Consider the following 96,886-nt stretch of genomic DNA (forward strand, 5'->3'; position numbering starts at 1 on the left):
GAATTCATATTCTGGACGTTTTTTTACGATTTCTGCCAAAATAAGGTCAAGTGCCTCACTTTTTTCATGACTCAACAATACTGGTTCAGCATTGAATCCGACAACGTCAAGGTAGTTGGTAAACATAGCTTCTCGTGAAGCTAATGTAGCTTCATGTTTCTTTATTTTATTGTCTTTGTATTCTTGAACACTAGCTCCACCAATAACTCCAAGATAAGAATGATTTGGCGTCGATTGCCTGTAAATATACAAAGCCTCCTCACTGTCTTGAATCAGAATTCCTCTTTCTTTGAACTCTTCATATTTATCTTTTACTTTCAAAAACCGTTCAACAGAATTGGGAGCGGTTCTTGTGTCGTCATTCTCAAAGAATTCAGGGTGAATGATGTGGATAAAAGAATAAGGATTAGACTCAAGCTTGGCCTCGAGAATAGTATGTTTATACGTGGCTACAGCTCGAGATGCTACTAAGTGCGCTTTGCTTCGAACAGGACGTATAGCTTTAAAAGCTTTGATTTTTGTCATAGTTTAAACATTTCTAAATTGCATATCTAGCAAGTTGAACAAAGATATAAATATGTTTCAAATGCTAAGGTATTATTCATTTTGCAGGATGATTTTATCGCTATTTTAATGGAAAAAGTATTCTTTTTATAATGGAGTGCTTGAAAATCTTATTTAAGCTGTAACTTTGCAGCATGAAGACAAAAACGCTGAAGAAAAACAAAGTGAATGTTGTCACTTTAGGATGTTCAAAGAATATTTTTGACTCAGAAGTGCTTATGGCACAATTGAAAGCCAATAAATTTGAAGTAGAACACGAAGCAAAACACGATGATTCTGAAATTGTCATTATCAATACATGTGGATTTATCGACAACGCAAAACAAGAATCAATTGATACGATTTTACGTTATGCACAAGCTAAAAAAGAAGGGCAAGTAGATAAAGTATACGTTACAGGATGTTTATCACAACGATATAAAGACGATTTAGAAAAAGAAATACCTGAAGTTGATGCTTATTTTGGGACACGTGAGTTACCACGTATGCTAAAAACATTAAAAGCAGATTATAAACATGAATTGGTTGGAGAGCGTTTACTGACAACTCCATCACATTATGCTTATTTTAAGATTGCAGAAGGATGTGATCGACCGTGTTCATTCTGTGCTATTCCCATTATGCGTGGTGGACATAAGTCTACTCCGATTGAAGATTTAGTAAAACAAGCTGAAGGCTTAGCAGCAAAAGGTGTGAAGGAATTGATGTTGATTGCACAAGACCTTACTTATTACGGTTTAGACTTGTACAAGAAGCGTGCATTGTCTGAGTTAATTGACCGTTTATCAGATGTTGAAGGCATCGAATGGATCAGATTACATTATGCATTCCCTACAGGATTCCCAATGGATGTGTTAGACGTAATGAAAAACAAAAGCAACGTTTGTAATTATCTAGACATGCCTTTGCAACATGGTTCGACACGTATGTTGAAAGCGATGAGACGTGGAACAACTCGTGAAAAAACAGAACAGTTGATTACTGATATTCGTAATAAAGTTCCAGAAATAGCTATTCGTACAACATTGATTGCAGGATACCCTGGAGAAACGGAAGCTGACTTCCAAGAAATGTATGACTGGGTTGAACGATCTAGATTCGAACGTTTAGGAATCTTTACTTATTCACATGAGGAAAATACGCATGCTTATAATTTCGAAGATGATGTTCCTGCGGCTTTAAAGCGCGAACGTGCTGATGCAATTATGGAATTACAATCAGGAATTAGTTATGATTTGAATCAACGCCACATTGGTCAAGTAAGAAAAGTTTTGTTCGATAGAGCAGAAGGTGATTACTTTATTGGTAGAACTGAATATGACTCTCCAGAAGTAGATAATGAAGTATTGATTAAAGCAGCTGATAATTATGTCCGTATCGGTGATTTTGCTCCGATTTTGATCACTTCAGCAGATCATTACGATTTGTACGGAAAGTTAGCAGATTAGATAAAAGAAAACGAGTGAATAAAAAAAAATGGACTATTTATTAGTCCATTTTTTTATTCCTTTATCTATATACTCAGAGACTAAATCTGTGACGTAAGCTTTGTTTTTGATATAAAAACTATCCACAACAGACTTTACAATCAATTTCCATTGTGCTGTTTTCTTCATTTCAGGTTTACTGATGAAACTACTGCTTACTTGTTCGTATAGAAAGTCAACAGACATACTGATTAGATATTTCTTCAAATCGAATTCGCCCTCGTAATTTTGAGGTACATGTTTCTCTAGCTTGTCTTCGAAAAAGCTAAACAGATTTTCTGGATTTAAAGCTGCTTTTAAGTTATATTCTATCTTAACTTTTGACAGCTCTATTTCTTGAGTTAACCGCTTTTCCTTTATTAATAATTCTTTATAGTGGTTTTTTTTACTCATCGTTCTTTGTCATTAGTCTGGTGAAGAAATTCAGTAAATAATCGGTGATATTCCTGTTGAATAGACGCATTAGTAAAAGTGTGACTAGTGGTATTGCTCCAACAATCACAAAGCCTAATGCAATTGATCCCAACAGCTCTCCTATAAAAAAAGCCAAGGCAAAGCCAAAAAAAGTAAAGCTCATTATTATTAATATGACTGTAAGTAGTCCATAGCTCGCTCCAGTAGCAACCTGAGCTGATTTTTTTGCACTTTTAACTTTAAATAATTCAAGATAAGAAGAGGCTAATTTTTTAACCTCTTCAATGCTTTTTTGGGTTGGATTGTCTTCCTTCATATTTCTTTGTGGTTGTCCTTAAGGTTTATTTTAATTAAGATTTTGCTTTAGCCTTCTTAAGTAGTTCTTCACCCTTGTCAGATATTGCGTCTTTTGCGTCCCCCAACTTATCTGCAATCTTTTCTCTTGTCTCTTTTCCACTTGCTGGCGCTAATAATAATGCTACTCCAGCTCCTACTACTGCACCTGCTAAAGCTGCAGCAATTATTTTTGATGTATCTCCCATTTTTTTGTTTTTTATTGATTTATAACAATATAACAGTTTAATAAGGTCCATCAAAATTATGAATCATAAAAAAACTAAAATAAAAAAGAGACCATCCTTGCGAATGATCTCTTTCTGTAAATTAAATGTTATCGTAAAATTACTTTCTGATAATCAATTTGTTTGTTTTAACAACTTCACCGTTTGCGTTACGTACAGTATAAATGTAAACACCATTATTTAAGTGGTTAACATTAACTTTTTCAGTACCGCTGATTGAAGTGTTTACAACTTCTTGTCCAGTAACAGAGTTAATCGTAACTGTTCCATTTTCTAAACCATCAACTTTGAAGTTAACAAAGTTCGTTGCTGGGTTAGGGTAAACTTTGATGTCTTTTGTATTGATAGTAAGTGACGTAGTTGCACCAATTGTAAAAGAACCGATGTTGTTAGCGAATGTAGCTTGCTCTTCTGTTTCTCCATTAGCTCCCCAGATATCTACAGCAACAATAATATTGTCACCAACATTAAAACCTGCTACGGTAAGGTCTAGTTCTATTCCACCTAGCATTGCAGGAGTAAATGTACCACCACTATTTAAAGATGTCGCAACCGGCAATGTTTGACCAGTAAGAGGTACAATGTTAACTTGGTCTTGTAATTGTCCAACCATTGAATACTGCTCTTGTGTAGTCGCATTGTACAAGTAGAGAACTATAGTATCATTTTCAATTAAATCATCTCCTAAGTTACTAACTTCAAAATCAAGGTTTTGATTAGTCGTTTGAGGAACAGTAGATGCATCAACAGGATCTGTTAATGTTAATGATAAGTCTAGAGAACGTTGTGCTGAAACTGCACCAGCAAATAAAGTTGCTAAGGTTAATAAGTAAATTTTTTTCATAGATTTTTATTTTTTAGTTCACCCAAATATAATAGAATATTTAGAATTGACTGTTTTTATGCTTGTTAAATATTTTATCGGTATTTATTCGTTATAGTCGGTTTTCAATTGGATAGGCATTTGGGTTTTATAACCTACAATCATCTACTTCTTTTAATTTGATTTGTTGAATGACCTCCAAGCTATAGTAGTTAAACTCTTGCGCAACCTTTCCGCGCAATTGATAAATACCTCGACCGCGAAATGGATAGGCTTTAACACTTGGTGGAAAATGAACAGTGTCAAAAACTTCTCCGTTGTAATCTTGAAAGGTGCCGAAATTCATAAGGTCTCCACGTTTTGTACGGGTGGTTTTGATGGCTACTAAATAACCGTATACTGTGATGTGTTGGCCTGTGTGTTTTTCTAAGTCATTGACTGATATGTAGTTTTTAATTGGCGAGGATAATAACTCGAATGGATTATTCAAAGGAAAGCCTAGTAAGTCGAGCTCTTCAAAGGATTGCTCTAATTCATCTACTTGTAGCTGAGGTAACTTATATTGTTTCGTTTCCTGTTGAAATAAAACTTCTTGATGCTTTATAACTTTTGATTTTTTATAAAACAGATGTGCTTGCCATTTCAAAGCTTGTTTGTCATGTGAAATTTCACGAAATGCGTTAATGCGAATCAATAAAAGCAAATTCTCTAGGGTGGGATGTAGCATTCTTAGGTACTGATCCAAAGAGTTGAATTTACCATTTTCTTTTCTATAATTGAGTAAACGAACGATTTCTTTGTTGTCAATTCCCATAATAAGTTGAAAGCCTAAATAAATTGTCTTTCCTTTGATGATTGTTTCCCACTTGCTGTTTTGAATACACGGAGGTTCAATTTTAGCACCTAATCTTCGTGCTTCATGAATGTAAAATTCGGTGGTGTAATAACCGCCAAAATTATTGATTGTAGCAACCATATACTCTAAAGGGAAATAGGCTTTTAAATACAAACTTTGGAAACTTTCTACAGCATAAGATGCAGAATGTCCCTTGGAGAATGCATAGCCAGCAAAGCTTTCGATTTGTTTCCATATGGTTTGAGTGAGTTCGTCTGCATATCCCTTTTCTTTACAGTTAGAAAAGAATTGCTCTTGAATGGCATCGAATTCTCCTCGCGAACGGTATTTCCCCGACATTCCTCTACGTAAGATGTCTGCTTCATCTAAACTTAATCCTGCAAAATGATGGGCCACTTTGATTACGTCTTCTTGGTAAACCATAATTCCATAGGTTTCTGGCATTATGGATAGCAATAGTGGATGTCCAAGCTTTCTGCGTTCTTGATCTTTGTGACGCAAAATATACTCTTTCATCATTCCTGAACTGGAAACTCCCGGACGAATAATAGAACTCGCAGCAACCAAGTCTAAATAAGTTGTTGTGTTGAGTTTTTTCATTAACATACGCATTGCTGGAGATTCAACATAAAAACAACCCATGGCTTCTCCGTTTTGTAACAAGGATTGAATTTTCTTGTCTTTTTTGAAGAAGGTGATGTCGTGAATGTCGTGGATTGCTTTTTCGGGTTGATTATATGCAATAATATCTAAGCTTTCGCGAATTTTACTCAATCCACGCTGACTCAAAATATCGAATTTATATAAACCTACATCTTCAGCTTCAAGCATAGAGAATTGAACGGTTGGAAATCCTTTTGGCGGAAGAAAGGTCGCACTCAACCAAGAAGTTGGCTTTTCACTGATGATGACTCCTCCTGCATGTATGCTCAAATGGGAGGGAAGTCCTTCGATGTACTTTCCATATTTTAAAACCAGCTGACTCATGTGGTCTAACTCATGAAGTTGATATTTGCCCTTGGCTAATTTGTCAATTTCTGTTTTTGGAAGTCCCAATACTTTCCCTAATTCACGAATACAGCTTCTAAATTTATAAGTGTTATAGGTGCAAATCAGTGCGGTGTTAGGAAAACGATTGAAAATGTACCGCAAAACATCGTCGCGTTCTCTCCATGAAAAATCAATGTCAAAATCGGGCGGGTTTTTTCGGTAAAGATTGATAAAACGTTCAAAATAAAGGTCTAACTCTAAAGGGTCAACATCTGTTATTCCCAATAAATAAGCGACGATACTGTTGGCACCACTGCCTCGGCCAACATGGAAGTATCCTTGTGATTTAGCATAATGAATAATGTCCCAAGTGACTAAAAAGTAAGCCATATATCCTTTTTGTTCAATGACTTCAATTTCTCTTTCTATGCGGTCAGTAATTGCTTTGGCGGTATCATTTTTGGTTGAAAAATCGGCCCAAGGATAACGTTTGCTACGTCCTTTCAAACAAAGCGATTGAATTAATGCTTTATCTTCCTCCATTGTTCCCGTATATGTGCGAATGTTTTGTGGCTCCGCATCATCGTTAAACCCAAAATGAATTTGACATTGAGATAATAACTCAAATGTTTGATTCAAGATGAAATTGGCTTTAGAAAACAATGCTTGGAGTTCTTTATAGGAATAGAATTGTTCTGTACTTGGAGCTTGTTCTTTTTCTGAAAGCTGTGAAAGTAAAATGTTTTTATCAATAGAACGCAATAAACGGTGGGTGTTGAATTCTCTCTTCGTTTGGAAGGTCATGAGTTGAATTGCCAACCATTTTTCCTTCGGAACATCTTTAATGAAGGGAAGCTTGTTGAGTTCATGAGCTTGAATACCTATGAATTCATTGTCGCGTAAGGTCTTTGGTTTGTTCTTCAAAGGATAGATGATTTTGCAATTGGCTAAATAAGGCGCAGCTTTTGGAAAGTTTAAACTTTCATGTAAGTGTTGGGTCAGGAAAGCATTGAGTTCATGAAAACCCCTGTTGTTTTCGGCAATGATGAGGTAACAGTGTTTAACTCCATTGCGAATGTCTACTCCTGCAACGATTGGGAACGCGATTGATTGCGCATATTTTAGACTGCTCAATATTGCTGTTGTGGAATTGATGTCGCTTACCGCCAAACTTGGGAATCCACAGTCCTTTGCCCACTGAATGGTTTTTTCAGGAGATTTCATGCCGTAGCCGATGCTGTATTTTGTGTGGATGAACATTTTCTTACTTTTATTTTAAATGTTTTTATACTTTTTGTGTGTCGAAGGCAACACTTCAAAGGTACCGAAAGCACTATTTTACTTGTTCCAGCTTGACCTAGCGTACATTACACTTTGTTTTCCAAAACGATTCCGAATTTTATCCATGGCTTGATATAAGTTAGAGTATTTACTGTCGTCTGTAAACAGGCTAATTTGTTGTCCACCTTGCACCAAATGACTCAAACGTACGCCGACCAATCGAATCATTACACGGCGTTGATACAATTGATCAAATAGTGCTACGATTAACGGAATAATCTCATGATCTGCTGCTGTGTAATGAATTTTACGTTGCAAAGTTTTGGTTTGAAAATCAGAATAACGAATTTTCACAGTAACACAAGCGGTTACTTTATTCCTTGTCCGTAATTTGTACGTTAGCTTTTCTCCCATAGCACATAAAAGAGCGCGCATTTGATGAACATCGATACTGTCTTGTTCGAAAGTGTGTTCAGCGGATATTGATTTCTTTTCATTGTATTGAATAACCGGAGAATGATCGATTCCATATGCTTTTTTCCAAATGGAACGGCCCATTTTTCCAAAAACCTGCTCTAATAATTCGACAGGCATCTCTTGGAGCGTTTGAATTTTCTTTACACCTAATCCACAAAAAGTTTGGTAGGTTTTTAATCCCACCGAAGGAATTTTACGAATGGATAAAGGCGCGAGAAAATGGCGCTCTGTACCGTAATCAACATTAATGGCGTTATTCGGTTTGGCTTCTCCTGTGGCAATTTTAGAAACTGTTTTGTTTTCCGACAAGCCAAAAGAAATCGGCAAGCCCGATTCTCGAATGATGCGTTCTCGCAATTCTTTTGCGTATTGTAAACATCCGAAAAACTTATCCATTCCTGAGAGGTCAATATAGAACTCATCAATAGAACTCTTTTCATAAACAGGAGCGGCTTCCTTAACAATGTCTGTAATCATTCGAGAATATTTACTGTAGGTTTCCGAATTTCCAGAAATTACAATGGCCTCTGGACAACGCCTTATGGCGAGTTTCATGGGCATCGCAGAATGAATTCCAAATTGACGGGCTTCGTAACTACACGACGCGACCACTCCTCGGTCTGATGTTCCTCCGATTAAAATAGGTTTGCCTATCAAACGACTGTCAGCAAGTCTTTCGCAAGAGACAAAAAATGTGTCCAAATCCATGTGGACAATTGCACGGTGTTGTTGTTGCATTGTTTTTCAGTTTTACTGTGTTTGAATTATAAAGCCCAATATCTGCGTTGCACTTTATTTTGAAAGCAGTCATTGACAAAAGTCAACTCCTTGGATTTCAAAAAAAAAAGTGCGCCTTGCTATTGAACTTTATAATTCAAACACTTCAATTATTCTTAAATAAATCAATAAAACTGCATATCGTTTTGAGGAATAGAAACTTGTATTTTTACCAAGAAACTACAGGCACAAATGTAGTAAATGTTTATATAATAATCTTTATTTTGGTTAAAATATAATCAATATATATTCTTGAAGAAAAGATTTAAGTTTAAACTAACTGTAGGTTAACCGCAGAGGACGCAAAGCTTTTGCAAAGGATGCAGAGATTGAGGGTAAGGAATTTGAATATCCACAGAATAAACTCCACAACCTTTGTTTTTTTTAAACTCCGCTATCTCCGTGAACCTCTGCGATAAAAACCTCCGCGTCCTTTGCGGTAAAAAAAACACGCTCTTTGCGGTTAAATTCACCCTAAATAACCACCCTAGTAGAATACTTCAACTCTTCCAACACAATCTGAGATTCAATATCACTAATATTCGAAATCGAAGCTACGTCATTCACTAAAAAGTCACGGTATTCCTTAATGTTTGAAAACCTAGCCTTGGCCAAAAAGTCATAAGAACCAGAAATATGGTAAAATTCAGTGATAGACTCTAACGATTCCATTTGTTCAATAAACTCTGTTCGTTTGGAAGCGTGGTGGTCTTTTACGGTGAGGTTGAGGAAAACAACAATCGATTTCCCCAGTAGATCCGCATCCAACAAGGCAACATATTCTTTTATATATCCCGCTTTTTCCAGTTTTTTTATCCTTTCATAGATCGGAGTAGTAGTTAATGACAGTTCAGAAGCCATTTCTTTAGCTGTCTTTAAGCAATCCGTTTGGAGAATTTCAAGGATTCTTCGATCAATTTTATCCATGTTTAGAGATTTTGACTTCAAATATACCATTTAACAGTATAATCTACTAACTTTTATCTATTAGTATTTTATATCACTTTTTTGACTCAAATTTGCAGCGATTTAATCTTTTAATAAGGTGAGATTTTTTTAACCAATTTTTTTCTGAAATAAAAAATGAAAAACAAATATCAAGATTTAATAGAACAAACATTTGACTTCCCTCAAGAGGAGTTTAGTGTTGAAAATGGTGATCTTTCTTTCAGGGGAGTTGATATGAGTGCTTTGATTAAAAAGTATGGAACACCATTTCGTTTTACCTATCTTCCTGTAATTGGAAAACAAATTGAACGTTGTCGTCATTGGTTTCATACGAGTATGAAGAAGCAAGATTACAAAGGAAAATATGAATACTGTTACTGTACGAAAAGTTCACATTTTAATTTCGTGTTGGAAGAGTGTACAAAACACAATACGAATATCGAAACGAGTTCTGCTTTTGATATTGATATATTGATTGCTTTGCACAAGAAGGGGAAGTTAGATAAAGATACTTATGTGCTTTGTAATGGATACAAAACAGAGGTGTACATCAAGAAAATTAAAGAGCTGTTAGAGCTTGGATTTACTCGTGTTATTCCTGTGATTGATAACTTCAAAGAATTTGATATTCTAGACGAGCAAATTGATCAAGAGTTAGAAATCGGGATCCGTATTGCTTCAGAGGAAGACCCTAAATTTGAATTCTATACATCTCGTCTTGGAATTGGATACAAGGATGTGGTTTCATTTTATAATTGGAAGCTAAAAGACCATAAGAAGTTTAAACTTTCTATGTTGCACTTCTTTGTAAATACAGGGATTCGAGATAACGCTTACTATTGGAACGAGTTGCATAAATTCTTAAGTGTTTATGAAAATTTAATTAAGAACGATGCTGATATCAAGTACCTAAACGTAGGAGGAGGATTCCCTGTGAAAAATTCCCTGGCTTTTGAATTTGATTATGAATACTTGGTTGATGAAATCGTTGGGCAAATCAAACTATCTGCAGACCACGTAGATGCAATTCATCCAGATATATTCACAGAGTTTGGCTCTTTCACCGTAGCAGAAGCAGGAGGAATGGTGTATACTATTCTCGACCAAAAGAAACAGAACGATAGAGAGAAATGGAACATGATTAATAGCTCTTTCATGACAACTCTTCCTGATTCATGGGCAATTAACAAGCGTTTTATTATGCTCCCAATTAATCGTTGGGAAGAAAAGTACGAACGTGTTTTTCTAGGTGGATTAACATGCGATAGCGATGATTATTATAACTCAGAACAACATGTCAACGCTATTTATTTGCCTGTATATAATAAGAAAGAGCCAATGCATGTTGGATTTTTTAACTGTGGAGCATATCAAGAATCAATTTCAGGATATGGAGGAATAAAACACTGTTTGATTCCAAGTCCAAAACACATTTTATTGAGTCATGATGAAAACGGAGAGCTAGTAGATGAACTATTTGCTCCACAGCAAACAAGTGAAGAAATGCTTAAAATTTTAGGATACTAATGAGAACATTTGCAGGAATTCCCGAAGAATTAGGGAAATTAGAAAACGCAGCGGTAGTGATTATCCCTGTACCTTACGACGGAACTTCGACCTACGGGAAAGGTGCCGACAAAGGATTTGAAGCTTTAATGGACGCTTCAGAAAATATGGAATTGTACGACATTGAAACGGACTCTGAAGTTTATGAAAAAGGAATTTTCGTTGCTCCAGCAGTTACAGAGGACAAATCACCAGAATTAATGTGCGACGCAGTAGAAAAAACTACTGATGAGTATTTAGAGACGGGGAAATTTGTAAGTCTTTTTGGAGGTGAACATTCGATTTCAATTGGAGCGATTCGTTCATTCAAAAAGAAATACGAGAATCTTTCTGTTTTACAGTTGGATGCACATTCAGATTTGCGTCCAGAATTCCATGGGTCTGCGTGTAATCATGCCTGTGCAATGCATGCAGCTTCAAAAAACACGAATTTAGTTCAAGTTGGAATTCGCAGCATGGATTCAGTAGAATTACCATTCGTAAATGAGGATAATTTCTTCGATATGTACCGCATTAATTCAACTTCAAACTGGATGGATGAGGTACTTGACCAATTGGGAGAAGAAGTCTACTTGACGATTGACTTGGATGTTTTTGATCCCTCGATTATGCCATCCACAGGTACACCAGAACCAGGAGGGTTGTACTGGTACGATGTGATTACATTGGTGAGAAGAGTTATTGAAGAGAAAACCTTAGTTGGTTTTGATATTGTTGAGTTAGCTCCGGTAGAAGGAGTTCCAGCGCCAGATTTCATGGCAGCAAAATTAGTATATAAAATATTATCTTATAAATTTAATTCATAATGGGAAAAGTTAGAGCGTTTATTGAGTACAATTACAGACATTTTAACGCTGCATCACTTGTAGATGCTGCGAAAGGTTACGAAAAACACCTGAACGAAGGAAAGAAAATGTTGGTTTCTCTTGCTGGTGCGATGAGTACAGCAGAATTAGGGATTTCGTTAGCAGAAATGATTCGTCAAGATAAAATTCACATGATTTCCACTACAGGTGCAAACTTGGAGGAAGATTTAATGAATTTGGTAGCACACAATAGTTACAAGCGTGTACCACATTACCGTGATTTAACACCGAAGGATGAGTGGGCACTATTGGAGAAAGGATTGAACCGTGTAACGGATACGTGTATTCCTGAAGAAGAAGCGTTCCGTCGTTTGCAAGATCATGTCTTCAAAGTATGGAAAGATGCAGAAGATAAAGGAGAACGTATGTTCCCTCATGAATTTTTATATAAAATGGTGAATTCTGGAGTTTTAGAGCAGTATTATGAAATTGACCCTAAAAACTCTTGGATGATTGCAGCAGCAGAGAGAAACCTGCCTATGGTTGTTCCGGGTTGGGAAGATTCAACCTTAGGAAACATTTTCGCTTCTTACTGTATTAAAGGAGAGTTGAAAGCTTCTACGATGAAATCAGGAATTGAGTACATGATGTGGTTAGCAGATTATTACACGAACAACGCTGGAGAGGAAGGAATTGGTTTCTTCCAAATCGGTGGAGGAATCGCAGGAGATTTCCCAATTTGTGTTGTTCCAATGTTAGCGCAAGATTTAGAACGTGAAGACACACCATTCTGGAGTTATTTCTGTCAGATTTCAGATTCTACAACAAGTTTTGGTTCGTATTCTGGAGCAGTTCCAAACGAAAAAATCACTTGGGGGAAATTGAGCATCGATACTCCGAAATTTATTATTGAATCGGATGCAACGATCGTGGCGCCATTGGTGTTTGCATATTTGTTGGATCAGTAGGAAAGAGGATTTATATTTTTAGGATAGCGTGGGACTTAGGTTCTGCGCTATTTTTTTTTGGGAGTGACGGAACGCGGATGACACGGATCTTCGAACGCTGATTTTTGCTGTTTTTTTTAAATTCGCTATAATCCGCGCTGCTTGCATCCGCGTCATCCGCGTTCCAATACAGCGCATGGGTAATTATTATTATCAACTAATCCCAATCCCAACTTTAAACCGTAATTTTGCACCATGAAATTTGAAGATTATAAAATAGCGAAAGTAATAAAGACTGAAATCAAGAATTTGGGTTGGTCTAGACCTACGGATATTCAGTTTAAAGCAATTCAACCGATTCTCAATGGAGAGGATGTATTGGCAATTGCACAAACGGGAACAGGGAAGACAGCGAGTTTTGTAATTCCTATTTTAAATCAAATTTATAATCAGCTGGAGAAAAAAAAGGAGCATTATGTTCGTGCCTTGGTTATGGTGCCAACACGAGAGTTGGCTGAACAAGTTGAACAAGTTTTTATTGAAGTTGGGAAAGGAGTTGATGTCCGTACACGCTCCTTAATGGGAGGTGTTTCGCAAGATGATCAAATAGAAGACCTTGACAATGGGGTGGATGTAGTGATTTCTACTCCTGGAAGAATGTTTGATTTAATTTCTCAAGGAGTTTTAAAGGTTGACCGCTTGCAAACGCTTGTTCTCGATGAGGCAGATCATATGCTGGACTTAGGTTTTATTAAAGACATCGAGGACTTGATGCGTCATATTCCTCAAAAACGTCAAACTTTGTTCTTTTCGGCAACGATTGATAAGAAAATTAAGAAAATTGCCTATAACTTGGTACGAAATGCCATTCGTATTCAAATCTCTCCGAAAGATCCTGTGGCTAAGAATATTTCACACGCAGTGACTTTTGTAGAAATGGATGATAAACGTTTCTTTTTAGAAAACATAGTCAAAGAAAATGAAGACTTGAAAATCATGGTGTTTGTCCGTACGAAAGTCCGTGCAGAGCGTGTTGTGAAAGCATTAGAACGTGTGAATATTGAAGCGGTAACCATTCATGGAGATGTGGAGCAGAAAGATCGGTTTGAAGTACTCAATAAATTTAAGAACGATGAAGTTTCTATTCTGGTTGCAACTGATGTAGCAGCACGTGGTATTGATATTCCAGGGGTTGGTGCTGTGATTAATTATGATTTGCCAGAAGATCCAGAAAATTATGTTCACCGTGTGGGTAGAACAGGACGCGGTAAGGAGAAAGGAGTAGCTATTTCTTTTTGCAGTGAAAACGAAAAGGTACTGTTGGCTGCAATCGAAGCGTATAACGGAAATCCAATTGCTGTTTATGACCTTTCAAAACAAGATTATAGTGCCATTATCGATGAATCAGAAGATGGAACAGATAATTGGAGAAAACTTATTGAAGAAGAGGAGAAAAGAACAGGAAAAACGAATGAATGGTAAGGTCAATTGAAAATTAATCAATTACGAATTACGAATTATTTGCCAATTCGTAATTCGTAATTCGTAATTTGATCATTCGTAATTTGATCATTCGTAATTAAATTTATCCCTCACAACTCACACACTGAACAAGGTTCTGAACTACGAATTCTTTTCCAACACTTTGACTCCTTTGATAATAAAGCGTTTTCACACCTAGTTTCCAAGATTCAATAATTAAAGCATTGATGTCTTTTACCGGTAGGTTAGAGGGAATGTTTAAATTTAAACTTTGTGATTGATCAATAAACTTTTGTCGAATCGAGGCCTGTTGAATGATTTCCAATTGACTGATTTCTTTAAAAGTTTTGAAGACCGCTTTTTCCTCTTCTGTTAACTCCTCCATGTGTTGAACACTTCCTTGATTCAACATGATACTTCTCCATGTTTCTTCATTGTCAAGTCCTTTGTCCTCCAGTAATTGCCTGAGGTATTTATTCTTTCGGACAAAATTTCCTTTGGCCAATCCAGCTTTATAATAGTTACTACTAAAAGGCTCGATTCCTGGTGAGGTTTGTCCTAATATTGCTGAAGATGAGGTGGTTGGAGCTATAGCTAAAAGTGTTGTGTTTCGCATTCCATATTCCTTGAGTAGTTCTGGCTCTCCATAAATGTTTGCCAATTCTCTAGAAGCTGATTCAGCCTGATCCTTGATGTTCGCAAAAATGATACTGGTCAATTGCTTGGCTTGCATTCCTTCAAATGGAATCATGTTTTTTTGAAGGTAAGAATGCCATCCCATAACTCCTAAACCAAGTGCACGGTGACGTTTTGCAAAGTTGTTGGCCGATTTTAAATAGTAGTTGTCCTCCGTTTTTGCAATGAACTCTTGAAGAACAGCATCTAAAAAATAAATAGCCAATTGTACCGCATTGGTGTCTTTCCATTCATCGTATAGTTCCAGGTTCATTGAAGATAGACAACAAATAAATGATTCGTCAAAGTTTGAAGGCAACATGATTTCAGAGCATAAATTACTGGCATTAATGCTCATACTTTTATCCTTGTAAACTTGAGGTTTGTTCTTGTTTACGTTGTCGGTGAAGAACAAATAAGGCAATCCTTTTTGCTGACGAGATTCTAGTACTTTGGCCCAAATCTCACGTTTTTCCATGTCGCCTTCAATCATTTCATGCATCCAATAATCTGGTACGCAAACTCCTGAGAAAAGGTTTTGCAAGGGACTTCCGATGTCCTTTATTTTAAGAAATTCTTTAATGTCCGGATGGTCAATATCAAGGTATGCTGCAAAAGCACCACGACGGACTCCACCTTGAGAAATTGTGTCCATAGCGGTGTCAAACAGCTTCATGAAAGAAACGGCACCACTACTTTGTCCATTGTCGGTAACTGCACTTCCACGACCTCTTAATTCACCGAAATAACCAGAAGTTCCACCACCAATTTTGGTTTGCATGATGACTTCACCCAATTTGTGGGTAATTCCTTCAATATAATCGGGGACGTGAACGTTGAAGCATGAGATTGGAAGTCCTCGTTCTGTTCCCATGTTGGCCCAAATTGGAGAACTTAAACTCATCCATCCTTTTTCAATCAATTCGATGAAAGGTTCTTTCAATTCTGGTTTGTATAATCTTTTACTTGCAGCATTGGCTACACGTTCGATAGCTCCTTTAACGGTTTCTCCTTTTAATAAATAACCTCGGTTGAGAATTTGCTCACTTTCATCATTGAGCCACCATAATTTTTCCATTTCTTTTGTTTAGGGTTGTTATGTATTCTGTAATAGACTGCTAAATAATCATGTGTTGATTCTTTAGAACAAGTCTGCTGCACTTATACTTTTATCGTGTTTTGTATATTCTGTTGGACGTTTAGCAAAGAAGTCATCCAATGAATTCGCGAAGATTTCTTCTTCAAACCACGCCATAGGTTGATATTGTTCTGTTGAAATATGATAGATTTTACTCAATCCTATTTCTTCTAAACTTTCATCAACTCTAAATTTCATAAAGTGCAGTAAGTTTTCTTTACTGATGGTTTCGACCTCTCCATCTTCAAAAATCCAATCCAATATTTCAGATTCCACGCTGATAGAATGCTCCACAATGCGTTTGATTTCCTCTTTCGATTCTGCGTCGAAGAACTCTGGGTATTCTTCTTTGATCTTGTTGACTATGAAAACTCCTGCACTGGCATGAACTTGCTCGTCAATTGATGTCCATGAAATGATGTTGCTTACATTTTTCATCAGTCCTTTGAATCGAGTGAAAGACAAAACAATAGCGAATTGACTAAACAAAGACACGTTTTCAATCAGAATAGAAAATAAAATCAGTGAAAAAACATACTTTTTGTTGTCATCAGATTTTGTGTGTTGAAGTGCCTCTTCTAAATAGTCTAACCTTTTTTTGATTGCAGGAACTTCAATGATGTGCTCAAAATCATCATCGTAGCCAAGTACAGACAGTAGTCGTGAATAAGCTTCAGAGTGACGGAATTCACATTCGGCAAATGTACTCCCAAGACCATTGAACTCAGGCTTTGGTATGTGGTTGTATAGATTCCCCCAAAAAGATTTTACGGCCACTTCAATCTGTGCAATGGCGAGTAAACTCTTTTTAATGGCTTGTTTTTCCTTTTCATTGAGAAGTGAATGAAAGTCTTGTGTGTCTGCCGTGAAATCAACTTCAGAATGTACCCAAAATGTTCTGTTGATGTTGTCTATGAAATCCAAAACTTCTGGATATTCAAATGGCTTGTAATTGATGCGTTTGTCGAAAATGCCCATTGTAAATAGTTTTTAAATAAGTTAAACAATGGCATAAAAAAAGAGGAGGAAAGCAGGTGTAAAACACTTACTTCAGAACCTTGTTTTTTATGCGAAAACAAAATTCATTTTGTTAAGATATGGGTGACCTGGCTTATGGTTTTATTGACCAATTACAGTTGCGCAACAGCTCATGAATTGAACATGATTCCCCCATTTTTTCATCCGATATTCATCGGTTTGACATTGTCAATATGTCCTAACAAATGGATTTTTGTCAAAGATAGATGAAGAATTCCAAGATTCAACTTTCAATAAAACTTTAGTTATAAACAAAATTTGTTGATAAGCCTTGAACTTGAAGCTGACATTGATTTGTCTGAAGAATTATTTAGCTCTGGAAAACTTTTTTACCTGCTTGCAAAATGAGATTTTATAAATTTGATAACCAACAATTCTTTTTATACAGGATATTAGTGTAATTTGGTTTTGTAAAACGATTTTAATCAAACAACTTATGAGAAAAAACAAACTACTATTGTCTTGCTTTTTACTTTTGTGTTCAATCTCAATAGGACAAGAAGAAAAGAGCGTTGCTGAGGATGATTTGAGTTGGAATGAAACAAAATTCAGTAGAATGTTGGGTGTAAATGAGGAGCCTATTCCTATGAAAGAGAATCAAACTTCTGTAACCAATCGAGGATTTGTACTTCAAGCCCTTGGTCCAAACTATTACTCTTCGGCTGGATTTTTTATTGAACAAACGCTCAACGAGACAATGGCTATCCAATACGATTTAAGAATTCAAATTCAAACGATAGATTCAGATGCATTTTCAATAGGTCCTGGCTTGAAACAATCTCTTGTATTTGGAGAGGATAGATTTCGAATTTCAGTTGGACTTTCTCAAGGTATTGTTTTCAACGCAAGCAGGTGGAACGGAGGTTATGTAGATTATAATAATGAATTCTATACTCTTGAGTCGTGGAAAGAAGCACCGAAAAGCGTTTTTCTTTTTGGTTTGCATGTAGGACCTGAGTTTGAATTGGGACGTGACTTCTTTTACATCACACCAGAGTTAATTCTGAATCAAATTAACGAGCGGAAGTATACTAAAAGCAAACCAGATCAATTGAGTACAGTCAGTAGTTTTAGCCTGACAATAGGTTTAGGTTTGAAGTTTAGATTGAGGAATAAATAATACCAAAAAAAAAGCCCCGATTCTACAATCAGGGCTTTTATTTTCTTTTAGGAAACTTACTTATTCAACAATTTCCATTTCTTCAATTAAGTTGTGTGCTTCTCCATATTTTTCTATAATGAATAAAACATAGCGAATATCACAAGAAATTGTACGTTGGATGTCTTTTTCAAAGAAGATGTCTCCTGACATTGCTTCCCAGTTTCCATCAAATGCAGTACCGATAAGGTGACCATCTGCGTTAATCACTGGAGAACCAGAGTTACCTCCCGTAATATCATTGTTACTGATAAAGTTCACCACCATTTCGCCTTTTTCATTTGCATAACGACCAAAATCTTTGTTCTTGAACAATTCTTTTAGTTTTTCTGGTACATGGAACTCTGGGTTGTTTGGATCCTCTTTTTTCAACCCTTCTTCTAAAGTGGTATAAATGTCATATTTAACACCTTCTTTTGGAGAATATGGAAGAATAGAACCATAAGTTAAACGCAATGTACTGTTGGCATTAGGATAGAATGTTTTGTCTTTATCCATTTCTCTATATCCTTTTACAAACAATCTGTTGGCACGTTGAATATCATTCATCGCTTGAATATATTCTTCTTCTTCAGTTACTTTTCCATAGGCTTCATCAATCGCAACAATCAATTGGTAAAGTGGATCTTTTTCTAGTTGCTTCAGTGGGAAACCTTTTGATTTCTCATCGTATTTCTGAACTAATGCATCAAATTTCATGAACTTTTCGTGAGAAGAAAAAATTGATTTCTTTCTTGCTTTTTGAACCAACTTACTCAATTGTCCTTTGTCACCGGCTTCTTTAACTAAACTTGGTAACATTTCAGCTGGAATGTCATTATAGTACATTTTTAATACAGCTTCAAGGGTTTCAAACTCAATGTCCATGTTTGCTGCTTCAAAAAACTCAAACATACGCTCTTTAAAGTTGTTGTATGCCAACATTCCCATTCCTTGCTCTTCATATTGTTCAATAAAAGAGAAGCGGAACACATTGAGGTTGAGGTCTACAGAGTAAATAAATTCACTTTGATAAACATCAAGATAAACACTTTTGTCAGTCAACTTGTAGGTCTTTTCAATAGTACTCATCACATCAGCATATTCTGGATTTTCTTCAGCGAAAGCGTTGAATCGAGCTTCTAAAGCACGTTTTTTATCGGCTACCTTGTTGTTTTTTAATTGTTCAGATTGACCAATGAAATATTTCCAGTAATTGGCAACTTGCGCATGTTTTGAAGCGTATTTTAGACGAATCGTTGTGCTTTCATTCATGTATTTTTTCATGATGTCTAGCTTCACCTTACGGATTTCAACACGTTTTGGTTGTTCAAGATTAACTGCTTGTTCAACACCAAAAGAGGAAAGGTAGCGGTCTGTAGAACCTGGGAAACCAAATACCATTGCAAAGTCACCTTCTTTATATCCTTTGATAGAAACAGGAAGTGAATGCTTTGGTGTAAATGGTTTGTTGTCTGCGCTGTACGGTGCAGGTGCGTTGTCTGCTCCAGCATAAATTCTAAACAAGGCAAAGTCCCCAGTGTGACGTGGATAAATCCAGTTGTCAGAGTCATGTCCAAATTTTCCTATTGATTCCGGTGGAGTCCCAGCTAAACGAACATCTTGGTATGTTTCAGTAATGAATAAGTAAAATTCGTTTCCTTCAAAGAAATCACGAACAAAAGCTTTGTTTTTTGAATCACCAAGTGCTTCAGAAGTCAACTGATCAGAGATTTCTTTAATTTTCATTGCGCGCTCCTCTTCAGTCATGTCGTCTGTTAGGTTCTTCGTAATTTGCTCAGTTACATCTGCAATGGAAACAACAAAGGTTGCTGTTAGTCCAGGGATGGCGATTTCCTCTGCGTGTGATTTTGCCCAAAAACCATCGTCTAAATGGTTGTTCTCGGCAGTTGATGCTTCAGCAATAGCGTCATAACCACAGTGATGGTTAGTCAACAAAAGTCCTTTCTTAGAAATCACTTCAGCTGTACAGAAACCTCCAAAAGATACAATTGCGTCTTTAAGAGAAGAGTTGTTAATACTGTAAATTTCCTCTTGGGTTAAGTTCAACCCATGTTTTTTCATGTCTTCATAATTTCTACCCAATAAAAAAGGTAGCCACATTCCTTCGTCTGCTCTAGAGAAGCCAGAGAAAAGAACGGTGAACAAAAATAAAAATGCAACGGTCTGTTTTTTCATACTTTATGTTTAACGTTAATTTTAAATTATGGTTTGATCATCATTTTTAATGATAATTGAGCACAAAAGTAGTAATAACTCATCAATATATAAGAGAAATATACACTACTGTCAAATTTTAAGTCAATTAGGTCACATATTGACAGTAAAAAGAGTAGCGCTTTCACCGTATTTTAAAAATGGTTAAAAAAAAATGAATAACAACTTGACTTTAGGTTGTGTTTAATAAATGATAATTCTATATTTGCCAGCTATTAAATAACAAACGACACTTTAACTATGCGTAATAAAGGATTTTTTTGGTTTTTTACCATCTTACTTTTGGTAGTAAGTTTATATCAAATTTCATTTTCTTTCATCGGAAGCGGTATTGAAAAAGAAGCTGATCAGCTGGCTATTGAAAAAGTAGAAGAGTTGAAAGCAAATACTGTAGAAGGAGATTCTGCAAAGCTTCCTAACGGAACTTATGTGAACTTCGATACTGATAGAGAAGCTTACGATTTAGCAAAAGCTGCTTTTATCAATGAACTTTTAAAAGAAAAAAATGACGAAGTTGTTTTCTTAGGAAATACTTACAACGAAGTAAAAGACAAAAGTGTTTCTTTAGGGCTTGACCTTGAAGGAGGAATGTCTGTAACACTTGAGTTGTCTATGTCTGACTTAGTGAAAAACGCAGCGTTAAATCCTAGAGATTTACATTTCTTAAAGCCTTATGAAAGCGCATTAGAAGAATACAATTCGCTTGGTGGAGATTTTATCGACTTGTTTGTGGCGAAACACCAAGAGATGTTTCCTGAAAGATTGTTGATCCGTGAGTTTTCAACTGACGAGGTAGTATCTAAAATTTCAAACAAAGCAACTGACGAAGAAACGAAAGCTTACTTGAAAGGACTTTCAGAAGGAGCATTGGATGGTGTTGAAACGATTATGGAAAATCGTATTAACCAATTCGGTGTTGCGCAACCAAACATTACAAAAGACAATAACGCGAATCGTTTATACATTGAGCTACCTGGTGTAAAAGATCAAGCAACTGTTAGACAGCGTTTACAAAGTACTGCAAACCTTGAATTCTACCTTGCATACAAAGGTTTTGAATTAGGAGGGCTGTTTAATGAATTATTGGTAGAACGTTCTGATGAAGTAAGCGATTCTGAATTTGATGATTTGTTTAAGGATGAGTCTGATTCAACTGATACAGCAGAAGTAACAGAAACTGAAGCGGCTGATTCAACAACGATGTCTTTAGAAGACGAACTAACGATGAAAGATGAAGAAGCTACTGATACAACAGTAAAACTCTCTTCATTTGGACGTATGTTCCAAGTTGCTTTAGACGAAGAAGGACGTTTTATGGATAGTCCACTTCTTGGATATGCCAAGGCAAATGATACTGCAAAAGTAAATACAATCTTAAATGAGAAGACTGAAGAGATGATGATGGAAAACATCAGATTCCTTTGGGGAGCTAAAAATGAGAATGTTGGAATAAAAGATACTTTGTACTATGCTTTATACGCAATGAAAATCCCTGAGGATTTAAAAGCAAGAGTAGGAGGTACTGATATTGAAAATGCTCGTTTGTCGATTGATCCAGATCAATCAGGACGTGGAGTAAGTATTGAAATGAGTGATCGTGGTGCTGAAGAGTGGGCGAAAATGACCTCAGAAAACGTGGGTAACTTTATTGCAATTACAATGGACAATAAAGTATATAGCGCTCCAGTTATTCAAGGTGCTATTACAGGTGGAAATACATTGATTTCTGGTAGTTTTACAGTTGCTGAAGCACAAAACCTAACAAACTTATTGAATGCAGGTGCACTTCCAGCGCCATGTGTTATTGTTGATGAGGCTGTTGTAGGACCAACGATTGGTGCTGAAAACTCTCGTTCAGGATTAATCTCTTTCGCCTTTGCGCTTGGATTGGTATTGATTTATATGGTGTTCTATTACGGACGCGCTGGACTTGTTGCTGATATCGCATTGATTATGAATATCGTGCTTATTGTTGGTTTCTTGGCTGCTTTTGGAGCTGTATTAACCCTAGCTGGTATTGCAGGTATCGTTCTGACCATTGGTATGTCGGTGGATGCCAACGTACTTATCTTTGAACGTGTTCGTGAAGAAATTAGAGAAGGTAAAGGAATGAAGTTGGCCATTAAAGACGGTTATGCAAATGCACTGTCTTCTATTATCGATGCTAACGTTACCACTTTATTGGTGGCTATTGTTTTGAAAACATTCGGAACTGGTCCAATCGAAAGTTTCGCAACCACTTTAATCATCGGTATCTTTACTTCTGTATTTGCTGCTGTTGTTATTACGCGTTTGATTTTTGAATCTCAAATTTCAAGAAACAAAGGATTTGCCTTCTCTACGCCAATGACAAAGAATGCATTTACTAACATCAATATTAAATTCATTAAGAACCGTAAGAAGTTCTATATCTTATCAAGTATTTTAGTCCTTGGAGGAATTATCGCAATTTCTGTTCGTGGTCTGAAACCGTCAGTTGAATTCGCTGGGGGTAGAACGTACGAAACTGTATTTGATAAACCAGTTGGGCAAGATGTTGAGACTTTAACCGATATATTGCGTGATGCATTGGTGGTTGATAATTCAAGTGCTTCTGTTGAGGTGAAAGTAAGAAACTCTGAATACCGTGTAGAAATCGCAACAGATTATTTGCAAAATGTGCCCAACTCTGAAGCTACAGTAAGAAAAGACTTACTAAAAGCACTTTCAGGAGTTGAAGACCAATTTGGTGTAGCGACAATCGAAAATAGCCGTTCGGTTTCACCAACAGTTTCTGAGGAACTACAAAGATCTTCTACTATTGCAATTGTCTTGTCATTAATCATCATCTTCGTTTACATCTTAATCAGATTCGGTAAATGGCAGTATGGTTTAGGTGCTATTATCGCGATGATGCACGACGTTGCAATTGTACTTGGGTTGTTTGCATTACTGCATGGTGTCCTTCCTTTCAATATGGAGGTTGACCAAGCGTTTATTGCTGCGATTCTAACTGTTGTTGGTTATTCTATTAATGATACGGTTGTTGTATTCGATAGAATTCGTGAGTTCTTGAATAAATACCGTAGAAAAACACAAAATGAAGTTATTAATGATGCAATTAACTCTACATTAGGACGTACTGTGAATACTTCATTGTCTACCTTTATTGTATTGTTAACCATCTTCATCTTCGATGGTGGAGCAATTAAAGGATTCGTATTTGCCTTGATGGTAGGTGTGATTGTAGGTACCTACTCTTCTGTTTGTATTGCAACTCCAATCGTTGCAGACTTATTGAAAAAGAAGAAGACTGAAGACAGCGCTGAACAAATTGAGAAAGCTTAATTGAAAATCTTTATAAAAATGAAAGCCCAGGCAATTGTGTCTGGGCTTTTTTTGTGCTTGAAAATATTAGAAAGAAGTAGCTCACTTACTGAATAAAGTAATGGTTCTTTTTGTATTGACTTTTTGTTTTCTTTCAATTAAATGTGCTTAAGTTCACTATACACTTGTCTTTAAGCAAGGAACTATTATTTGAACCTTTTTTTACTGCATTCCAAAGTTTTAGTGTGTAGATTTCAAATAACGAATGTCCTAGCTTAAACAAAAAGTGCCGAAGGTATGGTGTTTTTTATAACCAAGAATGTGAGTCCTTGGGGTGTAGGAATACGTAAAAAACCAAATCCAAAATATTCAGCGAAATAGCACGCTATTTCACCGAATATTTTGAATTTGAAGAGTCAGATAATCACTACTATGGGTGGACTGAAGTCCATCCCAATAGCATACCGTATTTCTAGAATTTTCAAACCCGTATTTTATTTAAGCATATATTATATACAATTGCGGGCTGAAAGCCCAGCTCACTTCAACTGGATGCATCGCATCCAGTTGAAATAAAGGTTATACCAACGCACTGAAGGTGCAACTCAATATGGTTAATTTTGATTTGATGTTCATAAACTAATCATTATGATTGAGCTAAAGTCCACCCCAATAATATATCGTGCTGTTAGAATTTTCTAAGCCTAATAGTTCTTCATTATTGACTTAACTTTTATGAATAGATAGAGATTTCTCGTCATCCCATTCCGAGTTTTCGGAATGGGACTCCATCGAAATGACAAGTGTCAGCGGGGGCACAGTGAAAAAGGAAGAAAAGCAAAGCTTTTCTTCCTTTTTCACTGACTAAACTCTATATGATTGTCATTTCGATCATTTCTAAGATTGAAGATTTTAGAAATGGAGAAATCTAATAAAATACTTCTGGAATTATATTTTGGATTTGGGAAATCAAAGGCTAATTATTATAGGTGGACTAACATCCACCCAATAGGATCTCGTTCTTCTAAAATATTCTTCAACTAACTTTCTACCCACACAAATTCAAATAGAATTAAAATAATCGTATATTTATAACTGAATTAAAAAACAATAAAATGAGTGGAATGTGGATTGCCATAATAGTCGTTGCAGTTATAGTAATATGGGTTATTGCTATATACAACGCCCTTGTAAGGTTAAGAGAAAATAGAGAAAACGCTTTTGCTGATATTGATGTTCAATTAAAATTGCGTCATGATTTAGTGCCTCAACTTGTGAATTCTGTAAAAGGTTACATGGAACACGAAGCAGGAACATTAAAAGCGATTACAGAAGCAAGACAAGCTGCTGTAAGTGCATCTTCTGTGAATGATAAGATCGCTGCTGAGAAACAATTAGGAGCTGCTTTAAATGGATTGAACATTCAAGTAGAGGCTTATCCTGATTTAAAAGCGAGTACGAACTTTCTACAGTTGCAAAATGAACTTGCAGATATTGAAAACAAATTGGCGGCAGTAAGAAGATTCTTCAACTCTTCTACAAAAGAACTTAATGTTTCTGTACAAAAGTTCCCAAACGTAATTTTTGCAGGTATGTTCGGATTTAAACAGGAACCAATGTTTGATGTCGGTGAAGCTGAGCGTGTGGTAATTGAAAAAGCTCCAGAAGTTAAGTTTTAAAAACTACCTTTCATCCAATCAAAAGAGTACCCTAAGGGTAGAATATGATAAGCTCATTATGATATGAAGTATGTTGGACTGCAACAGCAGATAAAAACAAATAATAGAAAATCAATTCTTTTACTACTGGCCTTCCCCTTTTTGGTGTTGGCCATGGTTTTTTTGTTCTTTTTTATTATTAATTATAATGAAGAAGGACCTCCTTCATTGGATTTAGTCCTAGAGCAATTCATTAACGCCATCCCAATGGTATTTATCGCCGTGGGGATATGGTTTGCCATTGCCTATTTTTCAAATACTGCAATGATCAATAGCGCAGCAAAATCTCATTCTCTTTCGCGTAAGGATAACTTTAGGGTTTATAATTTAACGGAAAATCTTTGTATGAGTGTGGGGATGAAAATGCCTCAACTGAGAATCATAGAAAGTCCTGCCCTCAATGCTTTTGCCAGTGGAATCAATGAGAAAACATATACTGTTACTTTAACAAGAGGAATAATTGAACACCTAAATGATGAGGAATTAGAAGGGGTTATTGCACACGAATTAATGCACATTCGAAATCATGATGTGAAGCTGCTCATTGTCACCATTGTTTTCGTTGGAATATTTTCTTTCATTATGCAGTTTGCATTGCGCTCGCTGTTTTATGGGAATGCTTTTTCGAATCGAAGAAAAGACGACAAAGGAGGTGGAGTGGTAATGATTGTAATAATTGTCTTAGCTGCAATAGCCTACTTTTTGTCCATCTTATTTAAACTGGCCTTAAGTAGAAAACGTGAGTACTTGGCTGATTCTGGTGCAGCTGAAATGACACGTAATCCATTAGCGCTTGCTAGTGCTCTAGAAAAAATATCAGGGAATCATCATGTAGATAAAGTAAAAAGCGCCGATGTACAAGAAATGTTTATCGAAAATACACCCAAAGACGACGAAATAGGACTTTTTAGTGGAGTCAAAGGTTTGTTTTCTACACATCCTCCAATTGAAAAACGCATCGAATTCTTAAGACAGCTTTAAAGTAGTATAGTTATGCCGCACATTAAGAATGCTTTAATCCGTTATCGAGTTATTGACAAAGCATTGAGCAATACGTATAATCCTTATCCTACTAAATTGGATCTCCGTTATGCATGTGAAATGGAATTGTATGGAGATACCAATGGAAAACACATTTCAGATTCGACAATAGAGAAGGATTTGTATGCCATGCGTCAGGAGTTAGACGCACCTATTAAGTACTCGAAGCGTTATAAAGGGTACTATTATGAAGATCCGAACTTTACCATCAATGAAAAGCCATTGTCGGAGGATGACATTGCCTCGATTCAATTTGCACTCAGTACCCTATCTCAATTTAAAGAAACGGAAATGTTTCAGCAATTTGGTTTTGCATTGAATAAAATAATTGATCGTGTGAACCTAGATTCTGACTCAAGAGGAAAGGATACCGATATAGACCAGTACATTCAATTCGAGAAATCTACGGTGGCCAAAGGAAATGAATATCTAAAACCATTACTCTCTGCCATTCAAAAGCAACATATTGCATACTTCACTTACGAAAGTTTTGTGACACAAATTAGGAAGCAAAGAAAAGTTACTCCATTGTTGTTAAAAGAGTACAACAATAGATGGTACTTAATCTGCTATGACTCTGTAAAAGAAAAAGTCATTACTTATGCCTTAGATCGTATTTCAGATATGGAAATCGTTGAACAACAAGGTGAAAAACCTGCAGATTTTAAACCTGAATTGTTTTTTAGACACTCTATTGGAATCACTGCCTCAGCTGATGCTCGACCAGAAAAAATTGTGTTCATTGCTTCCAATATTGCATCAAAATATATTAATTCTCAACCTTTTCATGAAAGTCAAAAAGTACTAGAGGAAGATGATCACCGTACTAAATTTGAACTCTTTGCACTTGTTTCTGAAGAATTAATTCGTGAATTATTGAGCTATGGAGGAGATGTTCAGGTTTTACAACCAGATGAATTAAAAGGTGAATTGATGAAAAGAATTCAGAAAATGAGGGAGAATTACAATTTGTAATATCTTTTTGAACCGATTTTGATTTGAACTGTACAAAGGGACATCAAAATAAAATTCATGAAAAATTCAAATAACATTTACCTTGTCGTCTCCTTTTTACTGCTTTCATTTTTAACCCTGGGCCAATCCATTAGCGGAAATATGAATTCTGAAAATATTGCCTCTCTAGGTTATGGTAATGTGGATATTTATAAAGGAGAGGAAAAAATCGCTTCAGTTTTAACAGATGCATTAGGAAACTTTCAAGTTGAATTGGATACTGGGTATTATCGCGTAGAATTCAAATATGAAGGGCACGAAAAGCTCGTTACCAACATTCAGGTTAACGGTGATGAGAAAAATGACTTTAGTCTTTCCAGAAAAAAAGGGTATATCGCCCCGGTATATGAAGAAGTTGTTATTTCTGAAGTCCACTCTTCTGATGTGAAAAAAAGTAAAGAAAGACCCAGTAGGGAATTAGAGGCAATGTTTAGTGATGCGTTGAGCGAAAGTTCAGAAGCAAAAATCGTTCATGATATGCCAACGTTTGCGCCTAAAGAAGGAGGAAATGTAAGTGCAATGAAACTTACTGCAGGTGAAATTAATGACTTCTCGAAATGGGAAATGTGGAATGATTTTGCTGCTGGCGAACTATCTACTCACCAACAGAAATGGGATTTGTATTTCACAGAACGCTATACTGTTCAAGTAAAAAACGAAAATGGATTTCCTATAGTCGATGCCTTGGTTCAATTGCTCGATGTTAATAAAAACGTTCGATATGAAAGCCGTACAGACAATACAGGTAAAGCTGAATTATGGGGGAAATTAGGATTGAATGATTTATGGGAAGGAAATGCATCGGCACTTGTGCATTACAAGGGGAAGACTTTTCCAATTCGGCGTTTAATTGAATTTAAACAAGGGGTGAATTCATTGACACTCACTGCTCAATGTGGTGCGTCTCAACTTGTGGATATTGCCTTTGTTGTTGATGCTACAGGATCTATGGGAGATGAAATTAATTACCTGAAAGCTGAATTAAACAGTGTTATATTCAAAGCAAAAAACGATCATCCCGAATTGACTTTTAATTTTGGGAATGTATTCTACAGAGACAGTGGTGATGAATATTTAACACGTCGACATGATTTTACGGATGTACTCTCTTCTTCTATTGAGTTCATTAGTCAACAACATGCTGCTGGAGGTGGAGATTATGAGGAAGCTGTTGAAGTGGCATTGGAAGAGGCTTTAGATAAATTAGAATGGAGTAGAGAAGCAAGAACTCGTATTCTGTTTTTAGTATTAGATGCTCCTCCTCATAATACTCCAGAAGTGCGCCAAAAATTAAAAGATATTGCACGAAAAGCAGCTGCAAAAGGGATTAGAATTGTTCCGTTGGCAGCAAGTGGAATTCAAAAAGACACGGAATATTTAATGCGCTCTTTGGCTCAGGGTACCAATGGAACCTATGCTTTTCTAACTGGTCATAGTGGAATTGGTAGTGGACATATCGAACCTTCTACGGATGAATATGAGGTTGAATTGTTGAATGATTTAATGGTAAGATTAATTGACACTTATACCTTTGTTGCTGATTGTCAGGAAGAAGATGACTTCGATGATTTGTTGACTCCAGACCCTGTTGATTCATTGATTACGGTGGAATGGAATGTTTGGCCAAATCCAACACAAGGAGATTTAAACATTAAAATTAGTGAGGATGTAGGAGAGTTGTTTATCACTGATCTGACTGGGAAAATTGTCAATCGCTTTACGGAATTGAGGAAAGGTAGAGTACTGAAAACCAATATTGCGCAATATTCTAAAGGAATTTATCTCATTACATTTATTCATGAGGAAAAAGTTTACACTAAAAAGGTAGTATTAATTTAATTCAAAAACCCATGTAGAGACTCATAATGCTGGAATCTCTACATGGGAATTGAGTTTTTATTGGTCTTAGAAAGAATTAAAACAATGCTCCCAACTGGCTTCGGGATTAGTACATCTCGCTTTATCATCTAATATCTATTGCTTTTGCACTTAGAGAATTTTATTCTTATTTAAACCTAAGGCACTATCAGTCCATTGTGGTTTACTTGAGCAATGGTGCAATGTGTCTCTCCTTTTTATCCTCATAAATATCAGCAATTGTAACCACAATTCCTGTTTCTTCAACACCACCAAAGTCTGGGTTTACCGCTGTTCCAAAAGAACGCATAGTAGGAGAGAGGTGCATGTAAATATTCATGAGTGGCGGTACATTTTCTCCATTTTCACGAACAAATTGAGTGAGAACTTTATAGCCTTCTTTAAAATCTAATCCTTCTAGTAGTTGTGCAAATTTATTTTCATCATAGGATTGCTCCAATGGATAAATTGAAGTTGCCAAGCCTTCGTTGTCTGGAAAATATTTTTGGAGGAAATACAACAAAAAATCTCTAGACTCTTCATGATAATCAGGGTACATGGTAACTTTCCCGAAGAAGTATTTCAGGTTTGGATAAATCACTGTTAAAACTCCAAGTCCGTCCCAAAGGTTGTCCAGCGCGAACAATCCTTTCCTTGGATTTACGGAGGGCTGGTACATAGGTTGAACCCAACTTCTCCCCAGTTCAATAGCATAGGGAAGGTATTTCTTTTTAAATTGACTTGAAAAGTTAAAATAATGTGAGGTACTCATAGGAATAAACTGGTCCTCTTCATCTGTAAGAATATCGATACAATTGATGAAACGCAAACCTCCAATGATTTCCTTGTCTTCTGGACTCCATACAATGAGTTGCTGATAACAGTTCTCGCAAGTATCGTATTGGTCAATGTCAATGGATTTTTTTGTTCCTCCTCCAGCAGAGCGGAAAGATAATTCACGTAATCTTCCGATTTCACGCATGGTGTTTGGTGAATTGTGATGATTTATGATGTATATTTCATTGTCACCTTTTCGTGTAACTCTACCAAAACGTTCTTGAGTTAACTCTTTTATAATGAGTTCGCGCTCTACAGGATCTATGATCTTTTCTACTTTTGCCATGTTAATCTTTTAATTGATAAACCTTGTCTTTTACGTATTGCGCCCATTCATCGTGTGATTTTGAAGCGTCAAAATCTGCTGCATACAAGGGTTTGCCAAATTTAATGACTATTTTTTTATTGTGTTGCTTGTACAGTTCATTTACTAGGTATAACATTTCAATATTTGCTTTTATACCTAGTTTTTTACGAATTGTATATAGATTATAGAAAAAGTTGGTCAATTCTCCATCAATAAATATGGGTACGATGGTTTTATTGTATTTAATGGAACGTGTGACAAATGTTTTCTTCCATTTCAAGTCAATAATTTCTCCATTGATTTTTCGACTCACCAAGCCTGCAGGGAAAATACATAGTAAATCCTCTCCGGCAAATGTTTCATCAACTTTTCTCAAAGAAGATGCTGCGTTCTTGGCATGTTTGTTAACCCCAACAAAAATGGGTTGGAGGTTCTCAAGATGCATCAAAACATCATTCACCACGAATTTAAGGTCCTTACGCTTTTGATGAACTACGGCAACAAGTGCCATTGCATCCATGCCACCTAAAGGATGATTCATCGTTAGAATAGCTCCTCCTTTTTCAGGAACATTTTCTAATCCTTCATATTCTAAATCAATGTTGAACTTCTTCATGACCGATAAACAAAACTCAATAGGAGAATCGTTTTTGTGTTCATGAATGAAATCATTGACATCTTTTTCATGTAAAATGCGTTGAAGATATCGTACAACAAATCCAGGTAAATACTTTAATAACTTAGGGTTTTTATCATGAATAACTTGCTTAACATCGATGATTTTTTTCTGTTCGCTCATTCTTTCAAGAATAGTATAACCATTATAAATTACGAATTATTTTTTGAACAACCATGCACCACTTCTGATCTCATTGACACGAGAAAGATTGGCTTTGGCTTCGCTATAACTAGAATAACTTTGTGCGGCAACGAAATGTAGTCCACCAAATTGTCCAATGATTTTTGAATCAAAACCATGTTGTTTGAATTCACTCGCTAAACCTTCAGCGTTTGAAAGGTCACTAAAACACCCAACAATAATATGGTGACTTCCTGTGGAAGCTTGTGTGACTGGGGCAGGAGAAGGCTCTTTTTTTACAGGCTCTTCAACAACATCCTCTGTTAAATCATCTGCCGGATCACCCTGTATTTCATCATCTTCCTGACCGCTGTTAAGGCTTTCTTCATCTATGATGGTTTCTGGAGAATCGTTTTCAGTATCGTCCGTTAATTGTTCTTCTGGTAGTACAATTTCAGAATCGCTTTCAGCAACTTTTTCTACTGCGTCAAATTTATTCCAACCCATATATTCCTCAACTTTATCATAGTTCAGTCCGACCAAAACGCTCGAAGCGGCTATGAGAAGTAAGAGTATGATTAAAATCCAAAAGACAGGTTTCCTTTTCTTTTTTTCTTTCTTCTTTTCCTTTTTTGAAGATTTAGTTTTAACAGGCGCTGCAACCTTCTCTTGTTTTTTCGATTTTACAGGTGGTGTCTCCTTAGTTGCCTCTTTCTTAATTTCTGAATCAAGGGCTTTCTTTTCTACATAAACATTTTTCTTAGGCTGATCATTGCTTTTGGACTCTGGCTGATCTTCAGCTGACTTTGTGGGTTCTACCTTTTCCTTTTTAGGACTAGGAGGAGTGGCTACCGGCGTAGGTTCTTTTGGCGCTGCAGGCGAAGGAGAAGGACCAGCAACAGCAGACTGAATTCCACCTGTTTTTAAATTACCAGTAAAAATAAATTCACCATCGTCATTTTTTGAAAATTCACCCAATTGAAAAATAGAATAGGTTTCTCCTTTAGAAAGTTGAGATTGTAAATCACGAACGAATTTCGCTACCATATTCTGCGCTTCTTGTATATCCATGTTGGATTCCTTGACGAGCAATTCAGATAGCTTTCCGTCATCATAGGACAGATATTCATTAAACATTAATTCTCCTGTTTCTTCATCTTCTATAACGATTGCTCCAAACTGAGGCAAAATAATTTTTGAATAGCGCTCTAGAAGCTGCTTAATGTATTTGTCCATAATAGTGTATTTTAAGTTTAAAGATAATTAAAAATCTTAAAACAAATCCTTAAAACTAAAGGTCTGATCTAAACGGATTCCTTTTTCAGTTTGTTTCAATGTACAGCATTCATTTTCATAGTCATGTTCCAAGAATAAAATGTATTCTTCTTCAGCTGCTTTTTTAAGAAACTTCTCTTTTTCACTCAAGGTTAAAAGTGGTCGGGTATCATATCCCATAACATAAGGTAAAGGGATATGTCCAACAGAAGGTAAAAGATCGGCCATAAAGACTAAGGTTTTTCCTTTGTAACGGATGTGTGGAATCATTTGACTCTCGGTATGACCGTCAACAAAAAGTAAATCAATGTCTGGAAAAACGTTTTTCGTGTAATCTGCATCACGAGCAACGAATTTTAATTGTCCAGACTCTTCTAATGGTAAAATATTTTCGGATAAAAAAGATGCTTTTTCTCTGGCATTGGGTTCGGTAGCCCATTTCCAATGTTTTTCTGTACTCCAAAAAGTTGCATTTTTAAATACAGGTTGAAACTGATTTTCACCAACTCTTTCAACGGCACCTCCACAATGGTCAAAATGTAAGTGAGTTAAAAACACATCGGTAACATCATCAGGGGAGAAGCCTAATTTTTTTAAGTTCCCTTGAAGTGAATCTTCCCCAAATAAATAATAGTAAGAAAAAAACTTTTCACTTTGCTTGTCTCCAATGCCTGTATCGATAAGCATCAAACGATCTCCGTCTTCAATCAGCATACATCTCATTGCCCAACTACACATATTGTTTTCGTCGGGAGTATTGGTTCTTGACCATAATGATTTTGGAACAACTCCAAACATTGCTCCACCATCTAGTTTAAAATTTCCGGTATTTAATGGGTATATTTTCATGACATTATTGACTTTTTGTGAAGATATGATTTTTAAAGGTAATGGGGAATTGAAATCAGTAAAATGATGTTAACGTTTTATCAACAAAATGGGGATTTTAGGCATAAAAAAAGGCGCTCAATTGAGCACCTTTAATTTTTAAATTGAATTATTATCTTTTATCAATTGGAACATAGTTGCGTTCAGTTTTACCAACATAAACCTGACGTGGACGACCAATTGGTTCTTTATTTTCAATCATTTCTTTCCACTGTGCGATCCAACCTGGTAATCTACCTAAAGCAAACATTACTGTAAACATTTCAGAAGGAATGTTCAATGCTTTATAGATAATTCCAGAGTAGAAATCAACGTTTGGATACAATCCTCTTTCGATAAAGTAAGGATCTTCCAAAGCGATTTTCTCCATTTTCTTAGCTAAATCTAATGCAGGGTCATTAACACCTAATTGAGCAAGTACATCGTCTGCTGCTTTTTTGATGATTTTAGCACGTGGATCAAAGTTTTTATAAACACGGTGTCCGAATCCCATTAAACGGAAAGGATCGTTTCTGTCTTTTGCTTTAGCAATCCACTTTTCAAGATCTCCTCCATCAGCTTGAATTTTGTCAAGCATTTCAACTACTGCTTGGTTTGCTCCTCCATGCAATGGTCCCCATAAAGCCGAGATACCAGCAGAAATAGAAGCATATAAGTTGGTTTGAGAAGAGCCTACAATTCTTACCGTAGAAGCAGAACAGTTTTGTTCATGGTCTGCGTGAAGAATCAACAATTTATTCAATGCAGCAGCGACAACTGGATCAGGTTTGTATTCCTCTGTTGGCATAGCAAACATCATGTTTAGGAAGTTCTCTACATAACCTAATTCATTCTTTGGGTAAATGAATGGATGACGAACAGCATTTTTGTATGACATTGCAGCAAGCGTAGGAAGCTTTGCAATAAGTCTGTGAATCGTTAAGTCAATAGCGTCTTCAGACCTGTTAGGGTCTTGAGATTCCGGATAAAAAGTTGATAAGCTTACTACCATTGAAGCTAAAACTCCCATTGGATGAGCTTTTGAAGGATAAGCTTCGAAAAACTGCTTCATGTCTTCATGAACCAAAGTATGGTTGGTAATACTTTTCTTAAAGTCGATTAATTCTGTTTCAGTAGGCAATTCTCCATAAATAAGAAGAAAAGCTACCTCTAAAAAAGTGGCTTGTTCTGCTAATTGTTCAATGGGATATCCACGGTAACGTAATATTCCGTTTTCTCCATCTAAGTAGGTGATCGCACTGGTCGTACTTCCTGTGTTTTTAAACCCAGGGTCTATAGTGATGCAGCCAGTTGTACCTCTCAAGGTCTTGATGTCTATGGCTTTTTCGTTTTCTGATCCAGTGATAACAGGAAATTCGTATGTTTTCCCGCCAAGTTCTATTTTTGCAGTTTCGCTCATTTTGCTTAATCGTTTTTAATATACTTTTTAATTCGGCTGCCTAAGTTAATTAAATCTTTCGTTTATTCTAACATTTTTTGGCAGTTCTTTCATTGTTAAAACAACTATTTCAATAAAATGTTTGCAATTATTTAATTTTCAGAGAATAATTTATCAATTCCCCTACGAAAATAATTTACAAATTCTCTATCGTATAGTCTAACATCATTCTAAATAAATGATTTCTTGTGTTTCCACCATAAATGCCATGGTTTTTATTGGGGTAGATAAATAGATCGAAGTCTTTGTCTGCTGCAACTAAAGCATCTATCATTTCCATTGCGTTTTGAACATGTACATTGTCGTCTCCACCTCCATGAATGAGAAGATAGTTTCCTTTTAACTTATCTACATGATTAATCGGAGAGTTGTCATCGTAACCAGAAGCGTTTTCTTGAGGAGTTCTCATAAAGCGTTCGGTGTAAATGTTGTCATAGTATCTCCAACTGGTAACTGGTGCTACAGCTATGGCCATTTTAAATTCATTGGCACCTTTGGTAATGGCTAATGAAGCCATGTAACCTCCATAACTCCATCCCATAATTCCAATCCTTTCACCGTCCACAAAATCCCATGATTTTACTTCTTGGGCAACGGCAATGGCGTCTTCTGTTTCGAGTTTTCCTAATTGTAAATAGGTAGACTTTTTAAATTTTGCACCACGGTACATGGTTCCTCTTGGATCAAAGCTGATGACGATGTAGCCTTTCTGTGCTAAAAGTTGATGATAAGCTCCGTTACCTCCATCATAGGCGTCTTCAACCATGTTCGAACCTGGACCTCCATAAATGTTAAAGTAAACAGGGTATTGTTTTGTGCTGTCAAAGTGTGGTGGATATAAAATCCATCCGTTTAGGTCTTCTGCTGCACCTTTTAATGTGATGAACTGCTTGGGTTGAAAATCATAATCAATCAGTCTTTGTTTTAAAGCTTCATTGGACTCTAGTGTCTTTAACAAGTCTCCATCTGCGGTGTGAAGTGAATAAACGTTTGGCGTGTTGATGTTGGACCAATTGTTAACATAGTACTTCATTCCTTGTGAAAAAGTAACGTTATTACTTCCTTTATTGTCGCTAATCTTGTCTTTGTTGGTTCCGTCAAGGTGAATGGAGTACAATGCGCTGTACTGCGGACCTTCTTCGGCAGAGGTGTAATAGAGTACACTGGTTTCCTCGTTGACTCCTTTGAATTCAATGACATCCCAATTTCCTTTCGAAATTTGTTGACTAGATCCATCAATTCCTATTTTGTAAATGTGGTTATAACCGTCTTTTTCACTTGTTCGAATGAAGTGCTTTCCGTCGTTTAAGAAGTAAAGATTGTCATCAATCTCAACATAAGCTTCGTCCTTTTCTTCGTAAACAACTTTTGAGGTCATTTTTTTGTCCAAGACATCAATCCAGTGGTATTTTAGATGGTTTTGATGACGGTTCAATGTTAAGGCCATCAATTTGTTTTCTTTAGTCGAAAATTTTATGCGTGGAATGTATTCATAACTTCCCAGATCAATGGCTTTGGTCTTTCCATTGGAGATCTTGGCTATTTTTAAGCAAACCTTAGAGTTGTCCTCTCCTGTTTTAGGGTATTTGAATGTATAAGGACTAGGATATAGGTCGTGGAAATACATCATTGTGAATTCTTTTACTTCGCTTTCGTCAAAACGTAAGTAGGCGAGGTATTCGCTGTTTGGGGACCATTCGTAGGCTTTAACATACGCGAATTCTTCTTCATAAACCCAATCGGTTGTTCCGTTAATGATTTTATTTTGTTCACCATCTTTAGTCAGGGCAGTGACTTTTCCAGAAGCAATGTCTTTAATGTAGAGATTATTTTCAAAAATGTAGGCTACTTTTTTTCCATCTGGTGAATAAGATGCTAAGGTTTGTGGTTTTCTTTCAGAATCAAGTGGAGCAAGTGTGTTTGTGTTTAAATCATAAAGAAAATACTCTGCAAAGAAACTTCTCCTGTATCTGCTTTTGCGATTAACTGTAAGGAGTAGCTTGCTTTCATCTTCGTTAAATTCATAGCCATCAACATTTAGTTTTTTTCCGTTATAAACAAGTGCTTTTCCGTCTAAAAGTACGGTTGGTTCTCCATTGATGTCCTTAAATGCATACTTCATAATCGACTTCTGTCCATTGAAAAGTTTAAAACGTGTATAATGTTCACCATCTTTCATGGATCTGAATCCTTCAACGCTTTGACCAAAGAACTGATATTGTTTCCAGATGTTTTCTACACTTAATGATTGAATGTTCTGAGTTTCTTGAGTGTTTGCAATGAAGTGAGTCAATGCAACAAGGAGCAATGTGAATGTGATGTTTTTCATGATCTAAACTTCTTTTTTTGCGAAGATAATAGAAAAATTAGAGGTGAAAGATATTACATTAAGGAAGGAGTGTTGAAATAGATTGTGTTAAAAGGAGTGTTTGGAATAAAAAAATAATTGAGTAGGCTTTTAAAAATAGCTTTATCAATTTTTTTTTTCAACAGTTTTAAGATTTAACATATTGAGTTGCTTTAAGCATAAAAAATATAAGGTAGTCTTTGAGAATAATGCTGTTAAAGCCTGTATTAGGGCCTTGGTAAATATGCTGATAATTAGAAAAATGAATTCTAAATTGTCATATCTGATCGAAAAAGTAGTTAAAAATAAAAATTGTTAATAATTCAGTAATATTAGATTCAATAAAAAGCCTTAATTTTGTAACGAAAATTAGAGTGTGTTCTCCTTGATGCAATATAAGTAGCTGAAACCACATTTTAATAGAATTAAAAAAAGAAACGATAGTGTAGAAAAGTTGTATTCATATAAGTTTATTCAAACTCACAACTTTATTGTTTTTTATTCGCTCGTAAAATCTCTCAAATAAATATAATAATTATGAAAAAAGTTTTACTTTCTCTAGGACTACTTTTAAGCGCTAGTATCAGTGCTCAAGACTGTTCAGAATTGTTTATTTCCGAATATGTAGAAGGTTGGTCAAACAACAAAGCACTGGAAATTTATAACCCAACAGATCAAGCGATCGATTTAAGTGATTACATCATTGTTCGTTACTCGAACGGTTCAACTTTCGCTGGTGCGGAATCTGCAGTTCAGTTGTCAGGAACAATTGCGCCGAATGACGTTTATGTTGCAGTGATTGACAAAACAGATCCAAACGGAACTGGTCAAGAAGCTCCAGTTTGGGATTCTTTACAGGCAAAAGCAGATGGTTTTTACTGTCCTAATTACAATGTTTCAAAAGCAATGTACTTTAACGGTAACGACGCTGTTACACTTGAAAAAGGAACTTTGGCTGATTTAGACGAGGGAACAACTCAATTGATCGATTTATTCGGAAAGATTGGTGAAAACCCAGATGTTGGAGGCGAATATGATGGTTGGACAAACGAAAGTCCATTCGTTGGAGTTGGTGTTGTTTTAACAACAGATCATTCTTTGATTCGTAAAGCTACAGTTAAAAGTGGTGTAACAGCAAACCCGGCATTGTTTGATGCCTTGGCAGAATGGGATACTATTCCAGCGGTTATTCCAATGTTAGATGAAAATGGTGATCCCGTGTTAGACGGAAACGGTAATCCTCGTATCGAAGGAAACTGGGCTTCATTAGGAATTCACGATTGTGAGTGTGGTGAATTGGCTGTAAATACTGAGTCAATGATCAACTTATCAATTTATCCTAACCCATCTACAAATGGTGAGTTTAACTTTGCATCTGAAAGCAATATTGTAAACGTTGAGGTATACAGTGCTGTAGGTCAAAAAGTTTTTGCTCAAGAAAACAATGCGGGAATCCAATCAATTAACATTGGAGAAAACCCAGGTGTATATCTTGTAAATATTAAGACAGCAAGCGGAGTGGTAACATCACGTCGTGTAATTGTTAAATAGTAAAACATAAATTAATTAGGGGAGTTTAAAAGCTCCCCTTTTTCATATCAATACTTTTCAGTTGTGATAAATAAAATTATACTCCTCGCTTTCCTAATTCCAATGGTTGCTTTTGCTCAAAATGGAACACTAAAAGGAAAAATCACCGATCATTCTACCAACGAACCAATTATTGGTGCCTACATCTATATTTCAGATGAATACAGGTCAAAAGCTGATATTGATGGATTCTATACAATTAAAAATCTTCCTTATGGAGAGTACGAAGTGAAAGTTTCCATGTTTTCATACGATACTTTAATTACAAAGGTCACAATTAATGCGCCTACTGTAACTAAAGACTTCGCTATGGGAGATACTCAAGAAATGGAAGAAGTTGAAGTTATTGGTCAATTGGCGGTAGACAGAAAGACTCCTGTTGCCGTAAGTCGAATTTCAGCAAAGCAAATTACAGAAGAATTGGGTTCACAAGAACTTCCAATGGTGTTGAATTCAACGCCAGGTGTTCATGCAACACAGCAAGGAGGTGGAGATGGTGATGCACGAATCAGTATCCGTGGATTTAACCAAAGAAATATTGGTGTAATGATTGACGGAGTTCCTGTCAATGACATGGAGAACGGTTGGGTTTACTGGAGTAACTGGTTTGGTTTAGACCAAATTACCAATCAAATTCAAGTTCAACGTGGATTAGGAGCAACCAAATTAGCAATGCCTTCTGTTGGAGGAACAATGAATATTATTACTGATCCAACTGGAGGTAAACGTAAGATTAAAGTGAATCAAGAATATGGAACAGGAAACTTCCTAAGAACATCTTTATCTTATAAATCTGGACAATTGAAAAATGGATGGGGAATTTTGTTCTCTGGTTCATACAAACAAGGAGACGGATGGGTTGATGGTTTAAGTACACGTGGTGCATTCTATTATTTGAAAATTCAAAAACGTGTGGGAAATCACTTGATTTCTTTGAGCGGATTTGGTGCGCCACAAGAACATGCCCAGCGTTCATACAACCAACCAATTCAGTATTGGGATGCAGATTATGCTAGAGACCTAGGAGTAGATGTTCCAGAAGGTTCTCCAAATATTGATAACGGAATTCAACACAATCAACACTTTGGATATTACACAGACCAAAATGGAAATCGAGTTTCAAGAGCGGAAAGAAGAAACTACTACCATAAACCGCAAATTACACTTAAAGATTTCTGGAAAGTTAATAATAAACTATCCATTTCTAATATGGCCTATATCTCTATCGGTAGAGGTGGAGGAGAACGTTTGAGAAACTCAGGGGGGATTATTTATGACCAAGAAGGACATGTAGATTGGGATAGAATTATTGCCAATAATCAAGAATATAAACTGTTTGGAACAATGTATCCAACGGTTGACCCTGCGCACCACCCAACCTTATTGAAATCATCTCAAGTTGTTACAGCTGCAGTGAACAATCATATGTGGATAGGTGGAGTTTCTCAGTTTGATTATAAGATCAATGAGTTTTGGGAGGTTTCAGGAGGTTTAGATTACCGTTATTATAAAGGGGAACACTACACAGAGTTGCGTGACTTACTGGGAGGAAATTACTGGATTAATTCTCAAGACCAAAATGGTATTTCAAACATGAAAGTTGAAGGAGATAAAGTTGGATGGCAGCCATACCACAATCACCGTGATGCACTAGTGCAATGGGCTGGCGCTTTCGGTCAAGTGGAATACTCAAAAGGGAGATGGTCTGCATTTATGAACTTATCAACTGTTGTTAATGGTTATAAAGGAATTGATTACCACCAAAAAAGAGAAATTCACTTGGAAGATACTGTGTTGTATATTGGAGGTCAAGATGTAGTAAAATACGATGGTGAATATTATCACCCAAATCATCCAAGTTTACAATACAACCAAACAGATTGGAAATGGTTAGCTGGTTTTACAGCCAAAGCTGGTGCTAACTTCAACATTACGGAAAGAATGAATGTGTTTGTAAATGCAGGATATTTGTCAAGAACTCCACAGTTCAGTAACGTAATTGACAACACTGACAATAAGTTTTTTGAAGAGATTTTGAATGAGAACATCATGGCTTTTGAAGCAGGTTATGGTTATAGATCTAAAAAATTCAGTGCCAATGTGAATGGATACTTTACGTATTGGGAAAATAAACCATTTCCTTTTGGTGTTTCTGTACCAGATCCAAATGACCCAACTGAATTTGTAAAGGCAAACGTAAATGGAATGGATGCTTTACACATGGGAATCGAATTTGATGGAGTATATAAAATCTTTAAAAATCTTGCGATTGAAGGAATGGTTTCATTAGGAGATTGGACATGGCAATCGTCTGAACAAATTGATGTTGTAGGTCAAATATTTGAGTTTGATGCACGAGGAGTTCACGTTGGTGATGCTGCACAAAGTACTTATGCCGCTGCTATCCGTTATGAGCCAATACCACGTTTATATGTTAAAGCTGGATATACTTATTTCGATCGTTATTTTAGTGATTTTGACCCATTCTCTTTGAGTGTTTCTAGTGGGAATGGTGGAAAAGAATCTTGGCAAATCCCTTCTTACGGAGTGTTGTCTTTCCACGCAGGATACAGATTTAAATTTGAAAAATCTAGCCTTGTTTTAAGAGGTAATGTGTTTAATGCATTGAATACTATGTATATTTCTGATGCTAGAAATAACCAAAACGGAAGTGCTTTCGATGCCGCTTCTTCAGGTGTATTCTTTGGTCAAGGAATTCGTGTGAATTTCTCATTAGGATTTGAATTTTAATAATTGATAATTATAAATAAATGAAAAATAAATTTTTACTTATCGGAGCTTTGTTCTCAATGACCACATTGTTTGGACAAAACGACATTTCCGATGCTCGAAATTATCCTGTTGGTGCTGATGTAACTATTACAGGTGTGGCTTCTGATGGTGGTGAACTTGGTGGTTCTATTCGCTATATTCAAGATGAAACAGGAGGGATTCCAGTTTACGGATTTAATGAAGTTGGCGGTGTGAATAGAGGTGACTCCGTTACCGTGTCTGGAAAGCTAAAAGACTTTAGTGGATTGCTAGAAGTTGATCCAATTTCTAACTTAGTTAACCATGGAGCAGGAACTGAAGTACCTGCTTGGAACATTAATATTGTTGACCTTGGTGAAACGTATGAAGGACGTTTGGTAAGAATAGATAACGTATCATTCTCAAGTGGAGGAAACTTTGCTGGTGGAACGAACTATACGTTTACCGACGGTGCAAACAACGGGACAATTCGTGTAAATAATGGATCGTCTTTGGTTGGACAAGCTATCCCTAGTGGTGCTCAAACCATTGTTGGTTTATTGAGTGAGTACAACGGAACTTACCAGTTGTTGCCACGTGATATGAATGATATTTTTGGATACACTGCACCAGACAAGAAAATTGAAGTTCTTGTTGATGGTACTCCCTTACTTGATGGTTCGACAGTTCATATTGGAACTGCAGCTTCGACAACAATGGAATTGAAAAACATTGGAATCAATGACCTGACTGTTTCAAATATCAGTTTTGGAGGTGCAGCTGCTGCAGACTTCTCAACAACCGTAAGTGCCGGAGCTATTGCAGGTGGAGCTAATCAAACAGGAACGATTGATTTTACAGCTTCAACAACAGGTTCTAGAATTTCAGTTTTAACGATTGAATCTGATGATCCAGATGTGTCCGTTTTTACATTGAATATTTATGGTATTGGAACTGATGAATTAGCAACAGAGCCTACAGTTGGTGCTTCTGCGATTGCTTTTTCTAATGTAGAAGCTTATGGAATGGGAGTATCTTACACGCCTTCTACAGATGCTGAAGGTTATTTGGTTGTTTGGAAACAAGGGAGTGCGCCAACTACAGCACCGACTGATGGACAGTCTTATTTAAGAGGAGATATGGTAGGTGATGCAAAGGTAGCTTATGTTGGAGATGGTGTTGCATTTAATCCACGTGGAATTCGTGCAAATATTGACTATCACTTTGCAGTTTATGCTTATAACGGTTATGATAATTACATTGATTATAATCAAGCGGAAGTTTTAACAGGAAATCAAATGTCAGGTGGAGAACAAATCGGAAACTATTATGCTGGAATCTCATCTACAAGTCCTAACTTGATTGACGAATTAACTGCTTTGATTAACCCACATACAACAAGTTCATACTTCATGTACAAAGGTTTAATGATGGATGGTTTTGAGGTAATGGATACAATTGGTGGTGATAGTTACGTAGTATGTTGTTACTCTGCTGAGAGAAAAGTATTCTCAGGAGCATTTGATTGGACAGCAACAGGGTATTCTCGTGAGCATACTTACCCCCATTCTTGGTTCCCAACTTTCCCAGCAAATTCAACGTATGGTCAAGAAGAGGATGAGTATATTGATTACCATAACTTGTACCCAATTAATCAAAATGAAGCGAATCAACCTCGTAGTAACCTCCCTTTTGGAGTAGTTGAAGAAGTATTGTTTGAATACCTTGAAGGAAAAAGAGGTAAAGATGCAAACGGTGCAATGGTTTACGAACCAACGGATAAAAATAAAGGGAATGCAGCAAGAACAGTTTTCTACATGGCTACTGCATACAATGGTACGAATGGAACTGGACACAACTGGGCAATTCCTTCAAACCAAAATCAAGAAGTGTTGAAAGATTGGCATTTCCAAGATTTACCAGACAATTATGAAATTGCAAGGAATGAGTTGATTTATAGTATTCAAAACAACAGAAATCCATATGTGGATAGTGTTGATTTTGTTTGTTATGTAGATTTTCACACAATGAACTATAACACAGAAGGATGTGAAGGGCTTGGGTTAACAAATGAGTTTGTAGACAATAACCTGTCTGTTTTCCCTAATCCAAGCAAGGAAATCGTTTATGTGCAGTTGAATGGAGTAGAAATTAATTCAATTGATGTAAAAGACATGACAGGAAGAACTGTGGGAACGTTCTCTTCTTCAACTCAATATGTAGAAGTAGATGTGACAAATTTCAATGCAGGGACATATTTGTTGAATATTAATACTGAAAGAGGTAACTTAGTCAAAAGAATTGTTGTTCAGTAATAGATGAAATAAACCATGAAAATTTTACAAGTTTTATGGATTACAATAGTAGGAGCAGGTCTTTTGGCCTGCTCTTCTGCTTCTGTGTTTGTCCAAACCGATAAAGTTGACATCGACACTAATGTAACTCCAGATGATAGTCTGCAGGCATTTATAGAACCTTATAGAAAAGAACTTTCTGCAAATATGGATAGGGTTATTGGTTATGCCACTGGTGACTTGTTGCGTGATCGTCCAGAAGGCGCTTTAGGGAATTTTGTCATTGATGAAACCGAAAACTACCTGCGTGAAAGTGGATGGTTAAAAGATCAACACTACATCTCAATAATGAACCATGGTGGATTAAGAGCGCCCATCTCAAAAGGAAATATAACTGTAGGTGATATTTATAAGTTAATGCCCTTTGACAATACTATTGTTTTAGCAAAACTACCGGTGAATGAGTTGGATTCTATCGTTAAATATTTGAAAAACTCAGGAGGAGAACCCATCGGTGGATTTCGAATTCATGGTGCGCATATTGATGGACCAGAAGATTTATCACGGAATGATACATTGTATGTTATCACTACTGATTATCTTGCGAATGGAGGTGATAATATGAGCTTCTTCACGAGAAGTTACGAAAGAAATAACACTGGAATCTTCCTGCGTGAAGCATTAATTAAAAGGGTGGAAGCGATAGATACACTTCGCCCTGTTTTGGATCACCGTATAAAATGGTAAAATGGAACGTCGAATATTTTTACAAAAAAGTTTAGTCGTTGGAGCAGGGTTAGCAATTAGTCCAAACTTGTTGAGCTATCCAAAGAAACCTGAATTGATGGAGAAAATCACCATTCTGCATACCAACGATACACATTCAAACATCGAAACTTTTCCTTCTACTCATGCACGCTACCCCAATCAAGGTGGTGTAGCAAGGAGGTACGCCATATTAAAAGAAATCCGCAAAACAGAGAAGAATGTATTGCTCTTTGATGCTGGAGATATTTTTCAAGGTACACCTTATTTCAATAAATTTCACGGCGAATTAGAAATGAAATTGATGACACAAATGGGGTATGACTGTGCCACCATGGGAAATCATGATTTTGATGCCGGAATTGAGGGCTTTTTAAATGCTTATCAATATGGTGATTTTCCATTTGTCTGTTCGAATTATGACTTTTCTAACACAGATATGAAAGGTGTCACCAAAGAGTACCAGATATTTGAAAAAGGTCCATTCAAAATAGGCGTATTTGGATTAGGAGTGGCCCTTGAAGGACTTGTGGCAAAAGCCAGTTATCAAGACACCGTTTTTCAAGAACCTATTCCGATAGCCAACAGAATAGCTAAACACCTTCGCTTTGAAGAGGATTGTGATTTAGTGATTTGCTTATCCCATCTAGGATATAAACCCAAACAGTTTAATGACAATGATCAATTACTTGCTGCAGAAACAGAAAACATTGATTTAATCATCGGTGGACATACCCATACTTTTTTGCCCAAACCAGAAGTCCATCTCAACAAACGAGGTGAGAAAGTTTTAATTAACCAGGTCGGTTGGGCAGGACTGGCATTGGGCAGGATAGACTTTTATCTAGGAGAGAAGAAAAAACACAAACGTCATGAATTGGTTTTGGTTTAGGGTTTTTAAATTACACAAATGCAATTTTCGGACGAGTTGGGGCGGACGGTTACAAACCGTCCATACCACTCTCACGACTTTCGCCAAAGCGCAAGGAGCAAAAACACTTCACCTAAATTGCATAAATGCAATTTCAATGAGCTTTGGTACGGACGGTTTGCAACCGTCCTCAAAGTTTGCAACCGCCTTTTGCCAATGCTCATCTTAATTTTAATAACATCAATTTTTTTTAACCTAAAAACAAATTTCTAATTTATATTTTTCACTATCTTAATATTTCTAAATCAAAATATTATGAAAAAACCTAAATTACCAAATCGAAAAAGTCTTCGTTTAAAAGGCCATGATTACGCATCAATTGGCTATTACTTCATCACTATTGATGCACGAAAGCATCTTTGGCTTTTTGGAACCATCAAGAATGGAAAAATGTATCCAAATAAACTTGGGGAAATCATTGCAGAGGAATGGGAGTTTACCCGAGAAATAAGGAAAAATGTTAAACTTCACGAATATGTTGTGATGCCAAATCATTTCCATGCACTTGTGGAAATATGCTATTCTGAAAATAAAAGCAATGTTCCTGGAGAGTATAAAGCACCATCTCAAACCTTATCAGCAATAGTTAGAGGGTTTAAAGGTGCTGTTACAAGCAAAAATAAATCTTTAAAACTAGGTAATGAAAAGGGTGTTTGGCATAACAGCTTCAATGACCAAGTAATAAGAGATGAGCAACACTTAATCAACGTTAAGAACTATATTATTAACAATGTTAGAGACTGGAAGTATTGATAATGTATTCTCTCCCTCACAACAGAAAACTTAAAGTTTTCTATTGTGCCTCTCCTTATTCTTGAAAATTGAAGATTTTCTAGAATAACCTCTCCCTACTAATCTGAATGAGTGCTGAAAATTATCAATTTTCAGCACTCATTCAGATTAGTTCTTGTACATTTGTATTTAAAATAAATTGATTATGTCTGTACATAAGAATGTAAAACGTGTAACCACTCATGTGTTACAAGAAATGAAGGATAACAACGAGAAGATTTCGATGTTAACCGGGTATGATTTTTCAATGGCTAAAATCATTGATGGTGCTGGAATCGACGTTATTCTAGTAGGAGATTCTGCATCCAATGTGATGGCAGGTCACGAAACAACATTGCCCATTACATTGGACCAAATGATTTATCATGCGGCTTCTGTAGTTCGCGCAGTAGAAAGAGCATTGGTTGTTGTTGATATGCCTTTTGGTTCTTATCAAGGAAATTCGAAAGAAGCACTTTCAACAGCTATTCGAATTATGAAAGAATCTGGAGGTCACGCCGTGAAAATGGAAGGAGGACAAGAGATTCTTGAATCAATCCAGAGGATTCTTACGGCTGGAATTCCAGTAATGGGACATTTAGGACTTACCCCACAGTCAATCTATAAATTTGGAACTTACGTAGTAAGAGCAAAACAAGAAGAAGAAGCAAATCGTTTAATTGAAGACGCAAAAGCGTTAGAAGCTGCAGGTTGTTTCTCTATCGTTTTAGAAAAAATTCCAGCAGAATTAGCAGCAAGAGTTGCTAAAGAAGTGAATATTCCAATCATTGGAATTGGTGCCGGAGGAGGTGTTGATGGTCAAGTATTGGTAGTTCATGATATGTTGGGTATTAACAATGAGTTTAATCCACGTTTCTTACGTAAGTACCATAACCTATTTGACGAGATGACTACAGCAGTGAAAAGCTACATTAGTGATGTGCGTTCTGGAGATTTCCCAAATAAAGAAGAACAATACTAAAAATGGCAATTGACGTTATTTATGAGGACAACCATTTAATCGCTGTAAATAAAGCTTCGGGTGATATTACCCAAGGCGATAAGACAGGAGATGAACCGTTACCTGAAAAGATTAAACGTTGGCTAGCCGAAAAATATAAGAAGGAGGGCAACGTCTTTTGTGGTGTTATACACCGATTAGACCGCCCGACTTCTGGGTTAGTAATTTTCTCTAAAACGAGTAAAGCACTTTCTCGAATGAATGAATTGTTCAAAAAACAAGAAGTTCAGAAGGTCTATTGGGCTATTGTTGAAACTAAACCTAAAAATCCACAGGGAAATTTGTTGGATTATTTACGGAAGAACAAAGATCAAAACAAAAGTTACTCTGTAAAGAAAGGAACGCCAGAGGCAAAGGAAGCTGAACTGGATTATCGATTGATTGCTCAAAGTGATCGTTATTTCTTGTTGGAGGTGCGTCCAAAAACAGGTCGTCACCATCAAATTAGAACACAACTGTCAAATATTGGCTGCATCATCAAAGGTGATGTGAAGTATGGCGCAAAGCGATCCAATAAAGAGGGGAGTATTTCATTACACGCAAGAAGTGTGAACTTCATTCATCCTGTGAAAAAAGAACCGATTGAAATTACTGCAAATGTTCCGAATGAGCCGCTATGGAAGTGGTTTGAGAAGGAAGTGAGGCAAAAGAATTAGTCAATAGCTCTTAAAATAAAATCGATGACTGAAAAGGAGAAAATGCTCAATGGAAAAAACTATAATTCCAGAGATCCGGAATTATTGAAAGTTTATCATAATGCAAGGAAGCTTCTCAAAGATTATAACAACCTCGATGCTGAATCTACGCAAGAACGAGAAAGAATTTTAAATAATCTTTTTGAATTTAAAGGGGAAGGCGTTTGGATAGAAGCACCGTTTTTCTGTGATTATGGTGAGAACATTTCAATTGGAGAAAATACTTTTGTCAATATGAATTGTGTTTTTTTAGACAATAATAAAATAAGCATCGGAAAAAATGGTTTAATTGGTCCGCATGTTCAAATCTATACCGCAACTCATCCTTTAAAATCTTCAGAGAGAATAATTCATCAAGGAAATACATCTTCTTATCTTACTTCAAGTAAACCCGTTAAAGTTGGAGATAATGTTTGGATTGGAGGAAATACCATACTTCTACCAGGCATAAGTGTTGGAGATAATGTTACAATAGGAGCAGGTAGTGTGGTAACAAAAGATATCCCAGATAATTGTTTAGCCTTTGGAAATCCATGTGAAGTGCAAAGACAATTGTAAAATAGGTGATTCGTGATGAATGGTAATTGGAAATCCGTTTTATTCATTTCGCCCCTTTTTTTCCTGCATGATTCTCCATCAGAAGTCATCTCGAAAATCCAAGATGGAGGGATCTCTTTTAGATTTGTTAATCGAGATCTTCTAAGGCTTATTCGGTCAACGCTTTAATTTGATTCAATTACCTTAAAGTATTGACTCGGAGCAACTCTCCCTTTGGAGGGAGATACAGAGGGAGGATATTTGTGCCTACCAAACACAAGAGAAGCTATTCTAAACACTTAGATTTCCTTGCCAACGACTCTAATTCTGTTGCCTTCAACAAGCTATCTATTGAACACTTTAATTTGAATCAACTATCTTTTCACGTGAATAAAAAATCCGCGACAATCCGTGTTGCTTGCATTCGCGTCATCCGTGTTCCATTACAGCGCAACTTGAAGCCTCGCTCCTCTTTTGAATAATCATCAACTTTCACCTTCTTTCGAACGCTATCTCCCTTTCAATTCCCTATCTTTGCAGAATTAAACGAATAGAACATTTACCATGGCTTTATTGATTGAAAAAGATACAATTTGTGCATTATCAACTGCGAATGGAGTAGGAGCAATTGCAGTTATCCGTGTTTCGGGCGATGATGCATTGAAATTGACTTCTAAAATATTTTCTAAGGATTTAACGAAAGTGGATTCCCATACTGTTCATTTTGGAACAATTCGAGATAATGAAAATAAAGTCATTGATGAAGTTCTGGTAACCGTTTTAAAAGAAGGGAAAAGTTTTACTGGAGAAAATACCACTGAAATTGCTTGCCACGGTTCAACGTTTATTCAACAGCAAATTCTCAACTTGTTGTTTAAAGCAGGTTGTCGAATGGCTAAAGCAGGAGAGTTTACTATGCGTGCTTATTTCAATGGTCGAATGGATTTATCTCAAGCCGAAGCCATCGCAGATTTAATTGCTTCTGATTCTAAAAAAGGTCACGAAATAGCCATGAACCAAATGCGTGGCGGTTATTCTGATAAAATTGCTCATTTACGTCAACGCTTAATGGATTTCGCTTCCTTAATTGAGTTAGAGCTTGATTTCTCTGAAGAAGATGTAGAATTCGCTAGCCGAACAGAGTTGAATGAATTGGTTATTGAATTAAAAGAAAAACTGACCTTATTAACAGAATCTTTCGCCTACGGAAATGCCATAAAACACGGAATAAGTACTGTAATTGCAGGAAGACCCAACGCTGGAAAATCTACTTTGCTTAATGCTTTGTTGAATGAAGAACGTGCCATTGTTTCTAATATTCCTGGAACAACCCGAGATACCATTGAAGAAAAATTGACCATCGATGGTGTACTTTACAATTTCATTGACACAGCTGGAATTCGTGAAGCAACCGACGAAATCGAGAAAATAGGAGTGGAGCGCGCTATTTCAGAGGTCTCTAAATCGAATATATTGCTTTATGTATTTGATGCCAATGAACTGAGTAAAGAAGAGGTTCAAAATGACTTAAGTCGATTAGAGCGTGAAGGACTATCCATTGTTCTCCTCGCTAACAAAACCGAAGAAATGGATGCTTCTAAATTCGCAGCTTACAGTGAGGAGTACCCTGTAATTGCCATTTCTGCGAAAAACCACGAAGGTTTAGATGCTTTAAAGGCTGAGTTAGCAAAATCGGTCGAAGAGTTAGCAACAGAAAGCGACACCATCGTCATCAACGCAAGACATTACGAAGCTTTCTCCAACGCCCTTGCCGACATGAATCAAGTAGAACAAGCTTTAGAAATGCAAATTTCTGGTGATTTATTAGCCATGGATATCCGCAGTGCGATTCGTCATTTGTCGAGTATTACTGGAGAGATCAGTACAGATGATTTGTTGGGGAATATCTTTGCTAATTTCTGCATCGGAAAATAACATAAAAAAAACACCAGTCATTTCTGACTGGTGCTTTCAACGATCTAGGGATACTACCTTTTACTACTTTTTGATTATTCTTTTTCTTGTTACACCTTCCTTGGTTTGAATATTTACAATATAAACGCCAGGTGTTAATCCATTGAGATCAATGCTGTTGTCTGGATGTAATTCTGTATTTAGTTGCTGACCAGAAATGCTTGTTAGACTTACGCTTTCGATCGAATGCTCGGTTTCAATGTAAAGTCGTTCACTAGCAGGATTAGGGTACAACTTAAAACTTTCTGTTTCGAATTGATCAATACCAACATTGGCGATTGTAATACAACTTGAAGTGTCGACACATCCATTAGCAGAAATAATTACGGCAAAATCACCGTTCATAGTTGGTGTGAAGCTTTGGTTGGTCTCTCCTGAAATGGGCAAGCCAGAATTGCAATCAATCCACTGATACGTTCCACCAGAAGCATTAGCTGTGATTGTAGCCCCAGGACCTGTGGTAGAAGTATCAACTGAACACATTTCAAAAAGTTCAAATCCGGTTGTTCCATCATTGGCTCTAAAAAACACCCTGTTAATTCCGTAAGACAATGACATGGGAAGTGCATCACCAGGTCCAACGTTAACCTCATGTTGAGTAACGATTGTTCCGTCCCAAGAATGTAACTCACTACCATCTGTTCCGTTATTGGCAACAAAGTATAATGTATTGTTCATTACCTTTAGGGCATTCGGCATCGAACTTGTCGGCCCAGGATTAATGTCTTCAATTAAGACTATATTCGCACCATCTTTTTTGAAAAGTTCTTTTCCAACATTTCCATCATCTGCAAGAAAATGCAGTTGATCTTCGTAAAACACCATTTCACTTAAGTTCGAATTTCCAGCTCCTGAGTTAATGTCTGTAAGGTCTACCATCGTTCCATCACAGTACCATAACTCTGTACCATTTGTTCCGTCATTGGCAATAAAATAAACACCTCCATTTGGGTCTATGTTAAAGTTAGAAGGAGAGGAACTTGAGGTCCCCGGATTGATGTCGAAAGGAGTAACGTTTGTACCATCAAATACGAATAACTCCGTACCTGTGGCTGCAAGAGTCGCTGCAAAATATAAATAGCTTCCATCACTTCTTAAAAAATAAGGGTAAGAATCTGTAGATCCAGATGCGATATCATGAGTGGTCACAGAAGTTCCATCATATTGTCTTAATTCGTTTCCATTACTTGGATCGGATGCAGCGAAAAATAAATCACCATCATGCGCTTGAAACGCGCTAGGGTTTGACCCTTGTGGACCAGGGTTAACATCAGCGATCAATGAAATTGTTGTTCCATCAAACTTGAAAGGTTCATTTCCTACCGTTCCATCATCTGCTGTGAAAACGAGGTGATTATCATAAATGTAAAGATTGGATGGATTCGAGTTATTTGAACCTGGATTAATATCATGCAATATTATGTTTGTTCCATCACATTGCCATAATTCTGTTCCGTTGGTCCCGTCGTCTGCAGAAAAGAATAAACTCCCATTATACTCTACCATGTTTGAGATAAAACTACTTCCAGATCCAGGATTGATATCAAAGAGTGTAAGGCTGTTTCCATCATATTTGTAGAGTTCTTGTCCAGCAGTTCCATCATCTGCAACGAAATACAAATCATTTCCTAAGGCTTTAAAATGATTAGGGTAAGAGCCATTCGCACCAGGATTAACATCTATTAAGGTGGTGGTAGTTCCGTCATATTCCCAAACTTCGTTTCCATTTGTTCCGTCATCTGCCGAGAAATAAACTTTATTTCCAACTTCTGTGACCTGTGAAGGGTAAGCATCTCCTGCTCCAGGATTAATGTCATCAACCAAAACTTGCCCATGAACAGCAAATCCAGTGATAGTAGCTACGATTGTAATCAACGATTTTTTCATCTTGTTTTTTTTTAGTGTGCACCCTACACGTTTAAAAAGGTGATTGGGTTGGAAAAACTTTCTAAAAAAAATATAAAATTAAACCTATGGATTCTAAATTTGGTTTGGAATGAATGAGGTAACTCCGTTGAACTATTATTTGGAATTTGTTATTTTAGGACTGTTTCTAAGACATAATTACATTTGAAAATAGAAAGCAATGAAAAATTTAATTCAGAATATATTCGCCATAGGCTTAAGCTTATTCGTCATTGGATGCAATAGTCAGGTGCCGTTGGATGAAGAAACAAAGACCAATGACACCACATTATTGATGGATGATTTTGTGCCCTTGATATCAATGGATTCCTTAAACAAAATTGAAGAGGAACTCGATGAAAAAATAAAGGCTTTTGAAAAAGAAACAAACAGTTTGAACAAATAATTAATCAATGAGAATATTCGCCATTTCTGGTTCAGCAAGTGAAAAAGGAAGTAATTACTTTCTTTTAGAAGCAATGAAAGTAGTGTTTGAAGGAGAACATGAAATTCATATTTTTGACGCTTTGGCGGATTTTCCTTTGTTTAGTCCGAAAAGATTAGAACATGAAATTCCAGAAATTGTAAAGGACTTTAAAAAACAAGTTCTGTTGGCCGATGCTATTATTATTTCAACTCCTGAATACACGCACAATATTCCTGCAGTGCTCAAGAACATGATAGAATGGTGTACACATTCAGGAGAATTTGAGCATAAACCTGTTTTACCAATCACTTTCACACCTCATGAACCAAGAGGAGAATATGCCATGCAGTCCTTACTGTTTTCATTGAATGCGATTGATGCAAATGTTATAGTTCAAATTCCACTTTACAAGACGGATGTTGAAATCACAAATGAATTGATCATTCTTTCTGAAGCAACTAAAGAGGTTTTAGTAGCTGCTTTCGAGTTGTTGTAGCGGTTTTTAAGATTATAAAAAGATGTCTTCTAACTCAAACGACAGAAATAAATAGGCTTATCAGACAATCTTCTCATCAACCAATTTATTTAGACTTCAAAATAACCCTTAAACAATAAGGATTTTCTTCTTTGTAAACGGCTAAGTCTTTATCTTCAATTAAATAGTCAATATTGAATAAAGGCTTTAATTTTTCTTCTAAATAAGCTTTTGAATACAAATACCTGTAATGTTTATCACCAATTGAGGATTTGAAAAATGTGATGGATTTTTTCTCGTTGGTAATGTCTTTTGATGACCTTGTTTCAATATAGAAGATGAAATTATCAGCTTCTGATTTGATTTTATTCAATAATTCATCTAGAATATCTTCCTTAATTGAGTGAACAAAGAAACGGGCATAAAATACGTTATATTGCTGTAAATCTACGTTTAAAACACTGTCGTTGTAGGTTTTTATTGAAGGGTCGCTGAGGTTGAAACTTAAATCTACTCCTTCGATATTTATTCCATTGTGATGAAAGTATCTTGTGTCTCGTAGGTTACCACATCCTAAATCAACCATTTGAATGGATCCTAGATTTTCGTATCTTTTCTCAAGATCAGACAATACAAAACGTGCAAAATCTGATTCTTTATTCAGGTCCTTATTTGATTTGTAAAACTCGTCCCAATAAGATTTGTTTTCAAAATTCATTAATGTATTGAAATCGCTTTCTGATTCACTTACTTTAAATCGTTCGTTTGTTTTAACAGCATTTTTTGGTGAATCAGTATACGACCAATTGTTATTTGGGGTTTGCCAATCATCACCATATTGTTGATTTAAGACCACTTCAGTAGTTGAAGGAATAACAAACTGATTGCCCTCGAAGCTTATTTCAGTTAATTCAAACGGCTCGAAAACATAATCGTATTTTAAACTTTCATTTCCATCTACATCAACATAAACAGAGTGGTACCATTTCTCTTTATTTTTATAAAAAAAGAAAAGGTTGGTTTTAACATCATTCTTAGCGATTTCAACCATAAATCCGTCTTGTAACTTTCCAAAAAAACGTACCAGCGAGAAGTTAGCTGCTTTGATTTTTTGGAACATGTCTTTGGATATTGTTTTCACATTAACAGAAATATCTGTATTCGCATCGCTATCAATCAGCTTGTTATCACGATAAACCCCTAAAAGAGTTCCGTTTGATAACCAGTATTCAACACCTAATTCTCTAAAAATGGTATCTAATTCTTTGAGGTTGCTAATTGCTTGATTGTTATTCATTTTAATTTCTGTATGTGAGGATTATGAAGTAATAATGTTTACTTTTTGACAAAATATAAGCGGTAAATATAAGAAAAACTCTTGCAGTATTTCATCGCAACTGGAAGGATAGTAAAATTTGGTGTCTATTCTTTTGTTCTAAATTGATTTCTGCTTCAATCTTTTAATCTTTGCAGGCAATGTAAAGCTTCCCTTGATCGCTTTTAACATGTATAAAGTCCAAATTAATTTTCTGGTCAGAAACACAGAAAGTTTGTTGTTATCTAACGATTTAGAATAAGGTTTACGCATTTTTTCTGGTGGAGGAGTAATGAAGTTTTCACCATACAAATTAGAAAGATAGGTGGTTGTATCTCTAGGGGCAAAGAATTTATAGCCTTCAAATTCAAGCTCCTGCAAAGGAAATAGATCTTCGTATTGATATGGTTTTACTGCTCTAGAAAAAAAGATGTCGTTGTATATGTTTTCATATACGTGTGTTTTGTCTATTGAATCAAGCCCTTCTACATATTCAATAAAATTTTTCAAATAACGTTCACGTTTAAATAAGAAACTGCCTTTAAAAAGATGTTTTTGAACTAAATCTTGATTTTGAATTTTTAGTTCTTTCTTTTGATCAAAAATGTAGGCCAACAAATTCACTCGATCAATATCATTTTGAATGGCTTCAGTTGTGTTTGGTATAGATTTAACTTTAACCAAATCAATTTTGATAGGGTATAAACGATTACTCATTATTCTTGTATCGGCTAAATATTCTGAATAATGTGGAAATGGTCGATTGTCATTGTATAAAATATAATGTGGATATTTTGTAACAACCTCCTCTCTTAAAACCTTCACTAATTTTCTGTGATCAGCTACAGGGAAACACATGTCCAAATCATCATCCCATTGAATAAAACCTTTGTTCCTCACCGCTCCTAAAACAGTACCTGTACAAATCCAATAAGTGATATTGTGTTCACGGCATTTTTGATCGATAATTTTTGCCATTTCTAGTAAGGCGGATTGTGTTTCTTTAAGGTTTTTAAATTCCATGAATGTTTTATTTGAATATTTTATTTTTGCCAATGATATCTAGCAATCGTTCTGAAACGACTTTGTTTCCTTGTTCTGAAAAATGAATTCCATCTGGGAAATGCTCTTCTACTTTTAAATCATCCAAATTTAAGAAAATAGCGTCCTTCTCTTTACAAACAGATTCGATTATTCCATTGAATTTCTGATAGTTTTTGTAGGTTCCTGGAATCTTCTTTTCTATGCGTTCATTGGGCAGGTTGATGGATAAACAAATCACTTTACCGTTGGTATTGTGTTGAATTTCATATAGTAATTTTGTGTATTCTTGTCTAAATACTTTTGCTGAAGTCCATGCACGTTTACCTCTCAATTTTACCAAAAACCTCATGTTGGGCTTGATCACATAAAGATGAAATGCCTTCATTGCTTTAATGAGAAAACTTCTTTTGTTGGAAAATAAAAAGTCGGCAAACCATCTCGGGACTTCTCGTGTTGCGGCGTCTGAACTTCCAATATTGATGATGTATAAGTCCCCGTAATTATTGATGATTTGAGGATAAACCTTGTGTAAATCGTACACCGTAGCACGCGTAAAGGCAAGGTTCTTCACTTGAATGATTTCATCTTGTTTATCTTCGTTGAGCTTTTTCTCAATAATTTGACCATAATTTTGGCTCGTCAAATTGTTGTGCGGTCTATTGCGCAATGCAACTGAATTACCCACAATAACAATTTTTTGAATCTTCATTTTACGTTTTATTTAAGAATTTTAGCACCGTATTTATCGATAAATCTATTTATTTCTATTGAAATGTTAAGCTTGTAAACAACAAAAATAAACAATATAACAAATGAACCTGAAATCAATATTGAAAGAACGATTGATTTAAAAACTACAGGAAGAAGTAAAGGAAGGCATATCGCTACCATTAGGAAAAGTGAAATGATAATCATTGGCCAAGTAAATGGATGCATTTTATATTTGATCATCACGAAAACCGTCTTTAAAATATTAAAAACAAGCATTGAAATACCTGTAGATAATGCCGCTCCAACAATATCATATGAATTAATGAGATAATAATTGAGGATGACATTTGAAATGGCTAATGTGAAGATGAACAAGGTGTTTACTCTAAAGTATCTTGAATAGGAGATAATTGAAAAATTAATACTCGTTACCATATCTATGATTTTCGTCAAAGCCAATAATAAGAACACTGTTTTGAACATCACCAAATCTTCTCCATTGGTCATCACGGCAAAAAAGGTCTCAATATTCAACCAAATCAAGGAGAACAAAATAATTCCTATAACATATAAATTGGCAGAAGCTGATTTGTACAGCTTTCTTATTTCATTCATGTTATTGTTATCGAAAGCTTTAGAAATCATTGGTCCTGTAATTTGAAAAACGGCTTTGGTCGGTATTTCAATCACTACAGATAGGAAAAGAAAGATGCTGTAATAGCCCACTTTTGTAGAAGAAAGGAGTAGTCCAATCATCACCACATCGATTTTATAAACCAAAATGTTTCCAACATGATTCATTGCGCCATAAAGCATGTAACGCACCATTTCGACCTGTTTGCTTCTTTCAACCCGCTTTAAAACTCCAGATTTAAAATCCAATCCATTCAATGAATTCAAGTAGAGCAACAGTAAAATTACAATAACGATGTGATAGAACACCAAAACCCAACCTGCAATATTATAATTGATGAGTGAAAAATAACTCAGTAGAATGATTGCTGGAACAATAATTTTTAGACTGAAATTGGAAATGATATCAGGGTACACAATTCTCCCAAAGTTGAAGCTGTGCGCACGTAATACAGCGATGTAAACCATTAATACTCCAAGAGGTAGAATGATGAAAAGGTTTTCTGTTATTTTGTCGACATCAAAACCACCTAATTCTAAAATGGTGGAAAATGGCCCTTTAAACAGATAGAGTAGGGCAGAAATTAAAATAATGTTAAGGGTACTGTAGATGAAAAGTAAAGAGATAAAACCTTTTGTTTTGGTGCTTTCGAAGTAGGGAAAATACTTATTGACCAAGGCGTGACTCCCTAGGGAAAAGAAGGCGCTCAATAAAATAGCAGTGGATAAACTAAATTGAATTTCTCCGTATAACTCCCAATCTAGTGGATAAATAAACATCGTACTTAATCCACCGACAATAATGCCTAAGTAATTTACAATCGAGTTTTTTAAACTTTGTCTTTGTACGATGCCCAATGCTAGTGTGTTATTTTAATCAACTGTTACAAAAATATGAATATTGAAGAGTATTTAGATTTTATTGGATTTTATTTATTGTGAAGATGTGTGTGAATTAAAAAATCAGCTCTAATCAGCGTTTGGAAAACAATGTTATCGGCGTGCTAATAATGCGAATAGGGTAAAATGGCACGCGGATGACACAGATGCTAAGGCAACTCGGATGGTGACGGATTTTACTTTAAAAAATCAGCTTTAATCAGCGTTATCGGCGTACTAATAATGCGAATGGGGTAAAATGGTACGCATATTTCGACAGACTCAATAGAACGATGAAATGGTTAATATGGTGTCGAATTCACGGATTAAATTGATCAATCTCCTAAAATTGTAAATAAAATCTTCTTTTGATTACCATGCTCATCTAAAACAGTCAACAAATGTTCTCCACCTTCAGGAAGATACTTAATGGAATGCTTTCCTTTTGTTTCTCCTAAATAATGATCGTCAACATGCCAAAACAAAGTCGCTGAATGATCAGGATGTGAAGCTTCAAAAATAATACCTTTCGAAATTCCATCTAAATCTAAGGTCCCTATCATTTTACTGTTGTGTTCTGGATAAATAATTGAAAAGGTGTGTTGGAACATTTTTCCTTCGCAATTCGGGTGAAAAGGAGGGAGGTTCTTATAATTGGGATGCGTACTCCTGTAAAAATAAGCCTGCAATGGAGGAAGTACAAATTGTGAAACGGTTTTGGTTTTTATTCCTTGACTGCATTCTTGTGTGTATCTGTACTCTTCATTTTCGTCTGTTAAATAAACCTCATGAAAATTGCACGATGGACCTCTTAGTGCATTTTGATGAACTTGAACTGTATCAGTTTTTGTGCAATTCATAGTATTTCTATGTCCGCTGTCTTTACAGATACTCATTTTTACTAGCTCATCATAAGGAGGAATAAACCAACTTCTCTTAAGAGATAAATGGGAGAAAACATCAAATAATATTGGACCTGCAGCTGTGGTTCCAATAATTCCAGGACGTCCTTCGCCTGTCGCATTCCCCACCCAAACGGCAACTACATAATCAGGGGTGCAACCAATTGCCCAAGCATCTCTGTTGCCATAACTTGTTCCGGTCTTCCACGCAATTTTCGAGGAGGAGGAGTATTGTTCCCATGAAGCTTCCATATGTGGACGATTAACGCTTAATAAAGCTTGAAAAGTTTCATAGATAGCAGCAGCGTCAAGTTTAGAAGTTGTTCGAGTAAGTGATGAGTTGGTCGATGGATGCGGAAGGATTAAACTTGCATCTTCCCATGTGCTGGTAGTGTACATGTTTTCATTGTTGTAATAGTTTAATGTCTTGGTCATTCCAGCATAAGCATTGGCAACATCCCATAATGAAGATTCAGCACCTCCAAGGATTAAAGACAAACCATAATGTTCAGCACTTTTGGAAATATGACTTTGTCCTATTGATCTCAACTTATGAAGAAACTTGTCTATTCCGTATTGTTGGAGAAGATATACAGACGGAATGTTTAAAGATTTAGCCAAAGCTTCACCTGCTTTTACAGCGCCTTCGTTTTTTTCGTCATAGTTTTTGGGGGTGAAATGATCAAAATTCATGGGGACATCTGGAATCAACTGATTGTTGTGTATCAGTCCTTCTTGTATCATTGAAGCATAAAGAAAAGGCTTTAGAATACTTCCAGAACTTCTGGGAGCACGGATGATGTCAACATACTTTTGATGTTCTTTTTCTGTTGCAGAATTCCCCAAATAAGTAACCACCTCGTTGTTGCGAACATCAATAACGAGTAATGCTGAGTTGTGAATATAATTATGATTCAAATGCATTTGGTGTTGTGCCAAAATTTGGGTGAACTTTTCTTGTTTACTCATATCCAATGTTGTCCTCATACGTTTCCCTTTTTGGCCTTTCTTGATGGCTTTTTCCAAAAGATGAGGTGCAAGAGAGGGCAGCTTTTTTGGAGCTCCAATTAAGGGCTCTTCTAAAGCAAGTTCATAGGTTATGGCATCAATCTTTTGATGTTCAAATAAGGTTTTCAATACTTTGTTGCGTTTTTCTAAAAGGATTGCTCTGTTTTTTCCTGGGTGAACTAACCCTGGAGCATTGGGAAGCACGGCTAAAGTAGCAGCTTGCGACCAAGATAATTCATGTGGTGGTAGTCCGTAATATCGCCAAGATGCAGCCTCTAATCCTACAACGTTTCCTCCGAAAGGCGCATGTGAAGCATAGAGGGTTAATAACTCTTCCTTGCTGTAGCGCAACTCCAAACGAAATGCCCAAATAGCCTCTATAGTTTTGTTGTAGAAGGTTCTGTCTCGATTTCTCGCCATTCTTGCAATTTGCATGGTAATGGTGCTTCCTCCGCTGACAATTTTTTGGGCTTTTAAATTACTTAAAATAGCACGGCCGATTGCTCGAAAACTGACTCCTGTGTGGGCATAGAAATCATGGTCTTCAAATGCGATTATCGCGGCGTTGAATTTTTTAGGAGTGCTGTCCATTTCTGGAAACCTCCATTGACCATCATCAGCAATGCGGGCATTCATCAATTGACCTTCTTTGCTGAGCAAAATTGTAGAAGTTGGGTGGTCAAATAAAACAGTAGGCAAACAACCTAGAAAGTAAACGAAGAATGCCAATATTGCAAAGTACGTTAACTTTCTAGGTGCAAAATAAAACCTGTATTTTCCAATCTTGATTCGCACAATTATTTTTGTCCAGGTGAAACAACTTTTACAAGTGCCCCCTTCTTTAAAGCTGAAATGCTAGCATCATACATGGCTTCGATATGAACCGCAGGCATGTAATATTCTCCTACATAAGCAGCATGAAGTTTAACCTTAATTGTTTTACTCTGATTTTTTCTTAAACTAAAGTAAGAGTAAACACGGTCATCGCGAATGTCTTGATAATCGATATGATTTCCTTCATTTCCTGAATAACCAAGGTCCATTCTTTGATTGCGAATCTCCCATCCACTTGGAAATATCTGTGATAAAGCCAATTCTTTATAATGACCTCTCTTTCCAGGATTTGAAACGGTTACTTCTACAGAGAAATCTGTTCCTTGCTCTATGGTGTATGGACTAATGATTTCATTGGCAGAATTTCTATAAACAACATCCAATAAAACATCTTTAGATCTTGAAATCTCATTACCTGCCAAAGGAGTTCCTGTAGCAATTATTCGAGCGAATAAGAAACCGTCATTTGAATTGTTGACTGTAAGTTCAACATTGGATTGACGAGGACTTACTTCAAGGTCGATGAGTTCAATGGCTTTGTTGCTGGAGATGTTCACTGTTTTATTTTGATAAATGAAGCTCGCTTTTATTCCATTCTTAGGTTTATTGTTTTCTGTAAATAAAGCAATAGCCATTAAAGAATAAGCAGTAGTTTGAGTACTCATCCATCTGTCTTGACTCAATACATCAGAAAGTTCCTTTACCAATACGGCAGCTTCTGCTTTTTCGCCCATAAGGGTTAGTGTTTCGATAATCATGGCTTGATCTCGGTGATGATTTCCATACGAGTGGCTTAATTCTGTATAAGGTGCAATACGCGTAGCTTTATCCTTGATAATACTTTTAGCGACTTCGTTTTTCCCAGCGATTTGATAGGCCGCAGCCAATCTCCATGCCGCTTGAATTGATAAGTCTTTCTGTGAACGAAGTTTGTTCATAGCACTGAGGACAGGTTCTCCTGCTAATGCTAAACTATATAATCGGTAGGCTTGGGGTAAATCTGAATTGCGATAATTGTTATGATTTCTAGCACTCCAATTTTTGGCTTGATTTTTTTGATAATTGATCCATTTTTCTTTCAACCCATAGGGTAAAGCATAACCTTTCTTTTCTGCTTCTAAGAAAAAATGTCCTGCATAAGTAGTTGCCCAATCTGAGGAGCTACCACTGCCTTGCCAGAAAGCCAACCCTCCGTCATTCAACTGATGCTTTTGAATCTTGTTGATTACCGAACGGACATTATTGTCTATTTTTACTTTGGTTTTTGCATCGATTTCTATGAGCGAACTCAAATACAATTGAGGAAATGCTCCTGAGGTACTTTGTTCAAGACATCCGTGAGGATAGCGAATCAAATACCCAAGTCTTTTTTCAAGATTAATAGGAGGGATAGTAGACAATTCTAATTTGGCTGAATTGCTATTGTCCATTCCCGGAAGATTTAAGCTACTCGTCCATGAAGCATTGCCGTCAATAGATCCCGCATTGAATACCGTAATGGGTAGATTGGGTTGTCGCACTTCAATATCTATAAGGTAGCTTGACTTTTCATTTCCACTTGTAGCAATCACTTCGACTTTTGCAGCGCCTGTATTTGTTCCTACTTCTAGGTTAAAGTTCACCACTTGGTCCCCTACATTGTTAAAAGTGATTTGTTGTTGAGCAGAACCGACAACTTTTACTAGGTCGTTGGTTTTTACCTGGAGTTTTACATTCTTTACTTTTTGATCCATAGCAAAAACATTAACAGGCAATTGAACTTTTTCTTTTGGCCCTAAGACACGGGGTAAGGTTGCCAATACCATTAATGGTTTTTTAACTGGAGTTGTTTTCTCTGTACTTCCATAGGCGCCATCTTGCCCGGCAATTACCATTGTTCGTACTGAACCGATGTAGTTAGGAACGCTGATCTTATGTTTAGCAGAACTTCCTCCTTTTAAATGGAATGGTCCAATGAAACGCACCATAGGTTTAAATCGTATCGGTGTGTCGTCTCCCGGATTGATTGCCATATCTCCACCAATGGTTAATATGTTCTCTACTTTTGCGCCGTAAGCTCCAATCACATGGTCAAATAAATCCCAAGTTTTAACACCAAGTGCTTCACGAGCATAAAAGTGATTCCAAGGATGAGGTGTTTTGAAACGGGTTAAATCTAAAAGTCCTTCATCAACTACAGCAATCGTGTAAGTCATATCGCGACTGTTTTTCTCATTTACTTCAATGGTAAATGACGATTCTGGAGCTAATTCATCAGGCATTTTAATCACTGGTTCAAGGACAGTTAAAGGATCTTTAACTATGATTGGTACGATACCATACATTCTAATTGGAGCATCATTTTCGGTTTGTTTGTGTTGTTGTAAGAAGGTGATGTGAACATAACAATTAGGCGCTAAATCAGCTGTTATTGGTAATTCGAATGAGGTTTCACTACCAATGGTTTCTATCCAAAAAGCGTCGATTACTTTCTTGCCATTCTCAATACTGATTAATGCTCTTCCATCTTTTGCAGAAGGGAAACTAAGCTGCGCTTTCTCACCTGTGGAATAGGACTCCTTATCGGCTGAAAAAACCAACATGTTCGCACCGTCTGGTGTTTCACGACCTGCTCTTGACATCCAACTTGGCCAATCAAAATAAGCCATGATTCCAGTTGAATGTCCGCTCTTTTTATCGGTAACCTTGATGAGGTAACGTCCCCAATCATATTTTTCAATTTTGGTGCTTGTTTTACCGTCTCCGCTTGAATTTGTAGTAATGGTCTCACGTGAAATCGGAGTTACACTGTTTCTATTGATGTAACTCGCAACGTTGTTGGATCCGCTTTCCCACCACCAACTCCATTCAATTCTGTATACTTCCACCTCCAACTTTCTATTGCCAACTCTTTCTCCTTTTTTGTTTAAGGAAACAATAGGAAAGTGATATGTTGAGTCTGTTTGTAAGGCTCCATATCTGTTGATTTCAGGAGATTGTATACCAACGAAGTAATCATAGGGCGCATAGTTTACAGCCATTTGATCTGTACTAAAGTCTCCACCTTTTTCAAACGCCCGTGTTGTAAAAATTGCTTTTAGCATTCCTGGTGCTTGATCATGAACCTCTATTTTTTCATTGAATGTTAACTTTCCTTCGTCGTTTAATTTGCGTTCTAAAAACTGCTCGTCGGAAGGATAAAAAGATTTGCTTGGATCATCAAATGAATATTTTTTAAATCCTTTAAACACTGTTGGGGTAGAGAGGAATTTTAAAGAAATATCTGTTTTTAATTGTCGTGCAGGCGCTCCATGAAGCCATTGAACTGATAAATCACCTTTAACATGTGGGTTGGATGCGCTGATGAGGTCATTGTCAATGTTAAGTTTGATTTTGAGACGATTAGGTTTGATGGTTTCAACTTTGATTGTTTTTGAAAAAGTTGCTCCTCCAACTTCTACTCGTGCATTCCAGTTTCCTGTTGGAGCATCGGCATCGGTTGTGGTAGTGAAGTTATAAAAACCGTTGAGGGATTCTTTTCGTACTTCTCTTTTAACCAGTTGACCTCGGGCATTAAATAGTTCGAAAATGACAGGGTGATTCTCAGGGATCACTTGGTCTTTGTCTTCTAAGATGAAGTTTAAGAACAAAGTATCTCCCGGACGCCAAACGCCACGCTCACCATAAATGAATCCTTTAATTCCATCTTGAACAGTTGCACCATCGATGTCAAATCGACTTAAGGGTAATGCATTTCCATTTCCTAAACGTAAATAACCTTTTTTGTTATTGTGCTCTACAACAATGAAAAAAGGTGTTCCTTTTAATGCTTTCGTTCTGGCAATTCCTTTATTGTCTGTTGTTACTTCCGCAATTAGTTGTTGTTGGAAATCGTAGAGCTTTACTTTTGCCGCTTGAATTGGTTGAGTACTCACAATATCTGTTACTGTTACCATGGTTTCACCATTGGTCCCCGATTTGGCAATAATCCCAATGTCAGAAGCGAAAATGTTTTTTACCACGCTTTTGTTTCTGTAGAAAGAGTAGGAGCATGGGTCGTTTTGTTTATTGTAATCATAGCCTTCGAAGTAATCATAATTGTAATAATCATAGCCCCAGTCGTTGATGTACTCCCATTTTTCAGCATCAGCATAATCTTTTTCATCCCAATCGCTTTCATCTCTAACAATATGTTCTTCACTTTCTGCATTGTTACACGGATAAACTGAATGGTGCTTTCTAAATCCAATTTCAACACGGTAGATGGCGCCTTGATCTACTTTGATGTATTCTGATAAATCCAGGTTAAACCTATTCCATTTCCCTAAATCAACAGGTTTATCTTCGGCAAGATATATGGTTTTTTTGCGAATCACTCGACCAATACGTTTCAATTCATCACTGCCATCAAAATTGTTGTTTTGAAAGAACTGAGTAACGTTATTTTCAAAGATTTTAATGATACGAACATCAACGGCTTTGATGTTGACCGCCTCAAAAGGGACCAGCATATTGTTTGAAGAAGGCAAAATACTTCCTTTTCCAACCAATCTAACCGCAGGTTCTATGGCTTTGAAATCTACACTAATACTTTCTGATTCTCCGAATTTGTATCCTTTTACATTTTGGATTGCAGCATTCAATATTAAAGTATGTACACCTTGTAAACGACCAGCAGGGTATACCCTTAATTCATTTGTTGAAATTGCTGTTTTGACATTACTTGTACCGCGAATTTCAACTAAACCTTTAAGGTTTTGATTGGACAGTAGTGGATCAGAAAAACGTACAAGAACATATTGTTCTGGATGTTGAACTATGGTTGTTCCAGTAATTTTAAAATCACTAAGTGAGGGCACTTCATGTTCCACATCTTGGCTTGCTTTATCTCCATCTGTGTATGTGTTCCAAGTCACCTTAACATTTCCCGCGGATTTCATTCTTTGAACGCTGTCTACAACAAGACTGTACAGTCGGTCGTTTCCTTGCTGGGTCCATTTTGCCTTTTTTGTTTCACCATTCACTGTAACTTTTACGTTTTCTTTTAGTGTTTCAGCAGAAATAACATCAGCGGTCATAGCAGTTCCTAAAAACTGATAGTAATCCATAGATTCATTGGAGTAGCTTTTTAGTCCATCCACGTCAAAATTGATCGCTTGTTTAATTATACTGAAAGGGAACTTGAAGGTTTTTAACTCTTTAGGGACATCATTTACTTTTCCCAAATCGAATTCAACCCAGTAGGTTTCGCCAGATTGAAGGTGTTCTTCTGGAATAAATTCAAGTGTATATTGGTCAGACCAAACTGTTTTTCCTTTCACAGCTGGAGAAATCTTAATGAAATCGTCTTTTATTGCCTGGTTAGGTATAATCTTTTTTGAATAGGCTTCAGTCAGCTGGATTTTAATTGGTGCGGCAGCTGATATTACTCCAGATGTAAAAGAACTGATGTGCTTTTGGAATTCAGGATTGATTTGAAATTCTTCAGGACTTTCTTCACTACAACTTGAGATGATGAAGGTTAGGGCTATTAAAAGTAGAAGCGTGCGTTGAAAGAAGTGTGGAATCATATCGATAGTTTAATTTGAAAATATCCTAAACTTTATGAAGTTAAAGAGAATAATTATGAGTGGTGTTAAGTGGGAGGTGGAACTTATTAACAAAATCATTTAGTTTGTTGATAAGCATCAGTTGTCTTAATGGTTTACGTTGTATTGGTATGCGGGATTGGTCATTGAAAGGTGAAAAGTGTTGTAGATCAGTGTTGTCTCTGTGGCACCTGCTCAAATGTCTGAAATCAAAACGATTTATAATTATTAATAGCGTGAGCAGGTTTTTTTAACTAACTTATTGTTAAATTAGAATCTTGGAATTTAATAACGCTTGTGAAATGGAAATAAATTGGGCAGATTTTACAAAAATAGAAATGCGTGTAGGAACTATCCTCACTGCAGAAATTTTTAAGGAGGTAAGAAATGCTGCTTATAAAATGACCATTGACTTCGGGGAGCATGGAATCCGAAAATCTTCTGCCCAAATCACGAAATTGTATCAACCCGAAGAGCTAATCGGAAAGCAAATCGTTGCCGTGATGAATTTTCCACCCAAACAAATTGCCAACATGATGAGCGAATGTTTGGTTTTAGGTGGAGTAGAAGGGGAGAAAGTAACACTCATCAATCCTGATCAAAAAGTTGAAAATGGTACTCGAATTGCCTAAGGATTATATTAGTACTTTTGCAATAAGACAATCTAATTGGTAAATATTAACGATAATTCAATGCAATGAAAAATAGAATAATAGTAATGATTTTCCTTGGAGGAGTCACCATGCTTTCATCTTGTAAAAAGGAACATGTTGTGGATTTTGGTAAAGAAGATCCAATAATAGCCGATAATAATGTCGTTAATGTTACAGGTACCGAGTGGGTTCGCGTTGAGGAGTCTTATTTTTTAGATAAAGAAATAAAAGGAATCGGCACAGTAGAAGGGAATATGGTACTCACCTTTATGGACTTCATTGATCAAGGGACTTACTTTTTATCTGGACACCTTTCAGACGATACTACTGTCGTGAGACATGGACTTCATTATTGGCCAAACGGACCAGGTTTGGAAGACATAGAGATTGTTGATGGGAAAGTATATTCAACTGGCTATTGGGATGGTAATGGATTGTGGGAATTTAAAATTGACGAAATCAATAGTTTGCCATACAATAGTTGGGACCCAGCTGGTGCATACGGAATTCAACCTAAAGCATTCACTATTTTTGGTACAGAGAAAATTGTTGGAGTTGACGCCTCTCCATACGTTCGTTCATTGTCAGGGAATATAAGTTTTCCCGATTTTGACCATTCTTCTACTGTTAGAATTCATAACCTTATTGAATACAAAGGAGACTTGATTTGTGCAGGGCAATTTACTTCTTCAAATGGTACTGTTTTGAATAACATAGCAAGGTGGAATGGTTCTGAATGGCTTGCTTTAGGAAATGGTGTAAATGGAGCGGTAAGAGATCTGGAGATTTTTGAAGGGAAATTAGTCGTGGGTGGAAAGTTCACAGCAGCGAGCGGTAATACAGATTGTTCACAAATTGCAATGTGGAATGGTACAAGTTGGGAACCAATGGATAAAGGCCTTATTGGCGGATTTAATGGAGTGCATAGAATTTTTGTTTATGAAAATCAATTATTTGCTGGTGGAGACTTTAACGGAACTACAGTAATAAATTCAGAAAACATTATAAAATGGAAAAATGGTAACTGGATAGGGTTACCGAATACAGTTCCTGAACCAGTCGGAGAAATAGGACTCTACAATGGGAAGTTATATGTTGCCAATAAATTCCATGTCATGAATGGAAACTTTTTGATGAGACTACAATAGGTTAATTACATACCTTCTCATTGCGATTTTCAAGTTGGTTTTAAAGAATGAACATGCAAAGATTGAATTGTAACCCCCCTCATACGTAATTCCCCCATTCGTAATTGTTTCCATTCGTAATTGATTATTTCACCTTAAACTCACTTGTTTTATGGAAAGTAATATTAGGATAATCTCTTTCGGCCATTTCTAATAGAAAAGAAGTTTCTGCCAAGAATACATAATTACCATCCTTGTCCTTAGCAATGCTTCCAACTTTTGCTTTTAAAAACTTATCTATTTCTGCAGGTTGATCTGAAGTGATCCAACATGCTTTATGATAGTTCATTGGCGTGAAAGAACACTTCGCACCATATTCATGGAGTAAACGGTATAGGATAACCTCAAACTGCAGTTGTCCAACTGTACCAATGATTTTACGACTTCCTGGTTCTTGAATAAACATTTGAGCCACTCCTTCATCCATTAATTGACGAATTCCTTTTTCCAGTTGTTTTGATTTCATTGGATCATCATTACGCAATTCTTGGAAGAATTCGGGAGAGAATGATGGAATTCCTACGAAATTAAAGTCTTTTCCTTCGGAAAGTGTGTCTCCAATTTTAAAGTTCCCCGTATCATACAAACCAACAACATCACCAGGATATGCTTCATCGACAATGCTTTTGTCTTGCGCCATAAAAGAAGTCGGATTGGCAAATTTCATTTTCTTTCCTTGTCGTACATGCTTATAAAAAGTATTGCGTTCAAATTTTCCTGAAACAATACGAAGGAAAGCAATTCTATCTCTGTGATTAGGATCTAAGTTGGCGTGAATTTTAAAAACGAATCCTGAAAATTTAGGGTCAGAAGGCTCAACAAATCCATCGTCAGTATCTCTGCCTCGAGGTGATGGAGAAATCTCAACGAAGGCTTCAAGTAATTCACGAACACCAAAGTTGTTTACTGCACTACCAAAGAATACTGGAGCAGTTTTTCCGCTTAAATAGTCTTCGTGGCTAAATTCATCATAAACACCATCTACTAATTCAACCTCTTCACGTAATTCGTTGGCTGCTTTTTCTCCAATAATTTCATCCAATTCTGCATTGTCTAAATCATTGAATTTTACCAATTCTTCACTGATGCCCGTTTTATTTCCGTGAAATAAGCTTAATTCCTTTTGATACATGTTGTAAACCCCCTTGAATTCATCACCCATTCCAATAGGCCATGCAAGAGGACGAACACCAATACCTAATTTGGTTTCAATTTCATCCAGAACTTCAAAAGCGTCTTTACCATAGCGGTCCATCTTGTTAATGAAAACGATAACAGGTGTGTTTCGCATTCGACAAACTTCCATCAGCTTTTCGGTCTGACTCTCCACACCACTTGCATTGTCGATAACTAAAATAACGCTATCCACCGCTGTTAGTGTACGGTATGTATCTTCAGCGAAATCCTTGTGACCAGGAGTGTCAAGAATATTTATGTGTTTATCACGATAGTCAAAAGCCATTACGGAAGTAGCAACAGAAATTCCACGTTGCTTCTCAATCTCCATAAAGTCAGAAGTCGCTGTTTTTTTAATTTTGTTACTTTTTACTGCTCCCGCTGTTTGAATTGCACCACCAAACAATAAGAGTTTCTCCGTTAGAGTCGTCTTTCCTGCATCGGGATGGGCAATAATTCCAAACGTACGTCTTTTTTCTATTTCCTTTTGATTCGTCATAAATATCGGGGCATTAGTCGAATACATAAAAATCGCATTCGAATTCGTGTGCAAATGTAATGACATTTTATTATTTTCGTTGCGCTATGCTCAATAAAAAACCCCTTCAAACGATTGCACTGCTTGGTGTAATGATTCTCTTTTTCAGTTTTTCGATTGAAAATAAACCCGTAAACTATAAAGCAAAATCGAAGGCTGAAAAGAATGCTGAACGATCGCTGATTTCTGGTCAGCCAACTGCTAAGAACTATTGGGAACAGTATGTATACTCTAATTATCAGTGTTTAGGAGATAGCTCTTTAAGTTATGATGCTTTTTATAATGGTTTAAAAGGATATTACGCTTTAAAGGAGGAAGGGGTGCTGAAACAAGAAGGGATTTTAACCATTGTTGACTTTACTCAACATTCATCTAAAGAAAGGATGTATGTTATTAATGTGGAGACTTTTGAAATCATAAAAAAGTCACTATGTGCTCACGGAAAGAATACGGGAATGGAAAAAGCTACACGTTTCTCAAATATTAGTGGTAGCTTACAAAGTAGTTTGGGGTTTTTCCTTACTGCCGAAACCTATTCGGGAAAGTTTGATTATGCCATGCGTTTGGATGGATTAGAAGCCGCTAACTCAAGGGCGAGAGAAAGGGGAATTGTTGTGCACGGTGCGAATTATGCGACACCTGATTTTTTAAAACGAAACGGAGGAGTGTTAGGTAGAAGTTTTGGTTGTCCTGCCTTACCTAAAGAAGACGCAACAGAAATTATTGATGAAATAAAAGAAGGTACATGTTTCTTTATCTATGCAGACAATTTGAATTACCTAGAAAGTTCTGAGGTGATTAATCAGTCAGAATTTCTGACTTTCTTTAAAGCTTAGTCGGGAAGTGAAATGTTCTTTATGCAATTGTAGTGTATTCCAACATAAGAAGACTTTTAATTTATAATGATTTTTGTCTGATTTAGGTTTTTGTTTGAATTCTATGATGTATCCTTGTTTTTTTATTTTAATTCATTGCATGTCAAATAATTCTTAAACTAACCAATGAGAGTCTAAGGTGAAGCCAAAATCATAATCGCTCATGAGTCCCTATTAAATGTTAAAACTTTGATTTGTTTTTAATTAAATCGAGAATTCACTTGCTATATCAGATGAGTTGAAGTATATTTGTGCTTTATATTTTTAATTATTTATTATGCCACAAGGAACAGTTAAGTTTTTTAACACAGAAAAAGGGTTCGGATTCATCGTACCAGAAGAAGGAAATGATGTATTCGTACACGCAAACGGACTAATCGACGAGATTCGTGAAGATGACAAAGTTGAGTTCGACATTGAAGAGGGAAGAAAAGGATTAAACGCTGTTAACGTAAAAGTTATCGGTTAGTATACAATTTATTTTAAGTACTCTAAAAGGCTACCGAATTTCGGTAGCCTTTTATTTTTGTCTAAACTTTTTTATTTAAAATCATTCTAATTAAGCCGATAAATGTATTATATTTGCTAGCATGAAAGTCATTATAGCAGATAGCAACGATATTGTACGTGTAGGATTACGCACCATCTTGGCTTCGGACTCAATTGTAAACGTTGTTTCGGAGGCTACTTCGAGTGAGGAATTAATTGAGCAACTAAAGTCCGTACAAGCTGATGTCATCTTGTTAGATTATACTGCTCAAAACTTTTCAATCGATGTTATTCCCAAAGCTTTAAACGCCAACAAAAGAATTAAGATTATTGCAATTACTCCAGAGCAAAATCCTGCAATTATAATTGATGCTTTAAAATCAGGTGTGGTAAGTTACATCAAAAAAGATTGCGATATTCCTGAAATCCTTGCTTCTGTTAGAGAAACTGCTGGGGGGAATAAGTTTTTTTGTGGACAAATTTTAGATTCCATCCGTCGTGCCTCAATTGATGTGGAACATCTTGATTTGGAAAACTTCTCATGTGAACCGGTTTTACTTTCTGAAAGAGAACTTGAAATTATAAAATTCATCGCAGAAGGAAATACCAATGCCCAAATTGCAGAGCTATTGTGTTTGAGTCCTCACACCATTACAACACACCGTAAAAATATTATGGCTAAACTCGGGACAAAAAACACCGCTGGGATTGTTATGTATGCAGTGAAATCTAACTTGGTGAGCCCAAACAAGTTTTTGTTTTCAAGAGACCAATAGGGGGATGAATTTTTTAATTACGAATTACGAATTACGAATTACGAATTACGAATTACGAATTGAAAATTCTTCATCTTTCGCAAGCCATACGTAAATCATAAATTCATAGTTAATAATTTGCAATTTACAATTGACTATAATCTATCCCATCAAAGTTTCCTGAACTCATCATTAGCAACACCATATTGTCTGTACTTTCTTTTTCTATAAAGTCCAAAACCTCTTGAGTTTCTGTTTCGACTTGGACATTTTTACCAAATGCTTCGTAAACATCTTCTTTCGTAATCGGATCTAATTTTTTGTGTGCAACAACTTTTGGACTGAAGTATACCAATGCTTTATCTGCATTTTTCATAGCGTCCTTGTATTGCGGTAGAAAATCTTTCTTTAATGATGAAAAAGTATGCAATTCCATACACGCCACTAATTTTCGATCTGGAAATTGTTCCTTAACAGCGGAAGTAGTTGCTTTTAACTTGCTTGGCGAATGGGCGAAATCTTTATAAAGTATTCGTTCTGGAGTTTCGCTCACTTTCTCTAAACGCTTTCCAGCGCCTGTAAAGTTTTTCATTGCTTTTAAGAAGTCATCAGGTGATATACCTAATGCTTCAACAACATTTAATGCACCATATAAATTCTGTAAATTGTGCGCACCAAAAATGTTTAAAGGATAATGTTGACCCTTATAATGAAATACCGTTCCTTTTTCATTAACATCATACTGAGGAGTAGTATAAGGAACAGTTTTTAATCTGTCTTTTTGTCTTGTGGCAACTTCTTTTACATCAGGGTCTTCCTCGTTGTAAACCAATACACCTTTGTCTTCAATTATTTTACAAAACTGATCAAATTGGTCAACATAGTTTTCATAAGTAGGAAAAACGTTAATGTGATCCCATGCAATTCCACTGATCAAAGCAATATGTGGTTTGTATAAATGAAACTTTGGTCTTCTATCAATTGGAGAGCTTAAATATTCATCGCCCTCAAGAATAATAACGTCATTTTCTTCGGTTAATTTAACCATACAATCATAACCTTCAAGTTGTGCCCCAACCATATAGTCAACGGGGAAATCCAACACCTGTAAAGCATGTAGAATCATTGATGTAATGGTCGTTTTACCATGGGAGCCACCAATTACAACACGTTTTTTATTTTTTGATTGCTCAAAAATATATTCTGGGTAAGAATAAATATTAAGACCCAATTTTTTTGCTTTAGCAAGTTCTGGATTGTCAGCTCGAGCATGCATTCCTAAAATTACTGCGTCTAAGTCAGGTGTTATCAACGCTTCATTCCACCCGATTTGTTCAGGAAGTATGCCTTCTTTTTTTAATCGTCCTTTAGAGGGTTCAAAAATCTCATCATCAGATCCGGTAACATTGAATCCTTTTCTTGATAATGCAATGGCTAAATTATGCATAGCGCTTCCTCCGATGGCGATAAAATGAACTTTCATAAACTTCTTTAATTTTCAGTGTAAATTAAAGAATCTTTTAGAAATGAATAAAGTAAAATGAATAAATTTTCTCTGTTTTTTATCTTGTTTAGCGCCTGTGTTGACTAATATTCGCCCTTATTCCCAAATAAAAGAGATGGTTTCACATTTTAAGACTTCTCCATTTTCAAATACAACTTCTAATTTAAACCGTTGTGGGCCAGTTGTAGAATCATTTTTGACCATTGCAAAAGGAATCCTGCGTTCATGATCAAAATGGATCGAATTTTTAAGGAAGTGGTTAAACGATTCTACTGAAAGTTGTGAAAAACTATCTGTTGTGTCATTATAAAAAGTTTTGATTAAAGTATAATCATTCAAAAGTTCACCACTCGGCACTCCCATAAACTCTTCGTTTGATGTGAGTTTTACCGTTTGTGCTTTATGTTTTACTCCATGTCTGCCAGGTTCGCATTTTTGGGTGGCAAAAGCAGAGTTTAATCCAGATAAAGAATGATAGAAGGAGTTGTTGTTTTCGGCGACGAAAATGGACTTCAAATTAAGGTTAAACAAAACCGTGTCTGCAGCTGTTGTGTCTTCTGAATACATAGGTGTCTTACTCCAGGTGTACATATCGTTGTACTGATATGTGTTTGTAACCGAAAATAAATCTGCATTCATTGTTACGGGTTGCCAATATTTTTTCTCTTCTCTACAGCAAGAAATAATTACTAACGATGATAGTCCAAGAGTGAAAAGTATACTAAGTCCTAATTTTTTCATTGTTCATATATTTTTAATTAATCCAAATTTATTTTTTTACTGAAAAGAAATGGTTAGGGTTTTCCCTATAACGACGATAATTTAATGAAAAGGGTTTGTCTTTTTTTGAATTAAAATCATAGTTAATAAAATTTTAGGGCTATTTATTTTAGTAATTTTACACCATGAAGAAACGTCTATTCTTTCAATGTACGTATGATGGTACAAATTATTCTGGTTGGCAAAAACAACCTGAGGTAAGAACAATTCAAGGAGTAATTGAGGAGAAGCTGTCAATGTTATTTGGTCATCAAATTGTTGATATTGTTGGTTGTGGAAGAACAGATGCGGGTGTTCATGCCAAAGAAGCCTACTTTCATGTTGATTTAGCTCCTTCGTTTTCTAATGATCAATTGCTGTATAAGTTAAACAATATGCTTCCTCTGGACATTGCTATTAATGAGATTATTGATGTTGGACCTGAGGCCCATGCACGTTTCGATGCTACCAAGAGAACGTATCATTATTTTATTCATCAAAAGAAATTGCCTTTTCACCAGAACGACAGTTGGTTTTTTCCCAGGGCATTGTCCATTGAAAAAATGAATGAAGCCGCTAAGTATTTATTGGGCAGACAAGATTTTACCTCTTTTTCCAAACTTCATACGGATGTCAATAATAATTTTTGTGAAGTTTATCACGCAGAATGGAAGGAAGTTGGAGATCAGTTGCGTTTCGAAATCAGTGCCAATCGTTTCTTGAGAAACATGGTTCGTGCTGTTGTAGGAACTTTATTAGAAGTGGGGAAAGGGAATGTTTCACCTGAAGGTGTAAAGGATATTATTGCCGCTGAAGATAGAGGAGAAGCGGGATGCTCTGTTCCAGCGAAAGGATTATTTTTGCAAAGTATAGAATATCCTTATATTTGATGAAATATTACTTAAGGAATATAAAATGAATACAATAATTGCCCAATTGACTTCTTTAATCACTACGCATAAATACCACTTATGAAAACAATTATTATTGTAGCTTTTACATTGTTGAGTGCGTTTATTGTTAACGCGCAAGGTTGGATGTCGCAAGGAGCTCGTGTGGGGGCGCTAGCAAACAATGGCGTTACATTCGTAGATGCGTTTTCTTTCCATCACAATCCAGGAGCTTTAGGATTTATAGAACAAGGAAGCGCTGGGATTTCCTACGAAAGTCGTTATGCTTTGAAAGAATTACAGTCCCAAAGTGTAGCCGTTGCTGTTCCTTTGAAGGTTGGAGTGATCTCAGTTGGTGGACAATTTTATGGTTATGATACTTACCGAACAACACGTGCGGGACTAGGCTACAGTATGAAGTTATCCGAAAAGATTTCTGCTGGTGTTCAATTCAATTATTTAGGTATGAATTTAGGCGCGTATTATGGCTCTAAACATGGAATTAGTGCAGAAGTAGGTGCTTTAGCAAAATTAAACAATAAAGTAAGCCTTGGGTTTTCAGTTGTCAATCTAGGAAGAGCAAAACTTTCTGAGTTCAAAGATGACCGTTTTGGAACCTTGCTTAGACTTGGAATTTCCTATCAGTTGATTGAAGAGTTACTTATTGTAGCAGAAGTTGAACAAGAAGTTACACACGATACCCGTTTGCGTGCGGGATTAGAATATCACCCAATAGATTTATTGTATATCCGCGCTGGAGTTCAAGGTGCCCCAATGGATTTCTCTTTTGGAATAGGATTGAAATATGAACGATTTAAACTAGACCTATCAACACAGTATAATCAGGTTTTGGGTTGGACACCAGCAGCTTCTTTTATTGTCGATTTTTATACCCCTAAACGATAATGAAACATCTAATTCTTATATCGTTTTTAATTCTTGGAGCTTTTGTTTTTGGACAAAGCAAAAATGAAGTCATTCAACAAAGAATAGAGTTTATTGCACAAGATTTAGAAGCTGAGGAAGTTTCGTTAGAAGATATTTTTGATGTTCTGAACATCTACTATGATAACCCACTGAATTTAAATGCAGCAACACAAGAGGAACTTCAGTCTTTATTATTGCTGAATGACTTCCAGATTAATGCATTGTTGACATGGAGAGAGGAGAAAGGACCTTTCAATACAATTTTCGAAATACAAGAAGTAGAATATTGGGATTTGTTGACTTTAGAAAATATTTTGCCCTTCGTTCGTGTTTCCAAAGTAGAAGAAAAGAAATCCGGAAACTTAAAAACATATTTGCAAGAAGGTAAGGTAGAAGCTTATTTTCGTTTTATTCGAAACATCGAAGATAAAGCAGGCTATGCTGATGTTACAGACGAAGAAAGAGAGCAGAGTAGTAAATATTATTGGGGAGATCCAAATAAACTCTACTCGCGTATAAGGTATACCCATAAAAATGATTTGAGTATTGGAGTCACCATGGAGAAAGATCCAGGTGAACAATTGTTCGGAAAGAAATCACCTTACGGGTTTGACTTTTATAGTGCTCATGCCTATTACGCAGGAAGTAAATGGCTAAGAAAAGCTGTGGTTGGTGATTATCAAATTCAGGTGGGACAAGGATTAGCGCTTTGGACAGGGTATGGATTTAGCAAAACAGCAGACGCAACTTCTGCACGGAAAAATGCACGTGGATTAAGACCTTATACATCAACAGATGAAGTTCGATTTATGCGTGGTGCAGGTGTGGAATTAGGAATTAAAGATTTTTCATTGACTACTTGGGCTTCCTACAAAGGAGTTGACGGTTCGGTTGAAATGTTGGACACCCTTGATTCAGAGGAAGCAAGAATGGCTTCATCGATTAATATGACTGGGTATCACCGCACAACTTCTGAACTAGAACGTAAAAATAGTTTAATGGAGTTGATTTATGGCGCAAACTTTAAGTATGAAATACGTGGATTTCAAATTGGAATTACCGCTGTTCAACAAGCTTACGATGCCCATTATCAACGTTCAGATCAATTGATGAACAAATACCAATTTGCTGGGAAGGAACTCTTGAACCTTAGTGCAGATTACTCCTATATTTTTAGAAATGTAAGTCTGTATGGTGAAGTTGCACAAAGCAGAAGTTCAAATGCAGTAGCTGTGATTCAAGGGGTAACAGTAGCTATGGGACGAAGAGCGTCAATTACGGCCTTGTACAGAAATTACCCTAAAGATTATCATACTTTTTATGCGCAAGGATTTGGTGACGGAAGCAATACCAATAATGAATCTGGACTTTATCTCGGTGGTGCATTCAAGTTGAATAAAGCTTGGAGTTTGAATTCTTATGTTGACTTTTTTAAATCTCCATGGTTGAAGTTTAGAGTCGATAGTCCAAGTGAAGGTCACGAAGTCTTTAGTCAGTTGAAGTACCGTCCAAGTCCAAGGTTTGAAACCTACTTGCGTGTTCGTGAAAAAGACAAAATGATTAATGCCAGTGGAGAGTATGAAGGGAATATCCGTCCTATAGAACGTTATAAACAAAGAAAATACCAATTAGGTTTAACAGCAGATCTTGGCTCTGGATGGAAATGGCGTTCTCGTATTGATTACGTTACAGACCAACGTCCAAGCAGCGGGAAACAAGATGGATTTGCATTGACACAAGACCTACTTTATCGCCACAAGACCTTCCCTGTTGAAGTTTCTATGCGTTATGCCATTTACAATACCGACAGCTACGAAACCCGAGTTTATGCTTATGAATACAACTTAGAAAATGTATTCAGTATTCCTGCATACTTCAATAAAGGAAGTCGCGCCTACCTAATGTTGCGTTATACTTTTTTGAACGACCGTTGTGATTTATGGGTGCGTTATGCTGCGTTCATCTATAATCAAGAGGATGTGTTAAGTAGCGGTCCAGAAGAAATAACTGGAAATGTAAAAAGTGAAGTCGGAGTTCAGCTAAGGGTGAGGTTTTAAATAGGCGGTAAGCTGTAGGCTATAAGCAATAGGCTATAAGCTGTAGGCTTTAAGCAATAGGCTATAAGCTGCAAGTAGTAAGCTTGTTTTCGGGTTTGAAATAGGATATCTTCATGTCGAAAATACAGGAATAGAAAAAACATTCTAATTACGTTTTCGAAAAATATCAGCATACCACAATGAAGAAGAGCAAAAATGAAAAAGATTGGGAATGGTCAAGGCTATTTGATGTTTTTCGAAATATTGATTTTTGGATGTATATTGTTCTTGGCGTAATACTACTCCTATATAAGTGCAGCAAAGACTAAGTTGTTGTAACTACCGCCTAAATCTCCAAATCACTTTTCTCTAAAACATCCCAGGTATGATCCGCCAACAATTGAACAGTAGCTACGAATTCAAATGATTTTTTTGACCGTCCCCATTGGTCAGGGGCAATTAAAGAAAGCAAATAGGTCTTGTCCTCTTTCTGATATAAATGATAAATATGATTGATTAAAGGCTCAAAGCGCATCTCGGCACCGTAGATTTTTTCTGAAATAATTTTTCTGTCTTGTAATCCTTTTGCTTGACTGGCCAATAAATTCATTTGTTCATAGAGCTGTTTCAGTTGCATATCTGTTTGATGCTCCATGGCGTTCAAAGCTCTTCCTTTTAATTTCCCCTCATCTTCAGGCTTTACCAAAGCACTTCCAGCCATGTGAGGGTAAGGAAGATTGTGTGGATTTTCAGTAATATGATCAGGATCGATCGGATTGATGAAATCTTTATTTTTATTTTCGTTTTGCTCGTTTTCAGACATCTTTAATCAGCTTTAAAGGATATAACACGAAGATATGGATTTGGTTTAAAACGCTCAAGACTTTTTCTCTTTGTTTTTGAAGTGGGCTATTTAAAGAATAATCCTATTTTTGTATTCAAAGAAAATAAATATGGCAAACAATATTTTAAAAGGAAAGCGCGGAATTATTTTTGGAGCATTGAATGAAAAGTCAATAGCCTGGAAAGTCGCTGAATTAGCTCACGCAGAAGGAGCGGAGTTTGTATTAACGAATGCACCTATCGCAATGCGAATGGGAGAGATTAACGAATTGGCTAAGAAAACAAATAGTCAAGTTATTCCTGCAGATGCAACTAGCGATGAAGATATTGAGAATTTAATTGACCAATCAATGGAGATTCTTGGTGGTAAAATAGACTTTATCTTGCACTCTATTGGAATGTCTCCAAACGTACGTAAAGGGAAGCATTATACAGATTTAAACTACAAGTTCTACAGCCAAAGCCTAGATATTTCTGCAACTTCTTTGCATAAAATATTATCAACTTCGATGAGAAAAGATGCAATAAGCGAATGGGGTTCTGTTATTGCATTAACTTACATTGCTGCACAAAGAATCTTCCCAGATTACAACGATATGGCCGATGCAAAATCATTGTTAGAATCAATCTCTCGTAGCTTTGGTTACCACTATGGAATTAAAAATAAAGTAAGAATCAACACAATTTCTCAATCTCCAACAGCGACTACCGCAGGAGAAGGAATTAAAGGATTTAACGAGTTTGTTTCTTTCAGTGATAAAATGAGTCCATTAGGAAATGCTTCAGCTGAAGCGTGTGCAGAATACTGTATTTCTATGTTCTCTGATTATACTAGATACGTAACCATGCAAAACCTTTTCCATGATGGAGGATTTAGCTCAACTGGAGTTACACAAGAAGTAATCGATAAATTTACTGAAGAGTAATATTTGATCATAAATTTTAGAAAAGGGCACTGAAAAGTGCCCTTTTCTATTTGATAAGTAATTAATAATAAGTATGTTTATTCTGGTGATGTTTAAATCATTAACGATATACTATTATTAATTAACTCTACACCTATGAAAACACTATTGAAACTTATCGGATTAGCACTCTTGGTCTTTACATTTTCTTTTACAGATGTCAATAAAAAAACCATTGTTATTGACGTGGCTCACGGAGGAGAAGACCATGGTTGTGTGCATGAAAGCCATATTGAAAAGGAAATTGTAGCCAGCATTGCAAATAAGATCATTGATTTAAATCAAAATCCGAATACAAATATTGTACTAACTAGGGAGGCAGATAAATTTATTTCATTGGATGAACGGGCTAAGATGATCAATAATTTAAACCCTGAATTTGTAATTTCTTTACACGCTAATTATCACTATGATCAAGACCGTAATGGGACTGAAATATACATTTGTGAGTCTAATGCTGAAGCTCAGAAATCAAAAGAACTTGCAAATCATATTTCCCATAGCTTCAACAGTGATAGGGTAAAAGTTAGAAATGCTAATTTTCAACTTTTGAAGAATGTGGAATATCCGATAGCATTTATTGAATTAGGCTTCCTATCCAATGCTGAAGATAGAACGCAATTAATAAGTGAAAAAGGACAAACAGAATTTGCGTATTCAATTCTTAGGGCCATAGAAAGAGGTGTGAGGTGAGAAATCGATCAAAAACAGCCTCAAATTTATTCAGTTGAAAACGGACCAATTACTAAGATGGAGGAGTTTGCAACTTCCGAAGAGGTAGAATAAAACTAAAACAAAATATTTAGAGTATGAAAACTATCGAATATTCAAACGGGGAGATTACCATATTATGGAAACCATAAAAATGTATTCACTCAGGAATTTGTGTGAAAACATTACCGCAAGTTTACAATCCTAAAGAAAGGCCTTGGCTGAAGCCAGAAAACGCAACAACAGAAGAGCTGATCAATCAAGTATCGAAATGTCCTTCTGGTGCTTTGAGCCTTAAAAAGTGATATTTATTAAAAATAAAACAACCTATTTATTAAAGAAAGTATTTCATTTTTCAAGTTTGTTTCTTTTTCAAATCCGTATATTGGTCTAAATAACTCAAGAACTAATTTGTAAATGGGGTCGATTGGCATTATAGTGGTAGTTGTCCTCAGACTATTATCTGTTCGGTATAACTTACACTTACCAACGAATTTGAAATTCAAAAAAACAACATCATAGAATTAAGTAATAAGAAAACAACAATTATGTCAAACATCCAATTAATTATAGAAGAAAGAGCTGCCGATATTGGTAACTTTATGGTCGGGCGTTTACTGCCTTTTCGTAAAAAGAGAATGGTCGGACCATTTATATACATCGACCACATGGGGCCAGTGAAACTTAACGAGCGTCAAAATTTCGATGTGCTACCTCATCCACATATTGGACTTTCCACGCTGACATTTTTATTCGAAGGCAGCATTATGCACCGTGATACTTTAGGAAATGAAGTCGAGATAAAACCTGGAGCAGTAAACTGGATGACTGCAGGAAAGGGGATTGTCCATTCTGAAAGAACACCAGAATATTTACGAGAATCTGAGTTATTTATGCATGGATTACAAATTTGGGTGGCTTTACCTAAACATTTAGAACAAATGGAACCTGAGTTTTATCACATAGAAGAAGAAGGAATTCCTGCTTGGTCAGACGGAGATGTAGATTTTAAATTAGTTGCCGGTGAAGCACTTGGGAGAAAGTCTTCTGTTCCAGTGTATAGTAAACTCTTTATGATTGAAATTAAAAGCAAGTCGGAACAAGTAGTCAGTATCGGAGATCAATTGTACGGAGAATCAGGACTCTATATACTGGAAGGCAGCATCAAAAGTGGTGGACATGAATATGGACCAAAACAGATTTTAGTCGCTAAAGACAGTACTTTGTGTGAGTTTACTATCTCTGCCAATAGTACAATCTATATTTTTGGTGGAGAAGCATTCCCAGAAGAGCGTTTTATCGATTGGAATTTTGTTTCTTCTGATAAAGCATTGATTGAAGAAGCAAAACAGAAGTGGAAAGAGCAAACTTTTGATAAAATTGAAGGAGATGATGAGTACATTCCTTATCCAACGCGTAGATAAATATTAAATAAAGTTATATTTCATAAGGTTGTTATCACATTGATAGCATATTTCTCCAAAAATAAGGTTGTTAAATCTTGAAACGGTTGGTTGAAAAGCTATGTCACCTTGAGGAATTTCTTTGAAGAAAGGGTCGTTTTTGCAGTGATTAATATGAATTATGATTTTCAGTTAATTTTGTCATTTTGTTTTAAATCATTTCAAGTAAATAGTTATATCCTACAGCAACTAAGATAGCCAAACCAAAACTAAGTAATGTTCCGATTAATATGTACTCAGTTAGGTTTCTATCTTCCGCTCGTGATAAATCTCCAAATCTAAAAACAGACTTTGCTGCTAATAGAAAGCCAATTCCTTCCCAATAATTCATAAGAATGAATCCAAAAATGAATAATCTTTCCAGCATACCAATGTATAAACCTGCATTTTTCATTAAGGAATTCTTATTTTCCTCAGGCTTCCATTTTGACATTAAAACTTTTATCAAAACACCAATTACATAGGTTATCGCTATTAGGGAAACGGCTAGCAATAAATTGCTTGGACTATTTATGGCTTGACATGATAGGTTGAAAGGAGTATAGAGGTATACGACGCTTGCAATAATTAAAAGATGCAGTACTTGGTCAATAAAAAATAAAACAATTTCATTCAACTTCTTTTTATCTTCCAGCCTTAGTTTCAGTAAATCAAATAGGAAATGGCTAAATAGAATAATAAGGATGCCTGCCCAGTATTTAAAATCGAATAACAGCAAAGTAAGGAGTGAGAAATGGATGGCTATATGACATAACAATGCTTTATATCTTCTTCCATTTTTAGTGATTCTTTTCATCTGAATCATTTTACTCGTTTGAAAAACAAAATCTCCCAGAATATGTGCCAAGAGTAATTTCAGTGTTAAGATTAGCATAGTGCTACAATTTTTTCTTTATAATAATTATGTAAACGTAGTATTTCGTCATAACCTCCACGTTTTAAATGTTCACTTATATTTCCTTGACTTTTTTTGTTTAAAAACTCGGCCAATTCTTTTTGACTTTTATTTGGGTATATCAAGGTTGTTTTTATAATTTCAGATGTCGCTGGTGTCCATGAATTTATAGTAAGTGTTGCCAAAGAAAGTAATAAGTTTACAATGTGATCAAATTCCTGGTTCGAACTTCTGACCATTAAGGTTTCTCTTTTCATTACATCGAAGCATTCACCCGAATGAACAAATGCAGAGCCATTAGATTCTGTGATTTTCTTCGTACGATATTCTATCTTGCCTATACCAATAGCCATCCGTACATCTAAGTTTTTATCTTCTTTGATACTTGCTTTTATGATTAACGCAACATATAATGCATTTTTCGCATCAACTTTCAATTGAAAACTATCCCCGCGGTAAATTTCCCAATCTTGGGGTTCTTTTCCTATTGTATTTAATATCTCTTTTAGGTTTGGTAACCATAAAGAGGGTTCTACTAAACGAGAATTAATTATATCTCCTGTTATTACAGCAATCATGACATTGTTAATTTATTTAATCAAATATATCTATTCTAAAGCAGATAAACAAGGTTATCGGTTTAAAAGCAGATAATTATATTTATCGGGCTTATAGCAGATAAATCATTTCCGCTTCGCTATAGTAATATTGGCATATTGCCATTTTTTCTTTCATATAAGAAATGGCTCTTCTTAAAAGTCTCATGACAATCCCACGAATGAGTTTGATCATAAAAATACCTATGATAAAGGTTACAGTGGCGAAATTAACTTTGGTTCAAAGCTAAAAGCGATATCTTAAACAATTGTTTTTAAGTGTTCCCAAAATTCATTTTCCTTACAAACTGTTTTTTTTATAGTAAATAATATGCAAAGAAATAAAAACTTTATAGAGCAGGAATACTTTCTTTGGATTGTTAAGTCATCGATTTTTATTTCTAAAGACTTAAGCGAAATTTATTGCTCTCCATCTGCTTCGAAAATAGACTTTCTATATTCAATTCCCCACTTTGCAATTTCATTGATGACAGGCGCTAAAGTTGCACCGTATTCTGTTATTGAATACTCAACTGTGATGGGCTTGGTATCCATTACTTTTCTATTGACCAATTGATTCATTTCTAAATCTTGAAGTTCTTTCGACAGCATCTTAGTTCCAATTCCGTCAATTTCTCTTAATAGATCCATGAAGCCTAGCTTATTTCCTTCAATTAAAGTTCCAATAATATGGAATTTCCATTTTCCAGATAAAATACTCATGGTGTCACTAATGGCTTGCATTCGTATTTGACAAACGGGTGTGTCATTGATTACTGATTTCTTTTTCATAACTTTAAAAATGCTTTAATTAATTCGTTTATAGCAGATTGTTCTAAGGTAGTTCCCTATAGGAAAGTACTTTCCAAAAGGAAATGCATATCAAATATACAGTTAAATATCCGTATATTTGTTACAGCAACAATGAAGTATTAAAAAGCAAAATGCTTAAGATGAATTTAAGCCTTTTTTTACTTCATACGCAAGCTAAAAATGAAAACTAAATAACATTATGGTGAACAGATTAAATGTGATAGTATTAATCATAGCCTTGTTAAGTGTCACCACTTCTCACGGACAAACAAAAAAAGAAATTATGAAGAAAGAAACAACAACGAATCCGCTTTTATGTGATATAGAAACTGGAATGTGTGAAACGACTGCTGATACAGGTCAAGACACTCAAGTTGATGCGAAATTATCAGAAAATAAAAAAGTGAAATTAGTTTACTTTACAGATCCTATTTGTTCTTCTTGTTGGGGAATTGAACCACAATTGCGAAAACTAAAATTGGAATATGGGGAGCATATAGAAATCGAATACAGAATGGGTGGACTTTTGCCGGACTGGAATTACAACAGTGGTGGAATTAGCTCTCCTAAAGATGTGGCAGGTCATTGGGACGAAGTAAGTGTTCATTATGACATGCCAATTGATGGAGATTTATGGTTAGAAGATCCATTAAATTCATCTTATCCTCCTTCGATTGCTTTTAAAGCTGCGCAAATGCAAGATGAAGAAAAAGCGTTCTTATTTATGCGTGAAATGCGAGAATTGGTTTTCTTGAAAAAGAAAAATATCGCTAAATGGGAACACATGGCAACTGCAGCCAAGACGGTAGGCTTGGATGTTGATCAATTGAAGATTGATTTCGAAGGAAAAGCTAAAGATTTATTCCAGGAAGACTTAAAAGTAGCGAGAGATTACGGAGTAAGAGGGTTTCCAACGGTTTATGTGATAGATGATGCTGGAAATAAAGACATTGTTTATGGTGCAAGACCGTATGCTTTTTATGAAATGGCTATTCTAAAAGTAAACCAAAACATTCAGAAAAGTGAGTACAGTAAAAAATGGGAAGATCTTTTCGAAATTTACCCAACGCTAACAGCAAAAGAATTCTCAGAACTTTCCGGTACGCCAAGAGCAGATAGTGAAGCTGTATTGAATGATTTAACAGCAAAAGGGAAGTTGGAAGTGTTGACTACTAAAAATGGTTCAATGTGGAAAATTGTTAAATAATGATTTTCACCCTTCGGTTCAATTGAAACCGAAAAAAAAGATATAAATTATTAAACCAGTATAAGAAAGTCCTTGTACTGGTTTTTTTGTTGATCATCTATTTTTATGAGATCATCTATTTTATAGAAATAGAATGACTTTTCATAATTTACTCCTCAAATTGATTGAGCAAAGAGAAAAGTAAGTCAAAAGTGAAGATGTTCTTAGGTAAAAATACTAGGTTTGTTGTAAACTCAATTAAGTAATGGAATTATCAGCACAAACATTGATTAATCGACCAGTAGAATTGGTTTGGAATCAAATTATTGACATAAGAAATAGCGCTCAATTCATTGAAGGAATCATTAAAATAGAAGTTTTAGAAGAACCAGAAAATACACGCATTGGTTTCAAGTGGAAAGAGACAAGAATGATGTTTGGAAAGGAGGCAACTGAAATAATGTGGATTACCGAATATAAAGAAAACGAGTATTACCAAACCAGAGCCGAGAGTCATGGATCGGTTTACATTTCAAGAATGGCTGTTGAGGAAGTAAATAGTCAAACCCAATTGACCATGTCGTTTAAAGGAGAGCCACAAACATTTATGGCGAAAATGTTTTCTAAATTAATGGGAGCAATGATGAAGGGATCAATGAAAAAAATAGTACTCAAGGATTTAGCAGATATTAAAGTTACTGTTGAAGCAAAATAAAAATGAAGAATGAAAACAACACCAGAGCATAACGAACGTATTGCAAAAATGACTTTTGCGTCAGTATACCCTCATTATGTTGCAAAAGTTGAAGGAAAGGGAAGGACAATTGAAGAATTGCACCTGGTTATTGAATGGCTAACCGGCTTTAATGAAGAGGAGTTAAAAAAAATGATTGACGCTAAAATAACTTTCAAAACTTTTTTTGAAAAGGCAACCTTAAACCCAAATGCGCATTTAATTAGAGGAGTGATATGTGGTTATCGAATAGAAGAACTACAAACACCATTAACAAAACAGGTAAGGTACTTAGATAAGTTAGTAGATGAATTAGCGAAAGGACGTAAAATAGATAAGATTTTGCGTACACAATAGAGGATAAAAAAATGAATAGAACAAAGAAGGTATCACTTGTTTTGTCTGGTGGTGGCGCCAGGGGACTTGCTCATATTGGTGTAATTGAAGAGTTAGAAAAACGAGGATATGAGATCCATTCCATTTCGGGAACGTCTATGGGGGCTGTTGTTGGAGCGGTATACGCCACAGGAAATCTTGAAGCATTTAAAGCGTGGATTTTAAACCTTGATAAATTAGATATCTTTAAATTAATTGATTTTACTTTAATCAATAAAGGATTGGTCAAAGGAGATCGAATTTTCAATGAGTTAAAAACCTTTATTCCTAAAGTGAATATAGAAGATTTGAAAATAAATTATGCTGCTGTAGCTGCTGATATAACTCATAGAGAAGAGGTCGTTTTTACCCAAGGTGATTTATTAGACGCTATTCGTGCATCTGCTTCTATTCCTAGTGTTTTTACTCCTGTGATCAATGGAGAGTCTACTTTGGTTGATGGAGGAGTTGTAAACAATATTCCTATTAATCATGCGAAAAGAATAGTAAATGACATTCTAATCGCAGTGAATGTGAACTCAAATGTCCTTCTTCCAGAAAAAGAGCCGACTAAGGAGGTAGAAGAAAAGCAGTTGTTTTACCAAGGTTTATTGAACAGCTTTTATGCAGGACTTTCCAAATTGATTCCCTACGAAAACAAAAACAGTTTAGGTTATTTTGACATCATGAATAACTCTTACGAAATGATGAGGGACCAATTGGTAAAATTATATTTGGAAATTAATCCACCTGATGTACTGATTGAGACTTCAAGAAGCATCAGTAGTATCTATGATTTCTACAAAGCTGAAGAATTAATAGAAAATGGTCAGCTAGCAGCCGAATTAAGTCTGAATAGCTTTGAAATTAAAAAACATAAAGTTAAAGCGTAAATGTTCTTTTTAAGGCATTGCCTCTATATTTTAAAAATAAGTAAACGATGAGTGATGATAAACCAAGAGTAACAGGAGTTGGAGGGATTTTCTTTAAGTCTTCAAATCCTGACGAAATGAAAAATTGGTATAAAGAAAACTTGGGATTGGATACAGATCAGTGGGGAACAAATTTTGAATGGTTTCAAGGTGCAGATTCTTCTAAAAAGGGATTTACGCAATGGAGTCTTATGAAGGAGGACTCAACTCATTTGGATCCCTCTAAAAAAGATTTTATGATCAATTACCGTGTAGTACATATCGAAAAGTTGGTTGAACAAATGAGAGAGAATGGAGTTGAAATCTTAGATGAAATAGAAACTTTTGAATATGGGAAATTCGTCCACATCCTTGATAGTGAAGGGAATAAAGTCGAACTTTGGGAGCCCGATGACATTGAATATGAGAAGTTAGTAGAAGGGAGAACTAAATAATTAATTAAAATAAAAACCATGAAAGTTTTAAAAAAAGTATTTATTGTTTTAGCAATAATTATAGCAATACCATTGATTATAGCATTATTTGTCAGAAAAGAATACGCTGTAGAAGAAGCGATAGTGATTAACCAACCAAAATCAGTAGTCTTTGATTATATCAAGCACCTTAAAAATCAAGACAATTTTAGTAAATGGGCGACTATGGATCCTAATATGGAGAAAACTTATACAGGGACAGATGGAACTGTAGGGTTTATTTCTGCCTGGAGTAGTGATCATGAAAGTGTTGGTGTTGGAGAACAAGAAATCTTGAAGATTACCGAGGGAGAACGCATTGATTTTGAATTGCGTTTCTTAAAACCATTTGAATCCACGCAACAGGCTTATATGCTAACGGAAACTGTGAATGAAAGTCAAACGGAAGTAAAATGGGGATTTGAAGGGAGAATGGATTATCCGATGAACTTAATGTTGTTGTTTATGGATTTTGAAGAAATGATTGGGAAAGACTTTCAGGAAGGGTTGCAAAACCTTAAAACTATTGTTGAAAATAATAACGAAAAAAAAAAGGAATGAAACTAGGAGCATTTTCGATTAGTCTAGCAGTTAAAGACATACATAAATCAAAGGCGTTTTATGAAAAACTTGGATTCACACATAAAGGAGGGAACATTGATCAGAATTGGTTGGTGCTAAAAAATGGCGATGCGGTAATTGGTCTTTTTCAAGGAATGTTCGAAGATAACATTATCACTTTTAATCCAGGATGGGATGGTAACGCACAAAACCTTGATGAGTTTGACGATGTTAGAGCAATTCAAGAGCACTTGAAAAGTTTAGGAGTTGAATTAACCAAAGAAGCAGATACTTCAACCGAAGGTCCAGAACACATCACATTGACCGATCCAGATGGGAATACTATTTTAATTGATCAACACAGGTAAAACATAAAAAATATGGCAGAAATAAATATTTATTTAAATTTTAATGGAAATTGCGAAGACGCATTTAATTTTTATAAATCAGTTTTTGGAGGAGAATTCGATCATTTTAGTAGGTTTGGTGAAATGCCCGAAAGTGAAGATTATAAAGTTCCAGAATTGGATAAGAATAAAGTAATGCACGTAAGTTTCCCTATAGGTGATTCGGTAATAATGGGAAGTGATGTCGGTGGAGATTGGGCTCCTAGCTATACTTTAGGAAATAACTTTTCAGTTTCTATTACACCAAAGAGTAAGGAAGAGGCTGATGCAATTTTTAGAGCATTATCTGAAGGAGGGACGGTAACAACTCCTTTACATAATACATTCTGGGATGCGTATTTTGGAATGGTCACCGATCAATTTGGTGTCATTTGGATGATTAATCTTCAAGCATAAAATTAAGCTATGTTATGAGTGAAAAAATGATGAAACCCTTTGTTATAGCAGTCTTGACATTATTTTCTTATGGATTTATCTATTCACAAGAAACAAATCCAGATTTTGATCCTGAACTAGCTGAGCGTTTTGGTGCTGATGACTATGGAATGAAAAAATATGTTTTTGTTCTTTTGAGAACAGGGGAGAACTCTTCCCAAGATCAAGAGTTTATCGACAGTTGTTTTGTTGGCCATATGGATAATATTCAACGATTAGTGAAAGAAAGAAAATTAGTAGTGGCAGGACCAATGTTGAAAAAAGAAAGTGACCTCAGGGGCATTTTTATTCTTAATGTTCAAACAATCGAAGAGGCAAAGGATTTAATAAATCTTGACCCAGCAATTAAAGAGAAACTTTTAGAGGCCGAACTGTTTGAATGGTATGGATCTGCAGCCTTACCACTTTATCTTGATTTCTCTGATAAAGTTAAGAAAGTTAAGTTTTAATTTAAAATATATAAAGTAACGAGGATAATAATGGCAAAAAATAAAACCCAAGAAACAGAACAAAACGTCGAAGAATTCATTGAATCTTTTGCAAATACCGAACAAAAGAAAAAAGACAGTTTTGAATTGATAAAATTGATGAAAGAAGTCACCGGATTTGAACCCAAAATGTGGGGACCTACTATCATTGGATTCGGTTCTTATCATTATACATACGCAAGTGGACATGAAGGAGATGCTCCCCTTGTTGGATTCTCACCCCGTAAAGCAGAAATTTCATTGTATGTTTTTACCGGAGCTGAAGAGCATGAACACCTTTTAGAGAACCTGGGTAAGTTCAGAAAAGGAAAATCTTGTATTTATATTAAGAAACTCGAAAATATTGACCAAGAGGAGTTGAAAAAAGTAATGAGGGAAACAATTCAATTTGTAAAAGAAAAGTATGGAGAAAGTTAAAGTCGAAATTAAGTGGGCAATGATCTTTCTATTGGCCTCTTTGCTATGGATGTATATTGAAAAACTATCAGGTTTGCACAGTACGCACATTGATCAACATTTATATTGGACAAATTTGTTTGCGATTATTGCAATTACTGTCTATGTTTTTGCGCTAAGGGATAAGAAAAAATCAGATTATAATGGTCAGATGACGTATTTGCAAGGATTGAAATCAGGGGTAATTATTTCTATAATTGTAGCTATATTTTCACCGCTAACGCAATGGATTACTGCAACAATCATTACACCTGAATATTTTCCGAATATTATTGAATATTCAGTAGAACAAGGCTATTATGGTTCGGTTGAAGATGCTCAAGCCTATTTCAATTTAGAAAGTTATATGGTTCAGAGTGCCGTCGGAGCCTTGATGATGGGAATTGTTACTTCAGCCATTGTTGCAGTATTTGTAAGATCAAAAAGCAAAGGATAAGGATTAAGTCATTAGGTGGGAATGCTAGCTAAATTACATGCTTTTGTTGAGTAAAACGATCCACTACCAATGAAATCGCTCCGTCACCAGTGACATTACATGCCGTTCCAAAACTGTCCATGGCAATGTACAAAGCAATCATTAATCCGATCATTTCTTCGTTGAACCCAAGCATTGATTGTAGAATCCCAACAGCGGCCATAATTGCTCCTCCAGGCACACCTGGAGCAGCAATCATTGCGATTCCTAAAACAAATATAAATCCTGCAAATAAGGTGAAACTAAATGGCATTCCCTGAAGAATCATTAGTGCCATTGCACATGCTGTTATTTTCATAATGCTTCCCGACAAATGAATCGTAGCACATAATGGAATAACAAAACCTGCTATCTTTTCCTTAACACCGTTCTTTATAGATTGTTTTAAAGTGATTGGAATAGTTGCAGCTGAAGACTGTGTTCCTAATGCTGTAAAGTATGCTGGCAGCATGGTGAAAAGTAACTTTAATGGATTCTTTTTGGTTAAAAAACCCGCAATGGTATATTGTAACAATAAAAGTAAAATATGTAAACCGAAAATGACTCCAATGATGCTGATGAAGACCGATAGAATAGAAAACACTTGACCATTGAAGGACATTCCAACAAATATTCCTAATATGAATAATGGCAATAAAGGAACAATCACTTTTTCAATCAACTGCATGATGATTTTTTGAAAGTCTTTGACGACCAATTTTAAATTTGATTGTTCTTGAAAGCTAAGCCCTAAACCTATGATGAAAGCTAAAACTAAGGCCGACATTACATCGATAATCGGAGGGATGGTGATACTGAAATAAGGGAGCAATTCTCGACCGGTTTCTGTGACTTGAGATACATTATTGACATGCGATTCTAATAGAGAAGGAAAAATGTTTGATGCAGTGAAATAGGTCATAAACCCAGAAAACAAGGTGGAACCGTAAGCAATCAAAGCTGTAAGGAGAAGGAGTTTTCCTGCACCTTTTCCCAAATCTGCAATCGCAGGCATAATGAGTCCCATGATAATTAAAGGAATGGAAAAGCTCAAAAACTGTCCGAAAAACGCATTAAAAGTCGTGAAAATTCGATTGATGGATTCAGGCAATACTTGTCCGAAAATAACTCCTAAGACGATGGCAATAAATACCCTGAACAGTAAACTTGAAAATAAACGTTTCATCTGATGAATTTATGGTTTAAAGACAACCCTGTCTTTAGTGCTTTTTTCAAAAGTCCAAATATACTCTTTAAGTCAGAATGGTGGACGCTACAATTTCGCTCTATACTCAATAGTTTATACCGATAAGGAATATCATTGATTAAACTTTTTGCTGTTCTTATAGCGAATAGAGTATAGGATTCAATGATTTTTCGACTGTAAACGTCGATTATTGCAGCAAGTACATAAAGCCCCTTGCATAGGAATATAGGTTATATCAGTCCTGGCATTGAGGCAATTTGCTTACACAATCATAAATATATTCAATATTTAAAAGCAAATTGTTATTTTGTATTGAGTTGATTTTGAAATTCAGTTAAATATTTTGCTATGTGGAAACCATCAACTAATCCATGATGAGCTTCTATAGAAATCGGTAACATTCTTTTTCCTTCTCGGATAGTAAACTTTCCAAATGTTATTTTAGGAACAGATTCTTTTTGGTCAAAATTTGTAGGATGTAATAATCCGCTAAATGAATTCCATGGAATAGTTGAATGACGAATTAAATCCTTTTTAATATCATCGTTATTTAGTCTTAATCCTGAACAGTTTTTTACTGCTAAAATTTCATTTTTTAATTCTGCGTTAAAAGTCTCAAAATCTAAAGTAAAATTAACAAATCCAAAGCCGAAAGTTTCGTCTTCTCTTCCAACAGTTATTCCAGCATGAACTTTTTCGAATTCTATTATTTCATTATCAACGATTCTATATTTTAGTTCATCTACAGAATTAATTGCAATCATTGATTTATGAAGGTAATTTGCAAAGAAAGATATACCGTTTTCTTTAGAGTTTTTATAGCATTCATCACAATCAACTTCTGTAACTATCCCGAAAGTTGGACTTGCCATTTTTGAAAAAAAATCAAAATGCTCTTTTCTTTTCCATTTATTTAAGTCTATTTTTTTCATTAATAATTTGTTGTATTAAGTTTATCAATACGTATTCTTTGGTTTAGGTTGCCGCCAACGGTTTTGTGTAAGATTAGTTGCGTGTTTAAGTAACTAATTTAGCAAATAAAAACCGAATAGAATATTCCTCAGGAATATTCGTAAGTAGGCTATAACTAGCAATTATTTTTATACATTGTTGTAAGTAGTGATTTTTTATTCACTTACTTAATTTCAATATTCTAAATGCTCCTTGAATTACCAAAACAAAAACGATTGTTCCTACTAACAAATCGGGTGTATTAGAACTTAACCAATTTACCAAAAGTCCTGCGGAAATTACTCCTAAGTTGATAATTATGTCGTTGGAAGTAAAAATCATACTCGCTTTCATGTGTGCCTCTTCTTTGCTTTTTGACTTTTGCAGAATGTATAGACAAATTCCATTTGCGATAAGGGCTAAAATTGAAACAATAATCATTGTCCAAAAGTCAGGGAGCTCTTCAGCTCCGAAGAATCGTCTTAGCACTTCTGAAAATCCAATTATTGCGAGTGTTATCTGAAAATATCCTGCGATTTTGGCAATCCGTTTTTTCTTTGTCAGCGTACCACCAACGGCAAATAAACTGATTCCGTAAACGAAACTGTCAGCGAGCATATCCAAACTATCTGCCACAAGTCCCATAGATTTAGAAATCAAGCCTGTTGTCATTTCGATAACGAAAAAGGCAAAATTGATTGCAAGAACAATCCAAAGCAGTTTTTTTTGACTTGCGTTCTCATTAAAATCGGTTTGGTCTGTTTGTACTGTTGATATTCTCTTTCCGCCTAATTTTAGGTCAATAATGGATTTTTCAATTTCTTCTATTTGTCCGTTATGAAATATGGTTAGTTTTCGGTTCGGGATGTCAAAATCCAAATTTGCAATACTTGAAATTCCGTCCAAATTCATTCGAATTAGATTTTCTTCGGATGGACAGTCCATCTTGGGAATTATAAATAGTGTTTTTTCCATTTAATCTTCGTCTTTGTTACCAATTGGTTTAATAATTACTCCTACACTGAATATAAAACCGTCAGTAGGTGCATAGATTTCTGTTAATGTTGGGCTATCCTGTGGTGGAAAAACTAACGGTGAAAAATTGGTTTGACGTATGTTAGTGAAATTTTCAAAGTTCAAATATGTTGTTACCCATTTAAAGTTTCGCATAACCAAGAAACCCATAGTAATAAAGTCTCTGGTTTCCTCTCCATTGGATAAAACTTGCTTTCCTGTGTAAAAAGTCTCGTAACCGATGCGCCATTTCTCTGATTCGTACATCAGTATGCTTCCTGCATTGTGTCTTGCCGTTAGTGGCTTCTGCGGGTTTTCTGGTAAATAGCTTAGTCGTGTGTCAATGAAGGCATAGTTTAAGAACCATCTAAAGTCTTTGTAAGTAAATTTTAGATTTGTTTCAGTCCCTTTACTTAGGATAGAAGCTTTTGCATTTTCAAATTGTAGATTTCCATTGTTGGTGCTATTTAGCAATAGTCCATTTTGGATTGCCGTAACGTAGAACAGTTGGTTGATTGAAAAAGAAATTTTATCGAATAGAACCGTAGTATAATTCATATCAAAATTTGCTCCATAAGAACGTTCTGCTTCAAGATTATTCTTATCAATAGGCAGTACGTTTCTGTAATTATTAAATGCCGCTTCTTCGGTAAATATGTCGGGTATTTTATAACCTAAACCACCGCCAATTCTACTGGAAAAGCCATTTGCAGGTTTAAAGAGTAATGATACTCTTGGCAAAGGGAAAAAGCCCCAATCTTGTGCATAGTCCGCTCTTAATCCTGTTTCTAAAATCCATTGTTCTGAAAGGTCGTAAATATTGTTTGCAAACAAGCCATAAGTAATGTCTGTTTGGTCTCTTTGAATGGGACTTGAATCATCTTCATCAAACTGGGTAGTGTATAGGTTTGTACCAAAAATCCAATTACTCTTGGCTGTTTCCTTATTGTAGGATGCTTCTGTAAATGTGTTAGTTTGAGTCCCTTTGAAAGCGTAGTTGGGCAAGCTTAAATTCCTATCAAAAAAGGCTACACTATTTTTAATATTTAAAGAACTGTTTGAATTAAACTCAGTTGTATAAACCGCCTGACTACTTAGGCGTTTTGAGATATTCGTTTCTGAGAATTGATGAATACCACTTTGCCCATTTTCGATAACGGTCATATCGCCACCTGTTCTGTCATCATACATGCCGTTTATTCCAAGCCAAAATGTGGTTTTGTCAGACGGATAATAAAATAGTTTTGGGTTAAGCGAAATAGATTTTGTTAACGGAATATTACTAAACTCGTCATTGTCAGGGTCAAACTGTTTTTGGTAATGACCTGAACCATAAAGTGTCACTCCAAATCTTTTATTGCGTTTGCTGTAGAAAATATTCCCTGTACTTCCCAAAGCTTGTGTTTGGGTCAGCATAATTTCCAATTCGGGTTCTTCATCTGGTGTTTTTGAAACCATATTTACCAATCCTGCAATTGCACCGCCACCATAAATGGTAGATGCACTTCCTTTGATAATTTCAAATTGTCTTAGGTCTAATGGTGGGATTTGTAGGATGCTCAAGCCACTTGAAAAACCACTGTACAATGGAAATCCGTCTCTTAAAAGTTGTGTATAACGACCGTCAAGTCCTTGAATTCTGATATTTGTATTTCCACTACTCAATGAGGTTTGTTGCATTTGTATTCCTGTGCTTTCTCGCAAAACCATAGAAATATTGGTCGGGTTCATTGCTGCTTTTTCGCCTAATTCTTCCGCTCCAATAAACTCAATGCGTGTTGGAATCTTTTTAACTGTTCTTGTGCTGCGAGATGATTGAATTACGACTTCATCTAAATCTCCACCTCCATACTCTAATTTAAATTCAAAAGTTTTTTCGGAAGTAGTTTCAATTGTTGTTTCGATTGTCTGAAAGCCTAAATAGGATATTCTAATTTGGTGCCTTCCACTTGGAATTTCGGTGAAAGATGCAATTCCATCAAGATTTGTAACTGCCCCTTTTCTCAATTCTTCAAAATAAACAGTTGCTCCAATTAACGACTCGTCATTTTCTGCATCAAGAACAGAGATTTTGATTTCACTCGTCTGAGCAAAAGAAATAATTGAAAAGATTGAAAAAATTAATGCTAAAATGGTTCTTATCATTTGCCTACTTTTTTTTTGTAAAGAATAGTGCAAAGATATTTAGGTATTAGCGCAACTCGATTGCAAACATTACTTGTTGCATTTGTCGCACAAGCCTTTCACGACCATATTGGCTTGATGCAGTTTGAAGTTTTCCGGTAATTTAATATGCGGGATAGGAAGGTCAACTAGACAGAACGTTTTGCTACAATTGGTGCAATAAAAATGATAATGTAAATCCTTTGGCTCGCAGTTGCAACCCTCAGCACATACAGCATATTTAGTCATTCCCGAACCGTCTTCAATACTGTGAATTACTTTGTTTTCTTCAAATGTTTTTAAAGTCCGAAAAATGGAACTTCTGTCCGTGTATGCCAATGCGTTTTCAATGTCTTTTAGCGATTGTGCTTTTTCTTGAGCCAAAAGGTGGCGTAATACTACCGTCCGAACCGCAGTGTTCTTTACTTTTTTTATTTTCAGTATTTCTTCTTCTGTCTGCATTTTTCTGTTTTCTGTACGTTGGCTGTAAACAGCTCTTTTGGTTTTTTCAGCGTTGGCTTTCGTGTTTGCAAAAAAACCAAATGTGCTGTTTGTGCGGTTGGCTTTTTAGCTTGTGGGTAACTTAATAGCGTTTTATCAGTTGTTTTCTTTTAATAGCTAAAGATAGTCGTAAAAAATTAATTGTCAACCCATCAGTCGATTAATTGACGAGTAGAAAATAGCTGATAAAACGGAGTTGGACTATTTAGCTCCGCTGTTGCCTTCGGCGGTCATTTATCGCTTAACCCTTCAAGGTACGAACCGCCGTATACGAGACCCGTATCCCGAAGTTTCGGGAGTGGTGTGAGAGGCGCAGTGGCGACTTTTAAGTCGTCACCCGTCTACTCGATGTGTGCTGTGTAAGCTATAATAAAGATGGAGGTAGGTCCTCCGATGAGGGTTTTTAGGAAAATT

At 35.9% G+C, this 96,886-nt stretch carries 81 protein-coding genes, 1 pseudogene and 1 riboswitch (1 of these 83 running past the window's edge); of the genes and pseudogenes, 46 read left to right on the forward strand and 36 right to left on the reverse strand.

The window, feature by feature from the left end; genetic code table 11:
• A protein-coding gene (locus tag ACN0U3_RS08200) for a DUF1015 domain-containing protein (RefSeq protein WP_417265817.1) crosses the window boundary here: on the reverse strand, positions 1 to 525 show its 5' end (the start). Its footprint begins 720 nt before the window's first position; the window shows 525 of its 1,245 coding nt (coding positions 1-525); it begins with the start codon at positions 523 to 525; its stop codon lies beyond the left edge, outside the window.
• A gap of 173 nt (positions 526 to 698) precedes the next feature.
• On the opposite strand from ACN0U3_RS08200, the gene rimO reads away from it, so the two are divergent.
• Complete coding sequence (rimO, locus tag ACN0U3_RS08205) at positions 699 to 2,012, forward strand: 30S ribosomal protein S12 methylthiotransferase RimO (protein WP_417265818.1); 1,314 nt, start codon at positions 699 to 701, stop codon at positions 2,010 to 2,012.
• Positions 2,013 to 2,045: 33 nt separating this feature from the next.
• Here rimO and ACN0U3_RS08210 read toward each other — a convergent pair whose 3' ends face one another.
• From ACN0U3_RS08210 to ACN0U3_RS08240, 7 genes are all read right to left on the reverse strand, one after another.
• Positions 2,046 to 2,444, reverse strand: a complete 399-nt coding sequence (locus ACN0U3_RS08210; RefSeq protein ID WP_417265819.1) for a hypothetical protein — start codon at positions 2,442 to 2,444, stop codon at positions 2,046 to 2,048.
• Positions 2,437 to 2,781 (reverse strand): phage holin family protein, encoded by a 345-nt coding sequence (locus tag ACN0U3_RS08215; RefSeq protein ID WP_417265820.1) that lies wholly within the window; start codon positions 2,779 to 2,781, stop codon positions 2,437 to 2,439. The genes ACN0U3_RS08210 and ACN0U3_RS08215 overlap by 8 nt, the downstream gene beginning before the upstream one ends.
• A 34-nt stretch (positions 2,782 to 2,815) precedes the next feature.
• On the reverse strand, positions 2,816 to 3,007 hold the full coding sequence (locus tag ACN0U3_RS08220; protein WP_299205831.1) for a YtxH domain-containing protein: 192 nt from the start codon (positions 3,005 to 3,007) through the stop codon (positions 2,816 to 2,818).
• Between the two features lie 139 nt (positions 3,008 to 3,146).
• Entirely contained in the window at positions 3,147 to 3,890 is a 744-nt protein-coding gene (locus ACN0U3_RS08225) for a T9SS type A sorting domain-containing protein (RefSeq protein ID WP_417265821.1), read from the reverse strand.
• 127 nt (positions 3,891 to 4,017) lie between these two features.
• The gene (locus ACN0U3_RS08230) at positions 4,018 to 6,975 is read right to left on the reverse strand and encodes a DNA polymerase III subunit alpha (RefSeq protein ID WP_417265822.1); all 2,958 of its coding nucleotides are present in this window, start codon (positions 6,973 to 6,975) and stop codon (positions 4,018 to 4,020) included.
• Between the two features lie 78 nt (positions 6,976 to 7,053).
• Positions 7,054 to 8,211 (reverse strand): DNA polymerase IV, encoded by a 1,158-nt coding sequence (dinB, locus tag ACN0U3_RS08235; protein WP_417265823.1) that lies wholly within the window; start codon positions 8,209 to 8,211, stop codon positions 7,054 to 7,056.
• Between the two features lie 513 nt (positions 8,212 to 8,724).
• Entirely contained in the window at positions 8,725 to 9,177 is a 453-nt protein-coding gene (locus tag ACN0U3_RS08240) for an Lrp/AsnC family transcriptional regulator (protein ID WP_417265824.1), read from the reverse strand.
• A 156-nt stretch (positions 9,178 to 9,333) separates the two neighbouring features.
• Here ACN0U3_RS08240 and ACN0U3_RS08245 point away from each other — a divergent pair, with 156 nt between their 5' ends.
• The 4 genes from ACN0U3_RS08245 to ACN0U3_RS08260 all read left to right on the forward strand — a co-directional run bounded on the left by ACN0U3_RS08245 (position 9,334) and on the right by ACN0U3_RS08260 (position 13,999).
• On the forward strand, positions 9,334 to 10,725 hold the full coding sequence (locus tag ACN0U3_RS08245; protein ID WP_417265825.1) for an arginine decarboxylase: 1,392 nt from the start codon (positions 9,334 to 9,336) through the stop codon (positions 10,723 to 10,725).
• Entirely contained in the window at positions 10,725 to 11,570 is an 846-nt protein-coding gene (gene speB, locus ACN0U3_RS08250; protein ID WP_417265826.1) for an agmatinase, read from the forward strand. Before ACN0U3_RS08245 ends, speB begins: the two co-directional genes overlap by 1 nt.
• Positions 11,570 to 12,538, forward strand: a complete 969-nt coding sequence (locus tag ACN0U3_RS08255; RefSeq protein ID WP_417265827.1) for a deoxyhypusine synthase family protein — start codon at positions 11,570 to 11,572, stop codon at positions 12,536 to 12,538. Before speB ends, ACN0U3_RS08255 begins: the two co-directional genes overlap by 1 nt.
• Before the next feature lie 234 nt (positions 12,539 to 12,772).
• Complete coding sequence (locus ACN0U3_RS08260) at positions 12,773 to 13,999, forward strand: DEAD/DEAH box helicase (RefSeq protein ID WP_417265828.1); 1,227 nt, start codon at positions 12,773 to 12,775, stop codon at positions 13,997 to 13,999.
• Between the two features lie 103 nt (positions 14,000 to 14,102).
• Here the strand turns inward: ACN0U3_RS08260 and ACN0U3_RS08265 are convergent, their stop codons facing one another.
• Together ACN0U3_RS08265 and ACN0U3_RS08270 are read right to left on the reverse strand one after the other, a co-directional pair.
• Entirely contained in the window at positions 14,103 to 15,752 is a 1,650-nt protein-coding gene (locus tag ACN0U3_RS08265; RefSeq protein ID WP_299205821.1) for a ribonucleoside-diphosphate reductase subunit alpha, read from the reverse strand.
• A gap of 63 nt (positions 15,753 to 15,815) precedes the next feature.
• Entirely contained in the window at positions 15,816 to 16,790 is a 975-nt protein-coding gene (locus ACN0U3_RS08270) for a ribonucleotide-diphosphate reductase subunit beta (RefSeq protein ID WP_417265829.1), read from the reverse strand.
• A gap of 100 nt (positions 16,791 to 16,890) precedes the next feature.
• A riboswitch (cobalamin riboswitch) is annotated at positions 16,891 to 17,018 on the reverse strand.
• A 268-nt stretch (positions 17,019 to 17,286) separates the two neighbouring features.
• Between ACN0U3_RS08270 and ACN0U3_RS08275 the strand changes: the two genes are divergently transcribed.
• A complete protein-coding gene (locus ACN0U3_RS08275; protein WP_417265830.1) occupies positions 17,287 to 17,970 on the forward strand; it encodes a hypothetical protein in 684 nt (227 codons plus the stop codon).
• 60 nt (positions 17,971 to 18,030) lie between these two features.
• Here ACN0U3_RS08275 and ACN0U3_RS08280 read toward each other — a convergent pair whose 3' ends face one another.
• Positions 18,031 to 20,187 carry a S46 family peptidase gene (locus ACN0U3_RS08280; RefSeq protein WP_417265831.1) on the reverse strand — a complete coding sequence of 719 codons (2,157 nt, stop codon included), beginning with the start codon at positions 20,185 to 20,187 and terminating at the stop codon, positions 18,031 to 18,033.
• A 279-nt stretch (positions 20,188 to 20,466) separates the two neighbouring features.
• On the opposite strand from ACN0U3_RS08280, the gene secD reads away from it, so the two are divergent.
• The 5 genes from secD (at position 20,467) to ACN0U3_RS08305 (ending at position 29,144) form a co-directional block, all read left to right on the forward strand.
• Positions 20,467 to 23,553 (forward strand): protein translocase subunit SecD, encoded by a 3,087-nt coding sequence (gene secD, locus ACN0U3_RS08285; protein WP_417265832.1) that lies wholly within the window; start codon positions 20,467 to 20,469, stop codon positions 23,551 to 23,553.
• Between the two features lie 1,094 nt (positions 23,554 to 24,647).
• Positions 24,648 to 25,211 (forward strand): LemA family protein, encoded by a 564-nt coding sequence (locus ACN0U3_RS08290; RefSeq protein ID WP_417265833.1) that lies wholly within the window; start codon positions 24,648 to 24,650, stop codon positions 25,209 to 25,211.
• 63 nt (positions 25,212 to 25,274) lie between these two features.
• Complete coding sequence (locus ACN0U3_RS08295) at positions 25,275 to 26,231, forward strand: M48 family metalloprotease (protein WP_299205814.1); 957 nt, start codon at positions 25,275 to 25,277, stop codon at positions 26,229 to 26,231.
• A 12-nt stretch (positions 26,232 to 26,243) separates the two neighbouring features.
• Entirely contained in the window at positions 26,244 to 27,266 is a 1,023-nt protein-coding gene (locus ACN0U3_RS08300; RefSeq protein WP_417265834.1) for a helix-turn-helix transcriptional regulator, read from the forward strand.
• A gap of 57 nt (positions 27,267 to 27,323) precedes the next feature.
• Positions 27,324 to 29,144, forward strand: coding sequence for a T9SS type A sorting domain-containing protein (locus ACN0U3_RS08305; RefSeq protein WP_417265835.1), 1,821 nt, complete (start codon positions 27,324 to 27,326; stop codon positions 29,142 to 29,144).
• 202 nt (positions 29,145 to 29,346) lie between these two features.
• Here the strand turns inward: ACN0U3_RS08305 and ACN0U3_RS08310 are convergent, their stop codons facing one another.
• The 6 genes from ACN0U3_RS08310 to ACN0U3_RS08335 form a co-directional block, all read right to left on the reverse strand.
• Positions 29,347 to 30,285, reverse strand: a complete 939-nt coding sequence (locus ACN0U3_RS08310; protein ID WP_299205811.1) for a GNAT family N-acetyltransferase — start codon at positions 30,283 to 30,285, stop codon at positions 29,347 to 29,349.
• Position 30,286: 1 nt separating this feature from the next.
• Entirely contained in the window at positions 30,287 to 31,105 is an 819-nt protein-coding gene (locus tag ACN0U3_RS08315; RefSeq protein WP_417265836.1) for a 1-acyl-sn-glycerol-3-phosphate acyltransferase, read from the reverse strand.
• Positions 31,106 to 31,141: 36 nt separating this feature from the next.
• Positions 31,142 to 32,341 (reverse strand): SPOR domain-containing protein, encoded by a 1,200-nt coding sequence (locus ACN0U3_RS08320; RefSeq protein ID WP_417265837.1) that lies wholly within the window; start codon positions 32,339 to 32,341, stop codon positions 31,142 to 31,144.
• A 36-nt stretch (positions 32,342 to 32,377) separates the two neighbouring features.
• The gene (locus ACN0U3_RS08325; protein WP_417265838.1) at positions 32,378 to 33,229 is read right to left on the reverse strand and encodes an MBL fold metallo-hydrolase; all 852 of its coding nucleotides are present in this window, start codon (positions 33,227 to 33,229) and stop codon (positions 32,378 to 32,380) included.
• A gap of 151 nt (positions 33,230 to 33,380) precedes the next feature.
• A complete protein-coding gene (locus ACN0U3_RS08330; RefSeq protein WP_299205803.1) occupies positions 33,381 to 34,667 on the reverse strand; it encodes a citrate synthase in 1,287 nt (428 codons plus the stop codon).
• 175 nt (positions 34,668 to 34,842) lie between these two features.
• Positions 34,843 to 37,035, reverse strand: a complete 2,193-nt coding sequence (locus ACN0U3_RS08335) for a S9 family peptidase (protein ID WP_417265839.1) — start codon at positions 37,033 to 37,035, stop codon at positions 34,843 to 34,845.
• A 555-nt stretch (positions 37,036 to 37,590) separates the two neighbouring features.
• On the opposite strand from ACN0U3_RS08335, the gene ACN0U3_RS08340 reads away from it, so the two are divergent.
• From ACN0U3_RS08340 to mnmE, 10 genes are all read left to right on the forward strand, one after another.
• Positions 37,591 to 38,604 (forward strand): lamin tail domain-containing protein, encoded by a 1,014-nt coding sequence (locus ACN0U3_RS08340; RefSeq protein WP_417265840.1) that lies wholly within the window; start codon positions 37,591 to 37,593, stop codon positions 38,602 to 38,604.
• Between the two features lie 63 nt (positions 38,605 to 38,667).
• Entirely contained in the window at positions 38,668 to 41,394 is a 2,727-nt protein-coding gene (locus tag ACN0U3_RS08345) for a TonB-dependent receptor (RefSeq protein ID WP_417265841.1), read from the forward strand.
• A gap of 20 nt (positions 41,395 to 41,414) precedes the next feature.
• Positions 41,415 to 43,709, forward strand: a complete 2,295-nt coding sequence (locus tag ACN0U3_RS08350; protein WP_417265842.1) for an endonuclease — start codon at positions 41,415 to 41,417, stop codon at positions 43,707 to 43,709.
• A gap of 15 nt (positions 43,710 to 43,724) precedes the next feature.
• Complete coding sequence (locus ACN0U3_RS08355) at positions 43,725 to 44,435, forward strand: 5'-nucleotidase C-terminal domain-containing protein (protein WP_417265843.1); 711 nt, start codon at positions 43,725 to 43,727, stop codon at positions 44,433 to 44,435.
• A 1-nt stretch (position 44,436) separates the two neighbouring features.
• A complete protein-coding gene (locus tag ACN0U3_RS08360; protein WP_417265844.1) occupies positions 44,437 to 45,345 on the forward strand; it encodes a bifunctional metallophosphatase/5'-nucleotidase in 909 nt (302 codons plus the stop codon).
• A 294-nt stretch (positions 45,346 to 45,639) separates the two neighbouring features.
• The gene (locus ACN0U3_RS08365; RefSeq protein ID WP_417265845.1) at positions 45,640 to 46,137 is read left to right on the forward strand and encodes a transposase; all 498 of its coding nucleotides are present in this window, start codon (positions 45,640 to 45,642) and stop codon (positions 46,135 to 46,137) included.
• Between the two features lie 184 nt (positions 46,138 to 46,321).
• Positions 46,322 to 47,137 (forward strand): 3-methyl-2-oxobutanoate hydroxymethyltransferase, encoded by an 816-nt coding sequence (panB, locus tag ACN0U3_RS08370; RefSeq protein WP_299205789.1) that lies wholly within the window; start codon positions 46,322 to 46,324, stop codon positions 47,135 to 47,137.
• A 2-nt stretch (positions 47,138 to 47,139) separates the two neighbouring features.
• A complete protein-coding gene (locus tag ACN0U3_RS08375; protein WP_417265846.1) occupies positions 47,140 to 47,832 on the forward strand; it encodes an RluA family pseudouridine synthase in 693 nt (230 codons plus the stop codon).
• 24 nt (positions 47,833 to 47,856) lie between these two features.
• Entirely contained in the window at positions 47,857 to 48,429 is a 573-nt protein-coding gene (locus tag ACN0U3_RS08380) for a sugar O-acetyltransferase (protein WP_299205786.1), read from the forward strand.
• A gap of 543 nt (positions 48,430 to 48,972) precedes the next feature.
• Complete coding sequence (mnmE, locus tag ACN0U3_RS08385; protein ID WP_417265847.1) at positions 48,973 to 50,343, forward strand: tRNA uridine-5-carboxymethylaminomethyl(34) synthesis GTPase MnmE; 1,371 nt, start codon at positions 48,973 to 48,975, stop codon at positions 50,341 to 50,343.
• A 63-nt stretch (positions 50,344 to 50,406) separates the two neighbouring features.
• On the opposite strand, the gene ACN0U3_RS08390 is transcribed toward mnmE, so the two are convergent.
• The gene (locus ACN0U3_RS08390; protein WP_417265848.1) at positions 50,407 to 52,269 is read right to left on the reverse strand and encodes a T9SS type A sorting domain-containing protein; all 1,863 of its coding nucleotides are present in this window, start codon (positions 52,267 to 52,269) and stop codon (positions 50,407 to 50,409) included.
• A gap of 199 nt (positions 52,270 to 52,468) precedes the next feature.
• Between ACN0U3_RS08390 and ACN0U3_RS08395 the strand changes: the two genes are divergently transcribed.
• Together ACN0U3_RS08395 and ACN0U3_RS08400 are read left to right on the forward strand one after the other, a co-directional pair.
• On the forward strand, positions 52,469 to 52,693 hold the full coding sequence (locus ACN0U3_RS08395) for a hypothetical protein (RefSeq protein WP_417265849.1): 225 nt from the start codon (positions 52,469 to 52,471) through the stop codon (positions 52,691 to 52,693).
• Between the two features lie 7 nt (positions 52,694 to 52,700).
• Positions 52,701 to 53,210 (forward strand): NADPH-dependent FMN reductase, encoded by a 510-nt coding sequence (locus ACN0U3_RS08400; RefSeq protein ID WP_417265850.1) that lies wholly within the window; start codon positions 52,701 to 52,703, stop codon positions 53,208 to 53,210.
• 85 nt (positions 53,211 to 53,295) lie between these two features.
• Here ACN0U3_RS08400 and ACN0U3_RS08405 read toward each other — a convergent pair whose 3' ends face one another.
• The 6 genes from ACN0U3_RS08405 to ACN0U3_RS08430 form a co-directional block, all read right to left on the reverse strand.
• Complete coding sequence (locus tag ACN0U3_RS08405; RefSeq protein WP_417265851.1) at positions 53,296 to 54,486, reverse strand: hypothetical protein; 1,191 nt, start codon at positions 54,484 to 54,486, stop codon at positions 53,296 to 53,298.
• 138 nt (positions 54,487 to 54,624) lie between these two features.
• The gene (locus ACN0U3_RS08410; RefSeq protein ID WP_417265852.1) at positions 54,625 to 55,527 is read right to left on the reverse strand and encodes a LicD family protein; all 903 of its coding nucleotides are present in this window, start codon (positions 55,525 to 55,527) and stop codon (positions 54,625 to 54,627) included.
• A gap of 7 nt (positions 55,528 to 55,534) precedes the next feature.
• Positions 55,535 to 56,257, reverse strand: a complete 723-nt coding sequence (locus tag ACN0U3_RS08415) for an SGNH/GDSL hydrolase family protein (RefSeq protein WP_417265853.1) — start codon at positions 56,255 to 56,257, stop codon at positions 55,535 to 55,537.
• 8 nt (positions 56,258 to 56,265) lie between these two features.
• Positions 56,266 to 57,750 (reverse strand): polysaccharide biosynthesis C-terminal domain-containing protein, encoded by a 1,485-nt coding sequence (locus tag ACN0U3_RS08420; protein WP_417265854.1) that lies wholly within the window; start codon positions 57,748 to 57,750, stop codon positions 56,266 to 56,268.
• 356 nt (positions 57,751 to 58,106) lie between these two features.
• Positions 58,107 to 60,476, reverse strand: coding sequence for a penicillin-binding protein 1C (gene pbpC, locus ACN0U3_RS08425; protein ID WP_417265855.1), 2,370 nt, complete (start codon positions 60,474 to 60,476; stop codon positions 58,107 to 58,109).
• A 2-nt stretch (positions 60,477 to 60,478) separates the two neighbouring features.
• Entirely contained in the window at positions 60,479 to 66,064 is a 5,586-nt protein-coding gene (locus ACN0U3_RS08430; RefSeq protein ID WP_417265856.1) for an alpha-2-macroglobulin family protein, read from the reverse strand.
• A gap of 320 nt (positions 66,065 to 66,384) precedes the next feature.
• Here ACN0U3_RS08430 and ACN0U3_RS08435 point away from each other — a divergent pair, with 320 nt between their 5' ends.
• Positions 66,385 to 66,714 carry a tRNA-binding protein gene (locus ACN0U3_RS08435; protein ID WP_299205761.1) on the forward strand — a complete coding sequence of 110 codons (330 nt, stop codon included), beginning with the start codon at positions 66,385 to 66,387 and terminating at the stop codon, positions 66,712 to 66,714.
• 65 nt (positions 66,715 to 66,779) lie between these two features.
• On the forward strand, positions 66,780 to 67,883 hold the full coding sequence (locus ACN0U3_RS08440) for a hypothetical protein (RefSeq protein WP_299205760.1): 1,104 nt from the start codon (positions 66,780 to 66,782) through the stop codon (positions 67,881 to 67,883).
• A 124-nt stretch (positions 67,884 to 68,007) separates the two neighbouring features.
• Here the strand turns inward: ACN0U3_RS08440 and ACN0U3_RS08445 are convergent, their stop codons facing one another.
• Entirely contained in the window at positions 68,008 to 69,597 is a 1,590-nt protein-coding gene (locus ACN0U3_RS08445) for a peptide chain release factor 3 (protein WP_417265857.1), read from the reverse strand.
• Positions 69,598 to 69,683: 86 nt separating this feature from the next.
• Here ACN0U3_RS08445 and ACN0U3_RS08450 point away from each other — a divergent pair, with 86 nt between their 5' ends.
• The 3 genes from ACN0U3_RS08450 (at position 69,684) to ACN0U3_RS08460 (ending at position 71,776) form a co-directional block, all read left to right on the forward strand.
• Entirely contained in the window at positions 69,684 to 70,472 is a 789-nt protein-coding gene (locus ACN0U3_RS08450) for a murein L,D-transpeptidase catalytic domain family protein (RefSeq protein WP_299205758.1), read from the forward strand.
• Positions 70,473 to 70,788: 316 nt separating this feature from the next.
• Complete coding sequence (locus tag ACN0U3_RS08455) at positions 70,789 to 70,980, forward strand: cold-shock protein (RefSeq protein ID WP_299205757.1); 192 nt, start codon at positions 70,789 to 70,791, stop codon at positions 70,978 to 70,980.
• A 121-nt stretch (positions 70,981 to 71,101) separates the two neighbouring features.
• Positions 71,102 to 71,776 (forward strand): LuxR C-terminal-related transcriptional regulator, encoded by a 675-nt coding sequence (locus ACN0U3_RS08460; protein ID WP_417265858.1) that lies wholly within the window; start codon positions 71,102 to 71,104, stop codon positions 71,774 to 71,776.
• Positions 71,777 to 71,900: 124 nt separating this feature from the next.
• Here ACN0U3_RS08460 and ACN0U3_RS08465 read toward each other — a convergent pair whose 3' ends face one another.
• Complete coding sequence (locus ACN0U3_RS08465; protein WP_417265859.1) at positions 71,901 to 73,238, reverse strand: UDP-N-acetylmuramate--L-alanine ligase; 1,338 nt, start codon at positions 73,236 to 73,238, stop codon at positions 71,901 to 71,903.
• A 117-nt stretch (positions 73,239 to 73,355) separates the two neighbouring features.
• Complete coding sequence (locus ACN0U3_RS08470) at positions 73,356 to 74,000, reverse strand: hypothetical protein (protein WP_417265860.1); 645 nt, start codon at positions 73,998 to 74,000, stop codon at positions 73,356 to 73,358.
• 164 nt (positions 74,001 to 74,164) lie between these two features.
• Here ACN0U3_RS08470 and truA point away from each other — a divergent pair, with 164 nt between their 5' ends.
• From truA to ACN0U3_RS08485, 3 genes are all read left to right on the forward strand, one after another.
• Positions 74,165 to 74,908 carry a tRNA pseudouridine(38-40) synthase TruA gene (gene truA, locus ACN0U3_RS08475; RefSeq protein ID WP_417265861.1) on the forward strand — a complete coding sequence of 248 codons (744 nt, stop codon included), beginning with the start codon at positions 74,165 to 74,167 and terminating at the stop codon, positions 74,906 to 74,908.
• Positions 74,909 to 74,989: 81 nt separating this feature from the next.
• On the forward strand, positions 74,990 to 75,814 hold the full coding sequence (locus ACN0U3_RS08480; protein WP_417265862.1) for a hypothetical protein: 825 nt from the start codon (positions 74,990 to 74,992) through the stop codon (positions 75,812 to 75,814).
• Positions 75,814 to 77,892: a hypothetical protein gene (locus ACN0U3_RS08485; protein ID WP_417265863.1), complete on the forward strand. Its 2,079-nt coding sequence runs from the start codon at positions 75,814 to 75,816 to the stop codon at positions 77,890 to 77,892. The genes ACN0U3_RS08480 and ACN0U3_RS08485 overlap by 1 nt, the downstream gene beginning before the upstream one ends.
• Before the next feature lie 325 nt (positions 77,893 to 78,217).
• Here the strand turns inward: ACN0U3_RS08485 and ACN0U3_RS08490 are convergent, their stop codons facing one another.
• Positions 78,218 to 78,694 (reverse strand): DUF2452 domain-containing protein, encoded by a 477-nt coding sequence (locus tag ACN0U3_RS08490; RefSeq protein WP_299205750.1) that lies wholly within the window; start codon positions 78,692 to 78,694, stop codon positions 78,218 to 78,220.
• Positions 78,695 to 78,824: 130 nt separating this feature from the next.
• On the opposite strand from ACN0U3_RS08490, the gene ACN0U3_RS08495 reads away from it, so the two are divergent.
• From ACN0U3_RS08495 to ACN0U3_RS08510, 4 genes and pseudogenes are all read left to right on the forward strand, one after another.
• Positions 78,825 to 79,640 (forward strand): enoyl-ACP reductase FabI, encoded by an 816-nt coding sequence (locus tag ACN0U3_RS08495; protein ID WP_417265864.1) that lies wholly within the window; start codon positions 78,825 to 78,827, stop codon positions 79,638 to 79,640.
• A 135-nt stretch (positions 79,641 to 79,775) separates the two neighbouring features.
• The gene (locus ACN0U3_RS08500; RefSeq protein ID WP_417265865.1) at positions 79,776 to 80,372 is read left to right on the forward strand and encodes an N-acetylmuramoyl-L-alanine amidase family protein; all 597 of its coding nucleotides are present in this window, start codon (positions 79,776 to 79,778) and stop codon (positions 80,370 to 80,372) included.
• Positions 80,373 to 80,488: 116 nt separating this feature from the next.
• A pseudogene (locus ACN0U3_RS08505) lies at positions 80,489 to 80,695 on the forward strand ((4Fe-4S)-binding protein).
• 243 nt (positions 80,696 to 80,938) lie between these two features.
• Positions 80,939 to 81,814: a pirin family protein gene (locus ACN0U3_RS08510; RefSeq protein ID WP_417265866.1), complete on the forward strand. Its 876-nt coding sequence runs from the start codon at positions 80,939 to 80,941 to the stop codon at positions 81,812 to 81,814.
• A gap of 190 nt (positions 81,815 to 82,004) precedes the next feature.
• Here the strand turns inward: ACN0U3_RS08510 and ACN0U3_RS08515 are convergent, their stop codons facing one another.
• From ACN0U3_RS08515 to ACN0U3_RS08525, 3 genes are all read right to left on the reverse strand, one after another.
• On the reverse strand, positions 82,005 to 82,727 hold the full coding sequence (locus ACN0U3_RS08515) for a DUF3307 domain-containing protein (protein WP_417265867.1): 723 nt from the start codon (positions 82,725 to 82,727) through the stop codon (positions 82,005 to 82,007).
• Positions 82,721 to 83,326, reverse strand: coding sequence for a SatD family protein (locus ACN0U3_RS08520; protein WP_417265868.1), 606 nt, complete (start codon positions 83,324 to 83,326; stop codon positions 82,721 to 82,723). Before ACN0U3_RS08520 ends, ACN0U3_RS08515 begins: the two co-directional genes overlap by 7 nt.
• 438 nt (positions 83,327 to 83,764) lie before the next feature.
• The gene (locus ACN0U3_RS08525) at positions 83,765 to 84,136 is read right to left on the reverse strand and encodes a winged helix-turn-helix transcriptional regulator (RefSeq protein ID WP_299205744.1); all 372 of its coding nucleotides are present in this window, start codon (positions 84,134 to 84,136) and stop codon (positions 83,765 to 83,767) included.
• 304 nt (positions 84,137 to 84,440) lie between these two features.
• On the opposite strand from ACN0U3_RS08525, the gene ACN0U3_RS08530 reads away from it, so the two are divergent.
• From ACN0U3_RS08530 to ACN0U3_RS08580, 11 genes are all read left to right on the forward strand, one after another.
• Positions 84,441 to 85,364 carry a ClpXP adapter SpxH family protein gene (locus ACN0U3_RS08530; protein WP_417265869.1) on the forward strand — a complete coding sequence of 308 codons (924 nt, stop codon included), beginning with the start codon at positions 84,441 to 84,443 and terminating at the stop codon, positions 85,362 to 85,364.
• 244 nt (positions 85,365 to 85,608) lie between these two features.
• The gene (locus tag ACN0U3_RS08535) at positions 85,609 to 86,058 is read left to right on the forward strand and encodes an SRPBCC family protein (protein WP_417265870.1); all 450 of its coding nucleotides are present in this window, start codon (positions 85,609 to 85,611) and stop codon (positions 86,056 to 86,058) included.
• Between the two features lie 9 nt (positions 86,059 to 86,067).
• A complete protein-coding gene (locus ACN0U3_RS08540) occupies positions 86,068 to 86,433 on the forward strand; it encodes a DUF2200 domain-containing protein (RefSeq protein ID WP_417265871.1) in 366 nt (121 codons plus the stop codon).
• An 11-nt stretch (positions 86,434 to 86,444) separates the two neighbouring features.
• Complete coding sequence (locus tag ACN0U3_RS08545) at positions 86,445 to 87,344, forward strand: patatin-like phospholipase family protein (RefSeq protein ID WP_417265872.1); 900 nt, start codon at positions 86,445 to 86,447, stop codon at positions 87,342 to 87,344.
• 47 nt (positions 87,345 to 87,391) lie between these two features.
• On the forward strand, positions 87,392 to 87,817 hold the full coding sequence (locus ACN0U3_RS08550) for a VOC family protein (protein WP_417265873.1): 426 nt from the start codon (positions 87,392 to 87,394) through the stop codon (positions 87,815 to 87,817).
• A gap of 18 nt (positions 87,818 to 87,835) precedes the next feature.
• The gene (locus tag ACN0U3_RS08555; RefSeq protein WP_417265874.1) at positions 87,836 to 88,396 is read left to right on the forward strand and encodes an SRPBCC family protein; all 561 of its coding nucleotides are present in this window, start codon (positions 87,836 to 87,838) and stop codon (positions 88,394 to 88,396) included.
• Complete coding sequence (locus tag ACN0U3_RS08560) at positions 88,393 to 88,764, forward strand: VOC family protein (protein ID WP_417265875.1); 372 nt, start codon at positions 88,393 to 88,395, stop codon at positions 88,762 to 88,764. Before ACN0U3_RS08555 ends, ACN0U3_RS08560 begins: the two co-directional genes overlap by 4 nt.
• Before the next feature lie 12 nt (positions 88,765 to 88,776).
• Positions 88,777 to 89,199, forward strand: a complete 423-nt coding sequence (locus tag ACN0U3_RS08565; RefSeq protein ID WP_417265876.1) for a VOC family protein — start codon at positions 88,777 to 88,779, stop codon at positions 89,197 to 89,199.
• A gap of 14 nt (positions 89,200 to 89,213) precedes the next feature.
• Complete coding sequence (locus tag ACN0U3_RS08570) at positions 89,214 to 89,687, forward strand: YciI family protein (RefSeq protein WP_417265877.1); 474 nt, start codon at positions 89,214 to 89,216, stop codon at positions 89,685 to 89,687.
• A 30-nt stretch (positions 89,688 to 89,717) separates the two neighbouring features.
• Positions 89,718 to 90,143: a DUF1801 domain-containing protein gene (locus ACN0U3_RS08575; RefSeq protein ID WP_417265878.1), complete on the forward strand. Its 426-nt coding sequence runs from the start codon at positions 89,718 to 89,720 to the stop codon at positions 90,141 to 90,143.
• Entirely contained in the window at positions 90,130 to 90,618 is a 489-nt protein-coding gene (locus ACN0U3_RS08580; RefSeq protein WP_417265879.1) for a DUF4199 domain-containing protein, read from the forward strand. Before ACN0U3_RS08575 ends, ACN0U3_RS08580 begins: the two co-directional genes overlap by 14 nt.
• A 28-nt stretch (positions 90,619 to 90,646) precedes the next feature.
• On the opposite strand, the gene ACN0U3_RS08585 is transcribed toward ACN0U3_RS08580, so the two are convergent.
• From ACN0U3_RS08585 to ACN0U3_RS08605, 5 genes are all read right to left on the reverse strand, one after another.
• Complete coding sequence (locus ACN0U3_RS08585; RefSeq protein WP_417265880.1) at positions 90,647 to 91,822, reverse strand: dicarboxylate/amino acid:cation symporter; 1,176 nt, start codon at positions 91,820 to 91,822, stop codon at positions 90,647 to 90,649.
• A gap of 323 nt (positions 91,823 to 92,145) precedes the next feature.
• Positions 92,146 to 92,775, reverse strand: coding sequence for a CatA-like O-acetyltransferase (locus tag ACN0U3_RS08590; RefSeq protein ID WP_417265881.1), 630 nt, complete (start codon positions 92,773 to 92,775; stop codon positions 92,146 to 92,148).
• A gap of 199 nt (positions 92,776 to 92,974) precedes the next feature.
• Positions 92,975 to 93,769 carry a cation transporter gene (locus ACN0U3_RS08595; RefSeq protein ID WP_417265882.1) on the reverse strand — a complete coding sequence of 265 codons (795 nt, stop codon included), beginning with the start codon at positions 93,767 to 93,769 and terminating at the stop codon, positions 92,975 to 92,977.
• The gene (locus tag ACN0U3_RS08600) at positions 93,770 to 95,953 is read right to left on the reverse strand and encodes a TonB-dependent receptor (RefSeq protein WP_417265883.1); all 2,184 of its coding nucleotides are present in this window, start codon (positions 95,951 to 95,953) and stop codon (positions 93,770 to 93,772) included.
• Between the two features lie 69 nt (positions 95,954 to 96,022).
• Entirely contained in the window at positions 96,023 to 96,433 is a 411-nt protein-coding gene (locus ACN0U3_RS08605; protein ID WP_109359894.1) for a Fur family transcriptional regulator, read from the reverse strand.
• Positions 96,434 to 96,886: the final 453 nt, after the last annotated feature.

Source organism: Brumimicrobium sp. (assembly GCF_048268645.1).
In the GTDB taxonomy this organism is placed as follows: Bacteria; Bacteroidota; Bacteroidia; order Flavobacteriales_D; family Crocinitomicaceae; genus Brumimicrobium; species Brumimicrobium ulvae.

What these genes read in the sequence shown, in the direction of transcription:
- rimO (WP_417265818.1), top strand. Translation starts at nt 699, where the DNA reads ATGAAGACAAAAACGCTGAAGAAAAACAAAGTGAATGTTGTCACTTTA.
- ACN0U3_RS08210 (WP_417265819.1), bottom strand. Translation starts at nt 2,444, where the DNA reads ATGAGTAAAAAAAACCACTATAAAGAATTATTAATAAAGGAAAAGCGG.
- ACN0U3_RS08215 (WP_417265820.1), bottom strand. Translation starts at nt 2,781, where the DNA reads ATGAAGGAAGACAATCCAACCCAAAAAAGCATTGAAGAGGTTAAAAAA.
- ACN0U3_RS08220 (WP_299205831.1), bottom strand. Translation starts at nt 3,007, where the DNA reads ATGGGAGATACATCAAAAATAATTGCTGCAGCTTTAGCAGGTGCAGTA.
- ACN0U3_RS08225 (WP_417265821.1), bottom strand. Translation starts at nt 3,890, where the DNA reads ATGAAAAAAATTTACTTATTAACCTTAGCAACTTTATTTGCTGGTGCA.
- ACN0U3_RS08230 (WP_417265822.1), bottom strand. Translation starts at nt 6,975, where the DNA reads ATGTTCATCCACACAAAATACAGCATCGGCTACGGCATGAAATCTCCT.
- dinB (WP_417265823.1), bottom strand. Translation starts at nt 8,211, where the DNA reads ATGCAACAACAACACCGTGCAATTGTCCACATGGATTTGGACACATTT.
- ACN0U3_RS08240 (WP_417265824.1), bottom strand. Translation starts at nt 9,177, where the DNA reads ATGGATAAAATTGATCGAAGAATCCTTGAAATTCTCCAAACGGATTGC.
- ACN0U3_RS08245 (WP_417265825.1), top strand. Translation starts at nt 9,334, where the DNA reads ATGAAAAACAAATATCAAGATTTAATAGAACAAACATTTGACTTCCCT.
- speB (WP_417265826.1), top strand. Translation starts at nt 10,725, where the DNA reads ATGAGAACATTTGCAGGAATTCCCGAAGAATTAGGGAAATTAGAAAAC.
- ACN0U3_RS08255 (WP_417265827.1), top strand. Translation starts at nt 11,570, where the DNA reads ATGGGAAAAGTTAGAGCGTTTATTGAGTACAATTACAGACATTTTAAC.
- ACN0U3_RS08260 (WP_417265828.1), top strand. Translation starts at nt 12,773, where the DNA reads ATGAAATTTGAAGATTATAAAATAGCGAAAGTAATAAAGACTGAAATC.
- ACN0U3_RS08265 (WP_299205821.1), bottom strand. Translation starts at nt 15,752, where the DNA reads ATGGAAAAATTATGGTGGCTCAATGATGAAAGTGAGCAAATTCTCAAC.
- ACN0U3_RS08270 (WP_417265829.1), bottom strand. Translation starts at nt 16,790, where the DNA reads ATGGGCATTTTCGACAAACGCATCAATTACAAGCCATTTGAATATCCA.
- ACN0U3_RS08275 (WP_417265830.1), top strand. Translation starts at nt 17,287, where the DNA reads ATGAGAAAAAACAAACTACTATTGTCTTGCTTTTTACTTTTGTGTTCA.
- ACN0U3_RS08280 (WP_417265831.1), bottom strand. Translation starts at nt 20,187, where the DNA reads ATGAAAAAACAGACCGTTGCATTTTTATTTTTGTTCACCGTTCTTTTC.
- secD (WP_417265832.1), top strand. Translation starts at nt 20,467, where the DNA reads ATGCGTAATAAAGGATTTTTTTGGTTTTTTACCATCTTACTTTTGGTA.
- ACN0U3_RS08290 (WP_417265833.1), top strand. Translation starts at nt 24,648, where the DNA reads ATGAGTGGAATGTGGATTGCCATAATAGTCGTTGCAGTTATAGTAATA.
- ACN0U3_RS08295 (WP_299205814.1), top strand. Translation starts at nt 25,275, where the DNA reads ATGAAGTATGTTGGACTGCAACAGCAGATAAAAACAAATAATAGAAAA.
- ACN0U3_RS08300 (WP_417265834.1), top strand. Translation starts at nt 26,244, where the DNA reads ATGCCGCACATTAAGAATGCTTTAATCCGTTATCGAGTTATTGACAAA.
- ACN0U3_RS08305 (WP_417265835.1), top strand. Translation starts at nt 27,324, where the DNA reads ATGAAAAATTCAAATAACATTTACCTTGTCGTCTCCTTTTTACTGCTT.
- ACN0U3_RS08310 (WP_299205811.1), bottom strand. Translation starts at nt 30,285, where the DNA reads ATGGCAAAAGTAGAAAAGATCATAGATCCTGTAGAGCGCGAACTCATT.
- ACN0U3_RS08315 (WP_417265836.1), bottom strand. Translation starts at nt 31,105, where the DNA reads ATGAGCGAACAGAAAAAAATCATCGATGTTAAGCAAGTTATTCATGAT.
- ACN0U3_RS08320 (WP_417265837.1), bottom strand. Translation starts at nt 32,341, where the DNA reads ATGGACAAATACATTAAGCAGCTTCTAGAGCGCTATTCAAAAATTATT.
- ACN0U3_RS08325 (WP_417265838.1), bottom strand. Translation starts at nt 33,229, where the DNA reads ATGAAAATATACCCATTAAATACCGGAAATTTTAAACTAGATGGTGGA.
- ACN0U3_RS08330 (WP_299205803.1), bottom strand. Translation starts at nt 34,667, where the DNA reads ATGAGCGAAACTGCAAAAATAGAACTTGGCGGGAAAACATACGAATTT.
- ACN0U3_RS08335 (WP_417265839.1), bottom strand. Translation starts at nt 37,035, where the DNA reads ATGAAAAACATCACATTCACATTGCTCCTTGTTGCATTGACTCACTTC.
- ACN0U3_RS08340 (WP_417265840.1), top strand. Translation starts at nt 37,591, where the DNA reads ATGAAAAAAGTTTTACTTTCTCTAGGACTACTTTTAAGCGCTAGTATC.
- ACN0U3_RS08350 (WP_417265842.1), top strand. Translation starts at nt 41,415, where the DNA reads ATGAAAAATAAATTTTTACTTATCGGAGCTTTGTTCTCAATGACCACA.
- ACN0U3_RS08355 (WP_417265843.1), top strand. Translation starts at nt 43,725, where the DNA reads ATGAAAATTTTACAAGTTTTATGGATTACAATAGTAGGAGCAGGTCTT.
- ACN0U3_RS08360 (WP_417265844.1), top strand. Translation starts at nt 44,437, where the DNA reads ATGGAACGTCGAATATTTTTACAAAAAAGTTTAGTCGTTGGAGCAGGG.
- ACN0U3_RS08365 (WP_417265845.1), top strand. Translation starts at nt 45,640, where the DNA reads ATGAAAAAACCTAAATTACCAAATCGAAAAAGTCTTCGTTTAAAAGGC.
- panB (WP_299205789.1), top strand. Translation starts at nt 46,322, where the DNA reads ATGTCTGTACATAAGAATGTAAAACGTGTAACCACTCATGTGTTACAA.
- ACN0U3_RS08375 (WP_417265846.1), top strand. Translation starts at nt 47,140, where the DNA reads ATGGCAATTGACGTTATTTATGAGGACAACCATTTAATCGCTGTAAAT.
- ACN0U3_RS08380 (WP_299205786.1), top strand. Translation starts at nt 47,857, where the DNA reads ATGACTGAAAAGGAGAAAATGCTCAATGGAAAAAACTATAATTCCAGA.
- mnmE (WP_417265847.1), top strand. Translation starts at nt 48,973, where the DNA reads ATGGCTTTATTGATTGAAAAAGATACAATTTGTGCATTATCAACTGCG.
- ACN0U3_RS08390 (WP_417265848.1), bottom strand. Translation starts at nt 52,269, where the DNA reads ATGAAAAAATCGTTGATTACAATCGTAGCTACTATCACTGGATTTGCT.
- ACN0U3_RS08395 (WP_417265849.1), top strand. Translation starts at nt 52,469, where the DNA reads ATGAAAAATTTAATTCAGAATATATTCGCCATAGGCTTAAGCTTATTC.
- ACN0U3_RS08400 (WP_417265850.1), top strand. Translation starts at nt 52,701, where the DNA reads ATGAGAATATTCGCCATTTCTGGTTCAGCAAGTGAAAAAGGAAGTAAT.
- ACN0U3_RS08405 (WP_417265851.1), bottom strand. Translation starts at nt 54,486, where the DNA reads ATGAATAACAATCAAGCAATTAGCAACCTCAAAGAATTAGATACCATT.
- ACN0U3_RS08410 (WP_417265852.1), bottom strand. Translation starts at nt 55,527, where the DNA reads ATGGAATTTAAAAACCTTAAAGAAACACAATCCGCCTTACTAGAAATG.
- ACN0U3_RS08415 (WP_417265853.1), bottom strand. Translation starts at nt 56,257, where the DNA reads ATGAAGATTCAAAAAATTGTTATTGTGGGTAATTCAGTTGCATTGCGC.
- ACN0U3_RS08430 (WP_417265856.1), bottom strand. Translation starts at nt 66,064, where the DNA reads ATGATTCCACACTTCTTTCAACGCACGCTTCTACTTTTAATAGCCCTA.
- ACN0U3_RS08435 (WP_299205761.1), top strand. Translation starts at nt 66,385, where the DNA reads ATGGAAATAAATTGGGCAGATTTTACAAAAATAGAAATGCGTGTAGGA.
- ACN0U3_RS08440 (WP_299205760.1), top strand. Translation starts at nt 66,780, where the DNA reads ATGAAAAATAGAATAATAGTAATGATTTTCCTTGGAGGAGTCACCATG.
- ACN0U3_RS08445 (WP_417265857.1), bottom strand. Translation starts at nt 69,597, where the DNA reads ATGACGAATCAAAAGGAAATAGAAAAAAGACGTACGTTTGGAATTATT.
- ACN0U3_RS08450 (WP_299205758.1), top strand. Translation starts at nt 69,684, where the DNA reads ATGCTCAATAAAAAACCCCTTCAAACGATTGCACTGCTTGGTGTAATG.
- ACN0U3_RS08455 (WP_299205757.1), top strand. Translation starts at nt 70,789, where the DNA reads ATGCCACAAGGAACAGTTAAGTTTTTTAACACAGAAAAAGGGTTCGGA.
- ACN0U3_RS08460 (WP_417265858.1), top strand. Translation starts at nt 71,102, where the DNA reads ATGAAAGTCATTATAGCAGATAGCAACGATATTGTACGTGTAGGATTA.
- ACN0U3_RS08465 (WP_417265859.1), bottom strand. Translation starts at nt 73,238, where the DNA reads ATGAAAGTTCATTTTATCGCCATCGGAGGAAGCGCTATGCATAATTTA.
- ACN0U3_RS08470 (WP_417265860.1), bottom strand. Translation starts at nt 74,000, where the DNA reads ATGAAAAAATTAGGACTTAGTATACTTTTCACTCTTGGACTATCATCG.
- truA (WP_417265861.1), top strand. Translation starts at nt 74,165, where the DNA reads ATGAAGAAACGTCTATTCTTTCAATGTACGTATGATGGTACAAATTAT.
- ACN0U3_RS08480 (WP_417265862.1), top strand. Translation starts at nt 74,990, where the DNA reads ATGAAAACAATTATTATTGTAGCTTTTACATTGTTGAGTGCGTTTATT.
- ACN0U3_RS08485 (WP_417265863.1), top strand. Translation starts at nt 75,814, where the DNA reads ATGAAACATCTAATTCTTATATCGTTTTTAATTCTTGGAGCTTTTGTT.
- ACN0U3_RS08490 (WP_299205750.1), bottom strand. Translation starts at nt 78,694, where the DNA reads ATGTCTGAAAACGAGCAAAACGAAAATAAAAATAAAGATTTCATCAAT.
- ACN0U3_RS08495 (WP_417265864.1), top strand. Translation starts at nt 78,825, where the DNA reads ATGGCAAACAATATTTTAAAAGGAAAGCGCGGAATTATTTTTGGAGCA.
- ACN0U3_RS08500 (WP_417265865.1), top strand. Translation starts at nt 79,776, where the DNA reads ATGAAAACACTATTGAAACTTATCGGATTAGCACTCTTGGTCTTTACA.
- ACN0U3_RS08510 (WP_417265866.1), top strand. Translation starts at nt 80,939, where the DNA reads ATGTCAAACATCCAATTAATTATAGAAGAAAGAGCTGCCGATATTGGT.
- ACN0U3_RS08515 (WP_417265867.1), bottom strand. Translation starts at nt 82,727, where the DNA reads ATGCTAATCTTAACACTGAAATTACTCTTGGCACATATTCTGGGAGAT.
- ACN0U3_RS08520 (WP_417265868.1), bottom strand. Translation starts at nt 83,326, where the DNA reads ATGATTGCTGTAATAACAGGAGATATAATTAATTCTCGTTTAGTAGAA.
- ACN0U3_RS08525 (WP_299205744.1), bottom strand. Translation starts at nt 84,136, where the DNA reads ATGAAAAAGAAATCAGTAATCAATGACACACCCGTTTGTCAAATACGA.
- ACN0U3_RS08530 (WP_417265869.1), top strand. Translation starts at nt 84,441, where the DNA reads ATGAAGAAAGAAACAACAACGAATCCGCTTTTATGTGATATAGAAACT.
- ACN0U3_RS08535 (WP_417265870.1), top strand. Translation starts at nt 85,609, where the DNA reads ATGGAATTATCAGCACAAACATTGATTAATCGACCAGTAGAATTGGTT.
- ACN0U3_RS08540 (WP_417265871.1), top strand. Translation starts at nt 86,068, where the DNA reads ATGAAAACAACACCAGAGCATAACGAACGTATTGCAAAAATGACTTTT.
- ACN0U3_RS08545 (WP_417265872.1), top strand. Translation starts at nt 86,445, where the DNA reads ATGAATAGAACAAAGAAGGTATCACTTGTTTTGTCTGGTGGTGGCGCC.
- ACN0U3_RS08550 (WP_417265873.1), top strand. Translation starts at nt 87,392, where the DNA reads ATGAGTGATGATAAACCAAGAGTAACAGGAGTTGGAGGGATTTTCTTT.
- ACN0U3_RS08555 (WP_417265874.1), top strand. Translation starts at nt 87,836, where the DNA reads ATGAAAGTTTTAAAAAAAGTATTTATTGTTTTAGCAATAATTATAGCA.
- ACN0U3_RS08560 (WP_417265875.1), top strand. Translation starts at nt 88,393, where the DNA reads ATGAAACTAGGAGCATTTTCGATTAGTCTAGCAGTTAAAGACATACAT.
- ACN0U3_RS08565 (WP_417265876.1), top strand. Translation starts at nt 88,777, where the DNA reads ATGGCAGAAATAAATATTTATTTAAATTTTAATGGAAATTGCGAAGAC.
- ACN0U3_RS08570 (WP_417265877.1), top strand. Translation starts at nt 89,214, where the DNA reads ATGAGTGAAAAAATGATGAAACCCTTTGTTATAGCAGTCTTGACATTA.
- ACN0U3_RS08575 (WP_417265878.1), top strand. Translation starts at nt 89,718, where the DNA reads ATGGCAAAAAATAAAACCCAAGAAACAGAACAAAACGTCGAAGAATTC.
- ACN0U3_RS08580 (WP_417265879.1), top strand. Translation starts at nt 90,130, where the DNA reads ATGGAGAAAGTTAAAGTCGAAATTAAGTGGGCAATGATCTTTCTATTG.
- ACN0U3_RS08585 (WP_417265880.1), bottom strand. Translation starts at nt 91,822, where the DNA reads ATGAAACGTTTATTTTCAAGTTTACTGTTCAGGGTATTTATTGCCATC.
- ACN0U3_RS08590 (WP_417265881.1), bottom strand. Translation starts at nt 92,775, where the DNA reads ATGAAAAAAATAGACTTAAATAAATGGAAAAGAAAAGAGCATTTTGAT.
- ACN0U3_RS08595 (WP_417265882.1), bottom strand. Translation starts at nt 93,769, where the DNA reads ATGGAAAAAACACTATTTATAATTCCCAAGATGGACTGTCCATCCGAA.
- ACN0U3_RS08600 (WP_417265883.1), bottom strand. Translation starts at nt 95,953, where the DNA reads ATGATAAGAACCATTTTAGCATTAATTTTTTCAATCTTTTCAATTATT.
- ACN0U3_RS08605 (WP_109359894.1), bottom strand. Translation starts at nt 96,433, where the DNA reads ATGCAGACAGAAGAAGAAATACTGAAAATAAAAAAAGTAAAGAACACT.